Source organism: Geomonas edaphica, from assembly GCF_004917075.1.
GTDB classification, from domain to species: domain Bacteria; phylum Desulfobacterota; class Desulfuromonadia; order Geobacterales; family Geobacteraceae; genus Geomonas; species Geomonas edaphica.
The window spans coordinates 1,149,526-1,264,868 of sequence record NZ_SSYB01000001.1; the positions used below are offsets into that span (position 1 = coordinate 1,149,526).

96 protein-coding genes and 1 riboswitch (2 of these 97 only partly in view) are annotated in these 115,343 nt (G+C 60.6%); of the genes, 58 read left to right on the forward strand and 38 right to left on the reverse strand.

Features of this window, described 5'->3' with window-relative positions; all coding sequences use genetic code 11:
* Positions 1–570, reverse strand: the 5' end (the start) of a protein-coding gene (truD, locus tag E8K79_RS05020; RefSeq protein ID WP_136513743.1) for a tRNA pseudouridine(13) synthase TruD. It extends 627 nt beyond the left edge of the window; 570 of the gene's 1,197 nt are visible here — the first part of the coding sequence; the start codon lies at positions 568–570; the stop codon falls past the left edge of the window.
* A 256-nt stretch (positions 571–826) separates the two neighbouring features.
* On the opposite strand from truD, the gene E8K79_RS05025 reads away from it, so the two are divergent.
* Positions 827–3,787 carry an NAD-glutamate dehydrogenase domain-containing protein gene (locus E8K79_RS05025; protein WP_136513744.1) on the forward strand — a complete coding sequence of 987 codons (2,961 nt, stop codon included), beginning with the start codon at positions 827–829 and terminating at the stop codon, positions 3,785–3,787.
* Positions 3,788–3,862: 75 nt separating this feature from the next.
* Here E8K79_RS05025 and trmB read toward each other — a convergent pair whose 3' ends face one another.
* Positions 3,863–4,486, reverse strand: coding sequence for a tRNA (guanosine(46)-N7)-methyltransferase TrmB (gene trmB / locus E8K79_RS05030; protein WP_136513745.1), 624 nt, complete (start codon positions 4,484–4,486; stop codon positions 3,863–3,865).
* A gap of 261 nt (positions 4,487–4,747) precedes the next feature.
* Here trmB and E8K79_RS05035 point away from each other — a divergent pair, with 261 nt between their 5' ends.
* The 15 genes from E8K79_RS05035 (at position 4,748) to E8K79_RS05105 (ending at position 20,935) form a co-directional block, all read left to right on the forward strand.
* Positions 4,748–6,178 (forward strand): DEAD/DEAH box helicase, encoded by a 1,431-nt coding sequence (locus tag E8K79_RS05035; RefSeq protein ID WP_136513746.1) that lies wholly within the window; start codon positions 4,748–4,750, stop codon positions 6,176–6,178.
* The gene (locus E8K79_RS05040) at positions 6,175–7,176 is read left to right on the forward strand and encodes a helix-turn-helix transcriptional regulator (RefSeq protein ID WP_136513747.1); all 1,002 of its coding nucleotides are present in this window, start codon (positions 6,175–6,177) and stop codon (positions 7,174–7,176) included. Before E8K79_RS05035 ends, E8K79_RS05040 begins: the two co-directional genes overlap by 4 nt.
* Before the next feature lie 62 nt (positions 7,177–7,238).
* Complete coding sequence (locus tag E8K79_RS05045; protein WP_136513748.1) at positions 7,239–7,538, forward strand: type II toxin-antitoxin system RelE/ParE family toxin; 300 nt, start codon at positions 7,239–7,241, stop codon at positions 7,536–7,538.
* Position 7,539: 1 nt separating this feature from the next.
* Positions 7,540–7,833 (forward strand): addiction module antidote protein, encoded by a 294-nt coding sequence (locus E8K79_RS05050; RefSeq protein WP_136513749.1) that lies wholly within the window; start codon positions 7,540–7,542, stop codon positions 7,831–7,833.
* Between the two features lie 112 nt (positions 7,834–7,945).
* Positions 7,946–9,106, forward strand: coding sequence for a class I SAM-dependent methyltransferase (locus E8K79_RS05055; protein ID WP_136513750.1), 1,161 nt, complete (start codon positions 7,946–7,948; stop codon positions 9,104–9,106).
* On the forward strand, positions 9,088–9,717 hold the full coding sequence (locus E8K79_RS05060) for an HAD family hydrolase (protein ID WP_136513751.1): 630 nt from the start codon (positions 9,088–9,090) through the stop codon (positions 9,715–9,717). Before E8K79_RS05055 ends, E8K79_RS05060 begins: the two co-directional genes overlap by 19 nt.
* 65 nt (positions 9,718–9,782) lie before the next feature.
* Entirely contained in the window at positions 9,783–11,183 is a 1,401-nt protein-coding gene (locus E8K79_RS05065) for an aspartate ammonia-lyase (RefSeq protein WP_136513752.1), read from the forward strand.
* Between the two features lie 87 nt (positions 11,184–11,270).
* Positions 11,271–11,492 carry a NifU family protein gene (locus tag E8K79_RS05070; protein ID WP_129126410.1) on the forward strand — a complete coding sequence of 74 codons (222 nt, stop codon included), beginning with the start codon at positions 11,271–11,273 and terminating at the stop codon, positions 11,490–11,492.
* An 88-nt stretch (positions 11,493–11,580) separates the two neighbouring features.
* Positions 11,581–12,768, forward strand: coding sequence for a phospholipase D-like domain-containing protein (locus E8K79_RS05075; protein ID WP_136513753.1), 1,188 nt, complete (start codon positions 11,581–11,583; stop codon positions 12,766–12,768).
* A 107-nt stretch (positions 12,769–12,875) separates the two neighbouring features.
* Positions 12,876–15,212 (forward strand): endonuclease MutS2, encoded by a 2,337-nt coding sequence (locus E8K79_RS05080; RefSeq protein ID WP_136513754.1) that lies wholly within the window; start codon positions 12,876–12,878, stop codon positions 15,210–15,212.
* A 28-nt stretch (positions 15,213–15,240) separates the two neighbouring features.
* Positions 15,241–16,161: a dihydrofolate reductase gene (locus tag E8K79_RS05085; RefSeq protein ID WP_136513755.1), complete on the forward strand. Its 921-nt coding sequence runs from the start codon at positions 15,241–15,243 to the stop codon at positions 16,159–16,161.
* A 197-nt stretch (positions 16,162–16,358) separates the two neighbouring features.
* Entirely contained in the window at positions 16,359–16,997 is a 639-nt protein-coding gene (recO, locus tag E8K79_RS05090) for a DNA repair protein RecO (RefSeq protein WP_136513756.1), read from the forward strand.
* Between the two features lie 183 nt (positions 16,998–17,180).
* Positions 17,181–18,530, forward strand: coding sequence for a replicative DNA helicase (gene dnaB / locus E8K79_RS05095; protein WP_135871348.1), 1,350 nt, complete (start codon positions 17,181–17,183; stop codon positions 18,528–18,530).
* A 160-nt stretch (positions 18,531–18,690) separates the two neighbouring features.
* On the forward strand, positions 18,691–19,974 hold the full coding sequence (locus tag E8K79_RS05100) for an enoyl ACP reductase FabMG family protein (RefSeq protein ID WP_135871346.1): 1,284 nt from the start codon (positions 18,691–18,693) through the stop codon (positions 19,972–19,974).
* Between the two features lie 250 nt (positions 19,975–20,224).
* Entirely contained in the window at positions 20,225–20,935 is a 711-nt protein-coding gene (locus E8K79_RS05105) for a response regulator (RefSeq protein WP_135871344.1), read from the forward strand.
* Here the strand turns inward: E8K79_RS05105 and E8K79_RS05110 are convergent.
* From E8K79_RS05110 to ybaK, 6 genes are all read right to left on the reverse strand, one after another.
* A complete protein-coding gene (locus tag E8K79_RS05110) occupies positions 20,919–21,482 on the reverse strand; it encodes a hydrolase (RefSeq protein ID WP_136513757.1) in 564 nt (187 codons plus the stop codon). The genes E8K79_RS05105 and E8K79_RS05110 overlap by 17 nt on opposite strands.
* Before the next feature lie 39 nt (positions 21,483–21,521).
* Positions 21,522–22,958: a sigma-54-dependent transcriptional regulator gene (locus E8K79_RS05115; RefSeq protein ID WP_136513758.1), complete on the reverse strand. Its 1,437-nt coding sequence runs from the start codon at positions 22,956–22,958 to the stop codon at positions 21,522–21,524.
* 233 nt (positions 22,959–23,191) lie between these two features.
* On the reverse strand, positions 23,192–24,277 hold the full coding sequence (locus E8K79_RS05120) for a two-component system sensor histidine kinase NtrB (protein ID WP_129126420.1): 1,086 nt from the start codon (positions 24,275–24,277) through the stop codon (positions 23,192–23,194).
* Positions 24,270–25,235: a tRNA dihydrouridine synthase DusB gene (gene dusB / locus E8K79_RS05125; protein WP_136513759.1), complete on the reverse strand. Its 966-nt coding sequence runs from the start codon at positions 25,233–25,235 to the stop codon at positions 24,270–24,272. Before dusB ends, E8K79_RS05120 begins: the two co-directional genes overlap by 8 nt.
* Positions 25,236–25,747: 512 nt before the next feature.
* Positions 25,748–26,593 (reverse strand): SIR2 family NAD-dependent protein deacylase, encoded by an 846-nt coding sequence (locus tag E8K79_RS05130; RefSeq protein WP_246043724.1) that lies wholly within the window; start codon positions 26,591–26,593, stop codon positions 25,748–25,750.
* A gap of 2 nt (positions 26,594–26,595) precedes the next feature.
* Complete coding sequence (gene ybaK, locus E8K79_RS05135) at positions 26,596–27,078, reverse strand: Cys-tRNA(Pro) deacylase (protein WP_136513760.1); 483 nt, start codon at positions 27,076–27,078, stop codon at positions 26,596–26,598.
* Between the two features lie 162 nt (positions 27,079–27,240).
* Here ybaK and E8K79_RS05140 point away from each other — a divergent pair, with 162 nt between their 5' ends.
* From E8K79_RS05140 to E8K79_RS05180, 9 genes are all read left to right on the forward strand, one after another.
* Positions 27,241–27,612, forward strand: coding sequence for a response regulator (locus E8K79_RS05140; protein ID WP_246038156.1), 372 nt, complete (start codon positions 27,241–27,243; stop codon positions 27,610–27,612).
* A 2-nt stretch (positions 27,613–27,614) separates the two neighbouring features.
* A complete protein-coding gene (locus E8K79_RS05145) occupies positions 27,615–28,127 on the forward strand; it encodes a YkgJ family cysteine cluster protein (protein WP_135871331.1) in 513 nt (170 codons plus the stop codon).
* A 98-nt stretch (positions 28,128–28,225) separates the two neighbouring features.
* Positions 28,226–28,483 carry a TIGR03905 family TSCPD domain-containing protein gene (locus E8K79_RS05150; protein WP_129126426.1) on the forward strand — a complete coding sequence of 86 codons (258 nt, stop codon included), beginning with the start codon at positions 28,226–28,228 and terminating at the stop codon, positions 28,481–28,483.
* Positions 28,484–28,494: 11 nt separating this feature from the next.
* Complete coding sequence (locus E8K79_RS05155) at positions 28,495–28,725, forward strand: hypothetical protein (RefSeq protein ID WP_135871329.1); 231 nt, start codon at positions 28,495–28,497, stop codon at positions 28,723–28,725.
* 341 nt (positions 28,726–29,066) lie between these two features.
* Positions 29,067–29,837 carry an enoyl-ACP reductase FabI gene (locus E8K79_RS05160; protein WP_136513762.1) on the forward strand — a complete coding sequence of 257 codons (771 nt, stop codon included), beginning with the start codon at positions 29,067–29,069 and terminating at the stop codon, positions 29,835–29,837.
* Between the two features lie 57 nt (positions 29,838–29,894).
* Positions 29,895–31,553: a GTPase HflX gene (hflX, locus tag E8K79_RS05165; protein ID WP_246043725.1), complete on the forward strand. Its 1,659-nt coding sequence runs from the start codon at positions 29,895–29,897 to the stop codon at positions 31,551–31,553.
* Positions 31,554–31,597: 44 nt separating this feature from the next.
* The gene (locus tag E8K79_RS05170) at positions 31,598–32,215 is read left to right on the forward strand and encodes a trimeric intracellular cation channel family protein (protein WP_135871324.1); all 618 of its coding nucleotides are present in this window, start codon (positions 31,598–31,600) and stop codon (positions 32,213–32,215) included.
* A gap of 3 nt (positions 32,216–32,218) precedes the next feature.
* Positions 32,219–32,674, forward strand: a complete 456-nt coding sequence (locus E8K79_RS05175; RefSeq protein ID WP_136513764.1) for an NUDIX domain-containing protein — start codon at positions 32,219–32,221, stop codon at positions 32,672–32,674.
* A gap of 246 nt (positions 32,675–32,920) precedes the next feature.
* On the forward strand, positions 32,921–35,101 hold the full coding sequence (locus E8K79_RS05180; RefSeq protein WP_136513765.1) for a methyl-accepting chemotaxis protein: 2,181 nt from the start codon (positions 32,921–32,923) through the stop codon (positions 35,099–35,101).
* Between the two features lie 72 nt (positions 35,102–35,173).
* Here the strand turns inward: E8K79_RS05180 and rtcA are convergent, their stop codons facing one another.
* From rtcA to E8K79_RS05225, 9 genes are all read right to left on the reverse strand, one after another.
* Complete coding sequence (gene rtcA, locus E8K79_RS05185; RefSeq protein ID WP_136513766.1) at positions 35,174–36,223, reverse strand: RNA 3'-terminal phosphate cyclase; 1,050 nt, start codon at positions 36,221–36,223, stop codon at positions 35,174–35,176.
* 343 nt (positions 36,224–36,566) lie between these two features.
* Positions 36,567–37,739, reverse strand: a complete 1,173-nt coding sequence (locus tag E8K79_RS05190) for a 6-phosphofructokinase (RefSeq protein ID WP_136513767.1) — start codon at positions 37,737–37,739, stop codon at positions 36,567–36,569.
* Positions 37,740–37,834: 95 nt separating this feature from the next.
* A complete protein-coding gene (locus tag E8K79_RS05195) occupies positions 37,835–38,125 on the reverse strand; it encodes a hypothetical protein (protein WP_136513768.1) in 291 nt (96 codons plus the stop codon).
* The gene (locus E8K79_RS05200; protein WP_136513769.1) at positions 38,122–38,589 is read right to left on the reverse strand and encodes a DUF2889 domain-containing protein; all 468 of its coding nucleotides are present in this window, start codon (positions 38,587–38,589) and stop codon (positions 38,122–38,124) included. Before E8K79_RS05200 ends, E8K79_RS05195 begins: the two co-directional genes overlap by 4 nt.
* A 125-nt stretch (positions 38,590–38,714) precedes the next feature.
* Positions 38,715–39,872 (reverse strand): acyl-CoA dehydrogenase family protein, encoded by a 1,158-nt coding sequence (locus tag E8K79_RS05205; protein WP_136513770.1) that lies wholly within the window; start codon positions 39,870–39,872, stop codon positions 38,715–38,717.
* 26 nt (positions 39,873–39,898) lie between these two features.
* On the reverse strand, positions 39,899–40,744 hold the full coding sequence (locus E8K79_RS05210) for a 3-hydroxybutyryl-CoA dehydrogenase (RefSeq protein WP_136513771.1): 846 nt from the start codon (positions 40,742–40,744) through the stop codon (positions 39,899–39,901).
* A 14-nt stretch (positions 40,745–40,758) separates the two neighbouring features.
* A complete protein-coding gene (locus E8K79_RS05215; RefSeq protein ID WP_136513772.1) occupies positions 40,759–41,943 on the reverse strand; it encodes a thiolase family protein in 1,185 nt (394 codons plus the stop codon).
* A gap of 382 nt (positions 41,944–42,325) precedes the next feature.
* Positions 42,326–43,495, reverse strand: a complete 1,170-nt coding sequence (locus tag E8K79_RS05220) for a M24 family metallopeptidase (protein WP_136513773.1) — start codon at positions 43,493–43,495, stop codon at positions 42,326–42,328.
* Entirely contained in the window at positions 43,489–45,093 is a 1,605-nt protein-coding gene (locus E8K79_RS05225; protein WP_246043726.1) for a sensor histidine kinase, read from the reverse strand. Before E8K79_RS05225 ends, E8K79_RS05220 begins: the two co-directional genes overlap by 7 nt.
* Before the next feature lie 264 nt (positions 45,094–45,357).
* On the opposite strand from E8K79_RS05225, the gene E8K79_RS05230 reads away from it, so the two are divergent.
* From E8K79_RS05230 to E8K79_RS05250, 5 genes are all read left to right on the forward strand, one after another.
* Positions 45,358–45,840 (forward strand): PaaI family thioesterase, encoded by a 483-nt coding sequence (locus E8K79_RS05230; RefSeq protein ID WP_136513775.1) that lies wholly within the window; start codon positions 45,358–45,360, stop codon positions 45,838–45,840.
* A 300-nt stretch (positions 45,841–46,140) separates the two neighbouring features.
* A complete protein-coding gene (locus E8K79_RS05235) occupies positions 46,141–49,407 on the forward strand; it encodes a cache domain-containing protein (RefSeq protein WP_136513776.1) in 3,267 nt (1,088 codons plus the stop codon).
* Between the two features lie 153 nt (positions 49,408–49,560).
* Positions 49,561–49,878 carry a hypothetical protein gene (locus E8K79_RS05240; RefSeq protein ID WP_136513777.1) on the forward strand — a complete coding sequence of 106 codons (318 nt, stop codon included), beginning with the start codon at positions 49,561–49,563 and terminating at the stop codon, positions 49,876–49,878.
* A gap of 132 nt (positions 49,879–50,010) precedes the next feature.
* Positions 50,011–50,481: an SH3 domain-containing protein gene (locus tag E8K79_RS05245; protein WP_136513778.1), complete on the forward strand. Its 471-nt coding sequence runs from the start codon at positions 50,011–50,013 to the stop codon at positions 50,479–50,481.
* Between the two features lie 144 nt (positions 50,482–50,625).
* Positions 50,626–52,260, forward strand: a complete 1,635-nt coding sequence (locus tag E8K79_RS05250; RefSeq protein WP_136513779.1) for a methyl-accepting chemotaxis protein — start codon at positions 50,626–50,628, stop codon at positions 52,258–52,260.
* 14 nt (positions 52,261–52,274) lie between these two features.
* On the opposite strand, the gene E8K79_RS05255 is transcribed toward E8K79_RS05250, so the two are convergent.
* Complete coding sequence (locus E8K79_RS05255; RefSeq protein WP_136513780.1) at positions 52,275–52,730, reverse strand: YbaN family protein; 456 nt, start codon at positions 52,728–52,730, stop codon at positions 52,275–52,277.
* A 390-nt stretch (positions 52,731–53,120) separates the two neighbouring features.
* On the opposite strand from E8K79_RS05255, the gene E8K79_RS05260 reads away from it, so the two are divergent.
* The 4 genes from E8K79_RS05260 (at position 53,121) to E8K79_RS05275 (ending at position 57,958) form a co-directional block, all read left to right on the forward strand.
* Positions 53,121–53,540, forward strand: a complete 420-nt coding sequence (locus tag E8K79_RS05260; RefSeq protein ID WP_135871292.1) for an SseB family protein — start codon at positions 53,121–53,123, stop codon at positions 53,538–53,540.
* A gap of 40 nt (positions 53,541–53,580) precedes the next feature.
* The gene (locus tag E8K79_RS05265; RefSeq protein ID WP_136513781.1) at positions 53,581–54,360 is read left to right on the forward strand and encodes a 4Fe-4S binding protein; all 780 of its coding nucleotides are present in this window, start codon (positions 53,581–53,583) and stop codon (positions 54,358–54,360) included.
* 257 nt (positions 54,361–54,617) lie between these two features.
* Positions 54,618–55,439 (forward strand): ectoine/hydroxyectoine ABC transporter substrate-binding protein EhuB, encoded by an 822-nt coding sequence (gene ehuB, locus E8K79_RS05270; RefSeq protein ID WP_281276052.1) that lies wholly within the window; start codon positions 54,618–54,620, stop codon positions 55,437–55,439.
* Entirely contained in the window at positions 55,436–57,958 is a 2,523-nt protein-coding gene (locus E8K79_RS05275) for a hybrid sensor histidine kinase/response regulator (protein ID WP_136513782.1), read from the forward strand. The genes ehuB and E8K79_RS05275 overlap by 4 nt, the downstream gene beginning before the upstream one ends.
* Positions 57,959–58,021: 63 nt before the next feature.
* Here the strand turns inward: E8K79_RS05275 and E8K79_RS05280 are convergent, their stop codons facing one another.
* Positions 58,022–60,319, reverse strand: coding sequence for an outer membrane protein assembly factor BamD (locus E8K79_RS05280; RefSeq protein ID WP_136513783.1), 2,298 nt, complete (start codon positions 60,317–60,319; stop codon positions 58,022–58,024).
* A gap of 214 nt (positions 60,320–60,533) precedes the next feature.
* Here E8K79_RS05280 and E8K79_RS05285 point away from each other — a divergent pair, with 214 nt between their 5' ends.
* Positions 60,534–61,214 carry a YkgJ family cysteine cluster protein gene (locus E8K79_RS05285; RefSeq protein WP_136513784.1) on the forward strand — a complete coding sequence of 227 codons (681 nt, stop codon included), beginning with the start codon at positions 60,534–60,536 and terminating at the stop codon, positions 61,212–61,214.
* 57 nt (positions 61,215–61,271) lie between these two features.
* Here E8K79_RS05285 and E8K79_RS05290 read toward each other — a convergent pair whose 3' ends face one another.
* Positions 61,272–62,666, reverse strand: a complete 1,395-nt coding sequence (locus E8K79_RS05290; RefSeq protein WP_136513785.1) for a tetrathionate reductase family octaheme c-type cytochrome — start codon at positions 62,664–62,666, stop codon at positions 61,272–61,274.
* Positions 62,667–62,968: 302 nt separating this feature from the next.
* Between E8K79_RS05290 and metE the strand changes: the two genes are divergently transcribed.
* Complete coding sequence (metE, locus tag E8K79_RS05295) at positions 62,969–65,275, forward strand: 5-methyltetrahydropteroyltriglutamate--homocysteine S-methyltransferase (RefSeq protein WP_136513786.1); 2,307 nt, start codon at positions 62,969–62,971, stop codon at positions 65,273–65,275.
* A 111-nt stretch (positions 65,276–65,386) separates the two neighbouring features.
* Here the strand turns inward: metE and E8K79_RS05300 are convergent, their stop codons facing one another.
* Together E8K79_RS05300 and E8K79_RS05305 are read right to left on the reverse strand one after the other, a co-directional pair.
* On the reverse strand, positions 65,387–65,644 hold the full coding sequence (locus tag E8K79_RS05300) for a DUF3553 domain-containing protein (protein WP_136513787.1): 258 nt from the start codon (positions 65,642–65,644) through the stop codon (positions 65,387–65,389).
* Positions 65,645–65,935: 291 nt separating this feature from the next.
* On the reverse strand, positions 65,936–66,136 hold the full coding sequence (locus E8K79_RS05305) for a cold-shock protein (RefSeq protein WP_135871276.1): 201 nt from the start codon (positions 66,134–66,136) through the stop codon (positions 65,936–65,938).
* A 370-nt stretch (positions 66,137–66,506) separates the two neighbouring features.
* Between E8K79_RS05305 and E8K79_RS21235 the strand changes: the two genes are divergently transcribed.
* Complete coding sequence (locus tag E8K79_RS21235) at positions 66,507–66,665, forward strand: hypothetical protein (RefSeq protein WP_198419774.1); 159 nt, start codon at positions 66,507–66,509, stop codon at positions 66,663–66,665.
* Positions 66,666–66,688: 23 nt separating this feature from the next.
* Positions 66,689–67,603: a lysophospholipid acyltransferase family protein gene (locus tag E8K79_RS05310; protein WP_136513788.1), complete on the forward strand. Its 915-nt coding sequence runs from the start codon at positions 66,689–66,691 to the stop codon at positions 67,601–67,603.
* A gap of 87 nt (positions 67,604–67,690) precedes the next feature.
* Here E8K79_RS05310 and E8K79_RS05315 read toward each other — a convergent pair whose 3' ends face one another.
* Positions 67,691–68,152, reverse strand: coding sequence for a cupin domain-containing protein (locus E8K79_RS05315; protein WP_136513789.1), 462 nt, complete (start codon positions 68,150–68,152; stop codon positions 67,691–67,693).
* A 194-nt stretch (positions 68,153–68,346) separates the two neighbouring features.
* On the opposite strand from E8K79_RS05315, the gene E8K79_RS05320 reads away from it, so the two are divergent.
* Both E8K79_RS05320 and E8K79_RS05325 read left to right on the forward strand, forming a co-directional pair.
* Positions 68,347–68,808 (forward strand): Lrp/AsnC family transcriptional regulator, encoded by a 462-nt coding sequence (locus E8K79_RS05320; RefSeq protein ID WP_135871272.1) that lies wholly within the window; start codon positions 68,347–68,349, stop codon positions 68,806–68,808.
* Between the two features lie 52 nt (positions 68,809–68,860).
* The gene (locus E8K79_RS05325) at positions 68,861–70,120 is read left to right on the forward strand and encodes a diaminopimelate decarboxylase (RefSeq protein WP_135871270.1); all 1,260 of its coding nucleotides are present in this window, start codon (positions 68,861–68,863) and stop codon (positions 70,118–70,120) included.
* Positions 70,121–70,251: 131 nt separating this feature from the next.
* Here E8K79_RS05325 and E8K79_RS21570 read toward each other — a convergent pair whose 3' ends face one another.
* From E8K79_RS21570 to E8K79_RS05340, 3 genes are all read right to left on the reverse strand, one after another.
* Positions 70,252–72,747 carry a putative bifunctional diguanylate cyclase/phosphodiesterase gene (locus tag E8K79_RS21570; protein WP_136513790.1) on the reverse strand — a complete coding sequence of 832 codons (2,496 nt, stop codon included), beginning with the start codon at positions 72,745–72,747 and terminating at the stop codon, positions 70,252–70,254.
* A gap of 141 nt (positions 72,748–72,888) precedes the next feature.
* Complete coding sequence (hcp, locus tag E8K79_RS05335) at positions 72,889–74,544, reverse strand: hydroxylamine reductase (RefSeq protein ID WP_136513791.1); 1,656 nt, start codon at positions 74,542–74,544, stop codon at positions 72,889–72,891.
* 169 nt (positions 74,545–74,713) lie between these two features.
* Positions 74,714–77,284 (reverse strand): hybrid sensor histidine kinase/response regulator, encoded by a 2,571-nt coding sequence (locus tag E8K79_RS05340; protein ID WP_162604597.1) that lies wholly within the window; start codon positions 77,282–77,284, stop codon positions 74,714–74,716.
* Between the two features lie 288 nt (positions 77,285–77,572).
* Here E8K79_RS05340 and E8K79_RS05345 point away from each other — a divergent pair, with 288 nt between their 5' ends.
* From E8K79_RS05345 to E8K79_RS05355, 3 genes are all read left to right on the forward strand, one after another.
* The gene (locus tag E8K79_RS05345) at positions 77,573–77,905 is read left to right on the forward strand and encodes a hypothetical protein (protein ID WP_136513793.1); all 333 of its coding nucleotides are present in this window, start codon (positions 77,573–77,575) and stop codon (positions 77,903–77,905) included.
* A 139-nt stretch (positions 77,906–78,044) separates the two neighbouring features.
* Complete coding sequence (locus tag E8K79_RS05350) at positions 78,045–78,260, forward strand: CsbD family protein (RefSeq protein WP_136513794.1); 216 nt, start codon at positions 78,045–78,047, stop codon at positions 78,258–78,260.
* Positions 78,261–78,486: 226 nt separating this feature from the next.
* Positions 78,487–79,593, forward strand: a complete 1,107-nt coding sequence (locus tag E8K79_RS05355; protein ID WP_136513795.1) for an HD-GYP domain-containing protein — start codon at positions 78,487–78,489, stop codon at positions 79,591–79,593.
* Between the two features lie 55 nt (positions 79,594–79,648).
* Here the strand turns inward: E8K79_RS05355 and E8K79_RS05360 are convergent, their stop codons facing one another.
* Positions 79,649–79,903 carry a hypothetical protein gene (locus E8K79_RS05360; RefSeq protein WP_136513796.1) on the reverse strand — a complete coding sequence of 85 codons (255 nt, stop codon included), beginning with the start codon at positions 79,901–79,903 and terminating at the stop codon, positions 79,649–79,651.
* A 612-nt stretch (positions 79,904–80,515) separates the two neighbouring features.
* On the opposite strand from E8K79_RS05360, the gene E8K79_RS05365 reads away from it, so the two are divergent.
* Complete coding sequence (locus tag E8K79_RS05365; RefSeq protein ID WP_162604598.1) at positions 80,516–81,340, forward strand: CheR family methyltransferase; 825 nt, start codon at positions 80,516–80,518, stop codon at positions 81,338–81,340.
* A gap of 64 nt (positions 81,341–81,404) precedes the next feature.
* Here E8K79_RS05365 and extJ read toward each other — a convergent pair whose 3' ends face one another.
* The 3 genes from extJ to E8K79_RS05380 are packed head-to-tail and all read right to left on the reverse strand — an operon-like array spanning position 81,405 to position 84,895.
* A complete protein-coding gene (gene extJ / locus E8K79_RS05370) occupies positions 81,405–81,716 on the reverse strand; it encodes a selenite/tellurite reduction operon protein ExtJ (protein WP_136513798.1) in 312 nt (103 codons plus the stop codon).
* 30 nt (positions 81,717–81,746) lie between these two features.
* Positions 81,747–82,940, reverse strand: coding sequence for a selenite/tellurite reduction operon porin ExtI (extI, locus tag E8K79_RS05375; RefSeq protein ID WP_136513799.1), 1,194 nt, complete (start codon positions 82,938–82,940; stop codon positions 81,747–81,749).
* A gap of 38 nt (positions 82,941–82,978) precedes the next feature.
* Positions 82,979–84,895 (reverse strand): sulfurtransferase, encoded by a 1,917-nt coding sequence (locus E8K79_RS05380; RefSeq protein ID WP_136513800.1) that lies wholly within the window; start codon positions 84,893–84,895, stop codon positions 82,979–82,981.
* Positions 84,896–85,100: 205 nt separating this feature from the next.
* Between E8K79_RS05380 and E8K79_RS05385 the strand changes: the two genes are divergently transcribed.
* Positions 85,101–86,024, forward strand: a complete 924-nt coding sequence (locus tag E8K79_RS05385) for a LysR family transcriptional regulator (RefSeq protein ID WP_162604599.1) — start codon at positions 85,101–85,103, stop codon at positions 86,022–86,024.
* Positions 86,025–86,034: 10 nt separating this feature from the next.
* Here E8K79_RS05385 and E8K79_RS05390 read toward each other — a convergent pair whose 3' ends face one another.
* From E8K79_RS05390 to E8K79_RS05415, 6 genes are all read right to left on the reverse strand, one after another.
* The gene (locus E8K79_RS05390; RefSeq protein ID WP_136513802.1) at positions 86,035–86,733 is read right to left on the reverse strand and encodes an ABC transporter ATP-binding protein; all 699 of its coding nucleotides are present in this window, start codon (positions 86,731–86,733) and stop codon (positions 86,035–86,037) included.
* 2 nt (positions 86,734–86,735) lie between these two features.
* A complete protein-coding gene (locus E8K79_RS05395) occupies positions 86,736–87,938 on the reverse strand; it encodes an ABC transporter permease (RefSeq protein WP_135871252.1) in 1,203 nt (400 codons plus the stop codon).
* Positions 87,935–89,104, reverse strand: a complete 1,170-nt coding sequence (locus tag E8K79_RS05400; RefSeq protein WP_136513803.1) for an efflux RND transporter periplasmic adaptor subunit — start codon at positions 89,102–89,104, stop codon at positions 87,935–87,937. Before E8K79_RS05400 ends, E8K79_RS05395 begins: the two co-directional genes overlap by 4 nt.
* 25 nt (positions 89,105–89,129) lie before the next feature.
* Positions 89,130–90,449 carry a TolC family protein gene (locus E8K79_RS05405; RefSeq protein ID WP_342782489.1) on the reverse strand — a complete coding sequence of 440 codons (1,320 nt, stop codon included), beginning with the start codon at positions 90,447–90,449 and terminating at the stop codon, positions 89,130–89,132.
* A 247-nt stretch (positions 90,450–90,696) separates the two neighbouring features.
* Entirely contained in the window at positions 90,697–91,113 is a 417-nt protein-coding gene (locus tag E8K79_RS05410) for a MarR family winged helix-turn-helix transcriptional regulator (protein ID WP_136513804.1), read from the reverse strand.
* A gap of 301 nt (positions 91,114–91,414) precedes the next feature.
* Entirely contained in the window at positions 91,415–92,773 is a 1,359-nt protein-coding gene (locus tag E8K79_RS05415) for a dihydrolipoyl dehydrogenase family protein (RefSeq protein ID WP_136513805.1), read from the reverse strand.
* A gap of 313 nt (positions 92,774–93,086) precedes the next feature.
* Here E8K79_RS05415 and E8K79_RS05420 point away from each other — a divergent pair, with 313 nt between their 5' ends.
* The 3 genes from E8K79_RS05420 (at position 93,087) to E8K79_RS05430 (ending at position 97,889) form a co-directional block, all read left to right on the forward strand.
* Positions 93,087–94,799, forward strand: coding sequence for a transporter substrate-binding domain-containing protein (locus tag E8K79_RS05420; protein ID WP_246043727.1), 1,713 nt, complete (start codon positions 93,087–93,089; stop codon positions 94,797–94,799).
* Between the two features lie 2 nt (positions 94,800–94,801).
* Entirely contained in the window at positions 94,802–96,223 is a 1,422-nt protein-coding gene (locus E8K79_RS05425) for a sigma-54-dependent transcriptional regulator (protein WP_136513807.1), read from the forward strand.
* Between the two features lie 376 nt (positions 96,224–96,599).
* Positions 96,600–97,889 (forward strand): dicarboxylate/amino acid:cation symporter, encoded by a 1,290-nt coding sequence (locus tag E8K79_RS05430; protein WP_136513808.1) that lies wholly within the window; start codon positions 96,600–96,602, stop codon positions 97,887–97,889.
* A 101-nt stretch (positions 97,890–97,990) separates the two neighbouring features.
* On the opposite strand, the gene E8K79_RS05435 is transcribed toward E8K79_RS05430, so the two are convergent.
* Both E8K79_RS05435 and E8K79_RS05440 read right to left on the reverse strand, forming a co-directional pair.
* Positions 97,991–99,193 (reverse strand): hypothetical protein, encoded by a 1,203-nt coding sequence (locus E8K79_RS05435; protein WP_136513809.1) that lies wholly within the window; start codon positions 99,191–99,193, stop codon positions 97,991–97,993.
* Positions 99,194–99,308: 115 nt separating this feature from the next.
* Positions 99,309–99,397: riboswitch (cyclic di-GMP riboswitch) on the reverse strand.
* Between the two features lie 301 nt (positions 99,398–99,698).
* A complete protein-coding gene (locus E8K79_RS05440; RefSeq protein WP_136513810.1) occupies positions 99,699–101,774 on the reverse strand; it encodes a PxKF domain-containing protein in 2,076 nt (691 codons plus the stop codon).
* A 633-nt stretch (positions 101,775–102,407) separates the two neighbouring features.
* Between E8K79_RS05440 and E8K79_RS05445 the strand changes: the two genes are divergently transcribed.
* From E8K79_RS05445 to E8K79_RS05495, 10 genes are all read left to right on the forward strand, one after another.
* A complete protein-coding gene (locus E8K79_RS05445) occupies positions 102,408–103,079 on the forward strand; it encodes a heavy metal response regulator transcription factor (protein WP_136513811.1) in 672 nt (223 codons plus the stop codon).
* Positions 103,060–104,502, forward strand: a complete 1,443-nt coding sequence (locus tag E8K79_RS05450) for a heavy metal sensor histidine kinase (protein WP_136513812.1) — start codon at positions 103,060–103,062, stop codon at positions 104,500–104,502. Before E8K79_RS05445 ends, E8K79_RS05450 begins: the two co-directional genes overlap by 20 nt.
* A gap of 364 nt (positions 104,503–104,866) precedes the next feature.
* A complete protein-coding gene (locus E8K79_RS05460) occupies positions 104,867–105,838 on the forward strand; it encodes an NHL repeat-containing protein (RefSeq protein ID WP_136513814.1) in 972 nt (323 codons plus the stop codon).
* Between the two features lie 76 nt (positions 105,839–105,914).
* Entirely contained in the window at positions 105,915–107,273 is a 1,359-nt protein-coding gene (locus E8K79_RS05465; protein WP_136513815.1) for a cytochrome C, read from the forward strand.
* A 131-nt stretch (positions 107,274–107,404) separates the two neighbouring features.
* Entirely contained in the window at positions 107,405–108,802 is a 1,398-nt protein-coding gene (locus tag E8K79_RS05470) for a YncE family protein (RefSeq protein ID WP_136513816.1), read from the forward strand.
* Between the two features lie 7 nt (positions 108,803–108,809).
* The gene (locus tag E8K79_RS05475) at positions 108,810–111,047 is read left to right on the forward strand and encodes a hypothetical protein (protein WP_162604600.1); all 2,238 of its coding nucleotides are present in this window, start codon (positions 108,810–108,812) and stop codon (positions 111,045–111,047) included.
* 26 nt (positions 111,048–111,073) lie between these two features.
* A complete protein-coding gene (locus E8K79_RS05480) occupies positions 111,074–111,643 on the forward strand; it encodes a GNA1162 family protein (RefSeq protein WP_136513818.1) in 570 nt (189 codons plus the stop codon).
* Positions 111,618–112,715: a hypothetical protein gene (locus tag E8K79_RS05485; RefSeq protein WP_136513819.1), complete on the forward strand. Its 1,098-nt coding sequence runs from the start codon at positions 111,618–111,620 to the stop codon at positions 112,713–112,715. The genes E8K79_RS05480 and E8K79_RS05485 overlap by 26 nt, the downstream gene beginning before the upstream one ends.
* An 84-nt stretch (positions 112,716–112,799) precedes the next feature.
* Positions 112,800–114,596, forward strand: coding sequence for a peptidylprolyl isomerase (locus E8K79_RS05490; RefSeq protein ID WP_162604601.1), 1,797 nt, complete (start codon positions 112,800–112,802; stop codon positions 114,594–114,596).
* An 18-nt stretch (positions 114,597–114,614) separates the two neighbouring features.
* Positions 114,615–115,343 carry the start of a cytochrome c3 family protein gene (locus E8K79_RS05495; RefSeq protein ID WP_136513821.1) on the forward strand. Its footprint extends 1,245 nt past the window's final position, so 729 of the gene's 1,974 nt are visible here — the first part of the coding sequence; it begins with the start codon at positions 114,615–114,617; the stop codon falls past the right edge of the window.

Here is a 115,343-nt window from a genome sequence, read left to right on the forward strand (position 1 = left end):
AGGGTCCCCGATCAGGATGTCGATGGCAGCCTTGAAATCTCGGCGCAGCATGGCGGCGCCGATGTCATGGGTGTTTCCCTGCACGCCGTAGCGTTGTGCGCCGAAACGGTTGGGAACCCCGCGCCCGACAAGCACCTTCAAAGCGGCCTCGGCGTTTGCCAGCGCCCCCGGCGCCACGTCGCGTACCCTTATTTCGAACCGGTTCCCCTTCAGGTGCCCAAGGCGCAGTTTGTTGCCATGTTTCACCGCAGCGAGCACCCTGATGCCGGGGATCTCGAGGGCGAGAACCTTCTCAGGGGCGACGCGCGGGATGGAGATGGTCTGCCTGGTTATGCCTACGGCGTCCTTCATGCCGGCGTAGCCGATGTCGCGTTCCTGTACGCCGAGGGCCTTGGAGAGGCGGCGCACGGCCTCTAGGGTGGTAATGCCACGCTTTTCAACGGTGGCGAAGCAGTGTTCCCCCTGCCCGCTCGGCTGATAAGCCGGGACCTCCTCGACGATGAAGTCTTCCGGGCTGTTCTTAATTATGCCGCCCGTTCCCGGCACCTCTGCGGTCAGATATCTCTGCACTACCCCTCCGTCATCTGTTTTCTCAACCGCAGCATCATACCCAGTAGAGATACCTGTTTCAACTGCTTTCGTCGCACTCGGTTCGTGAAGCGAGCGCCGGCGCCTCCAAGGTGCGACTTTATCGAGAATAACTACCAGGCTGCGACGGAAGCAATAAACCACACCCGGATGTCGGTAAAAAGGTCGAGCAAACGTTTTACCCGCTGATATACTTGTGGCGCATATCTCTTATATCTCATTCAAAGGGGAATGAAGCATGAGCAATAAGGCCAATGCCAGAACGATCAGGGCCAATGAGCTTATTGAGAACCGCAAATGGCTCAAAGAGCAGATCACACCGTTCTTCTTCAACTCGATGCAGGACGAGCCTGAGGCGCTGGAGCTCCTTGAGCGTGAGCTCCGTTCCCTGAAAACCAACCGGCGCCTGATCATGGCCGACCGTGACAAGAGCCTGATTCTTGCCCGGGTCAACGAGCCGGGGTCGCTCTACGACTCGCTGCGTCATTTCCAGGACCGGGAGATCTCCTATGCCATGATCACCCACTCCGACGGCCCGATGCCGGAGATGACGCAGGCGCTCGAGATCCAGCGTTTCGAGTTCGACCGCAAGACGAACGACGACATCAAGGCGTGGCGAGAGGTGCAGCTTTCCACGTCCCTCACCCGCAAGGTGGCGGCACAACTGCGCCGCAGCTATCCCGAGTTCGACATGAAGGAGTTCGACCGGCTCCTGAAGATACTCTGGCTCAACAACGAGAACTACGTGAGGATATCTTCTCCCCTGCGCGTGGCCCAGGTCCTGCAATTACAGCAAAAGGCGACCAGAAGCGGCGGCCTGTACCTGTACGTCGAGTCGACCCCGGACGTGAAGATATCGCGGGTGCACTTCGCGGTAGCGAACCCGCCCCAGAAGGAATTCCTCCTGCAGCTCATGGAGGTCTTCAACCGGCTCGATCTTGGCGTGAACCGCGCCTACTGCCTCACCATATCGAACGGCGTCCACCCCTATTTCCTGGGAACCTTCCTCGTGAACCGGCGCTCCGGAGAGACCCTGGAGCCGGGATCGGAGCTTTTTCGCAAGCTGCAGCAGGAGCTTTACAACACCCAGATTGTCTCGACGAAGAGCTACACCTACCGCGAGTTCGTGACCGCGGGGGTCATGACCGGCGAGGAAGCCTCCCTCGTCAACGCCTTCATCGCCTTCTGCCACACGAACCTCGCCCACAACCAGCCGGACCGTTTCGGCCTGGACGACGTGCAGAGCGCCTTCCATGCGCACCCGGAGATGTCGCTGCAAATGGTGAAGCTCTTCAAGGCCCGTTTCGACCCGGCCATCACCGAGAGCAGCCCGATCTACGGCTCCACGCTCCAGGAGACACTGCAGGCGGTGAACGATTACAACACCGGGCATCGCTACCTGGACGAGGTGCGGCGCACCATCTATCGCTGCTGCCTCATCTTCATCACCCACACGCTGAAGACCAACTTCTTCGTCCTCGAGAAGCAGGCGATCGCCTTCCGCCTCTCCCCCACCTACCTGAACGAGCTCGGGGCGGCCTTCACCGGCGACCTGCCGCAGGCGACCCCATTCCGGGTCACCTTCTTCTTCAGCCGCTACGGCTTCGGTTACCACATAGGCTTTTCCGACATCGCCCGCGGCGGCTGGCGCACGGTGATTGCGAGAAACGGCGACGATTTCATCACCAACGCGAACACCATCTTCCGTGAGAACTTCGTCCTCGCGCACACCCAGCATCTTAAAAACAAGGACATCTACGAGGGGGGATCGAAACTCGTCCTCATCCTCGACGCCTCCGACCTCCAGAGGGGAAGCGAGCGCCAGATGGAGACGTGGCGCCTTTACAAGCTGCAGCACGGCGTGACCCACGCCTTCCTGGATATCTTCGTAACCGACAACGGGATCGCCCGCTCCCCTGCGGTGGTCGACTATTACCGCGAGGACGAGCCGATCGAACTGGGCCCGGACGAGAACATGCACGACTCCATGATCGAGAACATCGCCCGCCTCTCCAAGCGGCGCGGCTACATCCTCGGCATCGGCATCATGTCGAGCAAGGAGGTCGGGATAAACCACAAGGAGTACGGCGTAACCTCAACCGGCGTGGTGAAGTTCGCCGAGATCACCATGGCGGAGCTCGGCATCGACATCTACCGCGACCGTTTCAGCGTGAAGTTCACCGGAGGCCCGAACGGCGACGTGGCGGGTAACGCCATGCGCATCATGCTGGAGCGCACCCCCAACGTGGCAATTAAGCTCATCCTGGACGGCACCGCCGCCCTGTGCGATCCCGAAGGCGCGGACCGGCGCGAGCTCTCCCGCATCGTATTGAAGCAGGACCTGGACGCCTTCGATCCGCAGGCACTGCACCCGGGCGGCTTCCTGCTCTACCGAAGCGGCAGCCGGCGCGAAGGGTTGCGCGAACTCTACCGCAAGGTTTCGCAGACAAACGACGGGGTGCGCGAGGAGTGGATCTCCACCGACGAGTTCTCGAGGGTGTACGCAAGCCTCCCCTTCACCGTGAAGACCGACCTCTTCATCCCGGCGGGGGGACGTCCCGAAACCATCGACAAGGACAACTGGCAGAACTACTTCCTGCCGAGCGGCGCCCCGTCAGCCGGAGCCATCGTCGAGGGAGCCAACTCGTTCATCACCCCTGAGGCGCGCGTGCAGCTGCAGAAGAAAGGTGTCATCATCATGCGCGACGCCTCCGCCAACAAGTGCGGGGTGATCTCGTCCTCCTACGAGATTATCGCTAACCTGCTTTTGAGCGAGGCCGAGTTCCTGGCACACAAGGAGCGTTACGTGCAGGACGTCCTGGAGATCCTCGAGCAGCGGGCGGCGGACGAGGCGAAGCTGATCCTCAAGCGACACCGCGAGCAGCCCGGGCTTTTGTGCACCGAGATCTCCGACGCGCTAAGCGGCGAGATAAACGAGCATTACGCCACCATCTACCGTTTCTTCCAGAAGCGTCCGCAGCTTTGCATGCAGCCCATCTACAAAAAGGCGATCCTCTCCCACCTCCCCAGGATGCTCCGCGAGGAACCCAGGTACGCGAAGAGGATCTCGCGCCTGCCGCAGAAGTACCTTTTCGCCATCTTAGCCGCCGAGATCGGCTCGTCGCTTGTCTACCACGGCGACCGCGAGGCGGATTTCGAAGCAACGCTAAAGGTGCATCTGGCGCGGATGGTCGGGTAGGAGCCTTAAATGTATTAAATACGAAGAGGGGGACCCTGTTGCAGGGTCCCCCTCTTTGTTTTCCGAGCAGGCGTACTATTTGACCTTGTAGTGCATGAAGTAGATCTGCTTCCCCTCGGCCATGAACTTACGCATGTACTTGGAGAGGTGGTACTCGGGGAATTCATGACGGTAGAGATCGGGGGCGAACTGGTTCTCAAGCGCGGCGATCTCCGGGAGCGCGTTGGCGACGTCGATGCCGTAATCGTCGAAGTCGGTGGCGAAGTAGAAGTCGGCTCCCGACACCATGTAGTCGAGCAGGAATTCGATGAACTCGCGGTTCACCAGGCGCCGCTTGCGATGACGCTTCTTGGGCCAGGGATCGGGGCAGTTGATGTAGATGGCGGAGAGACTCCCCTTGGGGATGCGCTCGGTGACGAAGGCGCGGGCCTCGTCGCGCACCACGCGCACGTTGGTTATGCCGTGCCGGTCCATGCGGCGGCAGGTCTTGTCACACCCCTTGTTGTAGAAATCGATGGCAATGAAGTTGGTGTCGGGCTTATCCAGCGCGGTCTTCAGCATGAAGTCCCCCACGCCGCAGCCGATTTCCAGGGCCAGCTTGTTGTCGTTGCCGAAGATGCCCGGCCAGTCGGGCGGGTTCGGGAGATCTTCGAGTTTCAGGTAGTTGGGGGAGTCGATGTGGATGAAGGATTGCGTCATCGGTACCTCTTGCGTATTTTGTCGCCGGGAACATAGCACAAAAAGCGCTGTCACGCAAAGACGCAAAGGTGCAAAGACAACCATAGGGAAAGGCCGGCATGTTTTTTCCTACCTCGCGTGGCACACAATCAGGTTAGGCTCAGCGTCCCGCTGCAAGCCAAACCCGGTCTCTCACAGTTTTCCGACGCTTTCCTTGCCATTTTTTCCATGGCATGTTAATTATATGCGGTTGAAATAAGGCAAAAAAAGGAAAACAACAGCATGAAATTTACCGAGCTGCACCTGCCGGAAGTGGTCCTGAAGGGGATCGAGGAGACCGGCTTCACAGACTGCACACCGATCCAGGAAAAGGCGTTGCCGCTTGCCCTCTCGGGCAAGGACGTAGCGGGACAGGCCCAGACGGGCACCGGCAAGACCGCCACCTTCCTCATCTCCATCTTCACCCGCCTGCTAAACCAGCAGAAAACCGGCGCCGAGCATCATCCCCGCGCCCTGATCCTCGCCCCCACCCGCGAACTGGTTGTGCAGATCGAAAAAGACGCCCAGACGCTGGGTAAGCACACCGGCTTCAACATCCAGGCGATCTACGGCGGCGTCGACTACATGAAGCAGCGCGACGCGCTGAAGGCCGGCGCCGACATCGTCATCGGCACACCGGGCCGCCTCATCGACTACCTGAAGCAGAAGGTCTACTCCCTGAAGGACGTCGAGGCGCTCGTCATTGACGAGGCGGATCGCATGTTCGACATGGGGTTCATCGCGGACCTCCGCTTCATCCTGAGAAGGCTCCCCTCCTACGACAAGCGCCAGAACCTCCTCTTTTCCGCGACGCTTAACACCCGCGTGATGGAACTTGCCTACGAGTTCATGAACATGCCGGAGAAGGTCTCGGTGACCCCCGAGCAGATGACCGCCGAGCGCGTCGAGCAGGTGCTCTATCACGTATCCCGCAAGGAAAAGTTCCCGCTGCTTCTGGGGCTGCTCAGGAAGAAGGGGATGGACCGGACCATGATCTTCGTGAACACGAAGCGCGAAGCCGAGTACCTGCAGGATCGCCTCAACGCCAACGAGTTCCCCTGCCGGGTCATCTCGGGAGACGTTGAACAGCGAAAGCGCATGAAGATCCTTTCCGACTTCAAGGCGGGCCTCCTCCCGATCATGATCGCCACCGACGTCGCCTCCCGCGGCATCCACATCGAAGGTGTCTCCCACGTCATCAACTACGACCTGCCGCAGGACTGCGAGGACTACGTGCACCGCATCGGGCGCACCGCACGCGCAGGCGCCGAGGGGATGGCCATTTCGCTGGCGGACGAGGACGGCGCCTTCTTCATCGAGGCAATCCAGGAGTTCATCAAGCAGAAGATCCCCACCGAGTGGGCCGAGGACGACATGTTCGTCCACGACTACAAGAGGACGGCCAGGCCTCCGCGCCGCACCGATGACAAGCCCGGCGGCCGTGGCGGCAAGTCCGGCGAGCGCGGGGGGAAGCCCGGGCGCGGAGAGTCCCGCGGCAGGGGCAGGTCCGGTTCCGACAAGGAGAAACCGGAGCAGAAGGTGGCCAAGCCCGCGGCGGAGGAGAAAGCGCCGTCAGGTGAGGCAGCCGCTACGGGGGATGCAGCGGCGAAAAAGAAGCGCCGTCGCCGCAAGCCGAAGGCGAAGACCACGGAACAGCAGCCCGAGCAGCCGTGACCGGAAAGGGACGTCCGCCGCGCAAATACTCCCAGGCAGGAAGGGTCCACGACGTGATCCGGCTCATCGAGGCGCGCCACGGCATCTCCGTCGCCGAACTCGCCGAGGAGGCTGGCGTCAACAAGCGCACCATCCACCGCGATCTGGTCGCCATACAGGAGGCGGGCTATCCGCTCATCTCCGACTGGCAGGACGGCGAGAAGGTGTACCGGTTCCTGACCCGCTTCAAGGACGTCCCCCCGATCAGCTTCACGCTCCAGGAGTTGATGACCCTGTCCCTGCTCCGCTCGCAACTAGACCCATTGAAGGGAACCCCCTTCATGGAAGACATGCAGAGCGTCTTCGGCAAGGTGAACTCGGTGCTGCCGCCGCGCCTTGCCGCCCACATGGAACGCATAGCCGAGGTCTCGCTCCCCCTTTTACAGGGGAAGCGGGACTACTCGCGCTGCGCCCACCACCTAAGAGAGATCCGCAACGCCCTCCTCTACCAGCAGAGCATCGTCATCTCCTACCGCTCCCCCGGTCGCGCCGAGCCTTCCGACTACAAGGTCGACCCGTACACCCTGCTCTTCCAGAAGGGGGGCATCTACCTTATGGGGTACGCGCAGCAGCGCGATGCGCTGCGCACCTTCGCCATCGAGCGCATCTGCGGCGTCGAAACGCTGAAGGAGCGCTTCGAGATCTCAGAGGGGTACCGCCCCGGACAGGCGCTCGGCGAGGCCTTCGGCATCGTCGCCGAGTCTCCCATGGATGTGGTGGTCCGCTTCGCCGCCTCCATCGCCCACGCGATAAAGGACCGCATCTGGCACTCGTCGCAGAAGATCGAGGAACAGGCGGACGGATCGATCCTCCTTAGCTTTCATGCCGGCGGCAAGATGGAGATTCTCTCCTGGCTTCTCTCTTACGGCGCGCACGCCGAACTCATCTCACCTGCCGAACTTCGGGAAGAGCTGGCAGGCATGGCGCAAGCCACCGCCCTCCTCTACCGCGGCGCCTGATTCGACCAACGCATCCATGGCTTCGTATTGACTCTATGTAGCCAGCAGGATACACTCAATACATGATAGAAATCCGCAAAACGAAGCGGTTTGCCGATTGGCTCGACAACCTGTACGACGTCAGAGCGAAAGCTCGCATTCTCGTCAGGATCGAGCGACTCTCAGCCGGGAATGCCGGAGACGTCAAGCCAGTAGGTGAAGGAGTCTCGGAAATGCGGATCGACTATGGCCCTGGGTACCGGGTTTACTTCACGATGCGTGGCAGCGAGTTGATAATCCTTCTGGCCGGCGGCAACAAAGCGAGTCAGACCCGCGATATCAAGTTAGCGCTGCGCCTAGCACACGAAATACAGGACAAGTGACATGCCAAAATCAACCACCACTCGTTACGATGTTGCTGAACACCTCCGGACACCAGAGGAAATGGCGGCTTATCTTGAAGCATGCCTGGAAGAGGCAAACGGAGATGCGGCGTTCATCGCCAAAGCGCTTGGCGACATAGCACGTGCGAAGGGAATGTCTCAGGTTGCAAGAGACGCAGGACTTTCCAGAGAAAGTCTGTACAAGGCGCTGTCGGGCGAACGCGTCCCGACGTTTGATACGATACTCAAAATTGTTGCAGCGCTAGGCCTCAAGTTACATGCGGAACCCCGCTGATGCAGCATAACTGTTTTTGACCGCCGGCTCTTCCTGCACCCCTCCCCCTCCCGCGTTGACAAGCTTTTTCGTTCCGTATATAAAAAGACCTTCAGATTCAGGAGGGCTTTTGATGGCTGACGCCGCTGCAACGACCAAACTCGCCGAACTCATCCTCAAACGTATCCGCACCCGCGGTGACATCACCTTCGCCTCATTCATGGAGTCCGCTCTTTACGAGCCGGACCTCGGCTACTACACCTCGCCGGGACGCAAGGTGGGCGCCGAGGGGGACTTCTACACCAGCATGAACGTCCACAGTGCCTTCGGCCGCCTCATCGCGCGCGAGATCGGAAGGTTCTTCGAACTGCTCGGCTCCCCCGCCACCTTCACCGTGGCTGAGGCGGGCGCCGGCGGGGGGCAACTGGCCCAGGACATACTCGACGCCGCCGCCGAGGAAAACCCGGCACTATACGCCGCACTGACCTACCGCCTCATCGAGAAGGAACCTTCCCTCAAGGAGGCACAAGCCGCGCGTCTTGAGCGCCATGCGGAGCATCTCGCCTGGAGCACCCCGGAGGAGCTTGCCAAGGGCGAGCTTTCCTTCACCGGTTGCATCATCTCCAACGAGCTCTTCGACGCCATGCCGGTGCACCTCGTCGAGATGACGGAGTCGGGCCTCAAGGAGGTCTTCGTTTCAGCCGACGGGGAGGGCTTCCGCGAAAAGCTCCTCGCACCGTCCACCTCCGAACTGGAAAACTACCTGCGGCGGTTCGAAGTGAGGCTCATGCCTGGACAGCGGGCCGAGATTAACCTTGCCGCACCCGCCTGGATCGCCTCCGCCGCGAAGGCACTGGAACGCGGCTTCGTGCTCACCGTCGACTACGGCTATCTAGCCGAAGAACTCTACACGCCGCAGCGGCGTAACGGCACCCTGCTCTGCTACTACAAGCACTCCACCAACGAGGACCCGTACCGCCAGGTCGGCGAGCAGGACATCACCACCCACATCAACTTCAGCGCCCTCATCGAGGCGGGGAACGAGGCGGGTCTTGCAAGCGCCTGGTACGGCGAACAGTACCGCTTCCTGTTAGGGGTCGGGCTCATGGATGAACTGATGAAACTCGAGGCCCAGGCAAAGGACGAGCAGGAAAGCCTGAAGCACCGGCTCGCCATCAAGAAACTCATGCTCCCGGAGGGAGGGATGGGGGATACCTTCAAGGTCCTTATCCAGGCAAAGGGGGTGGAGAAGCCGCAGCTTCTTTGCATGAGGAAATGGGGCATGGGACTGTGACCACCGCGCTCAAGGCGATCGTCTTTGACCTCGACGGGACCCTGTACCAAGAAGAGCGCCTGGGTGAGCAGGTGAACCAGAGCGCCATCGACTACGTGGTGGACCTCAAGGGTGTCCCGCCCGAAGAGGCGGAAAAGCTGCTGCAGCAAACGCGCGCCCGGGACTGCGAAGGCGGCACCCTGAGCCGCGCCGTGGTCGCACTCGGCGGTACCTTGAAGGAGCTGCACCGCCGCTTCGCCGCCGACTGCACACCGGAAACGATGCTGAAGCCAGACCCGCGTGTACAGGAACTTTTGCGCGCACTCAAAAAGCGTTACCGGCTGCACCTCTACACCAACAACAACCGTGACCTTTCCGGGCGCATCATGGAACGGATCGGCATCACCGGTCTGATGGACCGGGTGTTCACCATCGAGGATTACTGGATCCCGAAGCCGGACCGCGCCATCATCACCGACATCCTTTCCCAAATCGGCTGCCTTCCTTCCGAGACGCTCTTTGTCGGTGACCGCTATGACGTCGATCTTGCCGTCCCCAAGGCATTAGGGTGCGCCGTCCTTGAAACAAGAACCACAGAAGAGCTGCTGACACTGGCAGATCTGGTACACTGATACACCAGACTGCGAGACAGGGACGCACCTATGTCACCTGTGCTCCATCGAACAAGGAGCTGTTCATGGCAAACCGCATCGAAAAGGACACCATGGGGACGGTAGAGGTCCCCGAAGGCGCCTATTACGGCGCACAGACACAGAGGGCGATCAACAACTTCCCCATCTCCGGGCTGAAGCCGCACCGGGCGCTGGTCCGCGCGACCATCAGGATCAAGAAGTGCGCGGCGCAGGCCAACATGACCACGGGGAGGCTTGACCGCGAGCTCGGCGAGGCCATCGTAAAGGCGGCCGACGAGGCGCTTTCGGGCGTGCTTACGGACCAGTTCGTCGTCGACCCCTTCCAGGCTGGCGCGGGCACCTCGCACAACATGAACGTGAACGAGGTACTGGCAAACCGGGCGAACGAAATCCTGGGAGGAAAGCTCGGCGAGTACGGCAGGGTGAACGCGAACGACCACGTCAACATGGCGCAGTCCACCAACGACGTGTTCCCGACGGCCATGCGTCTGGCCGCCCTTGAACTTGCCCAGGAGCTGGACGGCGAGCTGAGACACCTCTCCGAGGCACTCTCACGCAAAGGGATGGAATTCGATCACATCCTGAAGTCGGGACGCACACACCTGCAGGACGCGGTGCCGATCCGCCTCGGGCAGGAGTTCTCGGCCTGGGGCATCGCCGTCGAGAACAACCGCGCCGGGATCGAGCGCGCCTTCCCCGGCTTAAGGGAGCTCGGCATCGGCGGCACCGCGGTCGGCACCGGCTTGAACGCGGAAGAGGCCTTCATCGACCTGATCGTCGAGGGGCTCGCGCGGGAAACCGGCGAGGAGCTCACCCGCGGGGAGAGCCTCGTTGAGCGGATGCAGAACATGGACCCGTTCGTGGCGCTTTCTTCCAGCGTGAAGGGGGCCGCGGTGAACGTGATCAAACTCGCCAACGACCTAAGGCTTCTCTCCTCGGGGCCGCGTACTGGTCTTGCCGAGATCAACCTCCCGGCCATGCAGCCCGGTTCCTCGATCATGCCGGGCAAGGTAAACCCGGTGCTCCCCGAGGTGACCAACATGGTCTGCTTCCAGGTGATGGGATGCGACCTGACCGTATCCCTCGCAGCGCAGGCCGGACAGCTGGAACTGAACGTGATGATGCCGGTGATTGCTTTCAACACGCTCTTCTCCATGGAGATCTTCAAAAACTGCCTGCGCCAGCTGACGACACTTTGCATCACCGGGATCAGCGCGAACGAGGAGCGCTGCCGCAGCTACCTCGACCAGTCGGTCGGCCTCGCGACGGTGCTCGCGCCGAGCATCGGTTACGCGGCGGCGGCCGAGGTGGCCAAGGAGTCGGCCAAGACCGGCAACAGCATCCGCCAGGTGATCCTGGAGCGCGGCATCCTGACCGAGGAGGAGTTGGAGGAGGTACTCTCCCCCTACCCGCTCACCACGCCTGGCGTGCACGGCAAGGAGTAAGTACGGAGCCTCACTGGAGCTTTGCATTTATCACTAAAATCCTATAGACTCATACGTGTTGTAAACCACAGAGAAATGGAGGAGTAAATGACAGAAGAAGTCAAAGCCATTCTGGAAAACATCAGGCCGGCGCTTCAGGCGGACGGCGGCGATGTTGAACTCGTAGAAGTAACCGATGACGGCGTGGTGAAAGTGCGCCTGGTCGGCGCATGCGGCCACTGCCCTATGTCCACCATGACACTCAAGATGGGGATCGAGAGAACCATCAAGGAAAAGATCCCCGCCGTAAAGGAAGTCGTCTCCGTCTAACGGGTCTTCCCCTTAGCCGCAGCACCCGAAGCGCGGAAGTAATGCTCGACGTTATTTCCGCGCTTTTTCGCTTTCAGGTTCCCGATCTATGACCAGCGTGCGCCGCAAAAGAAAGCAGTTCCTGTTCCGGACCGCCAGGTTCTTCGATCTCTTCAGGAAGAACACAGAGGCGGTGTCATTTCTGGGCAACCGCGCCACGCTGTACCGCTACGGTTCCGAGTTCTTCCCCGCGCTATTGGAAGCGATCCCCAGGGCGAAAACGAGCATCTGCCTCGAGTTCTACGCCATAGCCGACGACGAGACCGGACGCCGCGTGGCGGACGCGCTGATCGAAGCGGCCGGGCGAGGTGTGCGGGTACATGTGCTCTACGACTACATCGGCTGCTTCGAAACACCCGCATCCTTCTTCAAGCACCTCACGAAGAGGGGTGTGCACTGTGCCCCGTTCAACCCGCCCCCCTTTCGCCGCGGGATCGCCTGGTTCGACAAGCGCGATCACAGAAAGATCGTCATCATCGACGGATGGTGCGTCTTCACCGGCGGCATGAACATCGCGGACGTCTACTCGGGACTCGGCAAAAAAGAGACGAAGTGGCGCGACGTGGGGCTGAAGATCGAGGGTGAGGCGGGGCTCGAACTGCTCCGGCTTTTCCGGGAGACCTGGACCGAGGAGATCGGCATTGCCCCGGTCGGCTGTGACCCGGCGCCGATGCCGGAGATAACCGGCGACGCCAAGGTCATGGTGGTGAACGGCGGACCGCATCACAAGCGGAGCTTCATCAGGAGCGCCTTCCGCGTCGCCATCGCCGGCGCATCCGAGAGCGTCACCATCGCGAGCCCCTATTTCGTACCCGGCCCGCGCGTGATGCGCTCGCTACTGCGTGCCGCGGGGCGCGGCGTGGTAGTGAAACTGCTCCTGCCGTATAAAAACGATGTCCCCCTGGTGCGTCTGGTGAGCCGGACCTACTACGCACAGCTTTTGAAAAACGGAGTGGAGATCCATGAACTGGACAGCGCCGTGCTGCACGCGAAGGTGCTCTTAATCGACGGAGACTGGGCCATGGTCGGTTCGGCGAACATGGATTTTCGAAGCTTTCACCGCAACTACGAGCTGAACGTGGTGGTGGACAGCCGCGATTTCGGGAGCCAAGTCGCGGAAATGCTCGAAGCCGACTTTGCAGGCACGCGCCGCATCGTGCTGCACGAACACGAGAAACGGGGCTGGCCCGTGCGGCTTCTGGAGCGGCTTTTCAGCCCGGTCGCCTGGTTTTTGTAGGCACTTAAAAGGCCGGCACATCAACAAAATCTGCAAGAGGCCAAGGAGGCTGAGCGCCACAGCTCATCCCCTTGGCCTTTGCCTGTTATCTACCCGGAGTTATCTACATGATCGACAAGGACACCCTCAAGCGGCTGGAATTCGACAAGATCCTCGATACCGCCGCCGCCTTTGCCCACTGCGAAGCCTCGCACCTGGGCGTATCTTCCGTCACCCCCCTCTCCGATCGCCGCGCCATAGAGGAGCGCTTGGGACTCGTGGAGGAGATCCGCAGGCTGACCAGACAAGGCATCTCGCTTAAGCTTGCCCCCTTCGAGGACATCACGCCGCAGGTGAAGGCGGTGCGTCCGAAAGGTGCCGTCATCGCCCCGATCGCCCTGCAGCGCTTCATCCCCACCCTGCGCGTCATGACGGCGATATCGAAGCAGCTTGCCTTCAGAAACGACGTGCCGTTCCTTTTCGCCGCGGCGGGCTCCATAAGCGGTTTCCCCGATCTTCTGGAACCCCTGGAGCATACGGTGAACGAGGATGGGGAGATCCTCGACACCGCGTCGACTCTGCTCTCCGATATCCGTTCCAAGAAGAAGGGAATCACCGCGCGCATCAAGCGGCGCCTGGAGGAGATCGTGCGGGAGCGGCACACCGCGATCTTTTTGCAGGACGACTTCATCACCCAGAGGTCCGGGCGCTGGGTCATTCCGGTGCGCATGGACTCCAAGGGGATGGTGCCGGGTGTGGTGCACGACGTCTCGAACTCGGGCGAGACCGCCTTCATGGAGCCCTTGGAGATCATCGGCCTTGCCAATGAACTCGAGAACCTGGTGGCCGACGAGCGCGCCGAGGAGATCCGCATCGTGCGCCAGATCTGCGACTGGATCCGCGAGGATGCCGAGGAACTCCTCGAGCAGTTTCAGGCGCTGGTACGGCTCGATATCCTGAACTGCATCGCGACTTTGAGCGACAAATTAAGGTGCGAGACGCCGGTCATCGCCGAGCCCCCGGGGATCCTGCTAAAGTCGGCTCGCCACCCGATTCTCACCCTGTTGGGAAAGGATGTGGTGCCGCTAGACCTGGAGCTCGCCTCCGACAACAGCGTCATGGTCGTCACCGGGCCGAACACGGGAGGCAAGACCATCGCCATCAAGACCGCCGGTCTTCTGAGCGTGATGGCGCTTTGCGGCATGCCGGTCCCGGCCCACCCCGGTACGGTGCTGCCGCTTGTGCAAAAGATCCTGGTCGACATCGGCGACGAGCAGTCCATCGAGGAAAGCCTTTCCACTTTCTCTGCCCACATCTCCAAGATATCGAGCATTTTACGGGGCGCCGACCGTGGCACCCTGATCCTTCTGGACGAACTTGGGACCGGCACGGAACCGGGACAGGGGGCGGCGATCGCCTGCGCCGTGCTTAAGGAGCTGCACGACAAGGGAGCGCTCGTCGTCGCCACCACGCACTTAACCGAGATCATCGGCTTCGTGCAGCGCGAGGAAGGGATGGTGAACGCCGCCATGGCCTTCGACCGCGACCGGCTCGCGCCGCTTTACCGGCTCGTGGTGGGAGAGCCGGGCGAGTCGCACGCGCTCGAGATCGCCAGCCGCTATGGTCTCCCCGAGCGGGTGGTGGCCTTCGCCCGCGGGATGATCGGCACCATGGAGGCAGATTTCCACGCGCTGTTGCGCGACTTGAAGGGGAAACGCGAGCTGTTGGAGCAGACCCTGCGCGAGCTCGATGAGCGCGAGGAGAAACTGGCCGCTTCCGAGCGAAACCTCGTGGATCGACGCGACGAGGCGGCGAAACTCGTGCAGGACGCCCGCGAGAAGGGGCTTTTGGAAGCGCAGGAGATCATCGCGAAGGCGAGGCGTGAGGTCGCCTCCCTCATGGACCAGGCGAAAAGGGAGAAAGCGCGCGAGGCGAAGGAAAAGCTGGACCAGGCGGCGCGCGAGGTGGAGGAAGCACTCGATCGACTCCACCCTGAGGAGAGCGTCGATCCCGATGCAATCGCGGCAGGGGACGTCCTCTTCGTCAAGCCGCTCAACTGCGACGCCACCATCCTCTCCGTAGACCGCCGCGGGGAGCGCGTGCGCGTGCGGGCCGGGAGCATGGAACTCGACGTCGCCATGGTTTCCCTGTTAAAGCCCAAGGGAAAAGAGCCGAAGAAGGTACGGAAGCAGCGCTCCAAACAGGAAACGGAGCAGGCCGAGGCGGCAAGCAACATAAACCTCCTCGGCATGCGGGTTGAAGAGGCGATCGGCGAACTGGAGCCCTTCCTGAACCACGCCTCGCTCGAGCGGATGTCCGAGGTGCGCGTGGTGCACGGCAAGGGTACCGGCGCGCTCATGAAGGGAGTGCGGAACTTCCTTTCCGGCCATCCGCTCGTCTCATCCTTCCGCACCGGCGAGCGTTTCGAGGGTGGCGACGGCGTGACCGTGGTGACGCTGCGCTAAAGACGACTCAAGTAGCAACGGAGGTCCCATGATCATCTCCATCATCGCGGCCATGTCGGACAACAGGGTGATCGGCGTCGACGGAAAGCTCCCGTGGGACATCCCCGCCGACCTTGCCCGTTTCCGCAACCTGACCATGGGGCATGCCGTCCTCATGGGGAGAAAGACCTTCGAATCGATAGGTCATCCCCTGGAGGGGCGCAGGAACATCGTAGTGAGCAGGACCATGGGGAAGACCGAAGGGGTCATCGTGGCGCGCACGCTGCAGGAGGGGATTGCAGCGGCAGATGGTGACGAGGAGCTCTTCATCTGCGGGGGTGAAGCGGTGTTCAGGGAGGCACTCCCCCTTTGCCAGCGGATCTACCTCACCGTGGTGCACGGCCGCTACGAAGGTGACGTGCACTTCCCGCAGCCCCCCTGCTCGTTCGCCGAGCTGCACCGCGAGGATTTCACGGACGGAACGCCACCGACCACCTTCCTGGTCATGGAGAAGGTGGACCGTTTCGAGCCGGGGGGCGATGCCGAAGAGTTGCGCGGCAAGGGTATCGAGGCGCTGCACCGCCGGCTCTACTTCCTGGCGCGCTGCTGCTTCGGACAGGCCCAGGCGATCGAGGATTCCCCGGAAACAGCCTCCGACCTCGCCTATAGCCAGGCAAAGAGCGGAGGAGAACTCCCCGCAGCGCAAAAGCTCGCGGAAAAGGCGCTGCGCGACGCCCCTGACAACCTGCGCATCCGTCTGAACCTCGGTCGTATCCAGATCCTGAACGGTGAAAAGGGACAGGGGCTCGAGACGCTGCGCAAGGGGGTGCAGATGGGGGGCGGGCAGGAATTCCTCTCCGAACTTGCCAGGTGCGGCACCCGCGGCACCCCTCCCATCAAGTCGCTCCCGAGAAGCCATCCCCTGAACCGCTACCTCGGGATTTTGATGCACCGGTTGCGCGGGCAATAGCCGCCTCCCCCCTCCCTTGACGGGAGGGGGATGGGGGGTGGGTGAAGCTGCGATCTTTACCGCTGATGGCCTGTCCCCCCCTCTGCCCCCTCCCGCAAGGGGAGGGGGGGCCGCTCAGCGAGCTGAACATCAAAACGTCTTGCTCCTCTCCCCTCCCCCATTGACTCTCCCATGCACCGCATGTTACCTTTCCGGCGATGAAAAACACCGAGGCTGAAGGGATAGTGCTGCGCCTCACCGACTTCGGGGAGGCGGACCGCATCGTCACCCTGTTCACCCTGGAACAGGGGAAGTTGCAGGGGGTGGCGCGCGGAGCGAAACGAAGCAAGAAACGTTTCGCCGGCGCCCTCGAGCCGTTCGCGCACCTGAAACTCCAACTGCACACGGGAACCGGCCTCGCCACCCTCTCCAGCGCGGACATCCTCGACGTCTTCTCCGGCATCCGGGCCGATTTGAATAGAATCGGCTGCGCCGCCTACGCCTGCGAACTCGTCGAACGCCTCACCCCGGAAGACGAGCCGAGCCCGCGCCTTTTCCGCCTGCTTTACTGCTACCTGGAACGGCTGAACGAAGCCACGGCCTCCCCTTCGGACCGGCGTTTTTTCGCGGTGAACCTCCTCAAGATCCTCGGATACCAGCCCGATCTGCGCGTCCGCGGCGTGTCGGAAGAGACCGCCTCGCTCCTCGCCCGCGCCATGCAGACCGGACGCTTCGGCGCCGTAATCTTTCCCGAGCCCCTCCTGCGCGAGGCGGACCTCCTCCTGAACCCCGCCATCGACCTGCACCTGGATCGGGAACTTAAATCGCTCGCCTTCCTGAAGGAGTGCGGTGTCTGAGCGCAACCCGCCGTAATAGCATGCGAAACCGCCACGACTAACCTGCCGCAAACCATTAATTTTGTTGACCCAAGCGTCGCTAACAGGTAGTATTCCGCCTTTGGGCCTAACCGGCTCCGGCGCTTCCTTCCGGCCCTGCCGCCCGGGACGCACCGCTTTTGCTTTTTGTTTTTGAGGACCTGCATGAACCAAGCTGACATGAGAAAACTGCCGCCCCAGAGCATCGAAGCCGAGATGTCCATCCTGGGTGGCATCCTGGTGGACAACGAGGCGATAAACCGCGTGCTCGAGGTGCTAACCCCGGACGAGCTGTACCGGGAGAGCCACCGGAAGATCATGCGCGCCATGATCGAGCTAAACGAGCGAAACGAACCGTGCGACCTGATCACGCTCACCACGATCCTCCGCAAGAAGGGGGAGCTCGACGAGGTGGGTGGCGGCGCTTATCTCGCCACGCTGGTCGACTTCGTCCCGATGGCTGCGAACATCTCCTACTACTGCAAGATCGTGAAGGAGAAGTTCATCACGCGCAAGCTCATCACCGCGGCGACCGACATCGTGAGCCAGGGGTTCGAGGACAAAGTCGAGGTCGAAAGCCTCCTCGACACGGCGCAGAAGGTGATCTTCGAGATCGGCGAGAACAAGCTGAAGCCTTCCTACTACAAGGTCAGCGACATCCTCAAGGACACCATCAAGAACATCGAGCTTCTCTACGAGAAGAAGGAGCTCGTCACCGGCGTCCCAACCGGCTACACCGACCTCGACAAGCTGACCGCAGGCTTCCACGCCGGCGACCTCGTCATCATCGCGGGACGCCCTGCGATGGGTAAGACCACCTTCGCCCTGAACGTCGCCCAGTACGCGTCGGTGGACGCGGACAAGAAGTACCCCGCCGCCATCTTCTCCCTGGAGATGCCCAAGGAGCAGTTGGTTGAGAGGCTTTTGTGCTCGGCCGCGCGCGTAGACCTCACCCGTTTGCGCTCCGGGCACCTGCAGGAGAACGACTGGCCCAAGCTGATCAAAGGGGCCGGGCTCTTGCACAACTCCAAGATCTTCATCGATGACACCCCTTCCATCTCGGTCATGGAGCTCCGCTCCAAGGCGCGGCGACTCAAGGCCGAGCACGATATCGGCATCATCGTGATCGACTACCTGCAGCTCATGCGCGGCGGCGCCAACAGCGAATCGAGGCAGCAGGAGATATCGGAGATATCCCGCTCGCTCAAGGGTCTCGCCAAGGAGCTTAGCATCCCGGTGATCGCCCTTTCGCAGCTGAACCGCGGCCTGGAGCAGAGAACCGACAAGCGCCCTATGATGAGCGACTTGAGGGAGTCGGGCGCTATCGAGCAGGACGCCGACATCATCATGTTCGTCTACCGTGGCGAGGTCTACGACAAGGAGAACGAGGACCTGAAGGGTAAGGCGGAGATCATCATCGGCAAGCACAGGAGCGGTCCGATCGGCACGGTCGATCTCGCCTTCCGCGGCGAGTTCACCCGCTTCGACAATCTCAGCAACAGGGAAGAATATTAGTCTTCAGCAGATTCCCTCCCCCGCCTGCGGGCCGAAGCCCTACGGTAGGCGAAGGCCGGGATGGGGAGGATCAGGGAGTGGGAGCGGTCCGAAGCATCGATCCCCCCTCCTCGCCTCCCCCATCCGGGGAGGAGCATACTACGCAAGGAAAGGAAACCAAATGAGCAGATACCATGCAATGACCGAGGTACCGGCAACGGCCGGATTCAAGGAAGGGGACGTACTGTTTCTTTGCGGCGAACTGTTCGGTCGCGGCTACGCAAACGGCATCGTGGACGAGGCAAAGGCCAAGGGGATGACCATCATCGGCGCCACCGTGGGTCGTCGCGACGCGGACAACACGCTGCGCGCGCTCAACGCGGAGGAACTGGCGACGGCCGAGGAAAACCTTGGTGGCAAGATCATCAACATCCCGCTTGAGGCGGGCTTCGACATGGAGCCGGGCAAGGACGGCGTGGCGCCGGTGGATCGCTTCAAGGGGGTCAAGCCGGACGACTTCGCTTCGGTCAAGCTCGATCCTTCCGAGATCGCCTACTCCAAGCAAAAAGGGACCGAGCGTTTCTGCAAAAATCTCGCGGCCGTCGTCGCCGAACTCGAGAAGATGCTTCCCGCCGGGTGCAACCTGCTCGTGGTGCACACCATGGCTGGCGGCATCCCGCGCGCCCGCGTCTTCATGCCGATCCTGAACAAGCTCTTCAAGGGACAAGGTGACCGTTTCCTCTCCTCCGAGTCGTTCTGGACCTCCGACATGGGTAAACTGTGCGACGCGAGTTTCAACGAGGTGACCGCGGACACCTTCCGCTACCTGATCGATGCGACCACTGGGCTTAGAGAGAAGTTCCCGGTGACCTACGCGGCATACGGCTACCACGGCACCGCGGTGCTCATCGACGGCGTCAGCACCTGGCAGTCCTACACCCCTTACCTGCAGGGGTGGGCCAAGATCCGCCTTGAGGACATCGCCATCGAGGCGTGGGAGAAGGGTATCAAGGCGACCGTGTACAACTGCCCGGAAATCCTCACCAACTCGAGCGCCCTTTTTCTCGGCGTCGAGAACTCGCTCTACCCCCTCATGGGCGCGCTCAGAAACGAAGGGGTCGATTCGGTCGTCGCGGAGTGCCAGTCCCTGCTGCACGAAGGGACTACCGTCGACCAGCTACTGGAGATCGCCAACACCTACCTCACCTCCGAGCTCATCACCAGCACCCGCGATTTCGACAGCTGGCCGCAGCACAACAGCCCCGCGCAGCAGGAGTACATGCTGAACACTTCAGCCGAACTGATCGGCATGAACGCCGACCCGAAGGAGATCGTTTGCGCCGTTCTCTCCCGCGCCGTCTTCACCGGCGTTGGGGCGCTCATGTTTAACAGCTCCTGGGATCCGAAGGCGCCCGTTTTCTGGCTTAACCACGACATGATCGCCAAGGTCCTGGCGAAAAAGTAACCGGACACGGGCTGGTCGCAACTCGGGGTCAGCTTACATTTGGCAAGGTAGGAGTGGGGGGATTTGACGCGGTGGCTTAACTGCATGCTTGGGCTAACCGCGGCTAAATCCCCCCTGCCCCCCCTTCGCAAAGGGGGGGACTCTGGGGCTCGTGCAGCGGCAGTGGCTGCTCCACGTCCCAAGTATTCGAAGAACCTTCAAGGCAAGACCACACCTTTCAAATCCCCCTGTACCTGAAGAAGGAGCACCCGTGGCGCACAAGGTCCTGCTGGTCGACGACGTAAGCATGTTCCTGGAACTCGAGAAGGAGTTCCTCTCCCTCTCCGCAGTCGACATCTCCACCGCCAGAAACGGACAGGACGCCCTGCAGATATGCCGTCAGGAGCGTCCGGACCTGGTGGTCATGGACCTGCACATGCCCCTCATGGACGGCGCCGAGTGCTGCCGCGCCATAAAAAAAGACCCCCATCTCTCCAGTCCGGTGATTCTCATCGCCTCTGAAGGGAAGGAGGCCGATCGTCAGCTCTGCCTCGGGGCAGGGTGCGACGATGTGCTCACCAAACCGCTGGATCGCATGATTTTCCTTGAAGCGGCCCGCAAATGGCTCCCTGCCGTGGACCGCCGCGACAGGAGGGGGAGCTGCCGCTTCAACGTAAAGTTCCGCGCCTTCAACCTCACCCTCTCCGGCTACTGCATCAACCTGAGTCAGAACGGCCTTTACCTCGCCGCCGACGTGGACCTAGAGCTCGACACCATGCTGGAGCTGATCTTCGTTCTTCCCGAGCCGGTGGGGACCATCGTCCAGGCGAAGGGACGCGTCGCCTGGCTAAACACCACCAAAGCCCGCAAGAAATCCACTATCGACGAGGGGTTCGGCATCCAGTTCGTCGACATCTCCGAAGTCGACCGGCAACGGATCGACCACTACGTCAGCACGCTGCCGCCTACCGCACGAGCTTAGAAAGCTTCTTGAACTCCTCGGTGCCCGCCACGCGCAGAAGCTGAAAGAGGACCGATTCCGTCGAGGTCATCACCGCACCGGCCTGGGTCATGGTCTGCAGTGCGATCTCCCAGTTGTGCTTTTTGCGGCTCATCACCGCGTCCACGACGAGGTGCACTACGTAGCCGCGCGACAAGAGCTCGAGCGCGGTCTGCAGCACGCAAACGTGCGTCTCCATCCCGGTCAGGATGATCTGGCGCCTGCCGTTTTTCTCCAACGTCTCAAGAAACCCCTCACCGCCGCAGCAGGAAAAGGTCATCTTCTCCAGGCTCGGGGTGCAGAGCTTCTCCTTCAGGGAGGGGACGGTCTCCCCGAGCCCCTTCACGTACTGCTCGGTAGCGAGGGCGGGAATCCCCAGTTCGGCCGCCGCATCAAGCAGGACCGAGATGTTGCCCGTCAGTTTACCTAGCACCTTTTCGTCCATGGCGCGGCAGAGCTTGTCCTGTACGTCCACGACTACGAGTTGTGCGCTCTCTTTCTCCAGAAAGAATCTCTCCAACAGGGTCACGGCAGCCTCCTTTAAGCGGGTTGAGGTTACTCTTTATTGCTAATCCTTGCGCAGCTCGATACCGAGCTCGGTGATCTTCTTTCTCAGGGTGTTGCGGTTGATGCCGAGTATGTCAGCGGCCTTAACCTGGTTGCCGCGTGTCTTCTCCAGCACGAAACGGATCAGCGGGCGCTCCACCTGCTCCAGCACCATGGCGTGCACGTCGCCGCTCTCCATCTTCTCCATGTTGGTGAAACAGGTACGCAGCTTAAGATCGACGATCCCTTCAAGCGACAGCTCTTCCCCCTTCCCTTCGCTTGGACGGCTCCTGAGCCCGGGAAAATCGGAGGCGACCAGCAGCGGGTCCGGCGAGAGGATCACGGCCCTCTTGATGGTGTTCTCCAGCTCGCGGATGTTGCCGGGCCAGTTGTAGCCGGTGAGAAGCTTCACGGCGTCGGCGGAGCAGCGCTTGAGCGGTGCCTCGAGCTCGGCGCAGATCTTGTTCAGGAAGTACTGCACGAGGAGCGGGATGTCATCCTTGCGGTCGCGCAGCGGCACGAGCTGGATCGGGATCACGTTAAGGCGGTAGTAGAGGTCCTCGCGGAACTGCTTGTTCCTGACGGACTCCTCGAGATCCTGGTTGGTCGCCGCGACGACGCGCACGTCGACCGGGATGCTCTGGTTGCCGCCGGTCCTCGTTATCTCGCGCTCCTGCAGCACCCTGAGTATCTTCGCCTGCAGGTCGATGGGCATGTCGCCGATCTCGTCGAGGAAGATGGTCCCGCCGTTGGCCTGTTCGAACTTGCCTAGCTTGCGCTCGGTGGCGCCGGTGAAGGCCCCTTTCTCGAAGCCGAAGAGCTCGCTCTCCAGAAGCTCCTTCGGGATGGCGGCGCAGTTGAGCGGCACGAACGGCTTACCCAGCCGTTTGGAGTTGTAGTGGATGGCGCGGGCGATGAGCTCCTTGCCGGTGCCGGACTCACCCTGCACCAGCACGGTGACGTCGGAGGGGGCCACCTTGCCGATGGTCTTGTACACCTCGCGCATGGCGGGAGAGTTGCCGATGATGGTCTTCTCGAGCTGGTAGCGGTCCGCGAGCTCTTCCTTAAGGAGGGAGACCTGCGAGGTCATCTCGCGGGCCCGGCTCACTTTCTCCACCACCGCGTCGACGACGCTCAGGTCGAAGGGCTTGGTGAGGTAGTCGTAGGCGCCGCGCTTCATCGCCTCGACGGCGTTTTTCATGCTCGCCTCGGCGGTCATGATCACCACCATGAGGTCGGCGCGCTCCTCCTTGACCCGGTCCAAAAGCTCGAGGCCGGTCACCCCCGGCATCTTGATGTCGATGAGCGCCAGGTCGTAGTTGTTGTCCTTGATGAGTTTGAGCGCCTCGTTGCCGTCTTTTGCGAGCTCGACGTTGAAGCCTTTCTTTTTCAGGGCCTTGGAAAGGACCCAGCGCATGCTCTCTTCGTCATCAGCCACGAGGATGTTGTTAATGGACATGGAAACTCCTAAAGACCGTTCAACGTTCAAGGTTCCACGTTCTAGGTGAAAACTCGAAGCAGCGCTGCTTCTAACCAGACGCACACAAGAAACGTAAAGCGGGTCGAAAGTGAAAAAGTCATTTCACGCTCCCCGTCAAAAGCGACATTGCTCTCAACGTGGAACGTAAAACGCGGAAGTAGAATTAACGTCTCAGCCTTCTGTCAACGTTGAACGTTGAACGCTGAACGTTTTCATTGAATGAGCGGCAGCATCACCGTGAAGACGGTGCCACGCGCGGGGTCGGAATCGACACGGATCATGCCCCGATGCTCGGAGACGATCTTCTGGCAGATGGCGAGCCCCAGACCGGTCCCCTGCGACTTGGTGGTGAAAAACGGCGTGAACATGTCCTTCAGGACGTCCGGCGGGATGCCTGGGCCGTTGTCGGAGATGTCGATGGCGACCATGCGCGCACGCCGCTCTCCCTTCTGGGTCATGGCGTAGTCGGCAAGCACACGGCTCGTCACCTTTACCACGCCGCCGGTCCCGACGGCCTCCATAGCGTTCTTGATCAGGTTCAAGAAGAGCTGGGTAAGTAGGGACTCGTCGCCCAGAATCGGGGGGATACTCGGGTCGAAATACTGCTGCAGGTAGAGTTCCTTCCCTTCGCAGGCGTTTTTCTGCAGCAGCACGATGTCGGAGAGCACCCGATGCAGGTTCACCTTCCCAAGCTTCAGCCGTCCCGGCGAGGCAAGCCCCAGAAGCTCCTCGACGATCAGGTTGACGCGATGCACTTCCTTCAACATGACCCGCACGTATTCGCGCAGGTCCTCGTTGTCGGGAAACTCCATCTCGAGGAGCTGGGCCGCCCCCTTGATCCCGCCGAGCGGGTTCTTGATCTCGTGGGCAAGTCCAGCGGCCAAGGCCCCGAGGGACGAAAGACGGTCCGCCTGGCGTACCGCGCTCTCAAGCTCCCGCACGTTGGTCAGGTCACGCAAAAGAACTACCGTGCCGATCCTCTCGCCGCAGGAGCTAAGTAGCGGAGAGGTGCTCGTGCCTACCGGGGTCACCCTCCCGGAGCGCTTCAGCACGATGTTCTCGTGGTCGGCGACGGACATCCCGGTCGCCACCGTCTTCGCCACCAGTTCGTTAAGGGCGGCATCGTCCTTGAAGATATCGCTGAACAGGTTCCCCATCGCCTGGCGCTTCGAGACGCCGGCCAGTTCCTCCGCAGCGGGGTTCATGAGGGTCACCGCGCCGGTGTTGTCCAGCACGATGACGCCGTCGCCCACACTGTCGACCACGTTCGCGTAATAGTTCTCCAGCCGCTCAGCCATTAAAGAACTCCTCCATCGCCCCGACAAGTTCGGCAGCAGTTTCGATCCGGTTCACCGCAGCACGAAACTGCGCGGCGCCCGGAAGCCCCTTGGAGTACCACGACAGATGCTTGCGCATCTCCATCAGGGCCACTCTGCCCCCTGCAAACTCGGCGAAGAGTTCAAAATGCCTACGGGCCAGCGCGAGTCGTTCCGCCACCGTCGGCGGCACCGGCTCTTCACCTGCCAAAAGCGCGAGCGCCTCGCGGAAAAGCCAGGGGTTCCCCATCGCGCCGCGGGCCACCATGACCGCGTCGCAGCCGGTCTTTTCAAGCATGCGGACCACGTCGTCCGCGCTGAAGAGGTCGCCGCTGCCGATCACCGGGATGGTAAGGGTGCTCTTCAGCTCGCCGATCTTGTCCCAGTTGGCCGTTCCCTCGAACATCTGGGCCCGGCTTCTCGGGTGCAGGGTGATGGCGTCGCCCCCCTCTTCCTGGGCGATCCTGCCGACCTCGAGGAAGGTGTCATCGCCGCAGACCCATCCGGTGCGGATCTTTATGGTGAAGGGAAGCGCGGTCGCCTTGCGCACGCTTCTTACGATGCGCGCAACCTTGAGCGGATCCTTCATGAGCGCGCTGCCGGCACCGGTACCGACGACCTTCTTGACCGGACATCCCATGTTGATGTCGATCAACTCGCCGTACCCCTCGACAAGACGCGCAGCCTCGGCCAGCATCTCGGGTTCGTCGCCGAAGAGCTGCATCCCGATGGGACGGTCTTCGGGGGTGGTCTTCAACAGTTCGAAACTCTTTTGTCCTTCACGGGTTAGGCCGTTCACGCTGACCATCTCGGTGAAGGTGAGCGAAGCCCCCTCCCCGCGCGCGATGATGCGCATGGGAAGATTGGTGATACCGGCCATGGGGGCCAGAAATACCCGATTCTTCAAGGTAAGGGAGCCGATGGCCACCGTCTTTTGCATATCTTAAAACTTCCTCGTCTGCCTAAAAATTGTGCATACTAACAACTAAGAATTTAAAACGCAAGGGTTTTTTATGATGGGCGTATACGGAAAAAAGCGGGTTGAGCAGCCGAAAATGGAAATGGATGATTGGCCAGGGTGAGGGTGTGCCAGCAAGAGCAAATCCCCCCTGCCTCGCTGTCGAAAAGGATCTTCAGGCAATTGGAAAACAGCACCTTACGAAGCGCTGCAGGAGCCCCAGCGTTCCCCCCTTTGCGAAGGGGGGCAGGGGGGATTTGTCTTGGTCAGACCATACAACCTCCTGCAGCCACAGCCATCGCGAACGCTGTATTTAAATAAAACAACGCACTTACTCACTTCCTTGAGGGAATCAACTGTGGGACAAAAGCAAATCCCCCCCGTCCCCCCTTCGCAAAGGGGGGAGCGTCAGGGCCTAAGTGCAGCGCTTCGTAGGCAGCTGCACTTCGCGTTCCCCAGAACTTCCTGACGGACCTTCACAAAAGGGGGAGTGATCAGCCGCGTGCGCCTCGTAGCGCATACTCGATACCGGAGAGCCCTTCGAGCGCCCCACAGGGAAGAGAGAGGTGAGGTCTTTGGATCTGCGGCTCGCGCGGGTTGATGCGGATAACGCGCGCGCCGGAAAGCGAGCCGATCCGCTCGCTCGCGGCGCGGACGGTGGGGATCGCGTTACCGGCGCCCAGCTCCACGACAACGATGCGCCTTCCAGACTGGCGGGAGAGAAACTGCCGGAAGCGCTCCTCTTGGCGTCTCGTGCGCTCCCCCACCCAGGCGTAGTCGCCGAACATGAGGATGTTCGGGCGCGCGGCGCTGCCGCAGCGGGGGCAAAGCGGGATGTGGTCCGAGCACATTGTCGCTTCGTCGATGCGGAAGGTCTCGCGGTTGTCCCAGATGCGCTCCGAGCAGGGACGCGTGCACTGCAGGTGGTGGATTGAACCGTGGAATTCAAGGAGATTCTCTTCGGCAAAGCCCGCCTTCTGGAACTGCCCATCCACGTTGGAGGTGGCGACGAAGAGATCGAGCCGGTAACGAGCGGCCCACTCGAGAAGCAGTGCGAAACCGGCGTGGGGAACGGTGTCCCGGTAGAGGTTGGTGCGGTGCCCGTAAAAGCCCCATCCGAAAGCGGGATCGTGTTCGAAGTGATCGGGGTTGGCGGCGTCGACGAAACTGATGCCGAGCCTTTGGTAGAGTGGGTAGGCGCGCCAGAAGCCTGTGTCCCCCCGGAAATCCGGAAGGCCGGAATCGACTCCCATGCCGGCCCCGGCGGTGACCACCAAGGCCTGGGCAGCGGCGAGGAACGCGGCACCTTCCCGGAAGGCTGCGGCGAAACCGCCTCCCACGGCTAGATCCCCACCTTTACCGTTACCGGTTTCAGTACCCGTACCAGTTCGACGGGAGGCATGGAAACGAGGAAACCGCGGTGTCCACCATTTATATAGATAAGCGGCAGCTCGAGGATCGTTTCCTCGACGTAGACCGGCATCTGCTTCCGGGTCCCGAAGGGGGAGGTCCCCCCCACCATGTACCCGGAATGGCGGTTTGCGGTGTCGGGGGTGCACGGAGCGACACTCTTGGCGCCGATGGCGCGCGCAAGCTCCTTGGTTGAGACCTGGCGGTCGCCGTGCATCAGCACCACCAGCGGGGCCTTGCTCTCGTCTTCCATAATGAGGGTCTTGATGACGCAGTGCTCCTCCACGCCCAACTCACGCGCAGAGACGGCGGTGCCCCCCTTCTCCTCGTATTGATACGGATGCTCGCCGAATGACACTCCGGCCTGTCGCAAAACCCGGATGGCGGCGGTCACCGGCAACTTCACCTTGGCCATTTAGTTCTCCTTCAGCAGATTTGATAGCTTTATTAAAAAAGTCGCTTGCCAGTTCCTAACATACCGGCTATAGATTAATAGCACGTCTCCGCCATCTTAACAACGGGCTAACCAGGGTAACTTACTATGGGAAATGAATCGCGAGGGGCCAAAGTATTAGTCATGGACGACGACGAAATGGTGAGATTCGTCGCGGGTGAAACTCTCAAACGTTACGGTTTCGAAGTCGAGTTCGCCAATGACGGTGCGCAGGCCGTCGAACTGTACCGCGAACGGCACCAATCAGGGGACGCCTTCGCAGCCGTGATCCTGGACCTGAACATCCCGGGCGGCATGGGTGGGCAGGAGGCGATGAAACTCCTGCTGGATATCGACCCGGACGCCAAGGGTTACGTCTCAAGCGGCCGCACCGATGATCCCGTGATGATGAATTACCAGAGCTTCGGCTTCAGCGGCACCATCGAAAAACCATACTTCTACCTGAACAAGCAGCTCATGGAAGATTTCAGCAAGAGCCTGCGCGGCACCGAGTGAGCATGACCGGACTTGCGAACTACCGCGCCCTGGTCGCGCGCGTGGACGAGTTGTGCGACCGTACCTTCTCTGCCCTTGGTGACCACATCGCCTGTCGTGCCGGATGCGACGCATGCTGCCGCCATCTATCCATCTTCGCCGTCGAGGCCGCCGCGCTTAGAGAGGCGCTCCGTGAACTTCCCCCGGAAAAAGCCGCACTGATCCGTTCGAAGGCCGCACGCTCGGACGAAAACTCCCCCTGCCCGCTGCTCCACGACGGTCTCTGTCTTCTCTATAACGCGCGCCCGATCATCTGCCGCACCCACGGTCTGCCGCTTCTGCTCGAACGCGAAGGCGAAAGGTCGGTCGACTTCTGCCCCGAAAACTTCCAGGGGCTTCCCAGCATCCCCGGAAGTGCGGTCATCGACCTGGAACGGCTGAACACCATGCTCGCCACCGTCAACGCGCTATTTTTACAAGAACATCCGGGCCCGGAACGGCTCACCCTTGCCGAAGCGCTGACTATCCCCGATTGACATTTCCCCTAAGTTGGGCATATATGGCCGGGGCTAAGATGCGCCGCGCGCGTCGCCGTGCATATAAAATTTGTGCTGTAAAAGGAGAGGCAACAGAGATGAAGGTAAGCTACAAGACTTCCGGGAGCTGCGCTTCCCGCATAGACATAGAGATCGAAGACGGCGTCATCGTCTCGACCCATTTCGTGGACGGCTGCGCCGGCAACACCCAGGCGGTGGCAGCACTCGTTCGCGGCATGGCGGTAACCGAGGCCATCGAGCGCCTCAAGGGGATCGCCTGCCAGGGCGACACATCCTGCCCGGACCAGCTCGCCCGGGCATTGGAGCAGGCACAATGCAGCACCATCCCTTCCTAAACGGGGGCCCTATGGAAATCTTCGGCGGATTCATGATGATGATGAGCATCATCGGCTTCTTCCTGGTCGTGATCTGGTTCATCCTCCCCTTCGTGATCTTCAACATCAAGGGGCGGGTGGACCGCGCTGTCGCCATGCTGGAAGATATGGACCGGCGCCTGAAATCGATCGAGCAGTCCGTGCGGGAGACCCGCGAGGCGACCATCGAGAAAGAAGAAGATTCGATCAACCGGCAACTGTAGCGGCTACGGGACCGACGCCTCCCGTTTATCCTCCTTCCCCCTCCCCCTCCCGGCCTTCGCCCACATGGGCTGCGGTCCGCCGGCGGGTCTACGCCCACCGCAGGGCTTCGGTCCGCCAGCCCGGCTTCGCCCGAAGGCGGGGCTGGTGCTTGTATATCTCCTGAATCGCTACGACACCTACGTCAGGCACTCCTCCACAGCGGCAGCACTCCGCCGCGGCTTCCTTAAGAAACAGTCATATCGCTTGCCAACCCCCGCTTTTTTCATTATTATGGGCCGCTATACGTTCGCCCACAGAGTAGAGAAGTCTAATCTGCCGCGCGATATTGCAAGGAGAGTTCATGGGTTTACTGGAAGGGAAAAAGGCGCTCATCTTCGGAGTCGCCAACGACAAGAGCATCGCCTGGGCCACGGCGGAGGCGATGCACCGCGAGGGAGCCGAGATAGCCCTCGCCTACGCGGGCGAGGCGGTCGCCAAGAGGGTGGCGCCGCTCGCGGAAAAATTGGACTGCAAACTGGTTCTTCCCTGCGACGTGCGCAGCGACGAGGAACTTTCCCGCCTGTTCGGCGAGATCCGCGAGGCATGGGGGGGGCTCGACATCCTGGTCCACTCCGTCGCCTTCGCAAACAAAGAGGAACTGAAAGGCTCCTTCCTGAACACCACCCGCGAGGGCTTCCAAACCGCACTCGACATCAGCACCTACTCGCTGATCGCCATGGCGCGCGAAGCGGCCCCGCTCATGCAGGGACGCGACGGCAGCATCGTCGCCATGACCTACTACGGCGCGCAGAAGGTTTTCCCGAGCTACAACGTCATGGGGGTCGCCAAGGCGGCTCTCGAGGCGACGGTGCGCTACCTCGCCGAGGCGATGGGCCCGGACGGCACCAGGGTGAACGGGGTCTCCGCCGGTCCCCTGAGGACGCTCGCCTCCGCCGGCATCGGCGGTTTCGGCCAGATCGCCGGCCACGTGGCGGACAAGGCGCCGCTTAGGCGCAACATCTCCCAGGAGGAGGTCGGCAACTCCGTCCTCTACCTCGCCAGCCCGCTCGCAAGTGGGGTCACCGGCGAGATCCATTTCGTCGACTGCGGCTACAACATCATCGGAATGTAGCGGAGGCGCGCCATCAAAGGACTGCACGGTAATCTGACAGGACTAAAAGCAAGCCAGGTGAAGAGGCTCGAGAGGCTGTACCGCCGCAGGGTCAAGCCGGGCGAGGTGATCTCGCTGGAGCTCGCCCGCGAGCTCTCCGACATCTCGCTGGAAATCAGGCGCCAACTGGGCGTCCTCATAAGCCGCATCGGCGAGGTCGCCTATGTAGTGGTCGGGGACGAGCGGGGCATCATGATCCCCGCCCTCGACGAATATCCGCTCGGCAGAAGGCTTCTGCGCGGGGTGCGCCTCGTGCACACGCACCTTAAGGGTGAGACGCTCACCGACGATGATCTCACCGACCTCTCGCTTTTAAGACTGGACCTGATCGCCGCGCTGCAGCTCACCCAGAACCCGGACCGCTTCTCAATCCAGACCGCGGCGCTCACCCCGGCCAACGGCGGCACCCTCCCCTACCACGTGGAGGCCTCGGTACCGTTCCAGAAGTTCGACCTCGATTTCCGCAGCTTCGTGGAGACCCTCGAACAGACCATGGAGCGCGGCCTCAAGGAAGGTAAGGTGGTGGGGACCGGCGAGGAGCGCGGCATCCTCATCTCTGTCACCCAGCGCCCGCTCGAGGAGGCAGTCGACTCCGTAGAGGAGCTGAAGGAACTCGCCCGTACCGCCGGGGTGGGCGTCCTTGATACCGTCATCCAGCGGCCCAAGGAGTTCAACCCGCGCTACCTCCTGGGCGAAGGGAAGATCCGCGAGGTGGTTATCAAGGCACTGCAGTTCGGCGCGACCATGCTCGTCTTCGACCAGGAACTCTCCCCGACCCAGGTCCGCTCCATCTCGGAGCTCACCGAACTGAAAGTCATCGACCGCAGCCAGCTCATCTTAGACATCTTCGCCCGGCGCGCCACAACGCAGGACGGCAAGGTCCAGGTGGAACTCGCGCAGTTAAAGTACCTGATGCCGCGACTCTCCGGGCGCGGCGTGCAGATGTCGCGGCTCATGGGGGGGATAGGCGGGCGCGGCCCCGGTGAGACCAAGCTGGAGATCGACCGCCGCCGCATCCGCGACCGGATCGCGCACCTCGAGCGCGAGCTGAAGGAGCTCTCCAACGGTCGCTACCAGCGGCGCCAGAAAAGGGTGAAGGCTGGGATCCCCATCATCTCCATCGTGGGGTACACGAACGCGGGCAAGTCGACCCTGCTGAACACGATGACGAAAAGCGAGGTCTTCACCGAGGACCTCCTCTTCGCCACACTGGACACCTCCTCGCGCCGCCTGCGCTTCCCGATGGACCGCGAGGTGATCATCACCGACACGGTCGGTTTCATAAGGAGCCTCCCGAAGTCGCTCATGGGGGCCTTCAAGGCGACCCTGGAGGAGTTGAAGGACGCGGATCTTCTCATTCATCTCGTCGACTGCTCAAACCCGCGCATGGAGGAGCAGATAAACCAGGTGAACACCATCCTGGGCGAGCTGGAGTTGAGCCAGAAGCCGATGCTGCTCGTCTTCAACAAGATGGACCTCCTCCCCGAGCTGAAAAAGGGAGATCCCCTCGCCTTCATGAAGGTGCGGCAGCTAACGCGCAAGTACGGCGCGATCACCATAAGCGCCGCGGACCGCAAGAGCCTCGAGCCACTCATGAAGGAGTTGCAGCACCGTTTCTGGCATGACGTCGAGGACTACCAGGCGCCCGGGCAGCACGACGAGGAGCCTGAGGAGTAGCCCAAGCGCAGCGCCGTAAATTCCGAAGGAGAACCGCTCTTTACATGGACCAGCAAGCGATCATCTACGCCCTCGACCTCCTGGGGACCGTCGCCTTCGCCGCCTCCGGCGCACTTGCCGGCGTGCGCCGCGGCATGGACCTCCTGGGCGTCATCGTCCTAGGCATCGTCACCGCCACCGGTGGCGGCGTCATCCGCGACGTGCTATTGAACGACACTCCCCCCTTCTGCTTCAAAAACGAGCTCTACCTCTACCTCGCCGTCGCCGCCTCGGTGATCGTCTTCATGACCCCCACGAGCTTCGAAAGGATGAACCGGGCCATGCTCCTTCTGGACGCACTCGGCCTCGGCACCTTCCTCGTCATCGGCACCTCCAAGGCGCTCCATTTCAACCTGGGGCTCATGGGGGCGATCATCATGGGGGTGATGACAGCTACCTGCGGGGGGCTCGTGCGTGACACGCTCAGTAACGAGATCCCGCTCATCCTGCAGCGCGAGATCTACGCCTCGGCCTGCGTGGTCGGCGGGGCCCTCTTCTATTTCCTGCACCACACAGCCGTCCCCACTCCTGTCAACTTGACCGTCTCGGCCGTCACCGTGATCGCCATCAGGGTTACCGCCATCGTCAAGGGGTGGCAGTTGCCGCGCGGGCAGGCGTTCTAGCCGGTGGCGAAGCGAAGCGCCGGACTGATCATGTACCGCTTTCGCGAAGGAAGGGCGGAACTGCTCCTCGTGCACCCCGGCGGCCCGTTCTGGGCCAAAAAGGACGCGGGCGCCTGGAGCATCCCCAAGGGGGAGTACCTGGAAGGAGAAGATCCTCTCGCGGCGGCACAACGAGAATTCCTCGAGGAAACCGGACTCGCAGCAACCGGCCCCTTTCTGGAACTGGCCGGGATCAAACAGGCCGGGGGGAAACTGGTGCAGGCATGGGCTTTCACCGGCGACTGCGATCCGGAACGCATCGTCAGCAACACCTTCACCATGAAGTGGCCGCCCCGCTCCGGAAAAGAAGCCACCTTCCCGGAAGTCGACCGCGCCGGATGGTTCGACTTCGCCGCCGCAAGAGAGAAGATACTCCCCAGCCAGCTCCCCCTGATCGACCAGCTCGTCACCCTCATCTGACCCCATTTCCTTTCAAGTCGCTGCAGCCAATCTTATAAAACAAGAACCTCCTGAAATAAAACCGATCCTCTTCGTCGCTTGCACATTTTTTCCTTACTTATTTTGTCGTATACACTCAAGTCGCCAACAACACTGACGATAGGTATAGACAGTTTGCCACTTGAAGAGTTTTCTTTGCCATAGCCACCCGGTCATTTTTTGTACAAGACAGCGCAAATAAACGGAAAAGTAGAACAGGAGAAAGGTATGAAGATCCAGGACATGAAGATCGGTGTACGACTGAGCGTCGGTTTCGGCATTATCCTTCTGCTGCTCCTTGCCATCGGTGCCATCAGCGTCTTCGGCATGCTCAGAATGGACCGCGGCATGGAAACCATCGTCAAGAAGGACTATGCCAAGATCAAGCTGGCCAACGAGGCCACGAAGAACGTAACCGCGATCGTCTCAAGCATCCAGAGCATGGTCCTCGCTTCCGACCCGGCCGCACGACGGGAGGAGAACAAGAAGATCGAGCTCACGCGGCAACAGTACAAAACTGCGATGGACCAGCTGGAAAAGCTGGAACAGACCGAGCAGGGGAAGGCGCTGATCGCAAAGGCTAAGCAGTCGCTTGACAACGCCCGCAAGGCGAATAACCAGGCCATCGATCTCGCCATGGCGGGGGAAAGCACCCGCGCGGCGACCACCTTCGACAAGGAAGGGGCGCCCCTTTGTGCCGCCATACAGGGCGCCTTCAACGAACTGGTCAAATACCAGGAACAGGGGATCGACGATCGCTACCTGGCTGCGGTCAAGGTTTCCTCCAGCGCCCGCACCTTTGCCGTTTCGCTCGCCTTTCTCGCCATCGCCATCGGTAGCCTGATCGCCTTTTGCATCACCCGCAGCATAAGCCGTCCGGTGGCCGCCCTGTCGGCCTGCGCCGACCGCCTGGCGCTCGGTGATGTCGAGGTGGTAATCGACACCGAGGGCAAAGACGAGATCGCCACGCTGGCGCGCTCCTTCAGGAACATGGCGGACAACATAAAGGAGGCGTCCCTCGCTGCCGAACGGGTGGCGCACGGAGACCTCACCGTACAGGTCAGCCAGAAGTCGGAGCACGACCTGATGGGCAAGAACCTCTCCGTCATGATCGCCACCATCGGCAGGATGAGCGTGGCGATGAACGATTTGATCCAGGCGGTACGCGAAGGGAAACTGGCGGCGCGCGGCGACGCGGCCCAGTTTCAGGGGGCGTGGGGCGAGCTCATCGCCGGGCAGAACAGACTCATCGAGGCGTTCGTCCAGCCGATCGACGTCACCTCCCGTAACCTCGAGCGCATCTCCAAGGGTGACATCCCCGAGAAGATCACTGAGACCTACTACGGCGACTTCAACGACATCAAGCACAGTCTGAACCTGCTGATCGACGCGAACAACGACGCAACGAGGCTCGCCGGCGAGATCGCCGACGGCAACCTTCTCCTCGAGGTGAAGCAGCGCTCGGAGAACGACGGGCTGATGCAGGCACTCTCCAACATGGTGCAGAACCTGACCCGCGTGGTGCGCGACGTAAAGCATGCCGCCGACAACGTGACCACCGGCAGCCAGGAGTTGAGCGCCACCTCGGAGCAGATGTCGCAGGGGGCAAGCGAGCAGGCGGCGAGCGCCGAGGAGGCGAGCGCCTCGATGGAGCAGATGACCTCGAACATCCGCCAGAACGCGGACAACTCGATGCAGACCGAGAAGATCGCGGTGAAATCTGCCGGCGATGCGAGCGAAAGCGGCAAGGCGGTGGCGAGAACGGTGGCGGCCATGAAGGAGATCGCGTCCAAGACCTCGATCATAGAGGAGATCGCGCGTCAGACGAACCTGCTCGCCTTGAACGCGGCTATCGAGGCGGCGCGCGCCGGGGAACACGGCAAGGGTTTCGCGGTGGTGGCGAGCGAGGTGAGAAAGCTCGCCGAGCGTAGCCAGAAGGCGGCCGGGGAGATAGGCGATCTGTCGCTCACCTCGGTGGAGGTGGCCGAACACGCCGGGAACCTGTTGCAGGCGCTCGTACCGGACATCCACCGGACCGCGGAACTAGTGCAGGAAATCTCGGCTGCGTGCAAGGAACAGGACTCCGGAGCGGAGCAGATCAACCGCGCCATCCAGCAACTGGACCAGGTAATCCAGCAAAACGCCGGTGCCTCCGAGGAGATGGCGTCAACCGCGGAAGAACTCGCCTCCCAGGCGGAACAGCTGCAGACCACCATCGCCTTCTTCAAGGTGGGCGCGGGGGGAGAACAGCAGGTCAGAAGACCGGGGACCGCGAAGCAGCAGGCGCCTCGGAAGGAGAACACGCAGAAGCTCACGCGCGCAGGTATCCAGGTGCGGGAGTACCCGGGGGTAAGCCTCGACATGGCGGCCAACGAAAGTCTGCTGCAGGCGGGGTTCGAGAGGTACTAGAGGAGAGTCTGCGAGAGATCATCACCACGTGAGAACAAAAGAAAAAGCGGCCGGGAGGCCGCCTTTTCTCGTTCAATCCCTCGGGACTGTCGGGGTGATGGTCACCGTCCCGGGCTCCCCCTCGCGGCCGTCGATGCTGCTTGCAAGCTCCAGGAAGAGGCCGGCGACGCTCAGGTTGGTGGTGAGGTGCCTGGTGATGCGCGAGGTGCGGAACACCGACCTCCCGTGGGCACGGGCGAGGTAGATGATGAGTTGGTCGGCCAGGTGCGGGTCGATGGGCGCCCCGTTTTCGTGGTGTGCCAGAAACTCCAGCGCGGCCTCGCTCCCCACCTGTTCCGCCGGTTTTCCACGTTCGCCGAGCGCAGTGAAGCCTGCGGTGCCATGCTCGTACTCTCCCTTGATGAAGAGGAAGGTCCCCTGCCCGAACACCTGCGGCTCGATCACTTCGATGTCCATGGGAATGCCACGCTCCACCTTCCCGCGCATGACCAATAGCGCGGACTGCAGCTGCCGGTCCGCGATGCTCCTCGCAAGGTTTCCCACCGCCGAGACGATGCGGATGCCGGTCAACTTTCCTCTTTCCGTAGAGGTCATGGGAGCCTGCTCAACCTCCGGTTCCACGGTACAGCCGATCCGCCCTCCCCCTTTGGGATAGAAACCGAAGGAGCGTGAAAGCGGCTCGCCCCTAACGCCGAGCGCTGTGATGGAGGGCCAGAATATCTCGGAGAAATAGTGCCAGGAAGGGCTGAAGGGGACGTGGGTGCCGCCGGTCACCATGACGCGGCTTGTCTTTCGTGCCGAGGCAAGCGGCGGGATCAAGGTCTGCAGCACCAGGGTCGCCGCACCTGCCGTCCCGATGTCGAAGCTGTATTCTCCCGGCGCGATGCCGTCGGGAAGGAAGCTCAGTTCGGGAGAGCCTAGGCGGTCACCGGCGACGTTGGCCGAGGCGATGCGCGCCGCCGCCTGTACCGCCATCAGGTGCTGGCGCATAAGGCCGGACTTCTCGCGGTTCTTTCTGATGTTGAAGATGCGAAAGCCCTGGCCGGTCAGACAGGCAAGGCTCAGCGCGCTCCTGAGCACCTGCCCTCCACCCTCCCCCATACTCCCGTCTATCTCGATCATCGCGCACCTTCTCAGTAAACGTTCATCCGGGAATTCCGGGTCGGCAAAAAAGTGTGTCCACGAAGCGTAGCAGGTGCCGAAGCGCTCCCCCCTTTGCGAAGGGGGGACGGGGGGGATTTGCTTTTGTCCCACAGTTGATTTCCTTCAGGACGAGAGCGCAACGGTTGTTCGGCATCTGTAATTTATTCAACGGGTGGGCGCTATGGCCGTGTCAGCAGGTGCTTGTGTGATCCGGCGAAGGCTAAATCCCCCCTGCCCCCCCTTCGCAAAGGGGGGAACGTGATGCCATGCTAACTGCTTCGAGAATAAGACAGACGTTCCTTCCCGGTATTTCTGTAGACCCTCAGTAAAGGAACATCGGTTTTCCCAGCACGTGCCGCACCTTGGGACGGTACTCAGTGGTGTCGTACAGCTCAGCTACGTCCACCCGCTTCTCCCCCTGCATGATGGTGCTGATCGGGATGTGCCGGTAGGTCCCCCCCTGCATGGCGACCATGCGCCCGGACATCCCCTCGCCGATGAGATCCATGGTCATGTTGGCGTAGTTGTACGCGACCATGAGGTCGAGCGAGTCCGGCGCTCCGCTGCGCATGAGATAAGAGAGCTGCTGGTAGATAATGTGGGAGCCGGTGAGTTTTTTGACTGCCTCACTCACCACGACGCCGATCCCGCCGAGTTTCTTGTGGCCGTAGGCGTCCTCCTGGCCATACTCAATGATCTGCCCCCCCACCATGGAGGCCCCTTCCGAGATGGTCACCATGGCGTAGTTGCTCCGGTTCCCCTTTTTGTCCTCCTGCAAAAGCGCGGAGAGCCGCTCGATATCGAAGGGGACCTCGGAGATGAGCGCGCGGTCTACGCCGGCCAGGTAAGCCGAGATGAGCGAGGTTTCCCCGGAATTGCGCCCGAAGAGCTCGACCACCGCGATGCGTTCGTGGGAACCGGCGCTCGTGCGCAGGTTGTGGATGAAGTTGACGCTCCTCGTCACCGCGGTGGAAAAACCGATGCAGTAATCGGTGCCGAAGACGTCGTTGTCCATGGTCTTCGGTATCGCCACGATGGGAACCCCCTCGCGGTTAAGCCGTTCGGCGTAGCTTAGTGTGTCATCGCCCCCGATCGGGATCAGCGCATCGATCCCCAGGTGCTCCAGGTTTTTCAGGATGTGGGGGGTGAAATCATGGTGGCCGGGTGCGGCGGGGTCGAAATCGGCGCCGCGTAGAAAAGCGGGGACGTCGGCCGTCGCCACCTTGCCCGGGTTGGTGCGGCTCGTATGCAGGAAGGTGCCGCCGGTGCGGTCGACGGTGCGCACCTCTTGGCGGTCAAGTGGGATGATCGTCTTTTCCCAAGACTCCGGGTCGTCGCGATCGTAGGCCAAAAGGCCGCCCCAGCCGCGCCGGATGCCGATGACGCGGTACCCCTTTTCCGAGGCCCGGGTCACCAGGGTCTTCAGCGCCGGGTTGAGTCCCGGCACGTCGCCGCCACCGGTTAGTACGCCTATCGTCTTCTGCCTTTCTCCCATGGCACGCTCCTTTAATGATATCGGTTAAAAAACCTTCACATTGTACCGGAGCGGCCTTCCTTTTCAAGAAAGTACCGGGGTGGCGGCGGGGCTTGTCAGGTGGTGAGGTAGTAGGTGATCTCGTTATGGCCGACCAGGAGTTCGAGTCCGAGCAGGGATGGTGCGTCGCAAGGGGTGGCGCCGTAGCGCTCGAGGAGGTCCATGGCGTGACGGGCGCACTCCGGGGTGAAAAAGAGTTCCAAAGCCCCTTCCGACTCACAGCGGAAAAGGGCCATGGTGCGCGGGCCGCCCGCGGCGCGGAAGGCCGCCGTGAAATCGTCCTTCACCCGGGCGGGCACCCCGGCAGCAACCTCATCAGGTAAAAGCGTCAGCAGGTACCAGTTCATGCGGCGTCCCCTTTGCGCCCGGCAGGAGGGGTCACGTAGCCGGCGCAGGTGCCGACCAGTTTCGCGTGTATGGCGTCCATCATCTCACTCTCGTCGGTCACCCCGGCGGCGGCAGCCAAATTAAGGGCGAGCGGGAGTAGTCCCATGAGGACGGTGCGCAGGTTGCCGCACCCGTGCGAGCCCCCAAAGACGTCGGAGAGCTTGCGCTGCAGGCCGCGGCCGATGACGAATCCGTTCAAACCGGTCATTTTAGCCGTGGCGTTGCAGCAGTCGCACGTCGGGGACTTGCGGAACTCTGCCCACGCCGAGAGGATCTTCAGGGTCGCCACCTCGACCTTCACCTCGATGACCAGGTCGTGGAAGCGATCTTTCATGGTCGCGGCGAGCAGCGCCGTGCCGTCGTTTTGTTTAAGCAAGCGGTAGGAGATGTCCCGCTGGAAATCCTCCATGGGGTTAAGCTGCATGTTTTTGCCCTTTACACGTGAGTAATTTGGTGGCCGGAAGCACTCCGGCGCCGTCCGGGAGTGTCGCTGGTTGGGCGGTAGAAGTCAAGGGAAACGTGGCGCTTTATAACGCGAGGAGCAAGGCGTCAGGAGAGGCCGTCCAGGATGGCGCGGGAGATGATGAGGCGCTGGATCTCGCTCGTCCCCTCGTAGATCGAGGTGACCCGAACGTCACGGGCGTAGCGCTCGACGGGGAAGTCGCCCAGGTAACCGTAGCCGCCGAGCATCTGTACCGCCTTATAGCACGCCCGGTTGGCGGCTTCGGTGGCGTAGAGCTTTGCCATGGATGCCTCTTTTGCGAAACTCTTTCCCGCCTCGTTACGGTAGGCGGCCTGCATGAGCAGAAGGCGCGCGGCCTCGAGTTCTGTGTAGGCGTCGGCGATCATGAAGCGGATCGCCTCGAACTTGGAGATCTTCTGGCCGAACTGGGACCTTTGCGCGGCATACGAGGTGGCAAAATCCATCGCGGCAAGGCCAATGCCGAGGGCGAGCGACCCGATGCCGATGCGGCCGCCGGCTAGTTCCCCTACCGCCACCCTGAAGCCCCGGTTCAGCTCGCCCATCAGGGCGGACGCCGGTATCCTGCACGCCTCGAAGGTAACGCTGCAGGTCGCCGAGGCGCGCTGGCCACTTTTATCCTCCTCCTTCCCGATGATGAGGCCCGGAGTCCCGGACTCCACGAGGAAGCAGCTGATCCCCTCCCCCCTGGGGGCGTCCCGGTCGGTGACCGCCCAGACCACGAAGACGCCGGCGTAGGGGGCGCTGGTGATGAAGGCCTTGGTGCCGTCGAGGATGAAGTGGTCGCCGTCGCGGCGCGCGGTGGTCACCATGGCGGCAGGGTCGGACCCGGCGCCGGGTTCGGTGAGGGCGAAGCTTGCGGCGATGCAGTCGCCTGAGCAGATGCAGGGGATGTAGCGTTCCTTCTGCTCCTGCGAGCCGATTGCCTCGATCACCTCGCAGACCATGTTGTTGACCGAGACGGTGACCGCGGTCGAGGCGCAAGCGCGGGCGATCTCGGTCATGGCGACGGAAAATGCGACGGCGCCCGTCTCGGAACCGCCGTAGGTCGCAGAAACGTCCAGCCCCATGAAACCCAGTTGGGCCAGTTTTTTCAGGTTCGCGACGAAGGCGGGACGGTCCCCATCCCGGTCGAGCTTGGCCGCCAGCGGCGCCAGTTCGGCGGCGGCGAAGGCACGCGCCGTGTCGCGGATGAGCCGCTGTTCTTCGGTGAGCTCAAGAAACATGGTGGAGACTCCGTTGACGGGAGGGACTAGTAGCGGTAGAAGCCCCGGCCCGATTTCCGTCCGAGGTAACCCGCGTCGACCATCTGCACCAGCAGGGGACAAGGGCGGTATTTCGGGTCCTTGAAGCCGTCGTAGAGGACGTTGCCGATGGCGAGCACGGTATCGAGCCCGATAAAGTCGGCAAGTTGCAGTGGCCCCATCGGCTGGTTGGTTCCAAGCTTCATGCCGCGGTCGATGTCCTCCGCCGAGGCGATCCCCTCGTAAAGGGCGAACGCCGCCTCGTTGATCATCGGAATGAGGATGCGGTTTACGATGAAGCCGGGGTAGTCTTTTGAGGTCGCCATCTCCTTCCCGAGGAAGGCGACCGCCTCCGCGACGGCCTGGAAGGTCTCCTCGCTGGTGGCGATGCCGCGGATCACCTCGACCAGGGTCATAACCGGCACGGGGTTCATGAAGTGCATGCCGATGACGCGGTCCGGACGCGCGGTCGCCGCAGCGATTCTCGTGATGGAGATGGAGGAGGTGTTGGAGGCTAGAATGGCGTGCTCGGTGGCGATGGCGTCCAGGGTGCGGAAGAGCTCCAGCTTGAGCGGCTCGTTTTCGGTGGCCGCTTCCACGATCAGTTCGCAGGCACCGAACTCATCCAGCGAAGAAGCGACCGTGATGCGTGCAAGGATTTCGTCGATGCCGGCGTCGAAGACGACACCTTTTTTCGCCTGGCGCTCGAGGTTCTGCGCGATGCCGGCAAGCCCCTTGGCCGCCTGCGCCGGGGAGGGATCGTAGGCGACGACCCGGCAGCCGTTTTGGGCGAAGACGTGCGCTATGCCGCTTCCCATCTGGCCGATGCCGGCCACACCCACTGTCTTGAACATGCTCCCCTCCGTCCCTACACCCGCTCTAAAATGGCGGCCACCGCCTCGCCGCCGCCGATGCAGAGCGAGGCGAGGCCGTAACGCTTGCCGCTACTTTGAAGCTCGCGCACCAGGGTCGCGGCGAGCCTCCCGCCGCTTGCACCGATCGGGTGCCCGAGGGCACAGGCCCCGCCGTTCACGTTCACCTTCTTCATGTCGAGCCCAAGCTCACGGATCGCGATCAGCGGCACGGCGGCAAAGGCCTCGTTGATCTCGAAAAGATCTATCTCGTCCGGGTCGATCCCGGCCCGCGTGCAGACCGCCTTGATGGCGCCGACCGGCGCGTCGGTGTACTGGTCGGGATGCAGGCTGCAGGTGGCATACGCAACGAGACGCGCCTTCGGTCTCAACCGGTAACGCTCGACCGCCTCGGCACCGGCCAGGAGCGCGAAGGCCGCACCGTCGTTGATGGTCGAGGCGTTCCCGGCAGTGATGGTGGCGCCGTCACGGCCGAAAGCGGGTTTCAGGTCGGCGATCGTCGCTATGTCGACCCGGAACGGCTCCTCGTCCTCGCTCACCGTTTCCCTGCCATGGCCGTGCTTTCCCTTCTTCACCACCGGGACGATCTCATCGGCAAAGATCCCTTCTGACACCGCTTCCTGGGCAAGCTGGTAGGAGCGGAGCGCGAACTCGTCCTGCGCCTCGCGCCCGAGGGCGTGCCGTTTTACCGCCTCCTCGGCGATCTCCCCCATGTGACGCCCCGAGTAGGGGTCCTGGAGGCCATCGTACAGCATCAAATCGAGCAGTTGCCCGTGCCCCATCCGGTAGCCGTAACGGGCCTTCTTGAGGGCGAAGGGAGCCTGCGACATGCTCTCCATGCCACCGGCGATGGCCACCTCTGCGTCGCCGAGCATGATGGAGCCGGCCGCCAGCATGATCGCCTTCAGGCCGCTGCCGCACACCTTGTTGATGGTCATGGCGTGGGTGCTGTCGGGAATCCCCGCCCGGCGCATCGCCTGCCTTGCCGGGGCCTGTCCGCACCCGCCTGTGAGGACCTGCCCCGCGATGACCTCGTCCACGGCCGCGGGCTCCAGAGCGCTCCGTTCGAGAAGCGCCTGCATTACCGTTCCCGCCAGGGCATGCGCCTCCAGCTCGGAGAGGACTCCTCCGAAGGAGCCGAACGGCGTCCTCAACGCCTCGACGACAAACACATCTCTCATGCCCCCTCCCCACGCGTCAGTTACTCTGTGTCCGGGCTGCTGCAGACAGTCACAGGAGAGATAAATCTACAATATTTTTGCTATAACGCCAGTGTGCCATACAGGAAAGGGAATATCTGAACCGAAAGGCGGGTAAAACAGCAAAACTCAAGCAGTCATTATCTTTCGTCACATAACATCCACCTCCCCTCTCCCTCCGGGAGAGGGTAAGGGTGAGGGCGTCGGCAGCTGCAGTTTCTCACTTCGTGGCAACGCCCTCACCCGCTCTTTGGGCACCTTCTCCAGAGGGGAGAGGGAGACTAAGAGAATGTCGCGAGGGATCAAAAGAAAAAGGGCAACGCTGTGACCGTTGCCCTTTCCCGTCTCTTTACCCGTGACAAACTCAGAGATAGACGATGTCGTCCGGCAGTTCGCTGAGCTTCTCCCCCCCGTTTTCGGTGACAGCAAAGGTGTTCTCTATGCCGATCACCCCCTTGCCGGGGAAGACGAACTTCGGTTCTATGGCGAGGGTCTGTCCCACCTGCAGCGGTACCTTGAAACCCTGGGCCAGCACCGGGAACTCGTCCAGCTCCAGCCCCACGCCGTGCCCCACAAAGCGTGCGTTCTCGCCCGGTGCCCCCATGAAATGCTCGGCGAGCCCCGCGTCCGTCGCCATCTCCAGGGCCTTCAGGAAGAGCTCCTCGCAGATGGCACCGGGCTTCAGGTTTTGCGCCAGGTAATCCTGGATGGCAAGGGCGACCCCGAAGGCATGCGTTAGCTCCGGGTCGAGCTTTCCGATCACGAAAAAGCGGGTCATGTCGATGATGTAACCGTTGAAGACCGCGGTGTAGTCGATCAGGATGGGCGCGTCGGCTGGGATGAGAGCGGCAGATGCGCCGTGGGGGGAGGCCGCGGACATCCCCTGGCCGGTGACGGCACCGTCGAAGAAGCCGGTATCGCCCGCTGTTGCGGAGGAGACGGCAAGCCCCTGGAAGAGTTCCTGGTTGAAGGCGCGCATCCTGACGTACCCCTCCCCGCCCGCCTTTCGCAGCCGGTACTCGAATTCGGCGGCGAGATCCACCTCGCGCATCCCTTCCTTTAAAAACTGCGGCACGGCGCGGAAGACCTGCCCGAGTTCGACGCCGCAGTGCCGGATCTGCTCCAGCTCCCAGGCCGACTTCACGGAGCGTATCTCCCGGTTCACCGCGGAGATGTCCACGAACTCGCATCCCGGAAGCAGCTTCTGGTAGTACTGGTACTGCTGCACCGGTGCCACGTCGAAGGTGAAACCGATCTTCTTCACCTCCTCGCCGAACGCGCCGGGAAATTCCTTGCTGGAGGGAAAGGGCCTCGTGTCGTCGATGCAGCTCTCGGCCTTGGCACGTGTGTAGCTCTTGCGCACGAAAAGGCGCGGCTCACCCGAAGCGGGAACCCAGAGGGTCGAGTTCTGCCTGGTGCCGGAAAAGTAATAGACGTCGATCGGGTAGATGAAGAGCGCCCCGTCCATCCCTTTTTCCTGCAACTTAAGCTGCAGCCGCCCTATCCTTGTCAGCGCTTCCTGCTGTGTCAGCATGCCTGTCCCCCGTTGTGGTTTTGCTGGCCCCCCAGCGTGAAGAAGAAGGTCGCCCCCTCTCCCGGCTGCGCCTCGGCCCAGATCTGGCCGCCATGACGCTGGATGACGCGCTGCACGCTCGCCAGGCCGATGCCGGTTCCCTTGAAGTCGTCGGCATCATGCAGGCGCTGGAAGGGCTTGAAAAGCTGCGCGGCCTTGCTCATGTCGAACCCCGCGCCGTTGTCGCGTATGAAGAATACGTCCTTCCCCTGCGAGCGATCGACACCGATCTCGATGCAGCTTTGCTCCTTCTTCGCCGAATACTTCCATGCGTTGCCGAGAAGGTTGTCGAGCACCACGCGGAGCAGTTGGGAATCGGCCTGTGCCGTCATCGCCGGCTCCACCAGGCAGCTAATGCGCCGCTGCGGGTCGGACAGCCTCAACTCGGCCAGGATCTCTTCGGCAAGGCCGGTCACGTCGACCGTTTCGCGCTGCAGCGTGCCGCAGTAGCGGCGCGAGAAGTTGAGTAGTGTGTCGATCAGGTGGTTCATCTTGATGCTGCCGTTCAGGATCTCCTGAACGTAGTCGCGACACTGCGGGTCGAGGTTCCCACTGAAGAGCTCGAGGATGATCTGGCTGTAGCCGTTGATGGCGGTCAAAGGGCGCCTGAGATCGTGTGAAACGGTGTAGTTGAAGGCCTCCAACTCCTCGTTGGCAGTCTCCATTTCGAGGGCGCGCGCGGACAGGTGCGTGTGCAGCACCTCGATCTCCTCCGCGGTCTGTTTTCTGCGGGTGACATCAGAGATCATGGCGAAGGAACCGCCGAACACCCCCTTGCCGTCATGGATCGGCTTCGCGGAGACGCTGGCCCATACCCTGGAGCCGTCCTTGCGCACGAAGATGGTCTCGTAGTGTTCCGCCACCCCCTGCTCCCGGCTCTTCTGGCGCGCTGCGGTCTCGTCGTGCAGCGCCTCGTCGACAAACTCGAGGAAGGGGTGACCGATCACCTCGGGCACCTCGCGCCCGAGCATGTCGGCAAACTGCCGGTTGATGTAGGTGAGCCGGCCGTTGCTGTCGGCGGCGACGATCGCCTCCTGCGAGGTCTCGACGATCATCCGGAAGCGCGCCTCATTATCCTTGAGCGCTTGTTTGGCCTTCTTCCACTCGGTGACATCCGTCATAACCGCCAGCGACCACACGATCTCCCCGGCGGCGTCGCGCTCGGCCGAAGCGGAGAGCAGCACCTCGATGATGTCGCCACTCTTGCTGACCACCTGGTACTCCACATTGCGGCAAGACCCGGTACGGAAGAATTCCGGCAACACCTCTTCCAGTGCGTAGCGCCGGGACTCGGGGGTGAGGAAGTCGCTCGAGCGACGCCCGAGGACCTCGTCACGGGAATACCCCAGCACCTCGGTCCAGTGGTTGCTGACGTCGAGCAGGAGACCGTTTCGGTCGATCGAATGCAGCATCACCGGCGTCTCGTTGTACAGGTGACGAAAACGCCGCTCGCTGTCGGACAGGCGTTTCAGCTCGCTTTTTTGCTCGTCGCAAAGCCGGCGCAATCCCGCGTTCTCCGCCTGCAACCGGGCAAGTTCGGTGCGAAGGTTTTCTGTCATTACGTCTTCTTGCATGTCCGCTCCATGGGGCGCTGCATCCCCGTGAGACGTTGTTTACGATGTATACGATGAGATTGTCAACTGAATTCCGCTGACGAGAAACCACACCAGTCTACGCGGCAAACGTTTGATACCATTAAACTTATGCCGAAGTCATCATATTTCCGACGTGCAACGCAACGCCCACTTTATTTCCGCGGCAAAGTCTGTTATGGTACCCACGCCCTTTACGTATACGTAAAATACCGGGAGGAGAAAAACACCGTGTCCAATTCAACCGTACTGAAGGCCTGTGAGCAGACCGAGATAGATTTGAGCGGCGCCGAGGGTTGGGTCCCCTTCGACGCACCTGCACTGGTAGGGGATTCGCTTCGTTTCGTTTCCGGCGACGCCAGGGGGGACCGTTTCCGGGCCCGCTACTACCGCGACGCGGACAAGCACCTGCACGCCCGCTTCTGGCTAGGCCCCGAAGCGGAGGGACCGCCGGGGCACGCCCACGGCGGCGCGGTCGCCGCCATCATGGACGAGGCCTTGGGACTTGCCGCATGGGCGGCCGGGTACCCGATCGTCGTTGGAAACCTGAACGTGAGTTTCCGCAACATGCTCCCGCTGAAAAAGGTGGTGACCGTGGAGAGCCGTGTCGTATCCGTGGAAGGGAGAAAGATCATGGTGCACGGCCGCATCTTCCGCGGCGACACCACCTACGCCGAGGCCCAGTGCCTGTGCATAACCATCCCCGGTAAGTAGCCCTCTGAGCGGCGGCGCGAACGCGCCGCCGTCCCTCGTTGTACCGCTGAATCACTGTTAACGTTTCTTTGTCTGCCACTACTCCTATACCTGCAGCGCAACGGATGCTCACAGCCTCTACTCTCCTCCGTCACAACCGCACAGCACGATCATTCTACCTTCCTTTTCGCAGATCTCCATATTGTTTCTCCTATTCAATTCCCCCACAGATAACCGATGAATCATCCATGGTTGTCCTATCTATGACTATGCGTGTTCCATAGCCAGTTTTACCATTTGGCTTACAAGGGGAGAGATGAGATGAAGATAAAAAGTTTCAAAGATTGGAGCATTGCGGCGAAGGTCCTGAGCGTATCGCTCGGCACCGTCGTGATAATAGCGGCGGTGAACTTCTTGTACCTGTTACCCGCACTGGACCAGAGGATACTGGCCGAAAGGGAGGATACGCTGCGGTCGGTGGTGGACATACCGGTCGAAATAATCGCGGAGTACGACCAGAGGGTGCAAAAGGGCGAATTCACGCTGGAAGAAGGGAAAAAGCGGGCGAAGGACCGCATCAGGCAGATGCGCTACGCAGACAACGAGTATTTCTGGATCAACGACCTGAACGCGGTCATGATCATGCACCCCATCAAGCCGGAACTCGACGGCAAGGACCAGGGCGGTTCGAAGGATTCCAAAGGAAAAGCGATCTTCGTTGAGATGGCAAACGTCGCGAAGAGCAAGGGGGCCGGCATCGTCGAATACCTCTGGCCCAAGCCCGGCTCGACGATCCCGGTGCAGAAGCTCTCCTATGTGAAACTTTACAAGCCCTGGGGATGGGTCGTCGGCAGCGGCCTCTACATGGACGACCTGCAACAGGTGATCAACGACATGCGCTGGAAAATGACGATCATCACCCTGGCGATCGCCGCCGCGGTGCTGCTCCTTGGTTACCTGGTCGCTTCGAGGATCAGCAAGAACATCAGGCAGGTCATAGCCGCGGCAAACGACCTCGCCCTGGGGGACGTGGAAGCAACCATAGCGGTCAACAGCCAGGATGAGACCGGCCAGCTTGCCGAAGCGTTCAAGCAGATGGTCGCCAACATCGCCGAGGCCGCCAGGGCGGCGGAGCGCATCGCGGCGGGCGATCTTTCCATTCAGTTACAGGTCAAGTCCGAAAAGGACATCCTGGCGAAGAACCTGAACGTCACCATCGCAGCGGTCCAGGCGATGGCCGCCGACGCGAACATGCTCGCAAAAGCGGCCGTCGACGGCAAGCTCCTCGAGCGCGCCGACGCGGGGAAACACCGCGGTGAGTATCGCAGGATCATCGAAGGGGTGAACGCCACCATCGCACGTCTCGTCGGTCTTCTCGACACCATGCCAGCCCCGGCCATGATCATCGACCGCGACTTCACCGTCATGTATATGAACGAGGTGGGTGCGAAGGTCGGCGGCAAGACCCAGGCACAGGTGGTCGGCACCAAATGTCACGACCACTTCAAGACCGGTGACTGCAAGACGGACCAATGTGCCTGCGGGCGTGCGATGCAGGGCGGCAATGCGGCAAGCAGCGAGACCGACGCACACCCGTCTGCCGGCCTCGATCTCGACATCGCCTACACCGGGCTGCCGCTGCACGGCGAGGACGGAAAGATCATCGGCGCCTTCGAGGTGGTGACCGATCAGACAGCAATTAAGCAGGCTGCACGGCTGGCGAAGAAGATCAGCGATTACCAGGAGGAGGAAACGAGGAAACTGGTGCACGGCCTGGAGAAGCTCTCGAAGGGTGAGGTCGACTTCACCATCGCGACCGCACAGGGCGACGCGGATACCGGCGGAGCCAAAGAGATCTTCGATGCGCTGGCCGGTGCGGTGAACCACTGTGCCGAAGTCATCAAGACCCTTAACGGCGACACGGTCGATCTGGCACAGGCCGCGACCGAGGGAAGGCTCACCGCCCGCGCCGATGCCGGTAAGCATCAGGGTGCCTACCGCGAGATCATCCAAGGGGTGAACGATTCTCTGACCACAATGGTCGGCTTTATGGACAACATGCCAGCTCCTGCCATGATCATCGACAAGGACTTCAACGTACTTTACATGAACCAGCTGGGCGCCAAGGTAGGCGGGAAAACCCAGGAACAGGTACTAGGCACCAAGTGCTACGACCACTTCAAAACCTCTGACTGTAAGAGCGCTAACTGTGCCTGCGCGCAGGCCATGACTACCGCGCTCGATGCGACCCGCGAGACCGACGCCCACCCCGGCGGGTTAGATCTCGACATAAGCTACACGGGCGTTCCAATCAAGGACAAGGAAGGGAAGGTGATCGGGGCGTTCGAGGTGGTGACCGACCTCACCTCCGTGAAACAGGCGGCGCGCCAGGCGAAAAAGATCGCCGATTACCAGGACAAGGAGACGCAGAAACTCGTCGACGGGCTGGCAAAACTCGCGAAAGGTGACGTGAACGTCGCCCTCACCACCGAGCCCGCCGACAGCGACACCTCAGAGGTAAAGCACACCTTCGACACCATCGCGGCCGCGGTGAACAGCTCGGCCAAGGCGAACCGCGACATCGCCGAGGTGGCGCAAAAAATCGCCGCAGGCGACCTCACGCTGAAGCTCACGGAGCGCTCCCCGGAGGACGAACTGCTGATCGCCCTGAAGGCGATGCTGGACAAGCTAAATTACGTGGTGACCGACGTGAAGGGAGCCGCCGACAACGTCGCGTCCGGCAGTCAGGAGCTCTCCTCCAGTTCGGAACAGATGTCACAGGGGGCGAGCGAGCAGGCGGCCGCCGCGGAAGAGGTCTCCTCCTCCATGGAAGAGATGACCTCCAACATCAGGCAGAATGCAGATAACGCGTTGCAGACAGAAAAGATCGCCTCCAAGTCGGCTAAGGACGCCAAGGAGGGTGGCGAAGCGGTAACCCATACCGTGAGCGCTATGAAGGAGATCGCCGGTAAGATCTCCATCATCGAGGAGATCGCGCGGCAGACGAACCTTCTCGCCTTGAACGCCGCCATCGAGGCGGCGCGCGCCGGTGAGCACGGCAAGGGGTTCGCGGTTGTGGCAAGCGAGGTGAGAAAACTCGCCGAGCGGAGCCAGAAGGCAGCGGCCGAGATCTCCAACCTTTCCTCCAGCAGCGTCGAGATCGCGGAGCGCGCAGGGGAGATGTTGAACCGGATGGTACCTGACATTCAAAAGACCGCGGAGCTGGTCATGGAGATCTCGGCGGCGTGCCGCGAGCAGGATACCGGCGCCGAGCAGATCAACAAGGCGATCCAGCAGCTAGACCAGGTCATCCAGCAAAACGCCTCGGCTGCCGAAGAAATGTCCTCCACAGCTGAGGAACTTTCTAGCCAGGCCGAGCAGTTGCAGGACGTCATCGGCTTCTTCAAGATGGAAGGTGGTGAGCATGCAGCACCTAAGGCGGGGAAGCCGAAGGTGAAGCAGGTGCAAATAAAGAAACCGCTCACACAATCGGCCAAGGTCCTCCCCGCCGCCGCAAGGCGCAAGGCAGCCGGCGCCGGACTCTCCCTCGAGATGGAGCACGAGGACCCGGACTTCGAAAGATTCTAGCTGAAGTGCAGCTCTGACTGACAAGGGCAGCACCGGGAACTATTCCGATGCTGCCCTTATTTTTTGCTTTAGAAGCCCCCCCCAGAGCCGATACAAAACAAACCGGCCAGACACTTCCGAAAGGAGCCCTGCAGCAGGGGCATTGAGAGTTCAATGGAAAAAACCCCCTTCTTGCTCTTCCTCTGTATCGCAATTATCGCCCTCTTCGCAGCAAACCCAGGCTTCAGAAAGTATAAAGAAGCGAACAGCTGTGAGATCTCCTGTTACCAGTATGGTCAACTGCACTCGGCGATGAGCCTCTTCCCCGAGGTTGCAGACACAGCCAGACGCGATCTGACAGGGGAGTACGTCAGCATCTCGCAGTACAACGAGATCATGCGCAAGGTGGAACTCGCCAAACTGAAGCAGGCGAGAAGGATGTCTGCTCAGACAGAGTTGGCACTGACTGAGAAACACTCCACTCAAAATTGATACTTTTTTATTGAATATTTCTAACGACAAGGTATTATCCTACCTGAGTGTGTGTCCCCCAAAACAGCACTTCATGCAGTACCGCTTACTTAGACCGTAGAGGTCCTAAATCCGATATCCAAAGGAGACGTCATGAGCATCAAGATCCGCAGCATCATCCTCGCAGCAACGGCGATAGCCGCGTTCGCCGCCCCGGTACTGGCAGAGAGCACCAACTGTACGGTGACCGCGCCCGAAATCCGCCTGCGCAAGAGCCCCAGCAAAAAGGCGAAAGTGGTAGCAATCCTCAAGAAGGAAACCAAGGTGAGCGCAGAGAAGTGCTCAGGAGGCTGGGTGAAGGTTTCCTCCGAAGACGGCAAGATGGCAGGCTACGTCGGAGGCTGGGCTCTTGCCGTCGCTCCGGTCATGGTCGCATCCGTCGAACCGGTCGCGGTCTCCGCGCCCGCCCCGGCCGCTGAGCCGGTAAAGGAAGTCCCTTCGAACGAGAAGCTCGCCATGCAGATCACCGACCTGCGCCTGAAGATGCTCACCGTGGAGAGGGACGTGGCGATGATGCGCAAGGACATCAAAAAGATCAAGGTAGCCATGAAGCACAAAAAGTAAGGCAGCGGGGGGACCGGGTACGGTCCCCCTTCCTCCCCCGCTTCATCCTTTTCCCCCCCCTCACTTTCCCCGACTGAATAACTAAAGATTGATCTCCCGCGACCGATAAGGTGGCAATCGACCACTCAAGGCACAGGAGATAGCATGAAACGTTTCACCTCGACGCGGTTATCCACCAAGTTTTTCGGCGCCATGATCGTCCTCAATCTCCTCACCACGACGGCCTTCACGGTACACACATATTACGCGGAGAAGAATGAGATCATGGGGGACATCGACCGCGAACTGCGCACCTGCGTCGAAGGCGTGCGCATGGTCGCGGATGGATACCACGCCAGGATGGCAACCACCCCGCCTACCCCCGCCGAGTTCCAGGCATTGAGCGACCGCCTCACCACCTACGCAAACGGGGCCGGCCTCAACTACATCTACACGATGGTTAAAAAGGACGGCAAGATAGTGTTCTCCTCTTCCAGCTACACACGCGAGGAAAAGGAAAAGGGAGAACAAAGCAAGCTCTTTGACGCCTATGAGGACGCAAGCGAGGGATTAAAGGCGGCATTTGCGGACGGCAAGCCGCACTACGACCAGTATTCCGACAAGTGGGGCGTCTTCCGTTCCTTCTTCGTACCGGCACGCGGTGCGGACGGCACCGAGTACGTGATGGGCGCCGACATCTCCATGAAGCGCATCGATTCGGCCCTGCGCGGAGTGCTGTTGAACTGCCTGGTGATCGCGCTCATCGTGTTCGTGGTTGGCGGGGCGGTCATGCTGGTGCTGGTGCGTTCGGTGCAGCGGACTGTCAGCGAACTGGCGCGCGGCGTCAACCTGATCGCGGAGGGAAACCTTGGGACGTACATCGACCATGCTGGTGACGACGAGCTCGGCATGCTGGCCGACGACATGAACCGCATGGCCGCCCAACTGAAGGACGTGGTAGCCGAGGTGAGAAATTCGGCCGAGGAGGTGGCGATGGCCTCGAGCAGGCTATCGGACACCGCGGCGGTGATGGCGAACGGCGCGGACAAAGTACATGGACAGATCGGCTCGGTCGCCACGGCAGGCGAGGAGATGGCAACCACCTCCGGCGAGATCGCGCACAACTGCGCCGGAGCCGCTGAGCTCGCACGCCGGGCCAATACGACCGCCTCATCGGGTGCCGGGGTTGTCGCCGGTGCCATTGAGGCGATGCAGCATATCGCAGAGCGTGTAAAGGAATCTGCGCAGACGGTAGGCGGGCTCGGGGTGCGCTCGGAGCAGATCGGTGAGATCCTCGGAACCATCGAGGACATAGCCGACCAGACGAACCTCTTGGCGCTGAACGCCGCCATCGAGGCGGCGCGTGCAGGCGAACAGGGCCGCGGCTTCGCGGTGGTCGCGGACGAAGTGCGCGCCCTTGCCGAACGCACCACCCGCGCCACCAAGGAGATCGCCGAGATGATCAAGGTGATCCAGCAGGAAACGAGGACCGCAGTGAGTTCCATGGAAGCCGGGGTGGCCGAGGTGGAAAAGGGAAGCGCCGAGGCGGGGAAATCGCAGCAGGCACTGCGCGAGATCATGGAGTGCATCGGCGAGGTAACCCAGCAGATCAACCAGGTGGCGACCGCGGCGGAAGAGCAAACGGCGACCACGCGCGAGATTTCCGGCAACATGCAGCAGATCACCTACGTGGTGCAGCAGACCACCCAGGCAGCCCATGACTCGGCGGAAGCGGCGGAGCAATTGAGCCAGAACGCAGCGCAACTGCAGTCGAGGGTCCGGCAGTTCAAGATCGACTGAACTCTAACCTCACCCTACCCGTCCCCTCTGCCAGCCTTCTTTCCCGGTCGGCGCTCAGCGCCGCGCCGGGCGGAGGTTGGCAGTACGATGAGGTAGATGGTCACGCAGGCGGCGATGGACAGGAGCACGATTCTTAGCCAGATGCGGTCCACGAACAGGAAGGTGGTAACGGGAAACGAGATCCAGATCGCGCCGATGGCAAGGCACTTGGCGCGCAGCGGGATCGAGCCGTGCAGCAGGTACTCCTTGAGTATCGGCCCGAAGTGCTTGTGTTCCACAAGCCAGGTATGGAATCGTTCGGAACTGCGTGAAAAGCAAATGACCGCGACCAGCAGGAAGGGGACACTCGGGACCAGAGGAAGGAAAAGCCCGACAACGCCGCCGGCGAGGGAGAGAAGCCCGGTGCCGATGAGCAGGTAACGAAGCCACTCGCTCTTGACCAGCCTGATCTTCAGATGACGGTGTTTCATCCGACGTGCATGCCCCCCGCTCCAAGCTTTGCATTTCATCCAGACTAATTGTAAGCGATCGCATCTGGTTTTAACATCCGGAATCCCGACTGGCGGGCAGCACCTATCCTGGAGCCCAAGCCGTACCACCGCACGGGGCGCAGCACGCAGGTCTCCCCCACCGTTCCCGCCACAGCTACCCGCCGCATCCGCCTTCCGACCGCCATAAAGAAAACTGCGGAGTTGACTTCACGTGGGACGTTCTCTCGCAGAAGTACCAGGGCATGCTCCTCGACCGGCTCGGAGATGGCTGAACCATCGAAGTATCCATATAAACCTTGAAATGATCAACCCCATCCGGTATGGTGCCCGTGACCAAACAACCACAACCGATACGCAAAAGGAAATTGCATGGAAAAGTTTGACGAGGCGCTGGTCAACCTGCGCCAGAACTTAAGGGACGGCAAGAAGCAGTCCGAGTTTTACGACCTCTTCCTTAACTCGGCTTTTTTCGTCCCCATCCTCAAGCAGAGTGAACAGGTAGAAAAGTCCGGTGGAGTACTGCCGCTTATCACCGAAGCGGACGGCAAGGACTACCTGATGCTTTTCAGCACCCTGGAGCGCCTCCAGGCCTGGGACGCCGAGACCCCGTACATAGAGGTCCCCGGCCACCTGCTGGCACTGAGCACCACCCCGCCCCTGCACTGGGCCCTGAACGTCGGCACCGAATATTCCAAGGAGTTCCACCCCGAGGAGATTGCCTGGCTCAGGGACTCCGTCGAACGCTGCAACGCCGAGGCTGCCGAGGCTGCCGGGGCACGCCAAGCCTGATGAAAGTAAAGGGCGGGGTCCCGTCCTTAGCACATATAAAATGAACCAGACCATCCACCTCATATATTTCTCCCCGACCGGGACCACGCGTAAAACGGTGACCGCAATCGCGCAGGGGCTCGGTACGGGGAAGGTCGTCCATCACGATCTCACCCGGGTACGGGAAGGGATCGACCTTACCCTGGACGAAGGAATCGCCGTCATCGGCTTCCCGGTCTACGCCGGGAGGGTGCCCGAGCTTTTCCTGCAGCGCATCGAGCGGCTCCAGGCCGCCGGCATGCCCGTCGTCATCGCCGCAGTTTACGGCAACCGGGCCTTCGAGGACGCCCTCCTGGAGATGGCCTACGTCTGTCGCGCCAAGGGCTTCAGCGTATCAGCCGCGGGGGCATTCATCGGCGAACACTCCTATGCATCTGACTCCCACCCGGTGGCCTTGGGCCGCCCGGACCGCGACGACCTGGGCCGGGCCGTCAAGTTCGGCACCCTCGCCTCACGCGCTGCGGCCGATCCCTCCCGGCGTGAACCGCAAATCCCCGGAGCTTTCCCGTACAAGGAAAGGCCGCCACTAGGCGGTGCCGCTCCCGACACCGATGAAGGTCTATGCACACTCTGCGGCGCCTGCGCCGAGGTTTGCCCGACCTTCGTCATAGAGATCGGCGATGCCGTCAGGACCAACGCCGCCGGCTGCATCAAGTGCTGCGCCTGCACACGGGTCTGTCCCCCCGGTGCGCGGGTCATGAACCACCCGTCGGTTGCGGAGAGGCGGCAGATGCTTGTCGACAATTGTTCGCGCCGCAAGGTACCGGATTTTTTCCTGTAACCCCCACAGCAAACGACAGGCACCTTCGGAGCCAGCCCCCTTCGAGTTCCACATCTTTCGTCTTGCACCTCGCCCGCTTTGCTCATCACCCGCCCACCTGTTTGATTTACTTCCAACAGGTGCGATAATCATCCCTTGTTGCCCACTCTGCACCAGAGCCAGATACAGAGACGCCGCCATCCAGGCCGCACTGTCTCAACACATCTGCGGCGGGGATTTCCTTGAAACAGCGCGGATTCTCATACAGCATTCCTCTCGTGTTGATCGTTGCGATTGCAGCGGTGTGGCTATTGGTAAACGTATCAAAGGATGACTCCCTCGCCCGGCTGCGCAACGCCGGGACTATCCGGATCGGTTATGCAGTGGAAGCTCCCTACGCCTTCGTTACCCAAGATGGCACGGTGACCGGGGAATCGCCCGAGATCGCGAAACACATCGCGAAGACCATCGGTATTGATCAGATTACCTGGCGCCAGGCCGAGTTCGGTTCCCTCATTAACGAGTTGGAAGCCGGCCGTATCGACGTTGTGGCGGCAGGCATGTTCGTCACACCGGAAAGAAAAATGCAGGTTGCCTTTTCCGCGCCGACCTTCCAGGTCAGACCGGGGCTTTTGGTTCCTGCCGGCAATCCCCTCCGACTGTACTCCTACAAAGAGCTTGCGACACACGACGTAACCGTTGCCGTACTCAACGGATCCGTTGAAGAAAACACCTTGCGCCGTCTGGGCGTTCCATCAAGAAGACTCCTTGCCGTTCCCGATACACTCACCGGCCTCGCCGCAGTGACGTCTGGCCTCGCCGCGGGGATGGCAATTTCATCTCCTACGGCACGGTGGATCGCCCAGCACTCTAAGGAGCAGGTCGAAGCGGCAGAGGCACCCGCAAGGGTGGCTAGCGACTCGCTTGGCCTTGGCGCCTTCGCCTTCAGGAAAGAGGACCGGGCGTTGCTTGAGGCCTGGAACCGGGCGCTCGACGGTTACATCGGCACCAAAGAACATCTCACCCTTGTCTCACGCTTTGGTTTCACCGCGGACGAACTCCCCCCCACGGCAAAGGGGAAATCGGAGCCGAGGCCATGACGGCCGCACCTCTGCAACAGCGCATCCGCTCCCACTCCTGGCTATCGGTCGGGAGCGCCGTACTCCTCTCCATTCTCGTCTGCACCACCGTCTACTGGCTCGACCTTCAGCAACGACAGACCCTGCGCGCTGCCCTGACCGAAGTGGAAGACCTGCGCGAGGCCCGCATCGACCTAAGCAAGGGATTTCTGCACCTGACGCTCTCCGGCCAGCCCGGTTCCTCCTTTGGCCAAGCCGAGGGGCTTGCCCTGCTGCGCCAGTCCATTTCCTCACTGGATCGGGCAACCATGCGGCTCGGCGCCGACCATAAGGACGCCGCTGCTTCTTTCAACGACAGCGTCAGCAGGTTCGAGACCATCCTCGCAAAGTGGCAAAAAGGAGGAACGGCACGTGCCGCCCATGAGGTGGCGCTGCGGGTCTCGTTTCAACAGCTGGAGTTGCAAGCAAATGAAATAGATACCCTTTCGCAGAAAAGGCTTAGGAGGATATCGCAGCAACTGGACCGCCGCTTCGGCTGGACGATTTTTGCCGCGGCGCTTTTTTTGTCCGCCCTCTGCGGTGTGGTGTACCAGGCAGGACGGGCGCGGGATCGTCTCTACGCCTCCTCGCGCGAGAGCGAGAACCGCTTTCGCACCATCTTCGAGAGGACGACGTCGGGATACTCCTTGTCGACGACTGACGAGGTGTTGCTGATGGTGAATGATGCGTTCGCCCAGATGCTTGGCTACGAGCCGGAGCAACTGCCGGGACACCCGCTGTCGAGCTTCATGCAGGCGGACGACTTCGCCCAGTTCCTGGAACAGCGACGGCTAACCGTGAACGGTAAACAGGAATCATTCCGGTTTGAAGCCCGTTACCTGCACCGAGACGGTTCGATCCTCTGGGGCATGGGAAGTTCCAGCTTGCTCAGGGACGCCGGTGGTGCCCCGCTCTATTTCATCACAAGCGTCATGGACATGACTGAGCGCAGGAAAGCGGAACTAGCCCTTAGGGAAAGCGAAAGCAGACTGCGCTTCGCTTTGGAGGGGACCAACGACGGCCTGTGGGATATCGACATGGTGACCGGGGCGACGTACCTGAGTCCAAGGGGATGGGAGATCCTAGGTTACGCCCCCGGAGAGGGAGAGCTTTCACGGCCGGTGTGGACAGACCTGCTGCACCCGGATGATCTCCCACGCACCCGCGAGCTCTTGCAGGCACATATGGCAGGCGAAACCGAGATCTTTGAAATGGAGCAGCGCCTTCTCACGAAGTCAGGCGACTGGAAATGGGTACTCACCAGAGGCAAAGTGGTGCTGCGTAACGAGGTGAACGCCGCCCTGCGGATGACCGGCACCCACACCGACCTTACCGTACAGAAGAAGTTGGAAGAGCAATTCCTGCAGGCGCAGAAAATGGAGGCGATCGGCCGGCTGGCGGGTGGTATCGCTCATGATTTCAACAACATGCTGCTTGTCATCATAGGTTTCGCAGAAATGTCCCTGCACGAACTAGGCGACGACAAGCAGACGGTATCGGGCATGCTGAACGAGGTCGTCAAGGCTGCCGAGCGTTCGGCGAACCTGACCCAGCAACTCTTGGCGTTTGCTAGACGGCAGAAAGTTTCCCCGAAGGTGGTCGATCTGAACGCGCAGATTGGCGACACCATTGCGATGCTAAAGCGCCTGATCGGAGAAGAGACCGAACTGGTGTGGCTCCCACAACAAGAACTATGGCCGGTGCTCATGGACCCATCGCAGTTGAACCAGCTCCTTGCCAACCTGTGCGTCAACGCAAGGGATGCGATAACGGGCTCAGGCAAAGTGGTCATAGAGACCGCCAACATCTCCCTAGACCGGAACTACTGCCAGGAATACCCGGACTTTCATCCTGGAGATTACGTGAGCCTCACGGTTACCGACAACGGCTGTGGGATGGAAAAGGAGACGGTCGAGAGGATCTTCGAACCGTTCTTTACAACGAAGGGGCCGGGGATGGGAACGGGACTTGGGCTCTCCACCGTCTACGGCATAGTCAAGCAGAACCAGGGGACCATCCACGTGTACAGCGAGCCTGGCCAAGGTACCAGTTTCGCCATCTATCTGCCGCGCCATGGCGGAGAAGAGATACCGATCGGAGTAGAAGCAAGCGAGGAGCCCTCGCAGGGGAAAGAGGAGACGATCCTCGTAGTGGAAGATGAGCCCGAGATCCTGCGGATGACAACCGACATGCTCAAACTGCAGGGATACCGCACCATCGCAGCTTCATCCCCTGATGAGGCGCTCAAAGCCGCCGAGCAGCACCCGGGAGAGATCGACCTGCTGTTAACGGACGTCATCATGCCAGGTATGAATGGCCGGGCGCTTGCCGACCGGTTGCTCACCGCGCGGCCCGGCTTGAAATGCCTTTACATGTCCGGATACACCGCCGATGCGATCTCTCAGCACGGCGTTCTCGACCCCGATGTTAAGTACATCCAGAAACCATTCAACATGAAGGCGTTGGCCCGCAAGGTAAGAGAAGTCCTGAGCGAACCGTAGCCTTTACCAACGAAAAAAGGCAGCCAACCGGCTGCCTTTCCTCGATCCGAACTAATTCACGGCTTAGCGCGGCCGCGGCACCACGACCGCCTTAGCCCCTGCCCTCTCCAGTTCACCTGCACTTCTCGCAGCGGCGTCCTCGCTTTCGAAGGAACCGGCGGTAAGTTGCAAGGTCGGGACCTGAACCGACAGCTGCCTTAGCTCAGTGGTGATGCCGAAGCGGGCGAGGCGCACCTGTTCCTCGATGGCGCTCGGCTTGTCAAAGTAAGAGCCTGCGTAAAGGTTGAATTTCCCCCGGCGATCCTGAAGTATGAAACAGTCCGCCTTCGCCTTGCGCAGCTTCTGTATCATATGGTCCGCCGCCTTCTTCTCGGTGTACTCGGCGACGTGGATCCGGCTCATCTGTTCCTTTTTCCTGGGACCAGGCACTACAACAGGTACCATTCCTGCTTTCCTGATCTTCTTCTTGATCTCGATCATGTCCCTTTTGAGCACGAAGGAGCCGAAATCGAGGGTGTACGTAGCTGCTGCCGACTCGCCCCCAGCAACAGCCACAGGTGCGGCCAGGGCAACTGGAGGTGCTGTGGGAGGCTCCGGAATTGCTGCCAAGGCAGGGTCCTCCATGGGAACTGCAAGGGTTGCAGCCTTTGCTGCCTCCGCCTGAGCCACGGCCGCAGCCTTCGCCGCTGCTTCAACCTTAGCCTTCTCGGCTTTCGCCTGCTCGATCCTTGCCTGCTCGATCCTTGCCTGCTCTGCCTTTGCAGCCGCCTCTGCCTTTGCAGCCGCCTCGGCTTTTGCTGCCGCTTCGGCTTTTACTGCTGCCTCGGCTTTCTCTCTCTCTATTCTCGCCTGTTCAGCCTTGGCAGCGGCTTCAGCCTTCGCGGCCGCTTCGGCCTTAGCCTGCTCAACTTTGGCCTGTTCGATCCTTGCCTGTTCTGCCTTTGCAGCCGCTTCAGCTTTTGCTGCTGCTTCGGCTTTTTCTTTCTCTATCCTGGCTAGTTCAGCCTTTGCTGCCGCTTCGGCTTTCTCTTTCTCTATTCTCGCTTGTTCGGCTTTAGCCGCTGCTTCAGCTTTGGCAGCAGCCTCGGCCTTAGCCTTCTCGGCTTTAGCCTGCTCGATCCTTGCCTGTTCTGCCTTTGCGGCAGCCTTAGTTCTTGCCGCCGCTTCGGCTTTCTCTTTTTCTATTCTCGCCTGTTCAGCCTTGGCCGCTGCTTCAGCTTTGGCCGCAGCCTCGGCCTTAGCCTTCTCCGCTTTAGCCTGCTCGACCCTTGCCTGTTCTGCCTTTGCGGCAGCCTCAGCTTTTGCTGCCGCTTCGGCTTTCTCTTTTTCTATTCTCGCCTGTTCAGCCTTGGCCGCTGCTTCAGCTTTGGCAGCAGCCTCGGCCTTAGCCTTCTCGGCTTTAGCCTGCTCGATCCTTGCCTGTTCTGCCTTTGCGGCAGCCTCAGTTCTTGCTGCCGCTTCGGCTTTCTCTTTTTCTATTCTCGCCTGTTCAGCCTTGGCCGCTGCTTCAGCTTTGGCAGCAGCCTCGGCCTTAGCCTTCTCCGCTTTAGCCTGCTCGACCCTTGCCTGTTCAGCCTTTGCGGCGGCCGCGGCTTTTGCTGCCGCTTCGGCTTTCTCTTTCTCCATTCTCGCCTGTTCAGCCTTGGCTGCTGCTTCAGCTTTGGCCACCGGATCGGCTTTGGATTTCTCGGCCTTTGCCTGCTCCGCCTTGGCAGCCGCTTCGGCCCGGGCTTTCTCATATCTGGCCTGTTCCGCTTTTGCCATTGCGGCCTTTGCGGCGGCCTCAGCTTTAGCTTGAGCCTCAGCCTTTGCGTTATCGTCCCTTTTCTGTTCCGCCGGCACAACACCGCCACCCCCCAGAAGCGCCCCCTCGACTGGTGCTTTCAAGGAAGAGACGGCAACGGATGCTGCGGGAACAGCCGGAACAGCTAATTTAGCCGCTCCTGTAGGTGATGGCTGTACCTTGGCCACAGGCTTCGGAGCTTCCTGCGGCTCCGCAAGCCTGGGCGGCTCCTGCTGCGCCCTCTCTTGAACCAGCTTCAGGACATCAGGATCGAGTTTGTCGGCAGCTTTAGGGTAATCCTTCAGAAGCGTGTTAACGGCCCGGACGGCTTTCTCATCGCGTGAAGTCGCCGTATAACACTTCACCAGCATCAGGAGTACCTCCTCGCGCTGGGGCGTCTTCGGGTATTTCTTCAGGATCCTTTCAAGCCAGGTCGAGGCGTAGTAGTACCCTTTTTCCTGGTAGTGGTTCTTCGCCTGGGCGAACATCGCCGCTTCATCTGTTTCGGAAAACGCAGCGGAAGAGAAAGTGAAACATGTCAGCACAACAGCCATTAAAAGAATGCGAACAGCGCTCATTCAAGACCTCACGTTGCAATAAATTCTCTGGTTATGCCCGAGTTTCAGACAGAAACCGGAAACCGCCATGAATTGGCGAAAGATTAATTTAGCCAAGGAATAAAGTCAAAGAATATTTATAAGTATTCTATGACAGAAGAGGTGTAGGCCTCCAGCCTGCACAATGAAATTTCACAAGGTGACACGGCGGATTCTTCCTGTAGAATCATCCGGTATGAGAGATATCGACCGCTGGCATGAAGATGAGTTTCGCCGCCTGACGACGGAAAAGGTGCTGCAGCTACTGGATGGCACTCCGACAGAAGCCACCCTGGCTGCCGCCGTTTCGGGTTGCGCCGAGGACGCAGAAGCGATCTGCAGCGACCGCCCCATGGCCTGCGCCGCGGGCTGTCCCTACTGCTGCGTCTTGAACGTCGCCATATTGCTTCCGGAGGCGATGTTCATCGCACAACGGCTGGTAGAGCAGACTCCTCAAAGGGAACTAGACGAACTGCGCAAACGGCTTGGGCAGCACCGCTCCTGGACGCGATGGATGGACGACGAAGAGCGGATACTGAAGAGGATGTCCTGCCCGCTGCTGGATCAGTACGGCGCCTGCGACGTTCATCCGGTACGCCCGCTCGCCTGCCGCGCCATAACGTCTCTGGACAGCGAATGCTGTCGTGAAGCATTCGCCCCGGTGGTAAGTGACGAGGACCGCCTGGTGCCTACCGACTTATTACGCAAGGCGGCCTATGATGCCGCTTTCACCTCGCTTGCCGCTGGACTTCATTCATGCGGTCTTGACGACCGCAGCATCGAGCTCGGCACCGGGGTCATAGCCTTTCTCGAACACCCGGAGTACCGGGAGCTGTTTCTAAACGGAGGAAAGCTACCGGACGCCCTGTGGCGATAAAAAAAGGGATCAGCCTTTCCGGCTGATCCCTTCTCGTTTCCTTGCACGTCTTGACGGCTAACCGCGCGGGTCCTTCGGGTACCCGAGCCCCTTCCAGTCGATGCGTCCGTTCTCGCCGTGGCAGTGCCGGCACCTGATCGCCTTTTCCTTTGGCACCACCATGTGGTTCAGCGACCACACCGTGGTTGTTTCCACCCAGCCGTACTTCCCGCTGTAGGGCAGCCCGGCCGCCTTCATCCCCGCCTCGATCGCCTTGTTCCAGTCGAAGGTAGCGGAATAGGCCGTCTCGCTGTCGGCCGGCCCGAAGATATTAGGGACAGCTATGATCCGGTTCTCCAGATCGTAAGGCTGTTTCGCCTTCAGTACCTTGAACGGGAAGATCTTCGACTGCGGGTCCGAGCGATCACCGCGAGGAGCGGAAAGCCGCACCACATTGCCGGGATCGATCTTGTCGCCCATGAAAACCCGCTCCACCGTCCCGTTGTACCACATGTAGGTCGGAACGAGGTCCTTGCCGAGCACCAACTCGCCACGCGCCTTGTCGTAGATCTTGAGCGGGTCTGCCCCCTCGGCGGCGCTCTTACCCGCGGCCGACCAGTCCCACGACAGCACCGTCGGGCTTCCCTTGGCGAAGGTCGGGATGTGGCAGGTCTGGCAGGCGACGCGCCTCATATGTATGTTCAAGATCCTGATGGCGTGAACGTCGCCCTTGTGACAGTCGGTGCACCCCATGGCGCGGGGACCCGAGCCGGGCGAAACGGAAAGCGCCTCCCCTTTCACATCGTGGTCAGGCGCTTTGTGGCAAGACTCGCAGGTAAGCCCCTTTGCCCCCATGTGCACGTCGTAGTCGCCGCTCGGATTGGCAAGGGTCGAGTCAAGGTCGCCGTGCTTGTAGTTGTCACCGCCGCCGCTGTAGAAGTGGCAGGCGCCGCACGCCGCACGCGAGGGACGCTCTATGGAACGCGCCGCGGCGAGGAGGTCGACAGGCTCCCACACCTTTCCCGGTGGGAATTCCTTTTTCTCCCCCTGGTAGACCGGATGCCCCGATCCCAGCGGGAACTTCTTGTAGGCGCCGTTCGTCTCGTGACAGACGAGACAATCTATATTGTCGGTGTTGCCGAAATCGAAGGTGCTGTCCTTCCACCCGTAACCGGCGTGGCAACTGGTGCATGCGGAAAGGTTGGACGGGACGGCGAGACAGAAGGAATTACCGAGGGCGTTCTTCTTGCCGTAGTCGACGATCTTGCCATTGATCGTCTGCTTCTTGCCCCAGTTCCAGTGCACCGTCTGCATGATCTGTTTGGTCAGCTTGTCATGGCAACCGGCGCAGGTCTTCGTCACCTCAGGGCCGCTTTTGAAAGGTTCAGAGAAGAAGCGATGCGTCCCTTTCAACGAGGCATCCGAGGTGGAAGCACAGACCAGCACCAAAAGCAGCAGCAGGTATTTCCTCATGATGTATTGGACCCCGCGATCTGTATGATTGGCGACCCGCCCGCCCGAGGCATGCGGACGGTAAAGAACCGGGAACACATTATATTTGATGCCGGACGTAGTCAATGACAAATTGCGTCGCAACGGTCATAAGCCGCAGAAGTGCCTTCCCTCGTGACTGGCTTGCCAGTGTGGTGTCTGATAACGCATCCCCCCTCCCCCCTCTTTAAGCTGCACATCGCGCCGAAGCTGTTAAAATGTTCAACTTGTCGGACAACGGCACCTTGTTACCAGTCATAGACAGACAATAGGAGAAACAAATTATGGCGGTGCTTGCAACTGTGTTAGGTCACCCGAGAATCGGTATAGCGCGGGATCTGAAAAAGGCACTCGAAGCGTACTGGAGCGGCGCCACTCCGGCAGAGTCGCTCCTTGCCACGGCCCAGGAGATCCGCAGCCGTCACTGGCACTTCATGAAGGAAGCGGGCCTGGACCAGATTCCATGCAACGACTTCTCCCTTTACGACCACATGCTGGACATGGCGGTAACGGTCGGAGCGGTCCCGCCGCGCTTTGCCGGGATCGCCACGCCACTGAACCGCTACTTTGCCATGGCGCGCGGCATCCAGGACCGCGGCGCCGGGATCGACCTTTCCCCTCTCGAGATGACCAAGTGGTTCGACACGAACTACCATTACATCGTCCCGGAACTAGAACCGAACCAGGCCTTCAAACTGGATCCCAGCAAGATCATGGCGGAGCTCACCGAGGCGCAGGCGCTCGGCATCGCGGCACGCCCCGTCATCCCGGGGCCGGTCACCTTCCTGAAGCTCTCCAAGTTCGCCGGCGAAGCTCCCGCCGGAAGCGACACGCTCGACCTTCTGGAGCGCCTCCTGCCCGTGTACGAGGAGCTCTTCGCGCTGCTTGCCGGTCACGGGGTCACTTGGCTTCAATTGGACGAGCCCGGCCTCTGCTTCGACCTGGACGGCAAAAGCCGGCAAGCCTACAGCTCCGCCCTTGCCCGCCTCAGCGCCTGCCCGAAACGGCCGGCGCTGTTGATCGCCACCTACTTCGGCTCGATCGGTGACAACCTCTCCCTAGTCACGGTATCGGGATGCGAGGCGCTGCACATCGATCTCGTCCGCGCCCCGGCCGAGCTCGATGCCGTGCTTGCCGCGCTCCCCGCGCAGATGAAACTCTCCCTTGGCGTGGTCGACGGCCGCAACGTCTGGCGCTGCGACCTGGAGCAAGCGCACCGGACGATCCGGCAAGCCGTAACGAAGCTTGGAAGCGAGCGCGTCATGGTCGCCACCTCATGCTCGCTGCTCCACGTTCCGGTCGATCTGGACGCGGAAATGAGGCTCGACCCGGAGCTTAAAAGCTGGATGGCATTCGCGGCGCAGAAGGTGGCCGAGGTCCGCGCCCTGGCCGACGCGGCGGAAGGCGAAAAACCTGAAGACGCTTTCTGGGGACAGGCCTCGTCGGCGCTGGCAAGAAGACGCGCGGCCGCGGCGACCTCCAACCCGGAAGTCAGGCGCCGGGCCGAACAGCTGACCCAGGGGATGCTGCGGCGCACTTCTCCATTCCCCGTTCGAATCGCCCGCCAGAAGGAACATTACGGCCTGCCGCTTCTCCCCACCACCACCATTGGCTCCTTCCCGCAGTCAAAGCAGGTGCGCGAAGCGCGGTCCAAGTGGCGCAGCGGTTCCCTCGACAGTGCAGGGTACGACGACTTCATGAAGGAAGAGATCAGGCTTTGCGTTAAGAAACAGGAAAAGCTCGGGCTCGACGTGCTGGTGCACGGTGAGTTCGAGCGCACTGACATGGTGGAATACTTCGGAGAGCAGTTGGAAGGGTTTGCCTTCACGCAAAACGGCTGGGTGCAGAGCTACGGCTCGCGCTGCGTAAAGCCGCCGGTGCTCTTCGGAGACGTGGCGCGCCCCCACCCGATGACCGTAGACTGGAGCCGCTACGCCCAGTCTTTGAGCGAACGACCGGTGAAAGGGATGCTCACCGGCCCGGTCACCATCCTGCAGTGGTCCTTCGTGCGCAACGACCAGCCCCGCTCGGAAACCTGCCGGCAGATCGCCCTTGCGCTGCGCGACGAGGTGGCCGACCTGGAACAGGCGGGGATCGCAATGATCCAGGTGGACGAGCCTGCCATCCGGGAAGGGCTGCCGCTTAGGCGCGGCGAGTGGTCCGCATACCTCGAGTGGGCGGTGGAGGCGTTCCGCCTCGCCACCTCCGGGGTGAGGGACGAGACCCAGATCCACACCCACATGTGCTACTCGGAGTTCGGCGACATACTCGCCTCCATCGTCGCCATGGATGCCGACGTCCTATCCATCGAGTCGTCCCGCTCACGGATGGAGCTTCTGGGGAATTTCCGGCAGCAGGGGTATCCCAACGACGTGGGCCCCGGCATCTACGACATCCACTCCCCGCGTGTCCCGTCCATCGAGGAGATGGTCGCGCTGCTGGAACTCGCCTGCGAGGTCCTTCCCGTGGAACGGCTTTGGGTTAACCCGGATTGCGGCCTGAAGACCCGAGGCTGGCCAGAGATCGAGGCGTCACTTGCCAACATGGTGGATGCCGCACGGCAGGTGCGCTTGCGGCACGCCGCCGGTTAGCAGCGTATTCGCAACCGCACCCATAACGCAAAGAGGGATCGCCGTAATGGCTGATCCCTCTCTTTTTTTGCTTTAGTTAAAGCCGCCCTGCGTCTTCTCGCCTGGCGCTTATCAGGCAGCCTTGCGCCCCGCACGCTTTTTCACCTTGCCGACAGCCTCAACGGCGACTTTGGTCGCCACCGACGGAACCGGCTTGAATGAGCTTGACTCCGCCGGCGTCAATTTTTCGAAATGGGAACATGCGATCTTTCTGATCACCCCGTCATTGAAATGAATGGAGACCCACTTCGCCGTCACCTCGACGACCTTGCCCGAGCCCCACTCGACAGCTGCGCAATGACCCACGACATCCCCGCGTTTGATTGACATCTTATTCCCCTTTTTGTCTGCAGCATGAAAGGCAACTTACGGCCACGGGGCAGCACCCAATCAACGATTACCCGACTGCGTGGTGTCCCCCCTATTCCCCAAGGACGTTTTCGGGAGGCATCTTGCCACTTGAGTTGTGACGGCAGACGGATACGCCGGGTTCAGGAGTGGCCAGGAAAGTCGAATCGGCAGTTGAGCCGGGAGGGCGGTGCGGAGAGGCTTGTAACAAAAAGTGGCCCCTGGCTTTAACCATTGGGGCCACTTCCTTTGTGCATAGGCTTGATCGTGCGGTTAAACCCTTTGCACGTTGGCGGCCTGAAGACCTTTCGGTCCCTTCACGACGTCGAACGTCACGCTATCGCCTTCCGCCAGGGATTTGAACCCGTCGCCGCTGATCGCGGAGAAGTGACAGAAAACATCGTCACCGTTCTCCTGCTCCAGAAAACCAAACCCCTTGCTGTCGTTAAACCATTTTACAGTACCGTTTGCCATGTGATTCTTTCTCCAAGTGTTGCTGATTGTGTTCGGCAACGTGCCGAATTTAACAGTCACCGTAACAGCTATGGATAACTTAAGCAAGCTATTTAATAGATGTGTTTACGAAATAAATATGTCAACGGTAACCGTTTTTATGCTTTTGCACACGAAGCATTAAAGAGTAATATCGACTCGGACTTGTATAATACCCTATGCAAACAGCAACTTGAGAGATAAACATATGATCCGAATCTGCAAAAATTGAAACTGCTTGCTATTTCAATGACGGTAATTCAGTATGTCCCGGCGGCTTGATTCAAAAGCTGTGCAGAAAAAAACATTGTCCGCGCGACACGAAACGCATCTTTTTTGTGAAGGAGCGCCTATGGCACACACGAATTTCAAGTTTCAGAAGCGTCAAAAAGAATTGGACCGTAAGAAGAAACAGGACGAAAAGGCGCTGCGCAAGCAACAGAAGGACACCGCCGATTCTGAGACCGAGGCTGAAGATCAGCCCACGGCGGACAGTGAGAACGAGGCGTAACGAAGCAGCTTCTGGAGATGTCAATGGGCGAACTGTTTTGGAAAGTCCAGGCGGCAGTTTTTTACTGTCTCACCTTGGTCGGCGCGGGTTTCCCGGTCGCGTCAACCCAGCGTGTGGGAGCCGTGGTCGGGTCAGTGATGTGGCGACTTTTGCCCAAGCGCCGGGACATCGTTTTGGACAACCTGGAAAACGCACTTGTCTACCTGGTCGGCCACCCTCTTTGGTGCACGCCTGGCAAAGAGACAGCCCTACTTGCCACGCAGGCTTACGGTAACCTCGGCACATCGCTTATCGAGATCTGCAAGCTTTACCACGGTCGCGGCGAGCACCTCATCGCCGGCATCGAGTTGAGGGGGCTTGAGCACTACGAAGCGGCGAAGGCAAAAAATAAAGGGATCATCTGCTTCAGCGGCCACTGCGGGAACTGGGAGTTGATGGCCCTCGCTCTGGGGCGCCTATTAGGCGACGGCGCCGTAGTGGCAAGGCGCCAGAACAACCCTCACTTCAACCGGATGGTCGAACGGATGCGCATGAGCTACAACAGCCGCGTGATCTACAAGAAAGGGGCCTTCCGGGGCATCCTTTCCGCTTTGCGCTCCGGCGATCTGGTCGGGATCCTCGCGGACCAGGCTGCCTCGCCCGAAGACGGCGTACTGGTGAGCATGATGGGGCGCAAGGCATGGGCCTCCAAGGCTCCAGTGTTACTGGCCCGCAAAAGCGGCGCCCCGCTGCTCCCCGTCTTCATCCACAGGGATGGAGACCACCACGTGATCACCTTTTACCCTGAGCACACCCTCAGCCGGGACATGAGTGACTGCGGCATCCAGAAAGAAACGCAGGCGCTGTCGCAATACGTGGAGAATTTCGTGGCCGCGCATCCGGCGCAGTGGTACTGGATGCACCGGCGCTGGAAGCGTGCCGGACAGGCTTGCGTCTGATCCGAAATACAAAGAAGGGACCAACCGGTAGGCTGGTCCCTTTTTCATTCATGCCTCCATGTAGGTTACGTCCTCACTATCCTCTCCTCACTTTTCTCCCTTCACCGCGTGCATCGACCATGGCCCGCGCGTTGAGATCTGCACAACGGTCTCCTCGTCGACCCAGGCGTTGTGGACCGTCTTCGGTTTGATTGAGAAGTAGCTCCCCGCCGGGAGCGTGACGGGGTTTTCCTGCGTCATGCCCATGGCCAGCTTGATGTTCCCGGAAATCACCGTCACCCTCTCGACGTTGTCATGGAAATGCGGCGCTATGCGCGCCCCCGCCGGGAGCTTGAGCCTCGCCACGAAGAATCCCGACTTGGATAAGTCCCCATCCAGCACGGCCATCTGCGCGCCCGGAATGGCCGGGGGGCCTGCCTGCCACTGTATGTCGTTCGGTACGACGATGATCGTTTTTACCGCCGACTGCGCCATCTTCTTCTCGTGCGCGGCACCGCTTCCGGCCAGCGCAAAGAAGATCACCATCAGAAGCCACATCATCCTTTTCATGTCGTCCTCCTATTGCCTCCTCAACAGCTGTATACCGCCGATTTTTCTCCTGCATATCCCCATTTTACCGGCCGCGGCTCCCGTTGCGCCACACAAAACGACACGAGCACCGCATGCCGCGCCCCCGCCCGAAAATAATTCTTTACACCACTTGCAAAAATGAATAAAATTCGTCCAGAAAGGTGTAAACAAGAATGTTCGACGAAATAGACATCCACATACTGGAAATCCTTCAGGAGAAGGCGAGGATACCGAACGCCGAAGTCGCAAGGCAGGTCGGCATGGCACCGTCGGCGGTGCTGGAGCGCATCCGCAAGCTGGAGGAGCGCGGCATCATCGAGGGGTACGAGGTGCGGCTGAACCCCGCCTGCTTCCACCAGGGGCTATCCGCCTTCGTGCAGGTGGAAAGCGACGGCGCAGCGACGGCACAGGCGCTCGCCGAGGTCCCCTCGGTCCAGGAGGTGCACCAGGTGGTAGGCCCGGACGGGTTCCTCGTCAAGCTTAGAACCGCCGACCACACCACCCTAGCCAGGATACTCGGGGAGATCAGAGCGCTCGAGGGAGTCAGGTCGATCAGGACACAGGTGGTCCTGGAAACGGTGAAGGAGACCAGGCGGGTGGATCTTACCGAACACAACGGCAACGGCCGTCACTGATATATCGAACGCAACAGAAACCATCTAAATACTGCGAAGGAGAATCACGATCATGCCGATGTCCGCTTCTTTCAAAGACCGTCTGTTCCCCAGGCTCCCCGAGATCGACAAGCACTTCAACACCCCGTTCCACATCTACGATGAAACCGGCATCCGGGAGACCGGCGCAGGCCTCGTCAAGGCCTTCTCCGGCATCCCCGGTTTCCGCGAATTCTTCGCGGTCAAGGCGCTGCCGAACCGCGAGATCCTGAAGCTCATGAAGGAAATGGGCTTCGGCTTCGACTGCAGCTCGATCCCGGAAGTGATCCTCGCCCGTGAACTCGGCGCAAAGCCCGAAGACATCATGTTCACCTCCAACAATACGAGCCGTGAGGAGTTCGACTTCGCGGCCAAGGACGGCGGCTGCATCCTGAACCTCGACGACATCTCCCTCGTGGACAAGGTGCCGGTCTTCCCCGAGCTCATCTGCTTCCGCTACAATCCGGGCCCGCGCCGCACCGGCAACGTCATCATCGGCAACCCGGAGGAGGCGAAGTACGGCGTCTCCCACGAGCAGGTGGTCGAGGCGTATCGCAAGGCCAAGGAGCGCGGCGCCACCCGTTTCGGCCTGCACACCATGGTCGCCTCCAACGAGCTCGACTACACCTACATCGTCGAGACGGCGCGCATGGTCCTCGAGGTGGCGGCTGAGGTCGAGGCGGCCCTCGGCATCACCTTCGAGTTCGTGAACGTCGGCGGCGGCTTCGGCATCCCCTACCGCCCGGACCAGAAGGCGCTCGACCTGAACACCATGTCCGCCGAGATCACCGCGCTCTTCAACGCATTCCGCGAGCGCCACGGCCACGCACCGGCCATGTTCATGGAGAGCGGCCGTTTCATGACCGGCCCGCACGGCGCCCTGGTCTCCACCGCCATCAACAGTAAGGACACCTACAGAAAGTACATAGGCCTCGACGCCTGTATGTCCTCGCTGATGCGCCCGGCGCTTTACGGCTCCTATCACCACATCGACGTCCTCGGCAAAGAAGGCGTTGAGCGCAGCGAGGTGTACGACGTGGTCGGCTCGCTGTGCGAGAACAACGACAAGTTCGCCATCCAGCGCGAGCTTCCCCCGATCGAGGACGGCGACCTGGTGGTGATCCACGACTCCGGCGCCCACGGTCACGCCATGGGCTTTCAGTACAACGGGCGTCTGCGCCCGAAGGAGCTTATGCTGCGCGCCGACGGCAGCGTCGAACTGATCCGCCGCGCCGAGACACTGGAAGACTATTTCGCCACCTACAACTTCGAGCCGAGCGTGCTGAAGCCGTAGGCTCCTGATGCGCTGGCTGAAGGACCCCATCTCCGAAAACAACAAAGGCACCCGCCATCGTGGGTGCCTTTGTTGTTGCTGCAGCAATACCATCCGTCCCCTTGCGCCGGGTTCCCCTGCAACTAACTACCCTAACTACCATCAAGCCGGGAAGCCGATTTAGGACTATCCGTCGCACGCAGATACGCCTCGGCCTCAGCCGCGGGCATCGGTCTCGCGTACAGGTACCCCTGCACCTCGTCGCAGCGGCACGCGCGGAGCTTCGCTTCCTCCTCCTTCGACTCGACCCCTTCCGCGATCACGGTTACCCCCATGCTGTGACCGATGGCGACGATGGCCTTCACGATGCCGGCGGCGTCCTCGCGGATGGTGATGTCGCGGACGAAGGACTGATCGATCTTGATACGATCCACGGAGAAGTTTTTCATGTAGCTCAAGGAGGAATACCCGGTCCCGAAGTCATCGATGGATATCTTCACACCTAGCGACTTGAACATGCGCAGAAGCGCCACCGATTCCGCGGCGTTGTCCATCAGCATGCTTTCGGTGAGCTCCAGGTCGAGGAACTTGGGCTCCAGCCCGGTCTCGAGCAGGGTATCCACCACCATCTCCGAAAAATCCTCCTGCATGACCTGCTTTATCGAGACGTTGACGCTGATGGCGATGGGGTGCCCGTTCAGGTGCCACTGCTTGCATTGCGCGCATGCCGTCTTCAGCACCCACGCCCCCAGCTCCCTGATGAGACCGGTCTGCTCCGCGACCGGTATGAAGCGGGCGGGGGGTACGGCGCCCAGGTTCTCATCGTACCAGCGGGCGAGCGCCTCCATGGCGACCACCCTCCCCGTTTGCAATTGAATCTGCGGCTGGTAATGCACGGAGATCTGCTCCTTATCGAGCGCCTCGCGCAACGCCCGCTCGATGGTTGCCCGCTCCTGCGCCTTCATGTTCAGCGTCTCGGAGAAGAACTGGTACTGGTTCCCCCCTGCCCCCTTGGCCGCATACATGGCGAGGTCGGCGTTTTTAAGGAGCGTGGCGATGTCGGAGCCGTCCTCGGGGAAGAGCACTATGCCGATGCTCGCCCCGGTGTATATCTGACGGCCGTCGACCTCGAATGGGTCCTTCACGAGCGCGAGGAGCTTCTCCGCGAGTGTTGCCGCCCCTTCGGGGCCTGCTACCGAGGAGCAGAGGATGGCGAACTCGTCACCACCAAGCCTCGCAAAGGTGTCGCTTGCACGCACGATGCCGCTTATACGGTGCACCACGAGTTGGAGCAGGGCGTCCCCGGCGTGGTGTCCCATAGTGTCATTCACGTCCTTGAAGTGATCGAGGTCGAAGAAGAGGATGGCGAAGAATTCACCGTAGCGCCGGCAGCGCGCAAGTGCCTGCGCGGTGCGGTCGTAGAACAGGGTCCGGTTGGCGAGGCCGGTCAACTGGTCGAAGTAGGCGAGATTATGCACCTCCTGTTCCGCCTGCTTGCGCTTCGTGACGTCGTGGCTCAGGCAGAGGAAGCGCTCTTTCGCACCGTTGTGGTCGAGCATGGTCGCGCTGAGGCTCACGTGCAGTTGCCGGCCGTCCCTCGAAGAAAGCATCGCCTCCTCCTCGACCAGCCCCGCACTCCCCGTCACCGTGGCGACCAGGGCTTCGCCCCTGTGCCGCTCCAGGAACAGGTCCGCAAAAGGACGTCCGACCAGTTCCTCCCGCGCGTAGCCGAACATCAACTCCGTTGCGCGGTTTACGTCGAGGATCATGCCATCGCCGGAAACGACGGTCAGGGCCTCCGGCATGGTGGCGATGACGCTGTCGAGGTAGCTGTTGGCGGCATCAAGCTCCGAGTCGTACTCCCTGAGTCTCTCCACCATCGCATTGAAGCACATGGAGACCGAGGTGATCTCGTCGTGTGCCGTCACGGGAAGCACGATGTCGCGTCGCCCCGCGGCGACCTGGAGCGCTGCCTCCTTGAGGAGGCGCATCCTGCGGGAGATGGAGAAGGAGATGGCAAGTCCCGAGGCAAGGGCGCCGATAATGGCGACAGCCGAAAGGACCGCTAACAATTTGAGCGCACTGGTAAGGCTCTCGAAGGTGCCGGCCACATGGCGGCCGAGGGTTTCCATCTCTTGGTCGTGCGCGGAGTTCACCTCCTTCAGGAACTCCTGTTCCGCGCGTTCGAAGCGCTCCTTCGCGTCGAGCAAACGCCGCGCCGAAGGACGCGCGTCCACTACGGCGAGGTAGTCCCGGGATGCCGTGAGCAGGGCCTTTCCGGTCCGTTCGATGGGGTGCGGTTCCCTCCCCTGCGCCAGCATGCTCCTGCAGTCGGCGAGGCTCATAAGGAAGCGCTCTCTCCCCTCTTCGATGAGCCGGACCTCCTCCTGCCGTGCGTCACCGCGACGCTTCCCCTGCTCCTCCATCGTCACCGTCGTGAGAAAGGCATACTCCATCGAGGAGGAGACGATGCGTAGCCCGGCGTAGCGCAGATCCTTCAAGGCGAGCAGATGCGGGATCACCTCGCGGTTCACCTTATTGAAGCTGTCTTTGACGTGCTGGGCGCCGCTGATACCTCCAACAGCGAGGATGAGGGTGGCACAGATGACGGCCAGGTAGCTAAATAGGAGTTTGAGCCAGAGTTGCATAGGGAAGTCTCACGCGATACAGGATCACACACCCATATCGTATCGGCTGGTGAGGATAAAACGTTAATGATAATCGCCGCGCCGCACGAAAAAGGCGCCCGGGGATGCCGGACGCCTTTTTCCGTCTCTATTCTCGCCTCGTTATTGCCCCAGCGCGTGCCTCAAATCCTCATCCGGCGTTGTGATCGGGCCGAGATCGTAATTTTGTACCAGGAAGTCGAGCACTGCCGGCGAGACGTAGGCCGGCAGCGTGGGACCGAGCCGGATCCCCTTTATGCCAAGATGGAGCAGGGTGAGCAGGATCACGTGCGCCTTCTGCTCGTACCAAGAGAGGATCATGGAGAGCGGAAGGTTGTTCACCTCGCACTGAAAGGCGTCCGCCAGTGCAACGGCGATGCGGATCGCAGAGTAGGCGTCGTTACATTGCCCGACGTCGAGCAGGCGGGGGATGCCGCCGATGTCGCCGAACTCGAGCCGGTTGAAGCGGTTCTTGCCGCAGGCAAGGGTAAGGATCACGCAGTCCTTGGGCACCTTCTCGGCCAGTTCCGTGTAGTAGTTTCTTCCCGCCTTCGCCCCGTCGCAGCCGCCGATCAGGAAGAAGCGTTTCACGAGGCCGTTTTTCACCGCGTCCACCACGGTGCCCGCCACCTTGAACACCGCCTCGTGTCCGAATCCCACGAGGATCTCCTGCCCCGGGTTCTCAAGCAGGTCGGGGAGCGCGAGGGCCTTGTCAATAACCGGTGTGAAATCGTGCCCTTCGAGGTGCGGGATGCCGGGCCAGGCCACCTCGCCCCAGGTGAAGAGACGGTCGGTGTAGGAGGGGTCCGGTTTCTGGATGCAGTTGGTGTTGAACACGATGGCCCCCTTGAAGTCTGGGAGTTCACGGGCCTGGTTCTGCCAAGCGGTGCCGAAGTGTCCGGCGAAATGCGGGTACTTCCTGAGTCCGGGGTAGCCGTTGGCGGGAAGCATCTCGCCGTGGGTGTAGACGTAGATCCCCTTCCCCTCGCTCTGCTTCAGGATCTCCTCCAGCATCGGGAGGTCGTGCCCAGAGACGACGATCCCCTTCCCGCCGCGCGTCCCGAGGTTCACCTTCATCGGCTCGGGAGCCTGGAAGTTCTCGGCGTGGCCGTCGTAGAGCAGCTCCATGGTGCGCAGGTTCCACTTGCCGCACTCAAGGGAGAGGTTGACGAACTCCTCGAGCGTCGCCGCACCGTTCGTCGTCGCGCCGAGGGAGCGGTGGATGAATTCGTAGATGCCATCGTCCTCCTTCCCCATCTCTGCGGCGTGCCACGCGAAGGCTCCCATCCCCAAGAGCCCGTAGATGAGAATCTCGATGGTGGAGAGAAGATTAGGATCCTGGTGCCAGGTGAGGACGCCGTGCTCCTTTCCCTGATCGATGAGCGCCTGCGTCCCCGCTGCGGGCTGCCACAGGGCGGCCTCCTCGGTCAATTGCGGCGCCTCTCCCCCCTTTTGCTGCCGGTAGGTCTGTTCGTAGAGGGACTTCGCCTTCTCCTTCATCTGGTAACACTTCTGCAGGCGTCGGGCGATGTCTTCGGGGTCGAAGTTCACGTTGGTGACCCTGGTGAAGAGTCCGTCCAGCATGAAACGATCGACCTCCTGGTCTTTCGCCCCCAGCTCCCTCGCCCGGCTCGCGTAGAGCGCCACCCCCTGCAGCCCGTGGATCATCAGGTCCAACAAGGCCGAAACCTGCGGGTCCTTGCCACAGTTCCCCATCACGTCGCACCCCACACCGCGGGCCGCCTGCTCACATTGCCGACAAAACATCGCGCTAGCCATTTACGCCTCCCTTGAATGATTGGAATTTTCCAATCACAGAGTTTTCCAGAAGCGTTTCTTTTTTCAACTACAAAAAGGGAGGGAGCGAAGATCAGGCGAAAAGAAAGAGAGGAGTGCGACGTGGCAATTGGTGCGGCATGCGCGGGGCAGGAGCTTGGTGTGGCGTGAATCAGTGAGGCATAGACGGTGTGAGAAGGTCGGCCAACACCGCGGAGACTTCCGAGGCGCGGTAGGGTTTCGCCATGGTCGCCTTAAAGCCGAAAGCGGTGTAATCGGACATGATCGGGTCGTTGGAGTAGCCGCTTGAGACGATGAGGCAGGCATTTTTGTCGATCTCCAGGATGTGCCCGGCCGCCTCCTTCCCCCCCATTCCACCAGGTATGGTCAGATCCATGATCACCGCATCAAAGGGTGCTGCGTCCTCAATGGCGGCGGCGTACAGTTCCACAGCCTCGCTGCCGTTGCAGCAGGTAATGACCGTGCATCCCAAAGTAGCGAGGATCTCGGCCATGAGATCGCGGATCATCTGCTCGTCATCCATCACCAGGACCTTGCGTGCCGCGTGCTGCACCGTGGCCTTCTGCGCCTGTGTCGCTTCCGTCTTTGCCGCGGCCTCCATCCTGGCGGCCGGCAGCAGTATCTCCAGGGTGGTCCCCTGGTCCGGCTGCGAGTGCACCGTGATGTAACCACCATGCCTCGTAATTACCGAGTGGGCCGAGGAGAGCCCCAACCCCTTCCCTGCCGCCTTTGTGGTGAAATATGGATCGAAGATCCTCTTCTGATCCTCTGCCGAGATGCCGCACCCGGTGTCGGTGAACAGGAGCTTGACGTAAGCCCCGGATGGAAGGGCGAAACGGTTTTCGTCGGCCAGGGAGATGTTCATGGCGCTCACGGTAAAGGTACCTCCCCGCGGCATCGACTGCACCGCGTTGATCGCGATGTTGTTGAAGACCTGGTGCATCTGCCCCTCGTCGACCTCTATCAGGTGCAGGTTGCCCGGAATATCCAGGACGCTCAGCACGCTCGTCCCACGCAGCGCGAGCGACACCGCCTCCTCGATCAAGTGTCTTGCCGCAACACACTTTTTGATCGGTTTCCCACCCTTGGCGAAGGTGAGGAGCTGGGTGGAGAGTTCAGACGCTCGCTGACACGCCTTTTCCGCCTGCTGGAGAAGCTTTTTCCCGCGTTCCGGCTCACCTAGGGTCATCTGGGCCAGGGTGATGTTCCCCATGATGCCGGTCAGGATGTTGTTGAAGTCGTGGGCGATACCACCTGCCAATACCCCAAGCGATTCCAGCTTTTGCATCTTCAGGAGTTCCTGCTGCGACCTCTCCCGCTCCGTGATGTCGCTGTTGATCTCCATGATGCGCCACGGGCGGTTTTCCCTGTCGACCTGCAGGACCCATCTGCTATTGACGATGATACCGGCGCCCGCAGCCGTAGTGTGGGTGAGCCTTCCCTCCCAGCGCCCGTTGCGGCGCAGTTCCTCGTAGATCTCCTCTTGCGCTTTCGGGAAGCGGGTCGCCAAAAGCGGGTGGATCACCTTCCCGATCGCCTCTTCCGGCGCGTATCCGTAGATGGCCGCTGCTCCCTGGTTCCAGTACAGGATGGTTCCTTCCATATCGAGCAGAACGATGGCGTCGTGGGCAAGATCGAGCAGGTCGGACTTCTCCCGCAGCACATCTTCCTTCTTCATCCGTTCCTGCAGCTCGAAGCAAAGCGCCTCGGCCATCTCGTCGAAGCAAAGCCCAAGCCTCCCGAGTTCCCCCCCTCCTGCCTCCTGACCGACCCTGACCTCCAGGTCCCCACCGGCCAGGGCGCGCGAGGCGTGCTCCAAAGCGCTGATCCGGTTCACGATGAGCCGTTTGCTGAGCCAGATGTTGAGCCCGAACACGGAGACGAGTATCAGGAACATGACCCCCAGGTTGAGGATGAACTCCCGGTTCGCCCCCTCGAGCATGATGTCGACCGGTGTCCCCCCCCTGATGTAGGCGTAGGGCGGAAGCTCCGGTCTGAGCCGGATTTTACGGTAGGCAGACAGACGATGGATGCCGTCGTTTGAAACGATGTCAATGATCCCCGCCTCCGGCCCGTTCTTCATCTTCTCGAAGTGGTTGGTCCGGTCCGACTTGCCGATGAACTTTTCGGGGTCGATGGTTCTATAGAGAAAGGTACCTTTGTGGTCAAAGATGCCGAACGAGGTGCCGGCCGGGAGCTTGGCCGCCTCCAGCAGGTTGCCGACGTTGGTGAGGTCGATGCCGAAGAGGATCGCCCCAAGGAAGGCGCCGGTCGCGTCCTTGAGCGGGTAGGCGAAGTTGATGATGGGTTTTTTGCTGGCTCTCCCCACGGTGTACTCCCCGGGCGAGAAATGGCCGCTGTCCCTGGCGTCCTTGAAGGCCTTCCTGTCTGCGAGGGACACCGGTCTACCGCTGGGCAGTGCGGTCGCCCAGGTCATACCCTGGCGATCCACGATCATGATGTTCGCATACATCGGGAATTTTTTCTGCAGCCCGGCAAGCAGCTGGTCAACCGCAGCGGCTTCCTTGCCGCGCACCTGCGGCATGAGGGAGAGGAGCTCCATCGTCTGCTCTGCCGCCTCGACCTTGCTGTTGAGCTCGGAGGCTATGTTGTCCAGGAGGTAGGTGGTCGCACGGGTGGAGAGGCGCAGGTCGTCGGCGCGCCCCTGCAGCCCGGCATGGATGATCAGGGCGACCGAGGGGAGCGCCATGATCATCAACATGCACACAATCAGAAGATGAATCGGTAGTGATTTCAACCAATGCATTACAAGAATCCCACTCTCAGAGGGCACAAACACACATCGCGTCTAGAATTAACGGAGAAAAATAATAATTGATCATGAGTTCAATGTCAAAATTACTTTTCGGGATCTTTCGAATGTTCAGTGTCTAATTGGAATTTCAGCCCGCTGCGTACGGCCCCAGGCCCGATGCAGGGTTGCCTGAGTCGGGCCTGTGCCTATACTTGCCTTGACCCGCTACGGCACAGCTGCCAAGGGAGGTATCGCATGCACCGCATCGCACGGAGCGCGCTTATGACCATCATCATACTCTCGGCATTCACCGCAAACGGAGATGCACTGACCGGGCTCAACCAGTGCGGCCCCGGCATCGCCCCGCCACTCGGGCTGCGCTGCAGCCGAAACCAACTGCTGTTAGGGTACCGAAACGCAGTGGGGGCCTGCCTCTGGGTCTGCTGCACGCCCAACAGCGACAGCGAGACGTACGACTGCTCAGGTGACCCCACCCCTTCCGACTACAAGATGGACCTCCGCAAGGTCCAGCCCCGCCCCTGGAGGAGTATCTTCACCGTCCCGCCTGTTTTTGAAAAAGAGCCGTAAGCTTCAGCTAAAATCGGCGCAGTAACATCCGCATATTGGTCTGTATCTTCATGGTTCTTCCGTGATAAAATTTTCTTGTAGCAAAAGAGTAAAGGGACGCAAACAAGCACCATGAACGGCGTAAGCCCGGAGGTGGATCATGAGATCCAGTACAAAAGATACAACAAAGGGTGCCCTGCACGAAGCAAAGGGCAAAGTAAAAGAAAGTATCGGCAGCGCCTTCCGGAACGTTTCTCTGGAAGCCGAAGGCAAGGGGGAAAAAGTAGCCGGTAAAGTGCAGAAAAATATCGGCAAGGCCGAAAAGAACATAGAGGATGATCTGGACGTGGAAAGAAACCGTAAAGGCAGGATCTAGGTTTCCTGTCTAAGTCGTGACGAAGAAAAGGGGACGCCTAACGGCGCCCCCTTTTTTGTTGAGCCATCACCGGTTCCTGTTTCGTGGACACCACGTTACCGCGCTCGAGCATGCAGATTTCATTAACCGTTAAAGAAACCCGCAGATGGCGTCGATAAAACCACCAACTACAGTTTTGCCTCCTCCCCCGGTCAACGTGCATAGAACCCACAACTGGAGCAGCCATTTGTACGATAAGGTAAAAATACTGGTAGCCGACGACGAGGAGATGAACAGGGAATTGCTCGTTGCCGTGCTTGAGGACCTGGGCGAAATCGTCACCGCAGAAAACGGCAGGCTTGCCCTGCAGGAGATCGAGAAAAGTCCCGACTTCGATCTGGTGCTGCTCGACCTGCACATGCCAGAAATGGACGGCTTCGAGACGCTGAAGATCCTTAAGAAGCACCTGTCCTGGCGCGAGATCCCGGTCATCATCGTCACGACGAGCAAGGCAGACGTGACCGGGACCCTGGCCCTCGGCGCGGACGACTTCGTCGCCAAGCCCTACCGCCGCGAAGAACTGCGCCTGCGCGCGATGAACCAGCTGAAGAGCAAAAAGCTCCACGACCTCTCCAAGGATCTGAGCGGGCACCTCGAGGCGGAAGTACTGCGTAAGACGGCCGCCCTCCGGGAGGCACTCGCCGTAGCGCAGGCAGCGGAATACGAGATCACTCTGCGGCTTGGGCGGGCCGCCGAATTCCGCGACATGGAAACGGGGCTGCATACAAGGCGCATAAGCGAGATGTCGGAGCTGCTGGGACAATTAGCCGGGCTGAGCCCTGAGGATTGCGAACTTCTGCGTTACGCCTCACCGCTGCACGACGTCGGCAAGGTGGGGATCCCGGACCGCATCCTGCTAAAACCTGGGAAACTAACCCGTGAGGAGATGGACATCATGCGCCTGCATACGGTGATCGGGGGGAGGATCCTTAGCAACGCGAAAAACTACCCCTCCCTGGAGACAGGACACACCATCGCCCTGCAGCACCACGAGAAATGGGACGGCACCGGGTACCCGAACGGCATGGCAGGGGAGGCGATCCACATCTTCGCCCGCATCGTATCCATAGTCGACGTCTACGACGCCCTTTCCTCCGAACGCCCCTACAAGCCGCCGTTCTCTAGAGAGAAAACGCTGGAGATCATGAGCGAGGGAAAGGGGACCTTTTTCGACCCCGTACTGCTAGATCACTTCATCAGCCACATCGACGCCTTTGCCGCTATCAGGGAAAACCTGAAGGATCAGGAACCGGAGCCGGACAGTGAACTCGGCGCGCTGGCCATGCTCGCCTGAGGGGGGTGCCGGCCCCCGAGTGTAGGACGCGTGGGAGAAAGGAAATAACGGAGCGTTAGCCGGGGAGAGGTGTTCCGCAGTAGGGGCAGACGGTGCAGGAGGCGTCGACGTAACGCCGGCAGGGTTCGAAAACGCACTGTTTTGGCTGCCTCCCCGCTGGCGCTACGGGCGCTACGGTGGTAACGGGGATGACATGGACCGGTTCGCTCTGGGCGGCCTCTTTAAGAGGGATACACTCCAGCGCTTCTTCCATCTGGAGCTTGCGTTTTTCCACGTTCTTCGCTTTCTTCAACTTGCCGTTTTTCGACATGCTTCACTTCCATGGAGCGGGCAGTAAAAAGGGGTTGCCCAACGCGGGCAGCCCCTTTGCCGCATGCATCTGCAGGATTTCGGGATTCGGAGCTATATCAGACCCCGGAGCCGAATGCAAGCGTTACGTCCGTGATCGGACCGTAGGCCATTGCAGCAGAATACAGAAGCGCTGTTGGCGCCCGTTGATGCGCCGGTTTGCTATGCCGCACCGGGACCCTGAAAGAACTTGTGCCCGCCGCTTGGCAGGTACTACGCGACCGCCCGGCTTCCCCCATGACTGGCCAATGTCCCCCCCTGCTTCCGGACCGTGAGTCATTGTAGCTGGGTGTGGCATGCCACAAAAGTGTTGCAAGCAAGCTGTAGCATGCCACAGTTTCTCCTACACCATTAAAAGACCGTCCTGCCGTCACCCCACCTCTCCCACCCTACTTTTTTACTGTACGAAAGCTGTCATTACAAAGAGTTGCCGCTCCAGTCCACCGCTGCGGCATTTTTTTTTGCGGCCACCGTAAACATGGGAGCGCATCTTGTAAACATTTCGACAAACACCGCTTGACCATCCATGAAGCTAAGCGACAGCAACTGGTCGTCCAACCAAGGAGGAAAGGCCATGACTACCCAATACGAATTCACCAGCAACGATTTTCACCGTGTCCGCGCCATGTTCCGCTCCAGCACGGGTGTCATGCTTGGTCACCACACGAGAGACCTGGTGTATAACCGCATGTCGCAGCGCGTCGACGCAACTTACTCCCGTGATTTCTCGCAATATCTGGACCGGGTACTGATCGGCGACGGGAACGAGTTGGGCGAGTTCACCAGGGCGCTTGCCGCGCAGTCCGGCTCGTTCTTCAGGGCGCAGCATCAGTTCGCAGCGTTGAGGGAGCACCTCAAAGGGCTGCACATCCCGGGAGCCCTGCTCTGGAGCTGTGCCGCCGGGACCGGCGAAGAAGCGTACTCGATGGCCATGACTGCGCACGACGCGTTAAACGGCGACGTCCGTTCGGTAAAGATCCTCGCCACAGACATAGATCTTTCCGCCCTGGCCTTTGCGGAAGCAGGTAACTACCCGGCGGAGCGCCTCCGCAACGTCCCGCAGCACTTCAGGCAGAAATACTTCACCCGTCTTGCCTGTCGTGAAGAGGTTTACCAGATAGCTCCGGAAATCAGGCGCATGATCTCCTTCCTCCCCTTCAACCTCGTGTCCTCGGAGTGGGTCCTGAAGGGTAAGTACGACGCCGTCTTCTGCCGGGAGGTTTTCGATCACTTCGATCCCAGGACCCAGCAAGCCCTGGTGGCGCGGATGGCCGGGATGCTTAAATCGGGCGGGCTCTTGTGTTTCGGAGACGCGGAACCCCATCTTGAGGACCAGCGTTTTGAGGGGAGAGGTGGCAAGGTGTACGCGCTGAAGCCGACCTTCGGCTTATTGAAATAGAAAACGAATCTTCCCGGAGGCGGTTCTCCGCCTCCGGGATCATGATGTGACTACTTTACCGGTATCAGCATCCCTGCAACTCGTCACCTGCCGACTCGGTGAGGGTGAGCGGCGCATCGACCTTAAGCTTCTCGGCCTTGGCCTTCGTCATCTTCAGGGTGACCTCGTCGCCTTGTACAGCAACGATACTGGGTGATGCGCCGGATATTGAAACGGCTGTCCCCTTTTTCGCCCAGGCGGGAACCGCCCCTGCGACCTTGACGGTAACCTTGTCCCCTTCAATCCGGCGGACCGTGCCGGTCATCGATCCAGCGGCAAAGGCGAAACTTGCCACTGACAATGCCGCGGCCGTAACGCATATCAGTTTTCTAAACATAGCAGTCTCCTCCATTGGAAAGTTACGCAGCTAGAAAATCAACTGCAACTGGGTCACCACGCTGGTGAAGTCCTCGCTTCTATTGCCGTTTACCGTACCCTCCTGGTCGAAATTCGTCCGACTGACCTCCATCGTCAGCTTCAAGTTCTGGCCGCGAAGGTAGTAATTGGCGCCGGCGCCGTACCAGTCGATTTTTTGGTCGTAGATGCCGTTCAGGCTGGCGAAACGCCACTTTTCATAGCGCCCGAAAAATTGCAGCGGCAGGTGCGGCAACAAGTACCCCCCCTTCACGTACCACCCGTTTTTCTGGCCGTTGAGACCGATGGCGCCGGAATCGGGATTGCCCCCTTGGTAGGCGTCGTCGAGATCGACATCCTCATAGGCAGCCGAAGCGGTAAAAGTGCCTACGCCTTCCAAGGGATATTCAACGAAGCCATCCACGGTCCACGCCGAATAGTCCTTCTTGTCCGTCCGGGCCACCGTGTCGCCGTAGGCCACCTCAGGCTCGAACTGGTAGGCGGCGCCAATGGTCGCGACCTTTTTCTGACCGAGATAGGTACCCTTGTACCCGTAGTCGTTCTCCGGATCGAGGAGGGTTACGTGGGCGCGGGCGGAGTAGCGGAAGTTCGAAGCCGGCGCGGTTTCACCGGAAACGGCCTTGCGCCCTTCCATGGCATCAAGGCGGTACTGGAAGAGGTCGTTGAAAAGATTCCCCCAAACGGCGACGCCGGTGTCGCGGGTGCTGGTGTAGGCGGTACGGATGAACAGCGACCGGTCCAGCGTCAGAGGCATTTCGCACGCCTCGAGGTTTTCACGGGACAGGTTGTACTTGAACTTGCCCACGTTGACCCGGAAGGCGTTGTCGAACTTGAATCGCATTACCGCATCGAGTAACTGGAACTCCGAGCCCTGGTCCGTGCTTGAGATGCCGAGGGTTGTTACGTTGGGGTCCTCGGTGTATTCCGTCTGCACGTAAAGGCTCATCATGTCGCCGTACTTCCCCATGAGGGCAAGACGGTTGCGGCGGAAGTTGAAGTTCATGGTCGTGTCATCGTTGTTTTCGCCGGAACCGGAGTCTCGGACCGTCATCTGCAACTGCCCTTTGTAATCGAGTTGGAGGGCACCCTCGTCATTGGGGCCGAAGGTCATCTTAGGTCCCGCGAAGGCAGTGCCTGAAAGCAGCATGACGCCCAGCAGCGACGCGCTGAAAAAACGTTTCTTCATAGGTCAGCTCCTTTTATTGGTATGTCTCCCGTCAACTCCTAGCACCCGCCTCCCTTAGGAGTGAAAGGGGTCGGGGCGGCGCCGCTACCTGTGGCCGCACTCGAGCCGTTGTACGCCTTGTCCTGCTCGTAGATCAGGTTGCCAGCACCCTGGTAGTTCGGGTAGGTGGTGACGGTCGGCCAGTCTACGGCGCCGCTGTAGGTGCGCAGCTTGAAGGGGATGCTGCCGTTACTGTTATCGTTGATGGTCTTTGTGGACCTGAAGATGACATGTTCGGACCTGGTGATGGTGTCCCATTTGGGGATGCCGCCGAGGGTGCCACCGGCCTTCACGTGCGCCGAGGCGTCGGCACCGGTGTACTTGTCCACAAACTTCGTGCCGTTCCACTCGAGGTACTGGTTGGGTGCGGCAAAGAACACCACCGAAGGGCTTGCTGCTGGATAGCTCGGGAATGCGGTGTAGTCGTCGGTCATCACGTAGGTATTGTCGACCGGCTCGTAGGCGGCAAGCATCGCCCACTCCTGCCAGGAACCGTCGTACATCCTTACGTTTTGGAATTCGCAAATCTCGTGGAACACGTACCAGTAGATGGAAGCGAGCGCCCCGGAGTTGCAGTAAACGACGATAGGTTTGCTACCGTCGATGCCGGCCGCAGCAAAAATGGGGAGGAGTTCCGCCTTGGTCTTGTAGCCCCCGTCGGCGCGGGTAATCGCAGGGACGGTTATGTTCCAGGCACCGGTTTTGGTGACCTTGGCACCCTTCACTATCCCTTCGAAGGCTGCCCCTTTCGCGCCGAGCGGGATCGCGAGCGGAGTGCCGCCGTTCAGACTGGGCCCGGTAGGCGTGGTGATCCCCATGTAGGGGTTAGGCAGCGTGATCGGAGGGTTCGTGGTGCCGCTGAAGGCGACGCGCGCCGGTGTCGTCTCCTTGAACAGCACCTCGCTGAGGGTCAGTACGGCGGAATCGGCCCCACGGGTAAAGAGTTTGGTGCTGCTGGAATAGCTGTAACCGGCGAGTTCGAAGATGTCCGGCACGCCGTTGCTGTTCTGATCGGCAAAATAGTAGGCAACAGGTGGCTGACGGGTATCGAGCACCACCACCTTGTCGGCGTCGGTATCGGGAAGACTCGTGCGTCCGCTGTCTACCAGCGCGATGAGCTCACCCAGGCTTATCCTTGCATCGAGATGACGCTGCGGCAGTTCGGTGAGGCTGAAAGTCGACGCGGTCACGAGCGGCAGGGTCACCCCCTTTTGCAAGGCTCCGCCGGCCATGGCGTAGGCTTTGTTGCCTCCATTTAGTACCCTGATGTTCTCCTTGGCGAAGCCCCAGTAATAAAGGGTCCACCAAAGACGTGACGGACAAAAGCCGGGATAGTCATAACGGGAAGTCGAGATGACAATGACGTCGTTCTTGGTGATGCCGTACTTGCGCAGCATCTGCTCAATCAGCGGGCCGGTTCCTACCTCGTGGTCTGCTTCAATCGGGCCGTCGTTTCTGACGGCAACCTCATAACCCTCGTGCGACACGCTCGGTATTGCCCCCGGTATGTGCCCGAACATACTGTCGGCCATGGCGCTGAATGACTTGTACTGGGCACTCGTCGTGCCGCCGTACTGGTCACTGAGATTCTGCAGGATCTTCGCCTTGTCTCCGGCAAACCAGCTTTCCGTATCGGAGTAAGTGAAAACACCCGAACCGTTGGGCACGCAGTCCAGCACGACAACCCGCTGTCCCGCATCGGTTTTTCCCTTTTCCACCCAGGTCTTCACCGTTGCAGGTTCCACAAGCGAGATGCCTGAAACGGAATCCTGCTTGTAGTACTTCGCTGCGGCATCCTGCTGAGGGTTGCTGTAGCCGCTCGTGCCGCATCCCCACAGGGAAAGATACACGCCCGCGCTGAGAGCTGCGAGCATCGCCAACCAGAGCGCTTTTCTCCGCATCAACACCTTTGCCATGAAGTCATCTCCTTTCCGCCTGATTTAGCTCCCCTCTCACTCCGCTTGCTCTTAGGGCAACACAATGAGATTAAGCTATCGGACTTGTAATGTGCTTTGACTTCAAATGGAATCGAATGTTTGGCAAAGGAGGTTGCGTATCACGCAACGTTTCGTGTATATGTATTTTGGGATTTGTTAATACTGGCAAAGGAAGGGAGTGGACGTGGAATCTGTTTACCTGAAGACGTTTGTTGAGGTCGCCAACACCGGCAACCTGACCAGAGCGGCGGAAAACCTTAACGTCACCCCTTCAGCCGTCTCGCGCAGGATCAAGTTCGTAGAGGAACAGTACGGGTATGAATTGCTGGACAGGTCAGGACCGATCGTGGTCCCTACCCAGGCGGGGACCGTCGTTCTTGAAAAAGCGCGGCAGTTGATAGAAATAGAGAAAGAGTTGCTGGCGGGATTGAACAACATCCAGAAAAGCTCGAAGTTCACTTTTTGCTGCACCCCCGCCTTCGGGATAGCGCACCTGCCGGATGTGCTGCGGGGGTTCATGCTGGTAACCGCCGATCTGGACAACCTGGAGTTCCACATCGACACGCCGGATAATCTGGTGAGGGGCCTAAAGGACAACCTGCACAATCATGCCGTCATAGAGCACTGCGAATGTCTCGACCTGTCCGGCTTCACCACGTATGCCCTGCCTGATGACGAGATGGTTTTCATAAGCCGCCCGGAGCTATTCGGCAGCGGTGCGCCGGTCACTATTGAAGCCCTGTTCTCGCAGCCGCTCTTTACCAGGAAGGAAGGGTGCTGCTCGAGGAGGTTCCTCGACATGAACCTGAAAAACATAAACAGAAGCGCCGGCGAGTTCAGGAAGATCATCGTCTACGACGATCTGCACGTCATCATCGAGGCGGTATTGAAGGGGGATGGCGTCGCGTATCTGTCGAAGTGCCTGGTGGCAGACCCCATCAGCAAGGGGCTGCTCGCGGAGCACCACATCGATGGATTCCAGGACAAGAAGAAGAGAACCTTCGTGGTAAACGAGAGCGTCAAGCAGGAGCCGGTGACGTACAAGTTCGCATGCGAGCTTCTGAAATATTTCGGGTTGCCGTGCGGGCACCTGAGTCCCGCGCTGTAGTCCTATCAAGCTACCCCGCCCCGCGCGTCTCCCTGATGATGAAGCCGTCGCGCACTTCGAAGATCCGGTCGAACCCCTCCACCATGCGATGATCATGCGTCACCACAAGAATCGCGGAATGATTCTCCACCGCCAGGGACTTGAGTAGCGCCATGACGTTCTTCCCGTTCTCGGTATCGAGTGCGGCGGTAGGTTCGTCCGCGAGAATGACCCTCGGCTTGTTCGCCAAGGCTCTTGCGATGGCAACGCGCTGGGCCTCGCCGCCTGAGAGCGCCATCGGGTAGCTGCCGAGACGATGTCCCAGGTTCAGGGATTTCAAAAGCTGCTCCGCCCTACCCTTCGCTTCGCCGCTCGGGAACTTGTTTATCTCGAGCGCTACCATGACGTTTTCCAGCGCGGTCAAGAATGGGATCAGGTTGTGCGCCTGGAAGATGAACCCGAGCTTTTCTCTGCGAATGCGCTTCAAGTCGAGCCCAGGCACCCAGCCGTCGTCGGCGACGGTCACGCCGTCGACGATGATCCTGCCGTGCGTCGGTTCGTTAATGAGGCCGATGGCGGTCAGCAGGGTGGTCTTTCCCGAACCTGAAGGCCCGAGAATCGCCACAAGCTCCCCGGGACGGACCTGGAACGAGGCATGGGATATCGCGGTAACGGCAGTATCGCCCTTGCCGTAGATCTTCGTTACGTTGTCCACTTCGATTGCGTACATGCTCACCCACCAAGCGCTTCCGCAGGCTCGACCTTGAGCGCCTTGCGGATGCCGACGAAACTGGAAACCGTGCAGATAACCACGACGATGGCAAACAACACCTGCAGGTCGAACGCCTCAAGGACGATGCGTCGCGGGAATTTTTCGTAAGTAAGGGAGATCAGTGCGTAGCCGACCGCGTAGGCGATCACGCCCATGAGAAGCGACTGCTGCAGGATCATCCCGATGATGACCCGGTTCTGCGATCCGATCAGTTTCAAGGTTGCGATGACCCTGATCTTGTCGAGGGTCGAGGTGTAGATGATGAGCGAGATGATGACCGCCGAGATCACCAGCAGGATGATGCGGAAAAGCCCCAGCTGCATCCGGGCCTTTTCGATCATCCCCTTAGTGAGGATCTTGGTCTGCCCCTCATCGGAGATGGCGCGGTAGTGATTCCAGCGCTCTATCCGCTGCTGCACCTCGTACAGGCTGGCCCCTGGAGCGAGCCGGGCGACCACGGTGTTCACGGTATGGGTGGATTCGGTGAGATCGCTTACGTTCCTCTGGAGTAATTGCGCCTGGGCCTGGGTCAGGTTCTGCATCCTGTCCAGATCGGCCGCAACACGTTCCCTGTTGTTCCTTATGGCGTCGTTGTCCTTTTTGAACTGGATCTCCTGGGCATCGGCGAGGCTCACGTACGCCGCCGGGTCGCCGCTTGAGGAGACGACCTTGCCGGTGATGCCCACCACGGTGTATTCATGGAGACCGAGGCGGATCTTCTCGCCAAGCGCCATCTTCATCGCCTTGGCGACGACCATCTCGTAATGCTTCTGACGGATGTTGCGCCCGGCAAGGATCGCGGGGGGGCCGCCGATGCCGCGCAGATCGTAGCCGATGAGGAAAAAGCGGAAAGGTTTTCCCTGCCGTTCAATCTGGATGGTCTGAAAGGAGAGCGGCGAGGCCTCCGCCACACCTGGAACCGACTTGATGCGGTACTTGATGTCCTCGGGGATGCGGGAACTCTCGGCGAACGGTCCGTTCGTATCCTTTTGCACCACCCAGAGGTCGGCCTTGGTGGAGTGGAGCACGGCGAGGGCGTCGGCGAAGAGGCCGCGGTAAATCCCTCCCATGCTCATCACGACCCCGAGCAGCAGGCCTAGTCCGATCGAGGTCAGTATGAAACGCCCCCGGTGAAACCGTATGTCACGGATCGCCAGGTTCATTGCGGCGTCACCTTCCGGCCGTCAGCGAACTGCGCCATCTCCGGTTGAGGCGCCAGGGCGACCAGTTCGTTCCCGTCGAGCCCCGACACGATCTCGGAGAATCCTTTGCGGTCCTCGATGCCCACCTTGACCGGTTTGAAGACGAGCCTGCCGTTGGCTATCACCCAGACGCCCCGCTTCTGTTCCCTGGAGACCAGGGCCGCGGAGGGGAGCGATGCCGCGCCCTTCTTGTTTCCCGTGACGATGTAGACCTCGGATTGCTCGCCGAGCCGGAAATTTCGCCGCGCTTCGCAGAATGCCACGTCGACCTCGAGCTCTTCGGTCACGCGGTCGCTTTCCCGCCCAAGGCGCGCCACCTTCCCTTCACAGGGATGCCCGGCGCTGGAGCGAAGCGTGATGAGCGCGCTGTTGCCAACTGCGATACCCTTCAGCAGCGCTTCGTCCACGTTCGCCTTCACCCAAACGGTCCCGGGATCGGCTATGGTGAAGATGGCCATCCCCGGGGTCACCGTGGCTCCTTTCTCGAGGTCCCGGGCTATGATGAGGCCGTCTTGCGGAGCGTAGATCATGGTGTCGCCCACCTTGCTCCTGGCAAATCCGAGACCCGCCCGGTTTACCGACTGCTCCATCCGCGCCGATTCGAGTGCAGCGGTGCTGCGGGCAACCTCCTCCCTGGCAACGAGGAAGGCGTTCTCGTACTGTTCGGCCTCGAGCCTGGAAACCAGGTTCTTTTCGGCCAGCGCCTTGTAGCGCTGGGCGTTCTTTTCCGCGAGTACCAGGTTTGCCTTCGCCTTCTTGAGCGTGGCCTGCTCCACGTCCAGGTTGGCGGCCGACCTTTTAACGCCCGCCTCGGACTGGTTTTGCTGCTGCACGAAGTCGCCGTCCTCAAGCCTTGCCAGCAGTTGTCCGCGCCGGACATGGTCACCCTGATCGACGAAAACCTCGACGATCCGGCCGGTAATCTTGCTGGAAACGGGGATGACGACCTTGGCCTCGACCGTGCCGTTGCCGTAGACCTCTTCCGTCAGATCACGCCTTTCAAGTTTCACGGCATGCACCTTACGAGGGGCGAGCAGCGTCAGTTTCAGCAGTACCACCGCTCCGACCAGGAAGCCGACCCAGAGGAGGTACTTTTTCCTCGCGGCCAGTGTTTTCATCAGCGCCATATACCACTCCTTCTCGAAATTCTTCTCAGTCTTTACCTACCGCCCGGTCCAGACGCGCAAGGGCGATCTGATAATCGTAAAGGGCCTGGATCTGCGCCGTCCTCGCCTCGAGTGCCTGCGATTGCGCATCGGTCACCTCGATGATGTTCCCGACGCCTTCCTGATATCTCCCTTCAGCCAATGCCTTGCTCTCATCGGCCGCGGCAACCTCTTTTCCCGTCGATACCATGCGGGCACCGGCCTCCTTGACCCCGAGCCAAGCCGCTTCCACCTCCTTGGCGACCTGCAGCCGTTCGCCCTCCTGCTGTGCCGCGACGGCGCTTCTTAGCGCTACAGCCTCCTTGACCTGCTCCACAGTAGCGAATCCGGAAAAGAGAGGAACGGTCAGGTTTACGCCAACGCCCCACACGTTGCTGGAGGGGGGAAGGTCCCGATCCGCGTACCCGAAACTTGCCGTCGCGGAGAGAACGGGAAGAAAACCGCTTTTCGCCGTTTTGAGAGATGCCTGGGCGGAGTTTTCCAGTGCGCCCAAGCGCTTCAACTCGGGACGGTTGGCGAGAGCATCCCTTTGTGCCGCCGTCAGTTCCGGCGTCTCAGCCGTTGCAACCTGCGGAGCGGCGAGTTTACGTTCTCCCAAGGAAGCAATGCCAAGGGCGTTGGCGAGCTCGACCTTAGCCAGGTCGCGGTTATTCTGCGCCCGAATCAGGGAGGTCTTCGCGGCGTAGAGGTTGGCCTCGGCCCGTGCCACATCCACCTTGGCCTTTAGCCCCTCTTTGAAAAATTCCTGTGCCTGCCTGAAGACCGCCTCGCGCGCGAGAACCGTTTCGTTCACCGCGTCGACCTGCTTTCCCGCGGCGAGCAGCAGGTAAAAACCGTTTCTGACCCGGAACGAGACGTCCTGCCGCGTCACGGCAAGCGCATCGGATGCGGCGGAGCGATTCCACCTGCCGGCCTCTACCGCCCCGGCCGTCCTGCCGAAATCGTAGATGGTCTGGCTGGCGGAGAGCGTGGCGGTGGTGACGTCCGACTCCAGGGTGCTTTGCTTCACCGGAAAATAGGACCTTCCAGTGCTCCAGTCCGAGGAAATCCTCACCTGGGGGTAGTAGCCGGCAAAGGCCTGGCCGGATCGTGCCTCGGCACCGGCAAGGTTCGCCTTCGCCTCGAGGATTTGCGGGTGGTTTTTCAGTGCGGTGGCTACCGCCTCATCCAGGGAGAGCGGTTCTTCGGCATGGGCATGGGGCGTGAGGAAAAGCGCCGCCATCACGACTTGAAGGGAGAGAGCTTTGAAACGTCCGCCTGGAGTGCGGCAGGCACTTGTTACCGCTACGGGAAAATCGAGGTGCATCCGGGCTGCCTTCCTTTTCCTACTGGTATTTTGGTAAGCGAAGTTATCGCTTGGTTTGGAGGCGGGGAGCTACGCGGCGCGAGAAGACATACAGATATTCTGATATCAGCAAGTAAGGGAAGATTCAACAGAAATGTAGGCGATTGCCATCACAAGAAACCTAAACGAGCGAAACACCGATTGAAAAAAATGAAACGCGGCCGCACTTCAGTACGCCGCGTTTCAAGGGAAATCCAGGACCGAGCCGCTAACGTTCCAGCGAGCGCATCGCGATATCGACCAGACGTTTGAATTCCGCGACTTCCACCTCTGACATATCGCGGGTCATCAGATCCACCACCTCGTCACTTTTTCTTTGCAGCAATTCCACGGTCGGAAGGGTCTTCTCGCTCAGAAAGATCTTTGACTGCCGCCGGTCCTGATCGCATGCGACGCGGTAGATGAGCCCGTCGCGCTCCATGCGGCTAAGCGTATTGGCCATGGTGGGCTGCTCGACCTGGATGTTTTTGCACAACTCGGCCTGCGTCTGCCCCCCTTCGTCGTCCAGACAACAAAGCACCGGGAGTTGTCCCTGCGTAACGCCATGCGGCTTCGTCTGTTCGTTGACTTTCGCCATGAGCATCCTTGCCAGGCGGTTGATCTTGTAACAGAGATTCTTATCCACTTCGTCATTCTCCTTCACCCGGTCGCTCAATCGTCATAAAAAAGCGCTTTGAGAGCAGCCGCCCAGTTGATCAAGTCGGACCGAAAAAGAAACGTTCCAGATACGGCGCGAGAGAGGGCCTGCGCCTCTTCTAACATGTCCCCAAACGTTTTCATAGGCGATTTTTCTGACACCTGCCGGCATGTCACCGCTTCGGAGTTCTTGCCCGCGAAACCGGAGTAAGCTGCGCACCGCCCCCCCAACTACAAAAGCGCCCCCGGCCATACCGGGAGCGCTTCTGAATGACATATGTTTAAACGTCTCACGCGCAGCCGTGAATAGCCTGCAGGATGTTCTTCGAGTGAGTCGGATGAACGTGGACCGTGGCACCCACCTGCTGCAGCGTCAGGCCGTTTTCTACCGCCAGTGCCAATTCGTGGATCATTTCCGTCGCCGCCTCGCCTACGATGACCGCTCCGGCAAGCTCCGCGGTCTCCTCTTTGACGAAAAGCTTCACGAAGGCAGGGGCGACCTTGTCGACCACCGAGCGGCCATTGGGTACCTGCGGGAAGGTGTAGGCCTTCACCCCGGCCCCTTCGCACGATGCCCCAACGGCGGCCACCTCGGGATGAGTGAAGGCCACCCGGGGCACTGCCAGCTGGTTCAGGGTGCCATGTCCCCCCTTCAGCAGGTTCTGAACCAACAGTTGCGCTTGCTTTTCCGCGGCATGGGCCAAGGTCAGTCCGCCGGCCACATCACCTACGGCGTAGATACCCGGGGCCCCGGTTTCCATCAGCTTGTTGACCTTTATGGCGCCCCCTTCCGTCCGCACTCCGGCAGCTTCAAGGTTAAGCCCCTCGATATTGGCGCAGCGCCCGATGCCGACCAGCACCTTGTCGATGTCGTCGATGACCTCGCCATTTTTAAATGCCACGCTGACCTTGCCTTCCTTGACGGTGATCCGCTCTATGGCCGTGCCGGTCTTCACCTTGATCCCTTGAGTTTCAAACGCAGCCTGCAGAGCCTTGCCTGCCTCGGCATCCTCCCTTGGCAGCAGCGATTCCATCGCCTCGGCGATAATGACGTCACTGCCGAAGGTGTTGTAAAGAGTGGCGAACTCGCACCCGATTGCGCCACCTCCGACGATAAGGAGCTTCTCCGGCAGTTCCGTGTTGACCAACATCTGGTCGCTGGAAAGGATGTGCTTGCCGTCGAAGGGCGCGATGCAGAGTTCCTTGGGCCTGGAGCCGGTGGCGATGATGATCGTCTCACCGCGAAGCATTTCCCTGGTGCCGTCATTGCGATTGATGGCGATCACGCGGTCCGATTCGAAAGATCCCTTGCCGCGAAAGCGGCTTATCCCGGCCTGGTCAAGCATCCCCTGCACCGCGCCGCGCAACATGGCGAGATCCCCATCGGTGACGGCGCGAATTTTTACCAGGTCAACCGGCCCCACCAGCAGGTCCAGTCCATACTTCGCAGCATCTTTGGCATATCGGTAAGCGGTAGCGGCCTTCAGCAGCGACTTGGTCGGCATGCAGCCGCGGTTCAGACAGGTGCCGCCGAAAGATTCCGGTTCCTCCTGAATCATCGCGACACTTTTCCCGGCCTTGCTCAACATGATCCCCGCGTTTATGCCGCCGGGCCCTCCGCCGATAATGACAACATCAAAGTCTTGCACGCATCCTCCCTTTTGGTTCGTTCTGGTTGCCTTCCGATCTGGACGGCTGCAAATACATAGCGGGCTATAGAAATATATAGCCAGCTATATTTTGTCAAGCAGAAACCGGAAAGCGGACCGTGATGGGCGCACAGCGGCTCCCCTCTCCCCTTCGGAACTATAGACGTCGAAAGCGGAAGATCATGCCCGTCTGGAACCGAAATCTCGTTGTTTCTGCTTGCGCAGACGCGTCGGTTGATAGTACGCTCGTCAGCGCCTCTATCTCTTCATGACAAACTGTTTGCTCCACCTCACTCAGGAGAACCAGCTCCACTTGATTCGTTCCCGGTACACGATGGCTTACCTCCTATCTTACATGCGACGCTTCTTGCCGGCCCTTCTCTTGCCGGCCCTGCTACTGCTCGTGCCGTGCTCCGGATGGGCTGCGGCGGGCGGGACCATCGTCGTCGGCGGCGATCACAACTATCCCCCTTATGAGTTCATCGACAAGGACGGCCACCCTGCCGGTTTCAACGTCGACCTCACCCGCGCCATTGCCGAGGTGATGGGGATGACGGTGGAGATCCGCCTGGGCCGCTGGGAGGAGATGCGCCGGGCGCTGCAGACGGGCGAGGTGGACATCCTCCAGGGGATGGTCCAGGCGGAGGTGCGCGCCAAGGATTACGAGTTCTCGCCGCCCCACTCCATCATCAACCAATCGGTGTTCGCCCGCCGCGGCACAAAGCCGGTCCGCGACCTGAACGACTTGAAGGGAAAGGATGTCCTCGTACAAAACGGCGGCATGATGCACGACTACCTCCTGGAAAAGAACATCGGCGCCAGGATCTTCCCGGTCGACACCCACGTGGACGCCCTGCGCCAGTTAGCCGCCGGAAAGCACGACTACGCTCTGGTCGGCAACCTTCCCGGGCTATACCTGAGCCGCGAGTTCGGCCTCTCCAATATCGTCCCGGTGGGGAGGCTCTTCGCCGGTCAGCCGTATGCCTATGCGGTCAAAAGGGGTAACGACCAGATCCTTTCGCAGTTCAGCGAAGGGCTCACCATCCTGAAAAACACCGGGCGCTACGAGAAGATCCACGACAAGTGGCTCGGCGCGCTGGAACCAAGCCCCGTCTCCTGGCGCAAAATCGTCACATACGCCGCCATCACGGCGCTGCCGCTTTTGCTTCTACTGAGCGCCATCGGTTACATCAACCGCACGCTCAAAATGGAGATCGCACACCGCACCCGCGAGATGCAGTTGCAGCAGCAGCAACTGATCCAGGCGGACAAGATGGCGTCGCTTGGCATCCTCGTGTCCGGGATAGCGCACGAGATCAACAACCCCACCGGGCTTTTGCTCTACAACCTCCCGGTACTGAAGAAGATCTTCCGTTCGGCCGAAGAGCACCTTGAGGAAAGGTTCCGGCAGGAAGGGGATTTCATGATCGGCGGGCTACGCTACTCACAGTTCCGCGAGGACATCCCGCTACTCATAGACGAGATGCAGGACGGGGCGACGCGCATCAAGCGCATCGTGGAGGACTTGAAGGACTTCGCACGCAAGGACACCTCGGAGATGGACCAGTCGGTGCTCTTAAACGACGTAGTCAGGGCGGCGCTAAGGCTCGTGGACAACTCGATCCGCAAGACCACCGGCAACGTCGTCACCAACCTTGCCGACGGACTTCCGGCGGTCCGGGGCAACGCCCAGCGCATTGAGCAGGTGGTGGTGAACCTCATTCTCAACGCCTGCCAGGCGCTCCCAGATCCGGCAAAGGGGATCTTCCTCACCACCGGTTACGATCCCGAACTCAAAGAGGTCCTTTTGCTGGTCCGGGACGAGGGAGTCGGCATCCCTAAGGAAGACCTCTCCCGCATCGCCGATCCGTTCTTCACAACAAAACGTGAGACGGGAGGAACCGGGCTCGGGCTCTCGGTTTCGGCGTCCATCATCAAGGAGCATGAGGGGACCATGATATTCGAATCGCGGCCAGGCGAAGGGACCACGGTACGGGTGGCGCTTCCCGCCCTGCAAGGAGCATGAGCATGATCGAGTCACTCACCCCATCCTTCGAGATCCTTCTCGTGGACGACGAAGAAGCGTGGCTGCGCAGCATCAGCATGACGCTCGCCATGTCCGGAGGCATCAACAACGTGGTGCGCTGCTCGGATAGCCGGAAGGTCCTGGAGCTGCTCCGGTCACGCCCCATCGGCCTCGTCCTTCTCGACCTGAACATGCCGCACCTCTCAGGACAGGACCTGCTCCCAACCATCATCGAACAGCATCCGGACGTCCCGGTCATCGTGCTGAGCGGGCTGAACCAGGTCTCCGTCGCCGTTGAGTGCATGCAGAAGGGGGCCTTCGACTTCTTCGTGAAGACCGTGGAGGAGGAACGCCTGATTCAGGGAATCCACCGCGCCATCCGCATGATCGACCTGCAGCGTGAAAACTCCGAGATGAAGTCCCGGATCCTGAGCGACCGGTTGGAACACGCCGAGGCCTTCGCCGATATCCTTACGGCCGATCGCGCCATGCTCTCGATCTTCCGCTACATCGAGGCCGTGGCCGGGAGCAGTCAGCCGATTCTGATCACGGGGGAAAGCGGCGTGGGGAAGGAACTCGTCGCACGGGCGGTCCACAAGGTAAGCCGCCGCCCGGGGCAACTGGTCTCGGTGAACGTGGCGGGGCTCGACGACCAGATTTTCAGCGACACGCTCTTCGGCCACACAAGAGGTGCCTTCACCGGGGCTGAACTTCCTCGCAGCGGGATGATCGAACGGGCGGCGGACGGAACCCTGTTCCTGGACGAAATCGGGGACCTCGCCATCACCTCGCAGGTCAAACTGCTGCGTCTGCTGCAGGAAGGCGAGTACTTCTCCCTCGGCAGCGACGTGCCGAAGCGGATGAACGCACGGGTGGTCGTGGCGACGCATCACGACCTGGCCGCCAAGCAGGCCGCCGGAGAGTTCCGTAAGGACTTCTACTACCGTCTGTGCGGTCACCACATACACATCCCGGCATTGAGGGAGCGCCCGGACGACATCCCGCTCCTCTTCGACCACTTCCTGGACGAGGCCGCCCGGGAGCTCAACAAGAAAAAACCCACCGTCCCGAAGGAACTCCCCGTTTTGCTGACCAACTACTCCTTCCCGGGCAACGTGCGCGAGTTGCGGGCGCTGGTGTACGACGCGATGAGCCGCCACGAGGCGCACATGCTCTCCATGGAGACCTTCAAAAGGGTGCTGGGGAAAGACCGGAACCCGCCGGTGCGTCTTGACGCGCATGGACAACGGAGCGTTTTCGTCCCTACCGAACCGCTGCCGCCCCTGCACGAGGTAAGCGATCTTCTGGTTGCCGAAGCGATGCGCCGGGCTGAGGGAAACCAGTCCATCGCCTGCCGGCTCATCGGCATCTCACAACCCGCGCTGAGCAAACGCCTTAAAAAGACAGGCGATTCCTCACCGTAATCATCATCACCCAACGTGGTTCTACCCTCTCGCGCCGCATCAGCGGCCGTGAGAGAGTCCGCGGCCACCCCCACCACGAAAACCCCTATAACCTGCGCATTTCCTATAACCTTCAGAAATCCGCTTCAACCACCTGGAATCAAAAAGAAAGCCAGCCGCACACGCCACCTTGCCGCGTACAGGTTATACCCCCCTGCGCACCTCCTACCTTGCCCGTATTCTCGGGAACTCCCGCAATTACGGCAAATTACCTTTTAGACGTCATGTTGGCAGTTCTCTTGCTATCAGAGGGGTACTGCAGGATCTAGAAAAGTATTTTATGAAAAGCTGTGACATGGGGACAAACAATGCAATTCAACCTGAAGGAGACCGCGGTATGAAAAAGAACAAACTGACCCTGTACATCATGGTGGCGATGATCCTCGGTATCGTCGTCGGCTACTTCTGTAACCTTTACGCGCCCGACGCCAAGGCCGCCAAAACCATTGCAGGGTACTTCGACATCATCTCGTCGGTCTTTCTGCGTCTGATCAAGATGATCATCGCGCCGCTGGTCTTCGGGACCATCGTCTCCGGCATCGCAGGCAACGGCGACTCGAAAGCCATCGGTCGGATCGGTGTGCGCGCCATGGGCTGGTTCCTGTGTGCCTCGGTGATCTCCCTCGTGCTGGGCATGACGTTCGTCAACCTGTTCCAGCCCGGCGTCGGCACGTCCCTCCCTGCCCCGGCCACCGGTGCCGCCACCAATCTCAACGTTGCCGCGCTCAACTTCAAGGATTTCGTCACCAACATCTTCCCGACCAGCTTCCTCGATGCCATGGCGAAGAACTCGATCCTGCAGATCCTGATCTTCTCGGTTTTCTTCGGGTTTGCCATCGCCTCGTTCAAGGATGACGCCACCAAGACCGTCGTCGCCTTCGTAAAAGAGCTGGTAAACATCATGCTGAAGGTCACCGACTATGTCATGCGCTTCGCCCCGCTCGGTGTTTTCGCCGCAATGGCTTCCTGCATCACGGTGCAGGGGCTTGGCGTGCTCACCACCTACGGCAAGTTCATCGGTAGTTTCTACATCGGGCTCGTCGTGCTCTGGGCCGTGCTGATCGGGGCAGGCTACCTGTTCCTGCGTAACTCCACCTGGACGCTCCTGAAGCTCATCCGTGAACCGATGATGATTGCCTTCTCCACCGCGAGCAGCGAGGCGGCCTATCCCCAGACCCTGGAATCCCTTGAGCGCTTTGGCGTGAAGGAAAAGGTGTCCGGTTTCGTGCTGCCGCTTGGCTACTCCTTCAATCTGGACGGGTCCATGATGTATCAGGCCTTCGCCGTCATCTTCATCGCCCAGGTTTACAACATCGAACTTTCCATCTCCAAGCAGATCGCCCTTCTCCTCGTCATGATGCTTACCAGCAAGGGTATGGCGGGTGTTGCGCGTGCCTCCCTGGTCGTGGTTGCCGCGACGCTCCCCATGTTCAACCTCCCGGAAGCGGGCCTGCTGCTCATCATGGGGATCGACCAGTTCCTCGACATGGGGCGCACCGCGACCAACGTAATCGGTAACAGCATCGCCACCGCCGTCGTCGCGAAGTGGGAGGGAGACCTGGGAGCGGAGCCGGAGACTGCGGATGAAGAAGACGCCCTGCTAGTTCCCGTTCCGGTGCAGGATTAGTCCTGGCGTAAAGGTGGGTTAACTGCCACGGGCCAATCTCCAATGGCCGCAAGACGTAAAAAGGCGCCTGGTGAAAACCAGGCGCCTTTGTCATTCAAGGTCTATTTGACGGGAAACTGCGTCCTTTGCCCTTGCGGCGTGCTAAGGATCGTCACGAGTTCGTTACGCAACTGGTTGATCCTCTCCATGAGGGCCGCGGTGTTGGCATTGTTGTTGTTCTTAATTAACAATGCGTTGTTGTCGTCGTTATGCTTTATGTCCGCGTGTTGCGCATACAGGGTGGTGAAGCCGCTGTCGATACTGCCCGCGGTCTTTTGCAGACATGAAAGCGTCGATGACTGCAATGCGCTTTCCTCGCTTTTGAGTATCTCATCGACCGTGGTGTAGGCTATTTCCAAAATCGACGCCGCTGTCTCAAAGACGAGACATACTACGCTGCCGTTTCCGCCAAACCCCAGTGCCACCGCAGTCTGTTCGCACCCGGTTCCCGACATGCCGGCCAATCCACGTGCCGTGACGGAAACCTGTCTCAATATGCCGGCCGCAAGGTCGAGCCCAGGAGTCGTAGCAGGTGCCTCACAGCCGCTGGGTACGGTTTGAGCCGAGAGGGAGACTAAGGCCTGCGGCGAAGCGGCGTTCAGCTCTTCCAAGTCACCATTCACCTTGTGAAGCTCGCCCTCAAGTGAACCGTAGGCCTGATCCATCGGTGCAGCTTCCGCCTCCATCTCCAACCGCTCCGCATCGGTAACCGCTTCATCAGCGTTACAGATCTGGTCACATTCGAGGCCGTCCTGTCCCTTCCCCTTGTTTTTCTTCAAGGGATTGCAGGCCTGCTTGTTGTTATTGCCGTCCAGATCGATTGCAGCACATTTCGCGTTGGAGTTGCCCTGGTCATAGTCGCAGATGCCGTCGTTGTTGATGAGATCGTCCTGGGCCGTGAGTGGCACCCGATAGCACACGCCCTTGTTCGACTTGGCCTCGCTCTTTGCCAGCTTCTTGAAGTCGCTCGCACCGTTTTTGTTTTTGGAGCGATCCGTCTTCATCTTCATCCCTTTCATCTGCCCGCGCTGACCGGTCGTAAGCTTATCCCCCAGCAGCGTCCCTTCCTGAAAAAGGCCTGTCATGAACTCGATCTGGCTTGCAACACCGTCATGTTTGCACTTGAGCTTTTCGTAGACGTCGGCTTGATCGCACGATGCCGCTGCAGGCGGGCTCGCCCAAGCTACTGCGTTGAGACCAATGAGCAGGACGTAAATGAGGACGGAGCCCAAAAACGCAGAGGTCACGAATCGGTTCAGTTTCATGCCTGTTCTCCTTTTTTGCAGCGAGGTGTGGAGTATGTGCAGTTCCGGAGCATGCGGTTTCCGCAAAGGCAAGACAAAAAAATGCCGGGCGCTAGATGCCTCCTGCAAAGGAAGCTCCGGCAACCCGGCCGACTGTTGGAGTGACCTGGAGTAAGTCCCGTGGTTTTCCGTCCCCCGGTCACCCGAGGTTTGGCTTTGTCTTCAGCAATGCTATTACTGAAGTATGGAAAGTCAAAGTGCGAAAGGTCCTATGTCTAGCTCTGACATACCGGCGCAAAAAGAGAAGTGCACACTATGTGCGGCCAACCTTTGCGATGAGCACTTTAACCCACCATTGGCATTGCTAGCCCACCTGCGGCCTCTGACTGTGGGACACTATGTTGTAGGCCATCTTTGGGCGCCGGTTAAGGCTTTGTTCGAAGCCTCGGCCAGCCTGGCGCACAAAAGGCGGCCACCGGCATACCGGCGACCGCCTTTCCTGTTTTTACAATCGATACAGCGATGGTTATTTCAGCTTGAAGTTGGCAACAATCTTCGAGCCATCGAGCGTGGTGACGGTAACTGCATAACAGCTACCAGGTGCTTTGGGGGTTTGCCAGTTGAACACGAACTGCCCTGCCGTGGTGTCGTATCTGAGCGCAGTGCTGCCGGTGGTGGTTGCTTCAACAGGGTCTTCCGTACCCGCAACAGTAGCGCAGCCTATTACCTGTGTCTGGACGCTGGAAACTGACGAGATATTGGTCAGTTCAGTCGAGCCCATAAACACTTCGAATTTTAGCGGGATGGTCGACCCACCTTTAGCGGTGTTTAGGGTGCCGCTGGTCATCACAACCGGGTTGTAGAACCCTTTGAGAGTCCAGGGTTCAGTTGTGTAGGTTCGAGTCGATGTTCCTGTGTTGCCGGCTTTGTCTTTGGCTGTTGCGGTCATGGTGTGCGTGCCGACTAAGGTGCTGTAGCCGGAAACTTGGCACTCCACCGCTCCCGAAACGATGTCCTTCGCAGTGCAGGTCGGCGCAGCCGGGACTTGCCCGAAATAAAAGCTGTCGCCGTCGGCGATGTTGCCTGCAAACGCGACGGAAGGCGGCGTTGTGTCTTGTACGGTCACCAAGAAGCTTCCGCTTGCCCGGTTCTTGTGGACATCACTGGCGCTGCAATTTACCGCAGTAACTCCAACCGGGAAAACCGCTCCGGATGTCGGCAGACAATTCACCGCGTCCTTCCCGTCGACTAGGTCGAGTGCCGAGACGGCTTCGGCGTAATTGATGGTAGCGCCCTCAAGGGTGTTGCCTTCAGTCGGTCCGATATTGCCAGGCAAGGTCAGCTCAGGCGGAGTGGTATCCACCACCTTGACCGTGAAAGAAGCCTCCGCCTTGTTGGGAGGCGTCGCCAAGTCGCTGGCGCTGCATTTCACTGTAGTCGTAACATCGAGAGGGAAGGTGCTGCCAGTTACGGGGTCGCAGATGACATCCACGTCACCGTAGTAGGCATCGTGCGCTGTGGGGGCAAAGGTTGCCGCCGCTCCCGCCGCCGAGGTGGCTTCCTTGACGACCTCAACTTCGGGGACCCCATTGATAACCGGCGGCGTAATGTCGTTGACCTTCACCTGACAGGAGGCATCGGCAGTGAGTTTCCCGTTGTCGGTCACTGTCAGTCCGAATGTCATCTTGTCATAGGGGAAAGAGCTTAATTTGGGCGCGGCAAAAGCGATTTGAGAAGCGGTCAGATCCGTCTGGCTCAGGTCAGCATTCGGAAGCCCTTCCAACTGACTCCACTGGTACGTCAAGGGCCCGCCGTCGGGGTCGGACGAATCCTGGTCTTTGAGGGTAATGGGGTCCCCTTCGTTCACCGTCTCCGGACAAGACACCTTTGCGGTGGGCGCAACGTTGACCGACATGACTTGAACCAGAACGTCCGTCGAGTTGTAAAGGTATCCATCCGAAACAGTCAAGCGGAATCTCAGGGTTTCACCGTTGGGGTACTGCTCAGGCGGAGCGGTGAAGGTAGCCGAGATGCCCTTGGGGTTGTTGATGGTCACAGCCGTAACCGGATTGGCCGGATCGATTATCTGTTCCCAGGAATAGGACAAGGCGCCGCCGTCGGGATCTGACGAACCGCTGGCGTCCAGTGTTACCAGGGCCCCCTCGTTCACGCTGTATGGGAGAACACCGCCAACAACCGCGGCGGAGGCCACGGGAGGATGGTTGGTGTTGAGGACCGAAACGCTGGTCGTTTTAGTGTCAACCTGGGACGAGCAACCTGTTTCCAGCGAAGTGACTTTCAGCTCAAAATTGTATGTCTGTCCGGATGGGCCTACCTCTGGCGCCGTGAACGTTGCGTTGCAGGTGTTCTGATTGCTGATCGTTATCGCCGGGGAATCCAGCGATCGCCATGCGCAGGCGACGTTGTCCTTGGGGTTTGAGTTGGTGCCATCAAGGAAAACCGTTGAACCTGGTTTGACGCCTACTTGGTTGCCTGGATTGATAATAGCCTGTGCCTTCTGGCAGGTCGATGGAGCAGCCAGTGCCGGAGCCGCAACTAGAAGTATGGCAGCCATCGGCAGGAACGATACCCTTTTCTTCATTTTCCCCTCCTGAAATTAAATACTAATGATCCATTGCCCGAACAACCAAGGAGTATCCCGCCGTCGAACCGTGTTGCCTTCCTTTGCTCTAAGAAACTCAAGTCGGCATCTCCTGCTGTCATACGTCATATAAAGTTTCGGAAAAATATAAAAGCGGGTGTCTGTGCAGATACCTACTGGTACATTTGCCTGTTATTTAACAATAAAACTAAGTTAGGCACAATTACTCGATAGGCATATTTTCCTACACCAAAAGGGGAAGATTTCCTATATCGTACGGTATAGAAAGCGGGGAGAACTAGCTGGTTACGGTGCCGACAGGGTCACCAAATCGAGAGAATGGAAAAGCTGATATGCGCGGATGTAATTGCTTGGTTGCCGGGACTGAATTTGAATGTGTGACCTTCCGGCTACTGGCAAAATCCAGCGCCCTTGCATTAGCTATCTCTTACAGAGATACCCCCCCTCTGCCATTGTTTGTTCCAAACACGTTGAAAAAAACATTGTTTAAAGGATAGAATCGAATAGGGACTGTGTCTGCGTTTTGCAAGGCTCACATACAATGTAATTTTCTCAACCAGATGGAGGGCACCTGTGATCGAGCCACATGCAATTGTGGCAGTGAGATAATCCATGCGCCTCTTGATCGTAGAAGACGAGTTAAAGACAGCGACATTCCTGAAAAAAGGGCTCACCGAAAACGGATTTGTCGTCGACACCGCGCCTAACGGTGAGGACGGCCTGCATCTGGTCCTCACGGGAACCTACGACCTCGTCATCCTGGACGTCGGGCTCCCCGAGCGCTCAGGCTGGTCCGTTGTGACGGAGATACGCCAGCACGGCAAGGGACTCCCGGTGCTGTTTTTGACTGCGCGAGATACCGTCACCGACCGTATCAAAGGTCTGGAACTGGGTGCCGACGACTACCTGGTGAAGCCGTTTTCCTTTGCCGAACTGCTGGTCAGGGTGCGCACTATCCTGCGTCGCGGCCCCCTGCGCAACGAGGATACCCTCCAGATCGCCGATCTGACCATCGACCTGAACCGGCACCGGGCCTTCCGCTCCGGGACCCGCCTTGACCTTGCCCCCAAAGAATTTTCCCTGCTCTCCCTTTTGGCCCGCCGGGCGGGAGAGGTGCTTACCCGAACCGTCATCGCCGATCAGCTATGGGACATGAACTTCGATAGCGGCACCAACGTGGTGGATGTGGCAATCCGGCGCTTGCGCACCAAGGTGGACGATCCGTTCCCACAAAAGTTGATTCACACCATTCGTGGAGTCGGTTATGTCCTTGAAGAGCGCTAGCAGCCCCTGCAGTTTCTTCAAAAAGTTATCCATCACCGGCAGGCTCACCCTTCTCTATATCCTGTCCGCGGTGATAACCCTACTGGGCGGCATCACCTACATCACCTGGTCCATGTACCAGGTGATGGAACAGGCCGACAGTGACTTCGTCCAGGCGCGACTGCAAACCTACCGTGCTCTTTTTTCCGACCGTCCTGGCGATCTGGAAACCATCCGCAAGGACATCGAGTGGGAGGGGATCAACGTCGCCACCCCGGAGTACTACATCCGCATCGAGGACAGCTCCGGACGGCTTCTGGTTGAGACGCCGGGGATGTCGCAGGTACTCCCGTCGAGCCTCTTCCACTGCGTCCTGACCCACCCCCGCCAAATAACCACCCGCTACCTGCATGCGGTCAACGGCCGAGAATACCTGATCAGCTGCGATCTGGAGCCTGTCGGGCATCCTACGGGCGGCATCATCCAGATAGGCCTCGACGTCACCGCCGAAATAAAGGCCATCCGCAAGAAGCAGGTCCAGTTGGTGATCATCTTCATAAGTGGGATAGTGGCGGCAACCGGCGTCGGAGTCCTCGTCGCACGCAAGGCGCTGTCGCCCCTGCGTGACATCACTGGAGTGGCAAAGCAGATAACGGTAGAACGGATCAGCGAGCGCCTCGACCCGCTGCAGTGGCCGGTTGAACTGAGGCACTTTGCATCGGCCTTCAACGAGATGCTGGGGCGGCTCGAGGAGTCGTTCACCAAGCTCTCCCAGAGCTCTTCCAACCTTGCCCACGAACTGCGCACCCCCATAAACAACCTGCTCGGGGTGACCGAGGTCGCCCTTACCCGCGACCGCCCCCCAGAGGAATACCGAAAGACCCTCGAGTCAAACGTCGAGGAGTATCATCGTCTGTCGCGCCTGATCGACGATATGCTGTTCCTGGCGCGCGCGGATCACCCCACCCAGCGCTTCAAATTCGTCCTTTTCGATCCAGCCAAAGAGATTGAGAAAGTCTGCGCTTTTTACGAACCGGTCGCCGAAGACAAGGGGATCGCTATCAGCTACAGCGGCAGCGGACTCATGTACGGCGTCCCCCAGATGCTGGAACGGGCCGTCAGCAACCTGGTCGGTAACGCGCTGCAGTATTCCCCGCCCGGATGCGTCGTCGAGGTCCGGACGCTGACCACCGGGGACGGCTCTCAGGAGGTCCAGGTGCGCGATTCAGGCCACGGCATGAAGCCCGAGGAAGTGGATCGCGTGTTCGACCGGTTCTACCGCGGGGACCGGCACCGGACCCTGCATCCGGAAGGCTCCGGACTCGGCCTGTCCATCGTGAAATCCATCGTGGAGCTGCATCACGGGACCATTTCCGTCAAAAGCTCCCCGGATCACGGCACGGCCATACTGCTCCGCTTCCCCCCTCCCCCGCCCGACGCCTAGTTCCGCCCCGCCCCCCTGTCACGCTCGACCTCCCCTGTCACGCTCGACCTGCCGTTACCTTCGCCCTGCCGTAACCTCGCCCTGCCGTAACCTCGCCCTGCCGCACCATTTCTTTCCTGCCCGTAATGCCTGCGCGTCGGGACCATGCCCCGCAGCAACCTTACCAAATGGTAATGTCGGCAACAGATTCCGGTAAGGCTTCTTCAGCTATCATCCCCATCAAACCCAACTCTTTAGGTAAAGAACAGCACATTACCAAATGGCAACGTTGCGGCAACGCTCCGGAAATGGCGCGTGTCGTATGCTTCGGACACCTGTGGTGCTCCGCCACATGCGTCGTCCCCAGGATGATCATCGGTTCCACATGTACAAGATTTACCGCGGCATGCTGCTCTCTCTCATCTTCCTGACCGCCATGGCGTCCCCGGCCCCGGCGGCTCTCTTCAGAGCGGCCTATCTCTACACACTTTCGGACTTCAACGGGGCGATCCCATACAACTGGGTCAACCTCGCGGTCGACCGGCGCGACGAGGAGACCTACGTCGCGGACCCTGCCGGCCGGTCGGTACGGGTCTTCAATGACAGCGGCATGGAAGTGTACCGCTTCGGCGACAACGGCGATTTCGGCAACATAACCGCGGTGGCGGTGGCAGACAGCGGTGAGATCTTCGTCCTATCCCGGTCCAACGCAAGCTACGCGGTGACCCGTTGCGACTACCGGGGGGAACCAAAGGCGAGGCTTGCCATGAAGGGGCTCCCCCCCGAGTACGCAACTGACTTCGTACCGGACACCATCTGCTGGCACGGGGATCGCCTCTACCTAGTCGACAGGAACACCATGAAGGTGGCGCTGACCGACCGGGAGGGGAGCTTCGGCTCTGGATACGACCTGGGAACCATCCTCGGGTTTAGCAAGAAACAAATAAGCGAATCCGGAATGGTCGGCTTCAGCGTGGACAACGAGGGGGATCTCCTCTTCACGGTGCCGGTCTTCTTCTCCGCCTACCTGGTCACTCCCGGCCACCAAGTACGTTCCTTCGGCATGCGTGGCAGCACGCCTGGGAAGTTCAACATAGTAAGCGGCATCGCCTCCGATGAGCGGGGGAACATCTACGTGGCCGACACCCTGCGCTGCGTGGTGATGATCTTCGACAGGGATTTCAGTTTCCAGGCCGAGTTCGGCTTTAGGGGACTGGAGCCGGGAAACCTCATTGCTCCTATGGAACTCGTCGTCAACCATGACCGGGTTTACGTGGCCCAGAGCCGGGCCAGGGGCGTCAGCGTCTACCGGGTATTCCAGACCCAGCCGTCAGCGACCAGCACGAAGGGGGGGTGAGAAGAAGCGAACAGTACTCAAAACGGTGCAGTTGGTAACTAAATCTTTGCATTTTTTGGATTGAAAAGGAGACACAATGAAAGCAGCTAAGTCTTTGACAGCAGCAGCGGTCCTTACCCTTCTGGCCTCCGGCAGCGCCTTCGCCTACCATGACGGCGGCGTGGCGTACTGTGACGGGTGCCACACCATGCACAACTCCTCCGGCAACAAGGCGATGGGCACCGGCAGCAACGCCACCCAACTCAAAGGGGTCACCTACCTGCTCCAGGGCAGCGACCAGAGCTCGACCTGCCTCAACTGCCACGCCACCACCTCCGCTAAGGCAGGGAGCTACCACATCATGACCACCGACGCCGCCGCGGGCGGCACGGTTCCCTCCAACTACACCCCCGGCGGCGACTTCGCCTGGGTGAAGGAAACCTTCAACTACAACAGCCACGGCACCCCGACCACCAGCCTTGGCGAGCGCCACGGCCACAACGTCGTCGCCGCCGACTTCGGCATCACCCCCGACTCCACCCTGAGCACCGCCCCGGGCGGCAACTACCCCGCGGCGAACCTGGCCTGCTCGAGCTGCCACGATCCCCACGGCAAGTACCGCATCGTCGACGCATCGGGCACCGTGCAGCGCCCCGTCGTCGCGGGCACCGGCTACAACGGAGCCAACGACGTAGCGGTCTCCTTGCCGATCAACGGCTCCGGCTCCTACGGCGCTGCTCCGACCACCACCGAGGCGGTCGGCGTCTACCGCCTGTTGGGTGGCCCGGGATACCTCCCGGATTCCGTGGCGGGCGTCGCAGGCATCCAGCCGTTTGCAGCACTGCCTCCGTATGCCGTCGCACCGGCCACCTACAACCGCTCCGAGGCGAGCACCGACACCCGCGTAGCGTACGGTACCGGTATGTCCGAGTGGTGCGCCAACTGCCATACCAACATCCACAACTCCACCGCCAACTATGACGGCGGCACTAGCCTCATCCACCCGGCCAGCAGCGACTCCACCCTGGGTGCGAACATCCTTGCCAACTACAACGCCTACGTAAGCTCCGGCAACTTCGGCGGCACCGTGGCCGGCGCCTACACCTCCATGGTGCCCTTCGAAGAGGGGACCAACAACCGCGCCAACCTGGCCCTGCACTCCGTCAACGACGGTTCCCAGAAAGGTGGCGCCGACAGCAACTCCAACGTCATGTGCCTCTCCTGCCACAGGGCCCATGCCTCCGGCTGGGACAGCATGACCCGCTGGACCAACAAGACCGAGTTCCTCACCGTGGCAGGCGCCTACCCCGGCACCGACTCCACCAACACCTCGGCACAGTCCTACGGCCTTGGCCGCACCATGAACGAGGTCCAGGCAACCTTCTACCAGAGGCCGGCTACCGTCTACGCTACCTACCAGCGGTCCCTGTGCAACAAGTGCCACGCCAAGGACTAACGAGGCACCCCGTTTAACGAGGCCTTAGCGCCTCACCATGCCGCAACCGGGCTGGCCTTCGGGCCAGCCCGGTTCTCACGGAAATCGTATGATCCCAAAGCCGGGGCCCCGCCCCGGCAGCGTGGCCCCCTATGAAGATACGTCTCATCGCCATCGTCCTGGCTGCCTTTTTGGCCGGATGCCAGACGCAGCTCGTCTCGCTACGGCAGCCCCTCATCGAAGAGGGGGCGCTTTATCTCTACACCCGCCCTTTTCCACCGGCGGCGGAGCGCCTGAGCTTCACCCTGGAAGGAATCAGCGCGGTGCGCGAGGACGGTGTTGAGTTTCCCGTCCCCCTGGCGCTGAAGGAGGTGAAGCCTGCAGAGCTTACCCGGCAGCGTTTCCTCGGCTCATCCACCCTCCCCCCGGGAAGCTACACGGGCCTTGCCCTGCGCATCTCGCACCCGCTTTTGCGCCGCGAGGAGGGGAGCGCGGCCCTGCAGGCACCGGAACGGGTGACGGTCAACGCCCCCTTCACGGTGCAAAAACAGAAAGCGCTCCTGCTCTCACTTTCCTTTGATTACGACAACTCCATCGGGGCCGGTTTCAGATTTACCCCGGTGTTTACCGTCCGTGAGCCGCGCAGGCCCGTCGTCGGGCTGGCTGGCTACGTCACCATCCCAGAGGCCAACGCCATCGCCATCTTCGACAAGCAGTCGGCCGAGGTCGCCGGTTTCATAGCCACCGGCAAGGCTCCCCGCGGCGTCATATTCGACCAGCAGCGCAGGCGCGCCTACGTCGCCCTCTCCGGGGATGACGCTCTGCAGGTGATCGACATGGTAACCGGCGAAGAGGTGCGCAGGATCAGGCTCACACCCGGCGACTCCCCGGAAGAACTAGCCCTCTCCCCCGATGGCAAGACGCTGCTGTCGGTCAACAAGGGTTCCAACACGGTGAGTTTTGTGGACCCGCAGGGGTATTTCGAGACGGGGCGCCTGGCGGTGGGGGATGCCCCCTCCTCGGTGCTCATCGACCCCACCGGGCAGAGAGGGTACGTATTCAACAGCTTCGCAAGCACCATGACCGTCCTCGACCTCGCGCGCAGGGCGGTAAGCGCCACGGTGGGGAGCGCGCCCGGAGATGGACACGGCGCGTTCAGCCGCAGCGGCGACCAGCTCTACGCGGCACACGCGCTCAGCTCGTACCTGGACGTCCTCGACCCCTTCACCCTGGCACAACAGCGGAGGTACTACGTGGGGATGGGGGTGTGCGCCCTGAAAGTCGACCAGCGCTCCGGCATCGTCTACACCGGGCGCAAGTCCGATGCGTGGGTGCAGGCTCTCGAGCCCTTCACCTTCAACACCATCGCCACCGTGCCGCTGGGGGGAAGCCCGGCGTACCTCACCATCGACGCAGACGAGAACAGGCTGTACGCCGTAAATCCCGCGCGCAGGCGGGTGCAGCTCGTTAACCTCGTGAGCTACCGCCTGGAAAACGAACTGGAGCTCCCCGCACCCCCGCACCGGCTTGCGCTGATGGGCGAAAGGTGACCGTCCGGTGCACGGCACGATGTTCAAAGGGGCAGCTCTGCGACTAGCCAACGCCTGCCTTGTCTGCCTCTTCTGGTGTCTGCTGCAGCCGCAACGTGCCTCGGCGGACCTTCTCAACGGCTACCTGGAGTGGGACTACAGCCACCTCCAGTCACAGACCCGGGACGCAACCGGCACTAGCGGCGCCCAGAAGGGGGACGGTTTGACCCAGAAGTACAGCCTGATGTTGAACAAGAGCTTTCTCCCGCTATTGTCCCTGCGCGCCGGCTACCTGTGGGAAAGCGACCGCAACTGGCTCACCGCCAACGGGTCAGAGGCTCGCTCCTCTATCACCACGTCGCTACCGAGCGTGGACCTGCTCATGGGAAGCCCGATGCTGAACGCAAGCCTTGGCTACAGCAAGAGAAAGGAGAGCGACTCCACCGCGGGGACCTCCCTTCCCGACCGCTACAACGAGGAGTACCACGCTTCCCTTGGGTGGCGGCCGGAGGGACTCCCGGCAGTGAGCCTCCTCCTTACCAGGATCAACACCTTTGACGGCCTGCGTCAGCTGGAGGACAGCAGCAACGACCGGGCCACGCTGGGGATCACCTACAACGTGAAGAACCTCGACCTCAAATACCTCTTCAACTACAACGACCAAAAGGACAGGCTCCTGGGGCTCGACGTATCCCAGCTGTCCCACACCGGCACGGCAAGCTACAGCGGGCAGTTCTTCGACGAGCGCGTCTCGCTCTATTCCACCTACAACGTGAGCGAGCAGGGTACCGCCACCTCGTCCAGCGGCAGGGGCATGGTGGACCAGCAGCTCTTGCCGTTTTCCGGGCTCGCCGCCCTTACCGGCCCGGGGCAGCAGTACGTGGTCCCCGAGACCGCCACCCTGGGGAGCTACCCGCTGCTCGTCGACGGCAACCTGGATAAGAGTGCGGGGATCGACCTCGGCCCGCAGCCGGGACCGCAGGCGAAGAGAAACTTCGGCTTCGACTTCCAGAACCCGCAGACAACGGTGAACCGGGTGCTGCTCTGGGTCGCCACTTCCAACGGCCAAAGGCTCCCCGACGCCATCGCCCGGCAGTACACCTGGACCGTCTACCAAAGCCAGGACAACCTCGCCTGGGCCCCGGTCAGCACCGTCACCGGGCTCACCCTGGACCCGTTCCAGAACCGCTTCGAGATCAAGTTCGCCCCGGTCGCCACCCGCTACCTGAAGGTGGTCGCTGCGCCGCTCGACCCGGCGCAGGTCCCCCCCGGCATCATCGGCTTCCCCCCATCCTTCAACCTCTTTGTCACCGAGATCCAGGCCTTCGACGAGGTGCCGGCGGCATCGGTGCAGAAAAACAGCAACGTCCTTTCTCAGATGCTGAACACGGACGTGAAGGTCCGGCTGACCGACTCACCGGCGCTCTACTACGACGGCTCCTTCTTCCTGACCAGCTCTTTGCCCAACGGCTTCACCAAATGGACCGTGAGTAACGCCCTCATGGCGGAGCACCGCTTCAACGACTGGCTCTCCGGGAGCGCGAGGGGAGCCAGGGAGGACAGCGAGGAACCGAAGGGGCACCGGGGCGCCTTCGTCTACAGCGCTTTGTTGCGCATGACTCCCCTGCCGACCCTGAGCGACACCATCACCTACTCCGGGCGCCGCGAGTCCTTTCAAGGAAAGACAAGCGGCGCTGACGCCTTGTTTATCAGCAACACCGCGGAGCTCTACCAGGGGGTGAACCTCAATGCCAGCGGCGGCCTGAGCCTATCCAGCACCGACAGCGGAGCACGGATCAGGGCCTACAACGCCCTCTTCGGGGTGAACCTGAAGCCCCGCGGCGACCTGAGTCTCAACGCGAACTACAGCTGGAACAGCTCCTTAGCCACCGGTGCAGGTATCAGCGACACGTCCATCAGCACACAGCGCGAGGACATCGGCCTCACCTATCGCCCCTTTACCACGCTCTACCTGACCAGCTCCTTTTCGCTTTTGCAGCAAAGCGGTCAGGCTGGCACCACCTTTCAGAATTACGGGATCAACTGGTCCCCGTTCCCCGACGGCACGCTGCAGTTCAACTTCGCCTACTCGGAGAACCTGGCCTCGCTGAACCAGCAAAAGAGCAAGATGCTGACACCGGGGCTCACCTGGAAGATAACACCGCGCACCACCCTGGATGCGTCCTATCAGAGACTCAACACCTCTTCCTCCTCCGGCACCGAGAGCTCGCAGACCATAAGCGCGGTGCTCAGGAGCTCGTTCTAGGAAAGGAACGCACACTGGAGCACGTTATGCCCAAGCGATGGATACCGCCAATCATAACCCTCGTTCTTCTTGCCCTGGCCGGCTGTGCCGGTCCAGCAGAGGTGTATCGCGACGCCAACATGGACTTCGGGGCCCTGCACACCGTCGCCATCATGCCGCTGGCCAACCTGACCCGCGAGACGTCCGCGGCGGAGCGGGTTCGAGACGTCTTCACCACCAAGCTCCTGGCAACCGGCGCACTGTACGTCATCCCCCCGGGCGAAGTCGCCCGCGGTATCAGCAGGGTCGGCATCAGTAACCCGGTCGCCCCCAGCACCGAGGAGCTCACCAAGGTGGCGGGGGTGATCAAGGCGGACGCCGTCATCACCGGCACGGTAAAAGAGTACGGGGAGGTCCGTTCCGGAAGCTCAGCTGCCAACAGCATCTCCCTCAGCTTCCAGCTTCTGGAGACCCAGACCGGCAAGGTGGTCTGGTCCGCCTCAACCACCATGGGGGGAATCGGCATCACGGACCGGCTCTTCGGCGGCGGTGGTGAACCGATGAACGACATCACCGAGCGGGCGGTTAACGATGCCATCAAGAAACTCTTTCAGTAGCCTCGTCGCCCTTCTACTCGTGCTGCTCGTCGCCGGCTGTGCTCCGCTGCGCCGTGCCGCATGGACCGGGGACGAGGCGGGCAACGCAGAGGGGGGCGTGGCCATTCTCCCCTTGCAAAACCTAAGCGGCGGGACAGCACCGGTCACCGAACTGCGGCAGGAGCTCGCCAGGCGCCTTGCCCTGCGGGGCATGAAGATCCTACCGGAAGCGCAGTTGGAGCAGTTCATGGCGCGGCACCGTCTGCGCTATGTGGGGGGGATCGACGCGGCCACGGCGCAGGCGCTACGCCGCGAGACCGGGGCGCGAGGGGTGCTCATTACCGAGGTGGAGCTCTACCGCACCCCCTTCCCTCCCCGGGTCGCCCTCACCTCACGCCTAGTGACTACGGAGGAGACCCCGAGAATCGTGCACATGGAGAGCGTGGCGCTCTCGGGAAACGACGCCCCTGGCCTTCTCGGTGTGGGGCTGGTTAGGAGGCCGCAAGAGGTGACCGACCGGGCGATCCAACTGCTGGCTGAGGCGTTGACCGGAGAAAAGCCGCAGCCAATTCCGAGGGTGTCTTTGGGATCGGACTCCGTGTACCTCGCCCGCCCGCTCGAACCGGGACGGAGTTACCGGGTGGCCGTGCTCCCCTTCTTCGACAAGGGAAACCACGGCTACGCCGGCGAGATCCTGGCGCTGCACTTCATCGGCGAGCTGGTCAGGCAGGGGAGGTTCCAGGTGATCGAGCCGGGGACGGTACGCGAAGACCTTCTGCGCTACCGGATCATCATGGAGGACGGGGTCTCGCTGGCAGACGCGGAGCTCCTCTTCGGGATGCTCAGCACGGACCTCATCCTCACCGGCGAGGTCAACGACTTCGAGGACCTGCAGGGGGCCCAGGCTGCGCCCAAGGTCGACTTTTCCGCGCTGCTCCTGGAGCGGAGCAGCCGCCGGGCGGTCTGGTCCATGGGCGACCACCGGACCGGGATGGACCGAGTCCGCTTTTTCGATATCGGCAGGATAGTAACGGCAAGCGCCCTGGCCGCCGGGATGGTGCACCAGGCGGTTGAAGAAAGCCTCGGCCGCTAGCGGGCAAGCGCGCCGCGGCATAAGGATAGGCAGAGAGCACGACGGACAGCAGTGCACCGCACTACACACATGAAGGAAGGGACCATGAACATGAATGCGATGAAGTTACTTTTGATCACGGCACTTTGCGCGGGGACCCCGGCCTGGGCCGGCGAAGCTGCCGCCACCGCCACAAAGACGCCGGCCACGCTGGCCGCCAAGCCCCGGGAAACCGTGCAAGAAAAGGGAAGCAGTGAGAAAGGGAAGCCGGCCCCCCAGAAGGAGGGGGTGACGGTCCTGCTCCAGGCCCCGACCTTCTCACCGCGCTTCGCTCAGACCCCGATCGCGCTGGTGAACGATGACCCCATCCTCATGCAGGAGTTCACCGATGCCCTCGGAAGCATTCACGAGGGGGCGGGTTCCGGAGCCGATACCAAGGCGGGTAAGAAAAACTACCAGTCGGTGCTCGATCGTCTGGTAAGCGCGCGGCTCATCATGGCCGAGGGGTTCAACATGGGGCTCGACGAGTTGCCCGAGGCGAAAAAAGGGATCAGCGACTTCTCGGCAAGTAGCCTCGGCGAAATCCTGAAGAGGCACCAGCTCGATGGGGTCAAACCGGACCAGAAGGTCGTGGACCGGATCTACCAGGACCTGGTCAAGGAGTGGAAGATCAGGTCGGTCAAGTTCGACAAGAAGGATGACGCCGATAAGCTCGCGGAGCAGCTAAAGGGAGGCGGGAAGTTCGATCCCCTGGCCGACAAGCTGATCGACGCGGGCCAGGTCCAGGGGGGCAAGGAGGGAGAATGGGTGCAGCCCAAGGGACTTCTGCCCCAGATCGCCCAGGCCCTGTCCCGCATGAAGGATGGCGAGGTGACCGCGGTGCTCCCGGTCGGGCCGGCGTTCACCCTGGTGGAACTCCAGGAGGTCCGCTTTCCGAAGGGGAACGACCAGGCGCTCGAGGAGGCGACTCAGCGCGCCCTCGAGCTTAAGAGCAACCAGGTTCTGGACCAGTACTGGAAAGACCTGGAGAAAAAGTACGTCACCCTGCACAAGAAGGTGCTGGACAAGCTCGACTTCGAGGCGCCTCGCCCAGGCTTCGACAAGCTTTTGAAAGACCGGCGGGTCGTGGCGGATATCCGCGGCGAAAAACCGATCACGGTCGGCGACCTAGCCGCCGCCATCAGGGGGAAATTCTTCCACGGCATCGGCGAGGCCATCAAGATCAAGAAGGTGAACGAAGGGAAGGTCCCCGCGTTGGAAGACATGCTTCTGGCAAGGGTTTTCAAGATGGAAGCACTCAAACAGGGGATCGACCGGAGCGATGAGTACAAAAACGCGAACAAGAAGTACCGCGATTCCATCGTCTTCGGCATGTTCATCGACAAGGTAGTGGTGCCGGAAATCAAGGTGACCAACGGCGAGGTGGAGGACTATTACAAGGCACACGTGGCCGACTACTCCTCCCCGGAGATGATCAAGCTGAAGGAGCTCGTGTTCGCCAAGGGCGAGGACGCCGAAAGCGCGGCCGAGAAGTTGAGAAAAGGGGCTGAATTCCAGTGGCTTTCCGCGAACGCCGCAGGGCAGGTGCCGTCGGGAAGCGAGGGTCGACTCGAGTTCGGCGACACCCCCTGGATCACCAAGAAGCTGGCCCCGGCAGTGCAACTCGCCCTGGCCGGTGCGAAAGGCGGCGATTTCAGGCTCTACACGAGCCCAGAGGGGTACAGCTATGTGCTGGCGGTACAAGACGTGATCCCGGCCAAGCCCGCCCCGCTGGAGAGCGCTCGCAAGGAGATCGCCAAGAAGCTCTACGGGGAGAAGGTGAACAAATCCATCGAGGAGTGGGGAGAAAAGCTCCGCAAGGCATACCAGGTGAAGCTCTACCTGGCGGAACCGGCGCAGTAGAGCGAGCAAGGAGAGACCATGTCGGGAAAGAAGAGTAAATACGGGATTCCGGTCGGCGTCGTCGCAGCCCTGCTCTATGCAGCCATAGTGCTCTGCACCAGCCCGAGCCACGCCGCAATGAGTTTCGCCAAGAAGGGGTGCCTTGACTGCCACAAGAAGTTCGTGACGCAGTACCTCGGGATGAAGGACGTGCACCCGGTCGTAAAGGAACAGAAGTGCGAGGAGTGCCACCTGCGCCACGGCATCGTGCCCAAGCTCCTTTTGAAGGAGTCGGGCAACGCGCTCTGTCTTAAGTGCCATCCCAAGGATAAGATCGGCATGAACAAGGCGAACGTGCACAGCGCCTTGAAAAACGGTAGCTGTACCCTGTGCCATTCCCCCCATGCATCCCAGTCCGCCCGGCTCTTGAAAGGTGACGGGAACCAGGTCTGCTACCAGTGCCACAAGAAGGAACTCTTCGAGAAGAAGGTTGTGCACCAGGCGCTTTCCCGTGACGGCTGCAAGGCCTGCCACGTCGCCCACAGCTCGGACCAGAAGAACCTTCTGGCCCAGGCGGAGCCGAAGCTCTGCCTGTCGTGCCACGACAGCAAGGGCGCCGGCTTCAAAAAAGCCCACGGCGGCTATCCGGTGGAAAAGGCGCGCTGCACCGTATGCCACAATCCGCACTCCTCCGAAAAGCCCAAGCTCCTGAAGGGAAGCGTCCACGACCCGGTGCAGAGCGCGTCGTGCGACGGCTGCCACAACGCC

Excerpts from the sequence above, each read along its gene's own strand:
- E8K79_RS05265 (WP_136513781.1), top strand. The coding sequence starts at position 53,581 with ATGAACCAGACCATCCACCTCATATATTTCTCCCCGACCGGGACCACG.
- E8K79_RS05140 (WP_246038156.1), top strand. The coding sequence starts at position 27,241 with ATGGACGACGACGAAATGGTGAGATTCGTCGCGGGTGAAACTCTCAAA.
- E8K79_RS05170 (WP_135871324.1), top strand. The coding sequence starts at position 31,598 with ATGGACCAGCAAGCGATCATCTACGCCCTCGACCTCCTGGGGACCGTC.
- E8K79_RS05235 (WP_136513776.1), top strand. The coding sequence starts at position 46,141 with ATGAAGATAAAAAGTTTCAAAGATTGGAGCATTGCGGCGAAGGTCCTG.
- E8K79_RS05220 (WP_136513773.1), bottom strand. The coding sequence starts at position 43,495 with ATGCTGACACAGCAGGAAGCGCTGACAAGGATAGGGCGGCTGCAGCTT.
- E8K79_RS05325 (WP_135871270.1), top strand. The coding sequence starts at position 68,861 with ATGCCGATGTCCGCTTCTTTCAAAGACCGTCTGTTCCCCAGGCTCCCC.
- recO (WP_136513756.1), top strand. The coding sequence starts at position 16,359 with ATGAAAAACACCGAGGCTGAAGGGATAGTGCTGCGCCTCACCGACTTC.
- E8K79_RS05045 (WP_136513748.1), top strand. The coding sequence starts at position 7,239 with ATGATAGAAATCCGCAAAACGAAGCGGTTTGCCGATTGGCTCGACAAC.
- E8K79_RS05035 (WP_136513746.1), top strand. The coding sequence starts at position 4,748 with ATGAAATTTACCGAGCTGCACCTGCCGGAAGTGGTCCTGAAGGGGATC.
- E8K79_RS05160 (WP_136513762.1), top strand. The coding sequence starts at position 29,067 with ATGGGTTTACTGGAAGGGAAAAAGGCGCTCATCTTCGGAGTCGCCAAC.
- E8K79_RS05205 (WP_136513770.1), bottom strand. The coding sequence starts at position 39,872 with ATGTTTCTTGAGCTCACCGAAGAACAGCGGCTCATCCGCGACACGGCG.
- E8K79_RS05465 (WP_136513815.1), top strand. The coding sequence starts at position 105,915 with ATGAAAGCAGCTAAGTCTTTGACAGCAGCAGCGGTCCTTACCCTTCTG.
- E8K79_RS05055 (WP_136513750.1), top strand. The coding sequence starts at position 7,946 with ATGGCTGACGCCGCTGCAACGACCAAACTCGCCGAACTCATCCTCAAA.
- E8K79_RS05305 (WP_135871276.1), bottom strand. The coding sequence starts at position 66,136 with ATGGCAAACGGTACTGTAAAATGGTTTAACGACAGCAAGGGGTTTGGT.
- E8K79_RS05490 (WP_162604601.1), top strand. The coding sequence starts at position 112,800 with ATGAACATGAATGCGATGAAGTTACTTTTGATCACGGCACTTTGCGCG.
- trmB (WP_136513745.1), bottom strand. The coding sequence starts at position 4,486 with ATGACGCAATCCTTCATCCACATCGACTCCCCCAACTACCTGAAACTC.
- E8K79_RS05290 (WP_136513785.1), bottom strand. The coding sequence starts at position 62,666 with ATGAGGAAATACCTGCTGCTGCTTTTGGTGCTGGTCTGTGCTTCCACC.
- E8K79_RS05150 (WP_129126426.1), top strand. The coding sequence starts at position 28,226 with ATGAAGGTAAGCTACAAGACTTCCGGGAGCTGCGCTTCCCGCATAGAC.
- dnaB (WP_135871348.1), top strand. The coding sequence starts at position 17,181 with ATGAACCAAGCTGACATGAGAAAACTGCCGCCCCAGAGCATCGAAGCC.
- E8K79_RS05210 (WP_136513771.1), bottom strand. The coding sequence starts at position 40,744 with ATGTTCAAGACAGTGGGTGTGGCCGGCATCGGCCAGATGGGAAGCGGC.
- hcp (WP_136513791.1), bottom strand. The coding sequence starts at position 74,544 with ATGGCTAGCGCGATGTTTTGTCGGCAATGTGAGCAGGCGGCCCGCGGT.
- E8K79_RS05480 (WP_136513818.1), top strand. The coding sequence starts at position 111,074 with ATGCCCAAGCGATGGATACCGCCAATCATAACCCTCGTTCTTCTTGCC.
- E8K79_RS05115 (WP_136513758.1), bottom strand. The coding sequence starts at position 22,958 with ATGTCCATTAACAACATCCTCGTGGCTGATGACGAAGAGAGCATGCGC.
- E8K79_RS05395 (WP_135871252.1), bottom strand. The coding sequence starts at position 87,938 with ATGAACCTGGCGATCCGTGACATACGGTTTCACCGGGGGCGTTTCATA.
- E8K79_RS05280 (WP_136513783.1), bottom strand. The coding sequence starts at position 60,319 with ATGAGCGCTGTTCGCATTCTTTTAATGGCTGTTGTGCTGACATGTTTC.
- E8K79_RS05485 (WP_136513819.1), top strand. The coding sequence starts at position 111,618 with ATGCCATCAAGAAACTCTTTCAGTAGCCTCGTCGCCCTTCTACTCGTG.
- E8K79_RS05070 (WP_129126410.1), top strand. The coding sequence starts at position 11,271 with ATGACAGAAGAAGTCAAAGCCATTCTGGAAAACATCAGGCCGGCGCTT.
- E8K79_RS05225 (WP_246043726.1), bottom strand. The coding sequence starts at position 45,093 with ATGACAGAAAACCTTCGCACCGAACTTGCCCGGTTGCAGGCGGAGAAC.
- E8K79_RS21235 (WP_198419774.1), top strand. The coding sequence starts at position 66,507 with ATGGCACACACGAATTTCAAGTTTCAGAAGCGTCAAAAAGAATTGGAC.
- E8K79_RS05300 (WP_136513787.1), bottom strand. The coding sequence starts at position 65,644 with ATGTCAATCAAACGCGGGGATGTCGTGGGTCATTGCGCAGCTGTCGAG.
- E8K79_RS05310 (WP_136513788.1), top strand. The coding sequence starts at position 66,689 with ATGGGCGAACTGTTTTGGAAAGTCCAGGCGGCAGTTTTTTACTGTCTC.
- metE (WP_136513786.1), top strand. The coding sequence starts at position 62,969 with ATGGCGGTGCTTGCAACTGTGTTAGGTCACCCGAGAATCGGTATAGCG.
- E8K79_RS05340 (WP_162604597.1), bottom strand. The coding sequence starts at position 77,284 with ATGTTGATGATCATGGCGCTCCCCTCGGTCGCCCTGATCATCCATGCC.
- E8K79_RS05050 (WP_136513749.1), top strand. The coding sequence starts at position 7,540 with ATGCCAAAATCAACCACCACTCGTTACGATGTTGCTGAACACCTCCGG.
- E8K79_RS05075 (WP_136513753.1), top strand. The coding sequence starts at position 11,581 with ATGACCAGCGTGCGCCGCAAAAGAAAGCAGTTCCTGTTCCGGACCGCC.
- E8K79_RS05425 (WP_136513807.1), top strand. The coding sequence starts at position 94,802 with ATGATCGAGTCACTCACCCCATCCTTCGAGATCCTTCTCGTGGACGAC.
- E8K79_RS05450 (WP_136513812.1), top strand. The coding sequence starts at position 103,060 with ATGTCCTTGAAGAGCGCTAGCAGCCCCTGCAGTTTCTTCAAAAAGTTA.
- E8K79_RS05315 (WP_136513789.1), bottom strand. The coding sequence starts at position 68,152 with ATGAAAAGGATGATGTGGCTTCTGATGGTGATCTTCTTTGCGCTGGCC.
- extI (WP_136513799.1), bottom strand. The coding sequence starts at position 82,940 with ATGAAGAAACGTTTTTTCAGCGCGTCGCTGCTGGGCGTCATGCTGCTT.
- E8K79_RS05260 (WP_135871292.1), top strand. The coding sequence starts at position 53,121 with ATGGAAAAGTTTGACGAGGCGCTGGTCAACCTGCGCCAGAACTTAAGG.
- E8K79_RS05250 (WP_136513779.1), top strand. The coding sequence starts at position 50,626 with ATGAAACGTTTCACCTCGACGCGGTTATCCACCAAGTTTTTCGGCGCC.
- E8K79_RS05065 (WP_136513752.1), top strand. The coding sequence starts at position 9,783 with ATGGCAAACCGCATCGAAAAGGACACCATGGGGACGGTAGAGGTCCCC.
- E8K79_RS05025 (WP_136513744.1), top strand. The coding sequence starts at position 827 with ATGAGCAATAAGGCCAATGCCAGAACGATCAGGGCCAATGAGCTTATT.
- E8K79_RS05445 (WP_136513811.1), top strand. The coding sequence starts at position 102,408 with ATGCGCCTCTTGATCGTAGAAGACGAGTTAAAGACAGCGACATTCCTG.
- E8K79_RS05195 (WP_136513768.1), bottom strand. The coding sequence starts at position 38,125 with ATGAACTGGTACCTGCTGACGCTTTTACCTGATGAGGTTGCTGCCGGG.
- E8K79_RS05390 (WP_136513802.1), bottom strand. The coding sequence starts at position 86,733 with ATGTACGCAATCGAAGTGGACAACGTAACGAAGATCTACGGCAAGGGC.
- E8K79_RS05285 (WP_136513784.1), top strand. The coding sequence starts at position 60,534 with ATGAGAGATATCGACCGCTGGCATGAAGATGAGTTTCGCCGCCTGACG.
- E8K79_RS05215 (WP_136513772.1), bottom strand. The coding sequence starts at position 41,943 with ATGAGAGATGTGTTTGTCGTCGAGGCGTTGAGGACGCCGTTCGGCTCC.
- E8K79_RS05400 (WP_136513803.1), bottom strand. The coding sequence starts at position 89,104 with ATGGCGCTGATGAAAACACTGGCCGCGAGGAAAAAGTACCTCCTCTGG.
- E8K79_RS05470 (WP_136513816.1), top strand. The coding sequence starts at position 107,405 with ATGAAGATACGTCTCATCGCCATCGTCCTGGCTGCCTTTTTGGCCGGA.
- E8K79_RS05120 (WP_129126420.1), bottom strand. The coding sequence starts at position 24,277 with ATGGCTGAGCGGCTGGAGAACTATTACGCGAACGTGGTCGACAGTGTG.
- E8K79_RS05190 (WP_136513767.1), bottom strand. The coding sequence starts at position 37,739 with ATGGGAGAAAGGCAGAAGACGATAGGCGTACTAACCGGTGGCGGCGAC.
- E8K79_RS05430 (WP_136513808.1), top strand. The coding sequence starts at position 96,600 with ATGAAAAAGAACAAACTGACCCTGTACATCATGGTGGCGATGATCCTC.
- E8K79_RS05360 (WP_136513796.1), bottom strand. The coding sequence starts at position 79,903 with ATGTCGAAAAACGGCAAGTTGAAGAAAGCGAAGAACGTGGAAAAACGC.
- E8K79_RS05320 (WP_135871272.1), top strand. The coding sequence starts at position 68,347 with ATGTTCGACGAAATAGACATCCACATACTGGAAATCCTTCAGGAGAAG.
- E8K79_RS05405 (WP_342782489.1), bottom strand. The coding sequence starts at position 90,449 with ATGCACCTCGATTTTCCCGTAGCGGTAACAAGTGCCTGCCGCACTCCA.
- E8K79_RS05275 (WP_136513782.1), top strand. The coding sequence starts at position 55,436 with ATGACGGCCGCACCTCTGCAACAGCGCATCCGCTCCCACTCCTGGCTA.
- E8K79_RS05060 (WP_136513751.1), top strand. The coding sequence starts at position 9,088 with ATGGGGCATGGGACTGTGACCACCGCGCTCAAGGCGATCGTCTTTGAC.
- E8K79_RS05350 (WP_136513794.1), top strand. The coding sequence starts at position 78,045 with ATGAGATCCAGTACAAAAGATACAACAAAGGGTGCCCTGCACGAAGCA.
- E8K79_RS05245 (WP_136513778.1), top strand. The coding sequence starts at position 50,011 with ATGAGCATCAAGATCCGCAGCATCATCCTCGCAGCAACGGCGATAGCC.
- E8K79_RS05435 (WP_136513809.1), bottom strand. The coding sequence starts at position 99,193 with ATGAAACTGAACCGATTCGTGACCTCTGCGTTTTTGGGCTCCGTCCTC.
- extJ (WP_136513798.1), bottom strand. The coding sequence starts at position 81,716 with ATGTTTAGAAAACTGATATGCGTTACGGCCGCGGCATTGTCAGTGGCA.
- E8K79_RS05200 (WP_136513769.1), bottom strand. The coding sequence starts at position 38,589 with ATGCAGCTTAACCCCATGGAGGATTTCCAGCGGGACATCTCCTACCGC.
- E8K79_RS05345 (WP_136513793.1), top strand. The coding sequence starts at position 77,573 with ATGCACCGCATCGCACGGAGCGCGCTTATGACCATCATCATACTCTCG.
- E8K79_RS05240 (WP_136513777.1), top strand. The coding sequence starts at position 49,561 with ATGGAAAAAACCCCCTTCTTGCTCTTCCTCTGTATCGCAATTATCGCC.
- E8K79_RS05440 (WP_136513810.1), bottom strand. The coding sequence starts at position 101,774 with ATGAAGAAAAGGGTATCGTTCCTGCCGATGGCTGCCATACTTCTAGTT.
- E8K79_RS05255 (WP_136513780.1), bottom strand. The coding sequence starts at position 52,730 with ATGAAACACCGTCATCTGAAGATCAGGCTGGTCAAGAGCGAGTGGCTT.
- E8K79_RS05080 (WP_136513754.1), top strand. The coding sequence starts at position 12,876 with ATGATCGACAAGGACACCCTCAAGCGGCTGGAATTCGACAAGATCCTC.
- E8K79_RS05155 (WP_135871329.1), top strand. The coding sequence starts at position 28,495 with ATGGAAATCTTCGGCGGATTCATGATGATGATGAGCATCATCGGCTTC.
- ybaK (WP_136513760.1), bottom strand. The coding sequence starts at position 27,078 with ATGGCCAAGGTGAAGTTGCCGGTGACCGCCGCCATCCGGGTTTTGCGA.
- E8K79_RS05145 (WP_135871331.1), top strand. The coding sequence starts at position 27,615 with ATGACCGGACTTGCGAACTACCGCGCCCTGGTCGCGCGCGTGGACGAG.
- E8K79_RS05380 (WP_136513800.1), bottom strand. The coding sequence starts at position 84,895 with ATGGCAAAGGTGTTGATGCGGAGAAAAGCGCTCTGGTTGGCGATGCTC.
- E8K79_RS21570 (WP_136513790.1), bottom strand. The coding sequence starts at position 72,747 with ATGCAACTCTGGCTCAAACTCCTATTTAGCTACCTGGCCGTCATCTGT.
- dusB (WP_136513759.1), bottom strand. The coding sequence starts at position 25,235 with ATGCAAAAGACGGTGGCCATCGGCTCCCTTACCTTGAAGAATCGGGTA.
- E8K79_RS05365 (WP_162604598.1), top strand. The coding sequence starts at position 80,516 with ATGACTACCCAATACGAATTCACCAGCAACGATTTTCACCGTGTCCGC.
- E8K79_RS05460 (WP_136513814.1), top strand. The coding sequence starts at position 104,867 with ATGTACAAGATTTACCGCGGCATGCTGCTCTCTCTCATCTTCCTGACC.
- E8K79_RS05100 (WP_135871346.1), top strand. The coding sequence starts at position 18,691 with ATGAGCAGATACCATGCAATGACCGAGGTACCGGCAACGGCCGGATTC.
- E8K79_RS05180 (WP_136513765.1), top strand. The coding sequence starts at position 32,921 with ATGAAGATCCAGGACATGAAGATCGGTGTACGACTGAGCGTCGGTTTC.
- rtcA (WP_136513766.1), bottom strand. The coding sequence starts at position 36,223 with ATGATCGAGATAGACGGGAGTATGGGGGAGGGTGGAGGGCAGGTGCTC.
- E8K79_RS05085 (WP_136513755.1), top strand. The coding sequence starts at position 15,241 with ATGATCATCTCCATCATCGCGGCCATGTCGGACAACAGGGTGATCGGC.